This window comes from Mesorhizobium sp. P2_B5, from assembly GCF_056404775.1.
In genome coordinates this window covers 777,449-885,642 of sequence record NZ_JBFUDJ010000001.1, presented here as the reverse complement: position 1 = coordinate 885,642, position 108,194 = coordinate 777,449, and the positions used below count along the sequence as shown (strand labels likewise).

The window sequence follows — 108,194 nt, the reverse complement described above, 5'->3', positions numbered from 1 at the left end:
CGGCGCGCATCGCCGAAATGCCGCCGGCGCCAAGCACGCTTGCCGGGAAGAATTTCAGCGCCGAGGCGCCAAGCCGGATGGCCAGAAATGCTTCGGTGGGGGTGAACACACCGGGCATCGTCACCATGCCATGGTGCATGGCGCGGGCCATGACCTCGGCATCGATGTTAGGGCTGACCAGCAGTTTGCCGCCGGCCTTGGCCAAAGCGTCGACATCGGCTGAAGTCAGCACCGTGCCGGCGCCGACCAGCGCCGTCCTGGGCAGCGCCGCGACAATGCTGGCGATCGAGACGAACGGCTCGGGCGAATTGAGCGGCACTTCGATGGCTTCGATGCCGGCATCAAACAGCGCCTGGCCGATGGCGACAGCCTCGCCGGGCTTCAGCCCGCGCAGAATGGCGACAAGACCACGCTTGAGCTTCGGGAAAGGTGCGGTCTGGGTCACGCGCTCACTCCATTTCTGGCAATCATGCCATTTTCCCGCGCGGCCTCGATCAGGCCGGCACGCACCGCCTCGTCGGCGTCGACCGTCCTGACGGCAAGACCTGCCAGGTCGAGCGCCTGCCGGTAAAGGGCGGCAAGCGCACCGGAGGCGACCAGCACGATTGCGGTGGCGCTTTCGCCGTAGAGGCGGCCTGCCGAGGCGATTTCGCCGCCGATCAGCAGGCCGGACAGGCACGCGGCAGCCTCGTCGGCTTTCAAGTCCTGAAGCAGGCCGGCGGCGCGGATCGAGAACAGCCGCGAGGTAACATCGCCGCCTTCGGCAAGCGCCTTGCGGCACCAGTTCTGGAAGAACGGATTGTCCGGGGTGACCGGCTTCGGGTTCTCGCCCAGCGAATGACGCAGGATCGAGTGAGTGGCCAGCACCGAGAACAGCTCGCCGGTCGGCCAGGTGCAGAAGCCATCGACCGCGCCGTCCTCGACCAGGACCCATTTCGAATGGGTGCCGGGCATGCAGACGAGATGGCGTCCCTTAGCCGGCAACCCGGCGCCGGCAAGCTGGGTTTCCTCGCCACGCATCACATCCGGCGCGTCTTCCAGGCGCTGCGCCAGGCCAGGCACGATGCGGATGTCGCGGCTCTGGCCGGGAATGCGGGCGGCGCCCGCGAGAATGGCGCCGATCGGCGCCGGCACGGTGACGTAGGGCGCCTCCAGCCAGCCCTGGCGCGAGCCGGCCATGCCGCAGATGATGACCGGCAGTGTGTCAGGTGCGCCAAGCGCCGCTAGATGGCCTTCGAGGATGGCCGAAAAACCTTTCTGCTGCGCGGTGATCAGGCCGTCATCGCCGCGACGTTCGGCAAGCACCCCACCCGCCTCGTCGACCAGCCAGACCCGCATACGGGTCGTGCCCCAGTCGACGGCGGCGACGGCCAGGGCTTTGCCCGCTGCTGCCTGGCTTGTCGGGCTCACAGGAAACCTCCGTCGACGATCAGCATTTGCGCCGTCAGCATGCGCGAGGCGTCGGAGGCAAGGAACAGCACGGTGCCGACAATATCGTCGGGCTGCATCACCTGCTTGATGCATTGCTTGGCGACATGAGCGGCGAGCCCCTGTTCGGTGACCCAGAGTTCTTTCTGGCGTTCGGTGATCACCCAGCCCGGCGCAATCGCGTTGACGCGGATGCCGTCGACGCCGAGCTTGCCGGCGAGGCCTTTGGTGAGACCGAGGATGCCGGCCTTGGCGGCGGTGTAGGCCGGCATGTCGGGGTGGTTGATGAGATAGGAGGTCGAGGTGAAGTTGATGATCGAGCCGCCGCCGGCCCGCTTCATACCCGGCGCCACCGCCTGCGCGGTGAAAAAATGCGGGCGCAGATTGACGGCAAGATTGTTGTCCCAGAACTCGACGGTGACTTCAGCGACATCGTGGCGTTCGTCCCACGCGGCATTGTTGACCAGCACGGTGACGTCGCCATGCACTTCTGCCGCCCGGGCAGCAGAGGCGCGCAACGCCTCGACATCGCGCAGATCGGTCTTGAGGTAGAGCGGCCGCCGGCCAAGTTCCTTTTCGACGCGGTCGGCAAGCAGCGTGCTTGGGCCATCGGCGATGTCGATGAAGGCGACATTGGCGCCCTGGCGAACAAAACCCTCGGTCAGCGCCGCACCGATGCCCGAACCGCCACCGGTGATCAGCACCGAGGCGCCCCTGAGGTCGGCAAAATCCGCCGATGGCATCATATTTCTTGTCTCCCAGAGCGGTTCCCCGTTTCATGGCAACGGGGTAACAGCTCTATCTCTTTGATTGACGCAATTCCCACGGAAAGCGCTACGCGTTTTTTCCGGGAAAACCGTTTCACACTTTTCCGGAATTGCTCTGGTCCGGTCGGCGCGCATCCTATCCAGCCAAGTCCGGCGAGCAAGGGCGAAAACGGCGATTTGTTCGGCTTATGTCAGACAAAAAGACGCAAGACGCCGGGCGAAGCCCAGCCCGGCCTGAAACCGCTGACCTGCTCGATGAATGGCATGCCGGCGCTCAGATCGCCTTGGCGTAGAGGGCGCCACGATAGGAATCGCGGAGATAGCCAAGCGTGGCGTCGGCATCGACCGGCTTGCCGAACAAATAGCCCTGGCCGCCGGCGCAGCCGAACTGGACGAGGCGGTCGGCTTGCGCCTCCTCCTCGATGCCTTCGGCGACGACGTCCATGCCGAGCCCGTCGCACATGGCGAGAATGGCGCGGATGATGTGCTCCGACGGACGGTCGTCAAGGATCGAGGAGACGAAGGCGCGGTCGATCTTGAGCTTGTCGAAGTGGAATTCGCGCAAGCGGCCGAGCGAGGACTGGCCGGTGCCGAAATCGTCGAGCGAGACGCGGATGCCGACGCGGCGCAGGTCCTCGACGATCTTCTCCGCCGAGGCCGGATCGTTCATCAGGCCGGTTTCGGTGATCTCGATCTCGAGCCGGCGCGGATCGAAGCCGGTGCGGTCGAGGATCGACAGTATGTGCAGGCCGGTGTTCTGATCGACAAGCTGCGAGGGCGACAGGTTGAAGGACAGGAACAGGTCCTTCGGCCAGCTGCGCGCCGCTTCGGTCGCCTTGCGCAACACCAGCTGCGACAGCGGGCCGATGATGCCGCGCTCCTCGGCGATGGGAATGAACACGGTCGGCGGGACGACGCCGAGGTCGCGATCGGTCCAGCGCGCCAGCGTCTCGAAACCAATGGTGCGGCGGGTATTGAGATCGACGATCGGCTGGAAATGCGGCTCCACCTCGCCGGCCGAGACGGCTCGGCGCAGCGCCTGCTCGATGCGGGTGACGCGTTTGGCCGCCTCTTCCATCTCTCTGGTATAGACGACGACGCGGCCACGGCCCGAACGCTTGGCATGGTAGAGCGCCGTTTCGGCCTTGTTGACGAGGATTTCCGTGGTTTCGTCGCCGGAATAGAACAGCGAACAACCGACCGAAGCCGAAAGCCTGGCGGTGCGTTCGCCGACATCGTAGGGCGCCGACAGGATTTCGATCATCATGCGCGACTTCTCGGCCGCGGCTTCCTCCGAGAACACCATCGGATAGAGGAAGGCGAATTCGTCGGCGCCGATGCGGCAGACGGTGGAATGGCTGTCCATCGAGGCGCGCAGCCGCATCGCCACCTGGATCAATATGTCGTCGCCGGCCTTGTGGCCGAACAGATCGTTGATTGGCTTGAAGCCGTCGAGGTCGAGAATGCCGACGGTGAAGGGCGCGGGATCGTCTGCACGGTCGCTGATCAGGCGGTCGACCTTGTCGAAGAAGCGGCGATGGTTGCCAAGCCCGGTCAGCGTGTCGGTGAACGCCAGATCCGAGTTTTCCCTGCTTGCCTGCCCGGTGCCAAACGTCGTTTGCATCGGTATCCCTGTTTTTGACGTCCGAAATTTACGCTGAGACTGGCAGCAAAGCGTTTAGGAACCGTATCGCGAAATCGATTTTTCGCTGGCGAATGATGCTTTAGCGGACGCGGTAGAGTTCGACCGGGTTTCCACGCGTTTCGGCCACCGGTTCGAGCCAATCGGGGACGCCTCCCTGCATCAGCTGGGCCAGGAAGCCTTGCGGCGCCTTGGCGGCGAGCACCTTGGTTTCGGCGCTGCCACGGCAGAGCGCCACCAGGCCGACATGGTGCTGCGCCACGATCGCCTTGGCCTGGTCCGCCGATCCGAGGAAGGCATCGAGCGCAAGCAGGTCGCCGGCGATGTTGCGATGATAGGGGCCGGCAAAGACACGGTGGCCGGAATAGGCCAGGATGGGCGAGCCGAGATTGGAAATGGCAAGCACCGTGGTGTCCGGCAGCCCGGCCAGCGTCGCGAAGGAGGCCTTGCGCGTGCAGGCCGGATCGGCGTCCTTGGCCTCGGCGGAGACCTTATCGGCCTCGAATGCGCTCGAGGTGGCGGCGGCAGCGCCGGCCCAGACGGCATTCACCGACACCAGCCAGACTGCCGCCATGCGCAGCGACACGCTGCGCGAAGGGCTGATGCTCGCCCGTTCGCGCCATGTTGCGATCCAGGCCGACAGCGGGATGACGGCAAAGGCGATCGAGAATGTCGAGCCGCGGACCTGCCAGGCGCTGACGATGAAGGCGGCGGCCAGCAAGGCGCCGACGAGGCTGTCCTGGCGGCGCCACGGTCCGCGCAGCCGAAGCCCCATCAGCGCGATCGCCACCAGCGGCGTGACATAGCGCGCCGCCACCGAGGCCGGGTCGCTGACGGCAATATGGAACAGCGACTGTGCCTCATCGATGTGGTCGAGCCACAATTCCTTGAGGCGCGGATCGAGGTTTGCGTAGGGCGCGGCAAGGCACTGCGGGAACAGCGCCACGACGACGGCGCCCAGCACAAGCGCGAGCAGACCGAGCGAGATCAGCCGGCGGCCGGCCGTGCCATTGGACGCCCTGAGCGACGTCACGACGGCAAGGCCCAGTCCGGCGATTGCCGCAACAACGAATTGCACGGCCGAAAAGGCATCGCACTGCGCCTGGCCCCAAGCCGATGGCGGGATGGTGGTGACGAAGACGAACGCCGAAACCCCGGCAAAGCCGAGACCGAAGTCCCTTGCGATCCGGTGCTCGCCGCCGGGGTCGGCGACAAACAGCAAGGCGATGCAGGCGCCGATGGTGGCGACATAGGGCGCGGTTTCCATGCCGACGGCCAGCGTCAGTGCAGCGCACAGACCCGAAAACAGCGCCGCCCAGCGGTGCGTGGGCGCCTCGAGCAGCAGGCTGAGGCTGGCCATGGTCAGCGTCAGCTGGACATTGTGATGATCGAGCGCACCCGGCAAGAAGATGCCGATGAAATGCAGCGCCGCCGCGCCGATGACGATTGCGGGCAGTACGGCGCCGGCGCCGGCAAAGCTGCGCGCCGCGCGGGCGAGGAAGAACACCGCCAGGAAAAACAGCAGCGCCGGCCACAGCACCTGTGCGATCGCCTCGGCCATGGCCATGCTGCCGATCAGCGCCGAAGCGACGAGGATGATGGCCGCGAGCGGCGCATCGACCAGCCGCGACCAGTGCATGATGAAGCCGCCTTCCGGCCCCATCCGGTACTGATGCAGGTCGAACCAGCCCTGGCCGGCCAGCATATCGCGAACCTCGACCAGCCGCAGCAGGCTGTCGTTGTCGCCGCCGGCATTGCTCAATTCGCGAAAGCCCGTGGTGGCATTGACGGCCAGCGCCACCAGCATGGCAAGCAGCGCCAGCGTCATATCGGACTTCCAGGAGGAAGCACCCGCCTTGGCTGCGTTCATTATCACGGCCTTTGTCGGAAAGAAGCTCGGCTTAAACCTAGCCTTAACAGCTTCAATAAATAGTAAAGTCGCCTGAGCGAGGTCGCATTTGAGCGCGGCCGGAGGCTCCGCCGGGCATCGGGAGACGGAAATGCCGCACGAAGTCCGCCACGAGCCGGCCATTGCCGTGCTCCTGCCCTGCTACAATGAGGAACTGACCATCGCCGAGGTGGTGCGGCGGTTTCGCGAGACGCTGCCGTCGGCCGCGATCTATGTTTATGACAACAATTCCAGGGATTTGACCGCGCTCAAGGCGCGCGCGGCCGGCGCCATCGTCATCCGCGAGCCGCGCCAGGGCAAGGGCAATGTCGTGCGCCGCATGTTCGCCGATATCGATGCCGATATCTATCTGATGGCCGACGGCGACGGCACGTATGCGCCGGAAGATGCACCGCAGCTTATCAACATCCTGCAGACCGAGCGCTGCGACATGGTGGTGGGTACCAGGCGCGGCGTCGCCGACGATGCCGGCCGTTCCGGCCATGCGTTCGGCAACCGCATCTTCAACAGCCTCTACAAGCGGCTGTTCGGCACCGACTTCACCGACATCTTCTCCGGCTACCGCGCCTTCTCCAGGCGTTTCGTCAAGAGTTTCCCGGCCGTTTCCGGCGGCTTCGAGATCGAGACCGAAATGTCGGTGCATGCCTCGCAGCTCAAGCTGCCTGTCAGCGAGATCGCGCTCGACTATGGCCGCCGGCCTGAGGGATCGTCGTCGAAGCTGTCGACCTATCGCGACGGTGCCAGGATCCTGTGGATGTTCGCCATGCTGATGAAGGAGACGCAGCCGCTGCGCTTCTTCGGCGCCTTCGCGATTCTCTTCCTGGCATCGAGCCTTACCCTGATGACGCCGGTGCTGATCGAATTCGCCCAGACCGGCCTCGTGCCACGCATGCCGACCTGGGTGCTGTCGGTCGGCCTGCTGCTGTTGTCTATGCTTGCGATGGTGACCGGACTGATCCTCGATTCGGTATCGCGCGGACGCGCTGAACAGAAGCGCATTTTTTATCTCTCGGTCCCGTCGGCCCGGGTCGAACGACGCGAGCGCACGAGCGAAACCGCGAAGGCCGAACCGGGCAAGACGCCCCGGGCCGCCTGAGGCCGTGGGCAGGCTCGCGCGCTTCGTTTTTGCCGGCGCTGTCGGCTTCGTCGCCGATGCCGCGGCTCTCTGGCTGCTTTTGGCCGTGACGCCACTCGGCCCCTTCATCGCGCGCTTGCTGTCGATCGGCTTTGCGCTCTGCGTCACCTGGCAGATCAACCGGCACCTGACGTTTTCGCCGTCGAGCCGCGGCGTAACGCAAGAGGGTGCGCGCTATGGCGGCGTCGGCATCGCCACCAGCATCGTCAACTATCTCGTCTATTGCGCCATCCTGTTCGCGCTGCCGGCAATGCCGCCGCTGACGGCACTTGCGATTGCCTCGCTGGTGGCGATGGCGCTGTCCTTCTTCGGATACTCCCGGCTGGTCTTCGACCGCTGAGGGCCTGGGCCAAGCAAGCGCGATTGGCAGAAGCCGTGGAGTTCCGTATATCGGCGGCATAGCCCGCTGGAGACCAGAAGATGCCCCTGAAGATCGCCGTCCAGATGGACCATGTCTCCACCGTCTCGATCGCCGGCGACACGTCGTTTGCGCTGTCGCTGGAGGCGCAGCGGCGCGGCCACCAACTGTTCCACTACACGCCCGACCGGCTGTCGATGCTGGGCGGCAAGGTGTTTGCCCGCATCGAGGAGATGAAGCTCCGCGACGAGAAGGGCGATCACTACACACTGGGCGACAAGGTGCGCACCGACCTGTCGGAGATGGACGTGATCCTCCTGCGCCAGGACCCGCCCTTCGACATGAACTACATCACCACCACGCACATTCTGGAGCGTATCCACCCGAAGACATTGGTGGTCAACGACCCGGCCTGGGTGCGCAACAGCCCGGAAAAAATCTTCGTCACCGAATTCCCCGACCTGATGCCGGAAACGTTGATCACCAAGGATCCCCAGGAAGTCGCCGCCTTCCGCAAGCAATTCGGCGACATCATCGTCAAGCCGCTCTACGGCAATGGCGGCGCCGGCATCTTCCATCTCAGGGAGGACGACCGCAACCTCGCCTCGCTGCTCGAGATGTTCGCCCAGCTGTCGCGCGAGCCCTATATCGTGCAGCGCTATCTGAAGGATGTGCGCAAGGGCGACAAGCGCATCATCCTGGTCGACGGCGAGGCGGTCGGCGCCATCAACCGGGTGCCGGCCGACCACGATTCGCGCTCCAACATGCATGTCGGCGGCCGCGCCGAAAAGACCGAGCTGACGGAACGCGAACGCGAGATCTGCGCCAGCATCGGACCGTCGCTGAAAGAGCGCGGCTTCATCCTCGTCGGCATCGACGTGATCGGCGACTACATGACCGAGATCAACGTGACCTCGCCCACCGGCGTGCGCGAAGTACAGCGCTTTGGCGGCGCCGACATTGCGAGCCTGTTCTGGGACGCGGTGGAGGGGAAGCGGAAATAGAGCAGTTTCACGGAACCGCTCTATCTCTTTGCTTTCACGCAATTCCTGCGGGAAAACCGTTTCATACCTTGCCCTAGATCACAATGAAATCGTCCGCGGTGACCCAGGTGCCCGGGTCGACGGCGGCAAACTTGACAGCCGCCGCGCCGCCTACCCCGTCCACATCGAACAAAAGGTCGCCGGTCACGTCGTTGTAAAGGATGTGGTCGCTGTCATCGATGGCTTTGTCACCTATCGCGAAGACTGCCGCGAAAAGCGGGCCGGCCTGCAGCCCGACAAACACGGAGCTGTCCAGGCGGATCATATCATCTTGCGCATCGAAGTCTTCGATCCTGTCGCTATTCGCCAGTCCAAGCGCGTCGAACACGAAGACATCCCTGCCCTCGCCGCCGGCCAGCCGGTCGCCGCCGGCGCCGCCATTGAGGATGTCATCGCCAACGCCACCGCGCAGGTCGTCGGAGCCGGCACCGCCGTCGATGGCATCGTCGCCCTCATCGCCACGGATGCCGTCCGTGCCCGCGCCGCCGCTTATGACGTCATTGCCGGCGCCGCCCTTCAGCCAATCAGTGCCCGCGCCGCCGATGAGGATGTCGGCGCCGGTGCCGCCGAACAGCTGGTCATTGCCGGCGCCGCCGTCGAGCGTATCGTTGAACGACGTGCCGATGACACGGTCGCCGCCGCCCAGCGCGGTGACGAGCGCGGCACGATCGTGGGCTCCATAGTTCACTGTGTTCGCGGCTTCGGTCAGCGCGATGGATTCGGCCGGTGGAGCAACCGTGATCGTAATCGTCGCCGGATTGCTGTTGCCCTGGCCGTCCGTGGCGTAAACCGTAAAGCTGTCGGTGCCGACGAAGCCCGCCTCGGGCGTGTAGTCGAACAGATTGCCGTTCAGAAAGTCGGCATGATAGTGCAGGCTGTTGCCATAGTGACCCTGGTGAAACGGATAGTGGTTGCCGTCGAAACGCGTGCTTTGCTCAACGGTGCCGTGGTCCGGCCCATCGACGACGACAAAGCTCAGGAGATCATAGTCGGCATCGGCGGCGCTGAATTTGATGTCGTCGAGAAATTCCCCCTGCGAAACCGACACATTCAGATTGGCGACCGTGGGCGCATGATTGACGAACGTGTCGGGCTGCAGCGTGCCGCCCTCCAGGATGATCTGGTGCTGGCCGTATTGGGTGTTTTCGCCGCCGAAATACTCGTTCGCCCCGATCCAGGTGACAGCGATGGTGTCGGGGCTGTCGGCGTTGACCGAGACGATCCGGGCCGACAGGTAGGCGGCCTGGTCGGACAGGGTGCGGAGAAGATTGCCGTCGTTGTCGAAGACCTGCGTCTCGACCGTCGTCCAGGTCTCGGTCCTGCCCTCATTGGTGAAGCTGGTGATGGTGAAGAAGCCGTCGAAGACATCGACCGAAGCCACGTCGATCCCGCCGAACGGGAAATCGGGCTTTGCCCCTATCGGCCCGATCACGTCGCCGTCGGGTTCCGTGATGCTGAAAAGCACCGCGTCTGGGCTTGGATTGGGATAGTCGGGTTCTTCCCATACGGTGAGCTGACTGCCATTGCTTAGGGTCGGCATCCTGTTTTCCTCGCTTTGGCGCCTGGACGCGCTGCGGATGTCCCCCAGTCCCAACCATACCATAGTATGCGAGTCGGATCGGTGACACCCAACCGCGCCGCGCCTTTGTGGTTAATTCTGTCTCGGGCGAAGGCAGGCGTCGGCATCGTATGGTGCCGGAAGGACGGCGACACTTGCATGTTCCCGTAATGTTCTTGCCTTGGCCTGAAATCTATGGTTGTTTTAGCTGACGTCGCTCGCGGTCTGATCAGAAAGGCCCGAGCGAGCCGGTATCCGGGGGCTTGAACAAATGGTGGCGCGGGTTCGCACGGTTGCTTTCCAGGGCATCGAGGCCGTGCCGGTCGATGTCCAGGTGATGATCGCGCCGGGCAAGGTCGGCATGCACATTGTCGGCCTGCCCGACAAGGCGGTGGCCGAGAGCCGCGAGCGGGTGCAGGCGGCACTCCATGCGTCGGGCCTGTCGATGCCGTCGAAAAAGGTCACGGTCAACCTGGCGCCCGCCGACCTGCCCAAGGAAGGCAGCCATTACGACCTGCCGATCGCGCTCGGCCTGATGGCGGCGCTTGGCGCCATCCCGGGCGATATGCTGGCCTCCTATGTCGTGCTCGGCGAATTGTCGCTCGACGGCACCATTGCCGCGGTCGCCGGCGCGCTGCCGGCGGCGATCGGCGCCAATGCCGAGGGAAAGGGGCTGATCTGCCCGTTCGGCTGTGGGCCAGAAGCAGCATGGGCCGGCAAGGATTTCGACATATTGGCGCCACGCAGCCTGATTGCGATTGCCAATCATTTTCGCGGCACGCAGGTGCTGTCGCGGCCCGAGCCCGGCATCCATGTCTCGGCGCGCGACCTGCCCGACCTCTGCGACATCAAGGGCCAGGAGAGCGCCAAGCGGGCGCTGGAAGTGGCGGCCGGCGGCGGCCACAATCTGCTGATGGTCGGCCCGCCAGGCTCGGGAAAATCGATGCTGGCGCAAAGGCTGCCCTCGATCCTGCCGCCGCTGGCGCCGAAGGAGCTTCTCGAAGTCTCGATGATTGCCTCGGTGGCGGGCGAACTCGGCGAAGGCAAGCTCACCGACCGGCGGCCGTTCCGCGCTCCACACCATTCGGCTTCGATGGCGGCGATGGTCGGCGGCGGCCTCAGGGTGCGGCCGGGCGAGGTCTCGCTCGCCCATCACGGCGTGCTGTTCCTCGACGAATTCCCCGAATTCTCGCCGCAGACGCTGGATGCGCTGCGCCAGCCCCTGGAGACCGGCGACTGCATGATCGCGCGCGCCAACCACCGCGTCACCTATCCGGCGCGCATCCAGCTGGTGGCGGCGATGAACCCCTGCCGCTGCGGTATGGCCGGCGAACCCGGCTATCGCTGCCTGCGCGGCGAGCGCTGCCGCACCGACTACCAGGCGCGCATTTCAGGCCCGCTGCTCGACCGCATCGACCTCAGAATCGAAGTGCCGGCGGTCTCGGCCGCCGATCTGATCCGCCCGGACCGGGCGGAGAAGAGCGCTGCCGTAGCCCAGCGCGTGGCCCGCGCCCGCACCATCCAGCGCGAGCGCTTCGAACGGCTCGGCGTCACCAGCGCGACCACCAATGCGCATTGCTCGCCCTCGATCATCGAAGACATCGCCGTGCCGGATGCAGCCGGCCTGTCGCTGCTGAGAGACGCCAGCGAAAAGCTCGGCTTTTCGGCGCGCGCCTATCACCGCGTGCTGAAAGTGGCGCGCACGCTGGCCGACCTCGACGCCAGCGAGACCGTCGGCCGCATCCACCTGGCCGAAGCGATTTCCTATCGCATGATGTCGGAGCGGGTGGCGCAGGCCGCGTAGAGTTCGACACCACGGTGCCATTAGGCCAATCGAAAGCGGCAGTCATTTTCGCGGAGCCCTTGTTCTGTCGCGGCCGGAGCCCGCGTACATGCATCAACGCGCGACCTGCCCGACCTTGCCGGCATCGAGGTCCAGGAGTCCGCCAAGTGGACGCTGGAAGTGGCGGCCGCCGCCGCGGCCCAGTCTGCCTGCCACTCATCAAGAAGGCCGGTCAGTCAACTTTGAAGGATACTGCCCCATCTCCGCTAAATCGCTCCCTCTTAGGTTCTTCGCCAAGACTGCGACCCTGAAGTCGATTTCCGCCAAAACAACCTCGATTGTATTGGCACGCTTCCCGTGGTAAACTTGCTAAACGTACAGTAGGAGAGCGCAAGTATGCCGGACAAATCGAGAATAATCACCGGAAACGAAGGCGATCAGAAGGTCGACGAAGCTACTATCGCGCGGGAGTTGTCTAAAGTAGACAAAGAACTGAGCAAGGTCGCCGCCGAATTGGCAAAACAAGACCCAGCATCCCTTATTAATTCGGAGCTTTTACGAGTTCACTTGGAGGTATCAAAAGCGGCTCCAAGGTGAAAATAACTGGTGTAGACTGCAACTGCTTTTAGATGGAGGACGAAGATGGAAGAGAGAAATCTACAAGTCGACTCTGATGTGATCATGGCGGTCCAGGAAGAGCTTGAGCAAGCCCTTTCAACGGTAAGAGAAATGGAAGCGGACGCAGTGAAAAAAGGCATCCCCCTCAAACTGTCCGGTGCGAGGTACAGAATTTACGAAACTACTCAACCTACCTAAGTAGCGGACTAGGCTAAGGGCGGACAGCAATGTCTGCCCGCAGTTCGTACCAAACACCTTGTAATCCATTGTGAAGCTCCGCGAAGGAGCGGCGGCGGGGGTGTGCGTGCTAACAGAATCTGCTTGGCGAGGAGTGCAATCGCTGCTGGATAACTATTTCAAAGTTACCAGTGATGACAATGTCATCGTCGTCTACACTAGCGCAACTGCCGAGCATGCGTCATGGGTTTCTGCGGCATTGCGAATTCGCAGTATCGCAGCCGAGAAGGTCTGGATGATCCCCCTTCGCGATCCCGAGTTTCCCCAACGTTTTGGTGCCGCAGTACCAGATCCGTCTACCGTAGGTGGTCGTGTTATTGTGCTAACCTTTGAACGCGACACACTATCGCACGACTCCATGATTAGATCTGCCCTTTCTCGGTTCGACGCTAGCCGGGCGATGGTATTTCGCGTCATAAGTACGTGCGATGAACTCTTCACCGTGGCCCTGCAGGAAAGCCCGGACGCGCTATCGGCGAAAAATACCACTATTTTGGAGTTGCTCGTCCCGTCAAAAGGGCTGAGGGTTACAACCCCAGGAGGATCAGAACTATCAATTTCGATCGACACCGGTAGGCATAGCTGGATCAGCAATCGCGGCGTTTGGAGGCCTGGTAAGTTTGTTATATTGCCGGCAGGCGAGGTCGCAACTTTTCCAGCTTCAATAGACGGAACGTTTGTGGCGGATTTTGGGTTCAATGTAAATATGATGACGGAGCGTGACGCACGACTAAATACTCACCCGGTGACAGTAACCATTGAAAATAGCAGGGCAACTAATTATACCTGCGACGACCCGGAAGTGATGCGATTTCTCGATGAATGTTTTTATGGATATTGCGCTTATACTGTCGGAGAACTTGGCTTCGGCACAAATGGAGGCATCAAGGCGCCTGTTTCTTTGAATTCTCATATCAACGAGAGACACCCAGGAATTCACCTTGGATTCGGTCAGAGTAATCAGGATCCGGCGGTTGTGGGATATGATTGTAATATTCACTTGGATTTGATCGCGTCGGGCGGAAAAGTTTGGATTGATGAAGGTGATGTCCCGCTCGACATCTCCGATATTAGCAAATCGTCCAACCCCCATCCGACTCATACCTGGGACGAGGATGCCCGCTCCTCTCGAAGTATAAGCGACTTGGACGTTGACGACTGCTGCGGCATTCTAACGAGCGAGGGGATTCGGCTGTTTGAGCCTAAGAGAGCTCCAAACCCTCAATGAAAATCAGACTGGTTTGAGCAGACGCTTAGCGAGCGATTGTTCTTAGATGACCGACCACCGCCCTATACCCGCGGGGACGTTGATGAACACTCCTATTTGGTCTCTCCGCGAAAGCGGCGAAATCGTCGGCCGGCTCTGTTGGGATGGAGTCCCTGAAATGCTTCAGGGACGCGCGGTCGAAGGATCGCTTTTGCAAATATTTGACGGCGCCGTCAGCCGCGTGTTTCAGCGGGAAGGCCTTAATGCAGACCCAGTGTTGAGACTGCCCCCTTTGGCGAAGGTTTGCGCTATACGTCATCCTTACATCGCTGGCTTCTTGTCCGGACGGCTTCGACTAAGCGGGCGCGAGATTTTATCTTACGTTTCGGACGCTTTGAGAGTGGCCGCCCAAATCATGCCTAAAGCGGATGGCCAAGCTACGGGCCCCTTGGGGTCGCCTTCTCGTACCGGCGGAGCCGCTGGAGAGTGGTCGTCGACCATTATTGTGGATTATCAAAATAGCATTGTGGTGCCCACATTGGACGACGGTCGCGAATGGCTGTCGAATTACGAAGAGGTGCATCTCGATGAAATACTCTCCGAAATGAATGCGGCTCTGCGCAATATGGCGGAGGTTAGCCAGTCCGCTTGGACGTTCGTCAATTGCTATGTATGGAACCTGTCTGTACGCAAGAATATAGAACGACCTAGCAGGTTCGGCACTTACACATTCCCGACGCTTCCAGGATTCGTCCTTGTTTGTAATCCCAATGCCGAAGCTGTTGATCGATTTCTTATCGAGGAGACGTTTCTGCACGAGGCAATCCATTGCTTCGTTGACTGGGCCGAAGCCAATGGCCCGGAAATCTTAAGCGCAGATGGACCAAATAAGGGCTTCGTGAAATCGCCTTGGACAGGCAATCCGTTGGATATACACACCGCGTTTCACGCTACGTTGGTCTGGTTCGGCCTAGGGGAGTATTTCAAGAAATGCTTGGAGATCGGTCTATCGGACGCACATGTGTCGAGATTCAGCCAAAGGTTGGAGTTCATCGAAAAAGGATTTCGCTCCAAAGATTTCGAATTGCTCATGAGCCCCTTGATTGCCGCGTGCAATGAGGGGCCGGCTGACATATTGCGCTTGATATCCAGGCGGCAAGCGCCGTGATGAAGGTAGTCCGTCGCTTGAGTTGCTGAAGACCGAGGAGACCAGGGCTTGAGTTCCACTGCATCGCCGCAACCCAGACGGCTCGCCCCTAGGCTTACGACGGCCGAACTCCGCATTTTTTCGGGGAGCAGTGGGCAAGAAACCGCAGATGTGGCTCTTGGGCTCGACGGTGACCCGAAGCTGCTGGAGAACTACGTTTTTTTGGACAGTGTGTTGCCGGAACGCGCCGCAGGCGCGGTTGAACGGCTAGCAAAAACTGAATCCGGATGGGCGCTCAACGAAAAGTGGTTCCTTTCCAAGCACGACGTTGTTTGGGCCCGGCAAATCTTCGGCGAACCCCAACCGGCAAAACAAATAGCTGAGCTTGTAGCTTTGCTCGACATTGGAAAACAGCTGATCGAGCAGAGGTACAATGCAATCGTTGGGACTCGCTTTGAAATCAAGGCGACCAAGATGCTCACCGGGCAGGCGGTTGGAGTTCACAATGATTCGCCGGATGGCGCTCGGGGACGCACGGAAGGGTACAGGCTCCTTTTCTATCCAAACCGAGAATACGCTGATTCAGACGGCGGACACTTGTTCTTCTATGCTTCCGATAAAGGTCCAGTAATTGGAGGCGTACGGCCGGTGTTTAATTCAGGCGTGCTGATGCGCCTATCAGACTTCTCTTACCATGCTGTTTCGCGTGTTAATGATGGCGTTCGATACACTGTCGCATTTCTGTATTGGGGATACCCCGTCCTGTTTGACGATTACTCTGACCGCGAATTAGTTTCGCGATGCTTGCGAAAGTTAATTGCCGATGGTTTTGAAAATGTGCGACATAAATCAACTACATTGGCCTATCACGTCTACCATACCTATCGGCTGTTGTTCGAATGGGGGGCTCCACTTCAAGTATGTTTGGCCGGACTGATGGGATCGACACTGAGAGCAGAGCTAAGGCCTGGGAAATCAATCGGTACCGGTCAGGATGAAATTGATGCGTTGGTGGACAACTACACCCTTCAACTGATTAAAGGATTGAACGGGGACAAGTCAGTAGATGATGAACGCTTTGACGAGGATATTAAACTTGTTAGGCTCGCTGCCATGCTGGAGCAAGCAGAAGAAGAAGAAGACATCAATCGGGCATGCCGTTTCATGGAAGGTATTGGTAAAGTCGATGGCGAAGTGAGGCGCAGGATTGACGCTGAAGTTTGCAGACTCAGGGCGGACGTCGCGTGTGCGAGAATTGATAGTTAACTTTGAGATTCGACGCCATCCCGTTGCGCGCCGAGGGTTGGCAACAGCAATTCGTCATTGGTGTCAACTTCTTTGCTATCGGATTTTGAGCCAGAGTGTTTGTGGCACTATTGGCACAGCACCCAGATCCACGACCACACGCAGTGTGCACTAAGTGAAGTTTCAAAGCCCTCGACTACAGCCGTGGCGAGCATCTGCGCTATTGTGGACGTCGCAAAAGGTTGGCAGATGCATTGCTTGGAGGACAGAAGCTCATGACGGCCCCATCGGTAGCCCAGGAGCCATTTTGGCGAGTGAAGAGCCTAGAACAGATGAGCTTGACGGAGTGGGAATCTCTTTGCGACGGATGTGGCCGCTGCTGTCTGAACAAGGTTCCATGCAGCGATACAAAGGCGATTGTCTGGAGCGACGTTGCTTGTCGACTCTTAAATTTGGAGAGTTGCCGGTGCAGCGACTATTCAAATCGTCAAACTCTGGTTCCTGAATGTCATCAGCTCACTCCCGAGATGGCGCGAACGCTGGCTTGGCAACCACCGCCGACCTGTGCGTATCGGCTCGTTGCCGAAGGGTTCGATTTGTATTGGTGGCATCCGCTCGTCTCCGGCAGCCATGAGACCGTTCACGAGGCGGGCATCTCCGTGCGCGGGCGGGCGGTAAGCGAAACCGATTGGCCATCCGAGACCTGGGGCCAAAGGATCGTGGTATGGCCTAGTAAGCAAGCATAGCGTTCATCGCATCGCCGACTGCGATGCGTCTCGACGTTGCTTGTGAGGCGCACGGCGCCAAGAACTAGATTCTATCATTGTCAGTTCTGCACGAAGGTGGTTTCCAAGGATCCGTTGGCCACCGAACCCCAATCCAGCAGTATGGACGAGCGCTAACCTCTTTACCCACCCTGCTTCGCCTTCAGCTCCAACCGCCGCGCGTGCAGCACCGGCTCGGTATATCCATTCGGCTGTTCGCGGCCCTTGAACACCAGGTCGCAGGCGGCCTGGAAGGCGATGGAACTGTCGAAGTCGGCGGCCATCGGCCGATAGAGCGGATCGCCGACATTCTGCAGATCGACGATTGCCGCCATGCGGCGCAGCGAATCCATCACCTGAATCTGCGAGCAGACCTTGTGGTGCAGCCAATTGGCGATGTGCTGCGAGGAAATGCGCAGCGTGGCGCGGTCTTCCATCAGGCCGACATCGTTGATGTCCGGCACCTTGGAGCAGCCGATGCCCTGGTCGATCCAGCGCACGACATAGCCCAGAATGCCTTGCGCATTGTTGTCGAGCTCGCGCTGGATTTCATCCGGCGTCCAGTTCGGGCGCACCGCCACCGGCACCGACAATATGTCATCGAGCTTGGCCTTTGGCCGGCTCTTCAGCGCCACCTGGACGGCATGAACATCGACCTTGTGGTAGTGAGTGGCGTGCAGCGTGGCAGCGGTCGGCGACGGCACCCAGGCGGTGTTGGCGCCGGCCTTGGGGTGGGCGATCTTCTGTTCCAGCATCGCCGCCATCAAATCGGGCATCGCCCACATGCCCTTGCCGATCTGGGCGTGGCCGGCCAGACCGCATTCCAAGCCCGTATCGACATTCCAGGCCTCGTAGGCGGAAATCCAGGCGGCCTGCTTCATGTCGCCCTTGCGGATCATCGGCCCGGCTTCCATCGAAGTGTGGATCTCGTCGCCGGTGCGGTCGAGGAAGCCGGTGTTGATGAACACGACGCGCTCCTTCGCCGCGCGGATCGCCTCCTTGAGGTTGACGGTGGTGCGCCGCTCTTCGTCCATGATGCCCATCTTGATGGTGTTTCTGGCCATGCCGAGCAGCGCTTCGACGCGGTCGAAAATCTCGACGGCGAAAGCCACTTCCTCAGGGCCGTGCATCTTGGGCTTCACCACATACATCGAGCCGGCGCGAGAATTGGCGCGGCGGCCGTTCGCGCCGACATCGTGCAGCGCGATCAGCGCCGTCATTGCGGCATCCATGATGCCTTCCGGCACCTCGTTGCCATCGCGATCCAAAATCGCCGGATTGGTCATGAGGTGGCCGACGTTTCTGACCAGCATCAGCGAGCGGCCGGGCAGGGCGAGCGCACCGCCATTCGGCGCCGTCCAGGCGCGGTCGGGGTTGAGCTTGCGGACAAAAGTCTTGCCGCCCTTGCTGATTTCTTCGGCGAGATCGCCCTTCATCAGGCCGAGCCAGTTGCGGTAAACCACGACCTTGTCCTCTGCATCCACCGCCGCGACAGAATCCTCGCAGTCCTGGATGGTGGTCAGCGCCGATTCCAGCACGATATCGGCAATGCCGGCAGGGTCGGTGCGGCCGATCTGGTTGGCGCGGTCGATTGATATTTCGATGTGCAGGCCGTTCTGGGTAAGCAAAATGGCTTCAGGGTTGGTCGGGTCGCCACGATAGCCGGAAAACTGTTTCGGGTTGGCCAGCGTGGTGCCGCCGGCGCCGGCGCTGAGCCGCAAGATGGCGCCCTGGACGGTAAGCCCGTTCACCCCTGCCCATTTGCCGGAGGTGAGCGGCACGGACTCGTCGAGGAAGTTTTTCGCCCAGGCCACCACCTTGGCGCCGCGCACGGGGTTGAAGCTCTTGCCCTTCTCGGCCCCGCCGGTTTCGGGAATGGCGTCGGTGCCGTAGAGTGCATCGTAGAGCGACCCCCAGCGGGCATTGGCGGCGTTGAGCGCATAGCGCGCATTCATCACCGGCACCACCAGCTGCGGCCCGGCGACGACGGCGATTTCGGGGTCGACATTGTCCGTGCTGACGCTGAAGGCCGGGCCTTCCGGCACGAGATAGCCGATCTCCTTGAGGAAATTCTTGTAGGCCGCCATGTCGATCGGCGCGCCATTGGCAAGGTACCAGGCGTCGAGCTTCTCCTGCATGGCGTCGCGTTTGGCCAGCAGCGCCCGGTTCTTCGGCGCCAGATCATGCACGATGGCCGAAAACCCGGTCCAGAAAGCGTCGGCCGCAATGCCGATGCCCGGCAGCGCTTCGTTGCCTACGAAGTCGTGCAATTCGCGGGCAATCCGCAATCCGGCGATCTCGACGCGATCGGTCATCAGGGCTTCTCCAGATGAAAGGCTTTGCGGCCTTTGGCATGTCAGGGGTGAAGGGTCAATTCAGCTTAGGGTGAAGGTGGGATTTTGGCAGGTTGGCGAAGACGGCGGCGACAGCGTCCTTCTCCCCGTTTACGGGGAGAAGATGGCGGCAGCCAGATGAGGGGCGGCGCGGCTTTATGTGAAGTGGCGGTACGGCGAAATCGCGTTGGCTGGGCGCTGCCCCTCATCCGCCCTTCGGGCACCTTCTCCCCGTGAAACGGGGAGAAGGAAAGGGCGCTCAAACCGCAATCCTTGGCCGGCCTGACGCCACCGCCACCACATGCGCTTCGATGAACATGCGCTGGGCCTCGACCGTGGAGACGCGGAATTCGGTGGCTACTTCGATCTCGGCATTGTCCGTGCCGGCATCCTTCGCCCGCTCCGCAACGATGGCCCGCACATCGGCTTCCGCCGCCGCGATCGCCTTCGCCTCGTCGGTGAAATCGCGCACCGTTTGCCCCGAGGCGAGGCGGAACAGGCCTTCCTTGGGCTGGCTGACGCGGGCTTCGGCCGAGACGCGGACCTGACCGACGACGGCGCCGAGGGCGTTGGCGACGTCGGTGTCTTCCGGCACCACGCATTCATTGCCGACCAGCTCGGCCAAGCCGGCATAGTGCAGCGGCGCCGAGGCGCCGAGGCCGATGACCGGCCGATCGAGCGCGACCGAGAGCCTGGCGATGCCGGGATGGGCATCGACGGCGCGCTGCACCAGCGCATGGGCGACGGTTGCCGCGCCGTCCAGCCCGTCCTCGGCAAAGGCGGTCTCCAGAATGTATTCGGCCGACCAGCGCGTCAGCGTCACCAGCACGCGTTCGGAGATTACTTCCGGCGAGGCTGCGATGTTCTGGCCGCGGCCGTCGCGCTTGCGAGCGAAGAGTTCGGCGCCGAGCCGGGCGGTGGCCGCATCCCAATTGGCCTGCTTGCCCAGCACATGGGCGGCGTCCGAAGGCGTAAAGCCGGAGATGTGCACGAGGCCGCGCGAGACCAGCCGGTTTAGCGTCGCGTTCTGGGCATTCGAGGTCAGCAATTTGTCGATGGCGAGCGGCACAGCGCCGATCTGCTCGTAGAGTTTGGCCTCGGGCGCGGTCAGACCGGCGGCGAGCCTGTCCGGCACGCCGGTGCGCAGCGCGAAGCGGCCATCCATGCGGCCGGGATTGGGCGCGCGGAGCTGGCGTTCGAGCTCCGATGTCACGGCAACACCATGCATCATGCCGGCCAGCGCCAGTGGCACCAGGCGGCGCGGGCCGAGCAGGATCTTCGGGTTGAGTGCGCCATCTTCCAGCGCCACTTCGGAATCGCCGCCGAGGCCGAAGGTGCGCATGGCCACCGCCTCGACCATGGTGCGGAAACCGCCGACCGTGGCGCCTTCCGGATCGAGGCGCGGCCGGCCGCCGTCGAGCACGGCGACATCCGTTGTGGTGCCGCCAATGTCGGAGACCATGGCGTTGTTCAAGCCCGTCATGTGGCGGGCGCCGACCAGGCTGGCGGCCGGGCCGGACAAAATCGTCTCGATCGGCCGCTGGCGGGCAAAAGCGGCCGAAACCAGCGCGCCGTCGCCGCGCACCACCATAAGGGGTGCGGCGATCTTGCGCGCATCGAGAAAGCCCTCAGTCGCCGCCACCAGCCGGTCGATCATCGAGATCAGCCGCGCGTTGAGCAAAGTGGTGAGCGCGCGGCGCGGGCCGCCGAGCTTGGCTGACAATTCGTGGCTGGCGGTGACCGGCAGGCCGGTCTTTTCGCGGATCAGGTCGCGCGCGGCAAGCTCATGCGCCGGGTTGCGGGTGGCAAAATATGCGCAGACGGCAAAGCCCGACACCGAGGCGCCGAGTTCGGGCAGCGCCGCCTCGAGGCCTGCGAGGTCGAGCTTGGCCGCATTGCCATGGACATCATGGCCGCCCTGACAAAACACCACCGGGTCGGTGCCGAGCGCGGTCTTCAACCCGTCGCGGGCAAGGTCGGCTTCGGTAAAACCGATCATGATCAGCGCCACGCGACCGCCCTGGCCCTCGACCAGTGCGTTGGTGGCGAGCGTCGTCGACATCGACACGAGTTTGATCGAGGCCGGGTCGGTGGCGGATTTCTCTAGCACCGCGTCGACCGCACCGGAAATGCCGACGGCAAGATCGTGCCGCGTGGTCAGCGCCTTGGCCTTGGCCAGCACCTTGCCTTTAGGACCACCTTGTTCCGACCACAGCACGGCATCGGTATAGGTGCCGCCGGTGTCGATGCCGAGGAACAGGGGTTTGGGCTTGGCGGTCATTTCTGGCGGTCCGGAATTCTGTTCCCCCGCCCTTAGCCGATACGGCCCCGCGGATAAAGGCGGGAGAGGTGGGCCAGTTTGACCCTCCTCCTCGCCGCTCATGCCCGCCAAACTTTGTAACGGTCACATTTTTTCATTGGTGCGCGGCCTGCCTTTGCGTGCACCATGCGCCGATCTCATCCCTCTCAGGACTTCGTCATGACCACGCTTCCCGGCATTGCCGACATCCACGCCGCCGCCGCGCGACTCTCCGGCCTGATCGTCGAAACGCCCTTGATCGAATCGCCGGAACTCAACAAGCGCTTCGGCGGCCGCATCCTGTTCAAGCCGGAGACGCTGCAGCGCACCGGCTCGTTCAAGTTCCGCGGCGCCTACAACAAATTGTCGACGCTGAGCGAGGAAGAGCGCGGCCGCGGCGTCGTCGCCTTTTCTTCCGGAAACCATGCTCAAGGCGTCGCCACGTCCGCCGCAATGTTCGGCGTCAAGGCGGTCATCGCCATGCCGGCCGACGCGCCGGCGATGAAGATCGGCAATGTCCGCAAGATGGGCGCCGAGGTGGTGCCGTTCGACCGCTTTCGCGACGACCGCATGACCGTGGTGCGCCCCTATATGGACAAAGGCATGGTGCTGGTGCCGCCCTTCGACGATCCGGCCATCATCTCAGGCCAGGGCACGATCGGCCTCGAACTGATGCGCCAGGCCAAGGCGCTCGGCGTCAGCCTCGACGCGGTTCTCATCCCTTGCGGTGGTGGCGGCCTGTCGAGCGGCATTTCGATTGCGGTCAAAGACGCCTCGCCGGATACGGCCGTCTGGGCGGTGGAGCCCGAGCATTTCGACGACACCCGCCGCTCGCTGATCGAGGGAAAAAGGGTTTCGAACGAACCCGGCCACAGCTCGATCTGCGACGCCATCCTCACCGCTGAGCCTGGCGCCATCACTTTCGAGATCAACCGCAAGAACCTGGCCGGCGCGATCGCCGTCTCCGACAAGGCGGCGGCGCAAGCAATGCGCGACGCCATGGCCCATCTCAAGCTGGTGGTCGAGCCCGGCGGCTGCGTCGCGCTGGCAGCACTCTCGTCAGGCGAGATCGAGTTGTCGGGCAAATGCGTGGCCGTGGTGCTGTCGGGCGGCAATGTCGATTTCAGCACCTATGCCGAGATCATGGCCGCGGCCTGATAACCGAGATGGCAGACTCTGACATAAGAGCGGCTCTGGATCGCCATTGGATGGCCTCCGATGCCAATGATTTCGAGGCGGAACATCAGATCTATCGCGACGACGCGGTGCTCGACTATCCGCAGTCGGGCGAGCGCATTCGTGGGCGGCGCAACATCCAGTCGTCGCGTGCCGCGCAGCCCAATCAGAAGCGCTTCGCGGTGCGGCGGATCACCGGCTCAGGCGATCTCTGGATCACCGAATATGTCCTGACCTATGACGGGATACCCTCCTATACGGTGAGCATCATGGAGTTCGTCGATGGCAAGGTGGCCCGCGAGACCCAGTATTTTGGCGACCCGTTCGATCCGGGACCTTCGCGCGCGCAATGGGTCGAGCGGATATCTTGAAGCCAGGCGGCGATAGCATGACCGGCCACCGCCCGCTCGACCGCGCCGAACTCCCGGGTGATACAGCCGCCCTCGCCCGCTATCTCATCGGTAAGGTGGCGGTCCGAGAACTGCCTGAAGGCATCGTTAGCGGCCGCATCGTCGAGACCGAAGCCTATGTCGTCGGCGACGCCGCCGGCCATGGTTATCGCGGCATGACGCCGCGCAACCGTTCGCTGTTTCTCGAGGCCGGTTACGCCTACGTTTACCTCGCCTATGGTGTCTCCTGGATGCTCAATGTTTCGAGCGAGGGACCGGGCACCGGCACCGGCGTCCTGATCCGGGCTCTCGAACCGCTCGAAGGCATTCCGCTTATGCGGGAGAACCGAGGTGTCGAGCGCTTGCGTGACCTGGCGCGCGGGCCGGGACGGCTTGCCCAGGCCTTGCGGATCGACCGTTCGCTCGACGGCCTCGATCTGTGCCGGCAAGGCCCGCTATGGCTGGCCGAAGATGAGCATCAAGCCGGCGACATCGGCCAAGGCATCCGCATCGGCATTACCAAGGATGCAGACCGCCCGCTGCGATTTTACGTCAGGGGTAGCGCTTTTGTAAGCGGTCCGCGGTCACTCAACCCATAGCGTCTAGTCGAGTGTTCGCCTGAACCGCACCAATGCGACGCCGGCAAACAAAGCCACGAACGCAACCAGCCAGGTGATCTCGCCCGCCACCGCCGGCAGCTCGGCGCCTTTCAGCATCACCGCCCGGGTGATGCGCAAAAAATGCGTCAGCGGGAAAATCTCGCCAAAGATCTGCGCCCAGCCCGGCATGCCGCGATAGGGGAACATGAAGCCCGACAGCAGGATCGACGGCAGGAAGAAGAAGAAGGTCAGCTGCAGCGCCTGCATCTGCGTGCGGGCAATGGTCGAGATGGTGTAGCCGAGAAGCACCAGCGCCAGCACGAACACCAGCACGGCAGTGAGCAGCAGCGACATCGAGCCGGTGAAGGGGATGGCGAACAAGAGCTTCGACGCCGCCAGCACCACCACCACCTGCACCGCGCCGACCGCCAGATAGGGCAGCACCTTGCCCAGCATGATCTCGAGCGGGCTGGACGGCATGGCCAGCAGGTTCTCCATCGTGCCGCGCTCGGTCTCGCGCGTCAGCGCGATCGAGGTCATCATCACCATGGTCATTTGCAGGATAACGCCGAGCAGCCCGGGAACGATGTTGTATTGCGAGATGCCTTCCGGGTTGTAGCGCCGGTGCACCACCACGTCGAGCTGGCCCCTGGCGTTCTCGGCCGCCGCCTCCTGCATGCCTTGCGCCCGAAGCAGCGCCTGGCTGGCGACCGTGCTTAGAGTCGAGATGGCGCCGCTGGCGGCGGCCGGATCGGTGGCGTCGGCCTCGATCAGGATCTGCGGATTGTCGCCGCGTTCGACCCGGCGGCCGAAATCGGCGGGGATGGTGACGACGAAGGAAACGTCGCCGCGCGCCATCAGGAATTCGGCTTGCTCGGCACTTTGCGCGACATGGTCGAAGCGGTAATAGCCGGTCGTCTGCAGGGCCGCGACAATGGCCCGCGTGTAGGGGTCGTTGCTGGTCGCCACGAGTGCGGCAGGCAGGCTTTTGGGATCGTTGTTGATGGCATAGCCGAACAGCACCAGCTGTAAAAGCGGCACGCCCAGCATCATGGCGAAGGTGATGCGGTCGCGCCGCATCTGGATGAATTCCTTGATCAGCAGCGCACCGAGCCTGGCGAAGGAGAAGACGCTGTTCATGCCATATTGTCCTTCGAGCCGGACATGAACTGGATGAACACATCCTCGAGACTGGTTTCGCCGGGTCTTACGGTAACGCCCTTATGCTCCTTCTCGACATCGGCGAGCGCCTTTTCGAGTGATGCCTTATCGGAGCCAACGACATGCAGCGTGGCGCCGAACGGCGCAACCTGGTCGACGCCCGGCCGTTCCTTCAGAGCATCGGCGACCTGGTCGAGGCGCGGCCCTTGCAGCACGAAGGTGGTCAGCCCGGCATTCTTCACCACCTCGTCCACCGTGCCGGTGGCCAGCATCTTGCCATAGGAGATGTAGCTGATGCGGTGGCAACGCTCGGCCTCGTCCATGTAATGGGTGGAGACCAGCACCGTCAGCCCGCCGCTGGCGAGGCGATGGATCTCGTCCCAGAACTCGCGCCGCGCCTTCGGGTCGACGCCGGCGGTCGGCTCATCGAGCAGCAGCAGCTTCGGCTTGTGCATGATGCAGGCAGCCAGCGCCAGGCGCTGCTTCCAGCCGCCCGACAGCGTGCCGGCGAGCTGGTTGCGCCGCGTCGTCAGGCCAAGTTCTTCCAGCGTGCGCGCCACATGCTCCTCGACCGGCTTCAGCCGGTAGAGCCGCGCCACGAATTCGAGGTTTTCGCCGATCGTCAGATCCTCGTAGAACGAGAATTTCTGCGTCATGTAGCCGACTTCGCGCTTGATGCGGAGCGACTCGGTGCGGATGTTGAATCCCAGCACCGTGCCTTCGCCCTCGTCGGGCGTCAGCAGGCCGCACATGATGCGAATGGTCGTCGTCTTGCCCGAGCCGTTCGGCCCGAGAAAGCCGACGATCTCGCCTTCGGCCACCGACATCGTCACATGGTCGACAACGGTCTTGTCGCCAAAACGCTTGACCAGGCCATGGACGTCAATGGCGTTCATTGTGTCGAGGCCGCCAGCTCGACATCGACGATCTGACCCGGCTGCAGCGCTTGTGCCTCGCCCTCCGGCCGCGCCTCGACGAGGTAGACCAGCTTCTGCCGGTTCTCGAGCGAGTAGATCACCGGCGGGGTGAATTCCGGATCGGGCGAGACATAGCTGACGCGCGCCTTCACGCCCTCGCCGCAGCCGTCGCAATGGACGGAAAGCAGCGTGCCGACCTTGATCGATGAAAAGGCTCTTTCCGGGATATAGACGCTGAGTTTCACGGCGCCGTCGGGCAGCATCGAGATGACGGGCGCGGTCGGGCCGGCGGTGTCGCCGGGGTTGCGGATGACGTCGTTGACGCGGCCGGGCGAGGGCGCCGCCAGCACCCGCTTCGACAGCCGCCACTCAGCCTGTTCCAGCGCCGACTGCGCCTGCTTGACCTGGTTGTCGGCCGCCTTGATCGTTTCGGGCCGCGCCGGCAGGCCGCCGACCGCGAGATTGGCTTCCGCCTGGCCGACCTGCGCATTGGCCGTCTCTAGCGTCGCCGACGCGGTGTCGTAGTCGGCCTGCGTGCCGGTGCCGCGCTTGAACAGATCGCTGGCGCGGTCATAGCGGCGCCTGGCGTCGGTGGCTTGCGCGCGGGCCATGTCGACCTCGGCCTTCAGCACGGCAATCTCTTCCGGTCTTTTGCCAACCTGCAGATCGGCAAGCTGCGCCTGCGCCTGGGCGAGCGCCGCTTCGGCTTGCGCCACGGCAATCTTGGCGTCGGCGCTTTCCAGCGTCACCACCGGCGTGTTGGGCTCGACACGGTCGCCGCGCTTGACCTTGACGGTCTCGACCTGCGCCACCTCGATCGGCGCCAGCAAGACATACTCGCCCTCGACATAGCCGACGGCCAGGGGTGCCGCCGGCGCGCAGGCGCTGAACAGCTGGGCCGCGAGCGGCAGGGAACAGAGAAAACTCATCGCTTGCCCTCCTTGCGGGCGGCGGCCTTGCGCGCGCCCAGCATGGCCTCGAGGTTGTTGGTGGCGACCGCCACCACCTTGGCGGCTTCCGCAGCGCCGATCTCGCGCCAGCCCATTCGGCGCAGCACCGCCTCGCGGCCGATGCGGAAATAGATGACCTGGCCGATCAGCGTGAAGACCGTGAGCTTGGTGGCCTCGCTCTCGGCCGGCTCGCCGGTCGCCTGTTCCCAGACCTGGCAGAGCCGCCGATGCGTCGGCTCGAACACGCCGGCATAGATGCGGTCGAGCGCCGCTGTGGGATGCGAGAGCTCTCGGAGTACGAATTGTACGATCTCGCCAGCCTCGGGACTCGCGACGATGAACCCCACCATGCGCTCCAGCGCCGCGAACAGCTGCGCCCTGGCAGCCTCGGGAGTGGACTGAGCCGGCGCAGTTCCGATCGCTTGTCCGGCGATTGCCTGGATGGTCTCGACGATGTGGTCGGCGGCGGCCGCGCGTAGCCCTTCCTTGCTGCCGAAATGATAAGCGATGGAGCCGATATTAGCCTTGGCCTCCGCCGCGATCTCGCGCGTCGAGGTGCCGTCGAAGCCCTGCCGTCCGAACAGTTTGAGCGCGGCCAGCACGAGTGCGGCGCGCGTCTGCTCGGCGGGCGATGTCTCCTGGCGGGGAATTTTGTCGAGTGCTGGTTTGATCATGCCAGCTATTTAATCAATCGATTGATTAAAGTCAAATTGATTCTCTGTGCCGGCTTGCCATGTCGAGCCGCAGACGCTTTAGTGCGCGGCCATGGGCAAGGAAGTCGAACGCAAGTTCCTGGTCTCCAGCGCTGAATGGCGCAATCTGGCCGAGGCGGATATCCGCATTCGCCAGTTCTACCTTGCCGCAGCCCCCGGCCGCACCGTGCGGGTGCGCATCAGCGACGGCACCTCGGCGAAACTGACGCTCAAATTCGGCAGCCGCGCCCGCGAGCGCGACGAATACGAATATCCGATCCCGCTGGCCGATGCCGAGGAGATGCTGGCCTTCGCCATCGGACATGTCATCGAGAAGACACGCCACCATGTTAGGCATCGCGGCTATCTCTACGAAGTCGATGTTTTCGGCGGGATTCTTGCTGGCTTGGTGGTGGCCGAGCTTGAGACGCCGGAGGATGTACCTGACGAAATGCTGCCTGATTGGCTCGGCCGCGAAGTGACCGGCGAGCAAAGGTTTTACAACGCGTCGCTCGCCCTTGGGGGGATTCCGGAGATCGCCGCATGAGTTTTCGCATCGATCCGCGCCTGCCGCTGACCGGCGAGGTCAGACGCATCCTTGGCGAGGAAATCGGCAAGGCGCTTGCGCATCTGGCTGCGGCGCACGACCGACCGGAGCAGGCACTGCACAAATGCCGCAAGCGGCTCAAGAGCGCGCGCGCCTTGCTGCGCCTGGTCCATTCCGGTAACGAAACGTTTTGCCAAACTGAAAACCAGTGCTACCGCCAGGTGGCGGCCCTGCTGGCGGGTCCGCGTGAAGCAACCGCGCTGGTCGAGACCATCGACCGGCTGGCGGCCGCCTTTCCTGAGCATGTTGCCGGCGGCGGCCTCGACAGCGTGCGCGATCGGCTTATTGCCCGCCAGCATGAAATGCATGCCGGCGCCGGCCTCGACGCCGCCATAGGTGCTGCGACCGCCGCCTGCGAGGAAGGCCTGGTCCGGATAGAGCGGCTGCTGCTCCCGGATTTGCCCGAACACGCCGCCGACGTGCTCGCCGACGGCGCCCGCAAGACCTTGCGCCGCGCCAGGAAGGCGCTGGACAGAGCGGGATCGCGCGGCGCGGCAGAGGATTTCCACGACCTGCGCAAGGCGGCAAAGACCCACTCGATGCATTTGTCGCTGCTCGGCCGGCTGTGGCCGACGCCGATCAAGGTGCGGCGCAAGGCGGTCGACGAACTGGGCGAAAAGCTGGGCGAACTGCACGATGTCTTCGTCATGCGCGCCCTGCTCGAAGCCGATGACGAACCGCTCGGTGATGCCCAGGACACAAAGCTTCTGGGCAAGCTTTTGAAGCGCTCGGAAAAGAGCCTGAAGAAGGCCTGTCTCGCCGGGGCCGCCGACCTGTTCGGCGACAACCCCAAGCGCTCGACAAAGAAACTTGCCCGCAATGCGCGCGACGACCTCGCCGGCCCAGCGCCGCAGGAAGAGACGGGCGTTCCGGTCGGTTGACGGCGCGCTGGCCCTTGCCGGTCGGCCTGTGCTAGTCACGCTCTACGATGACCGCGCCCGCCGAAACGCTTCTCGACCGACTTGGCCGCTGGCTTGCCGGCCGGCTGCAGGACGAATCCTCCGGCTATGAGCCCTACACGCCGTCCGACGCCGAGACGCTGCGTCGCGCGCTCGAACCCGGCGACATCCTGCTCATCGAGGGCAACCAGAAGATCTCCGCGGCCATCAAATACCTGACCCAGTCGACATGGTCGCACGCCGCCTTCTATGTTGGCGATGCCTTGTCCGAACCCGCTGATGGGTCGGAGCGGCCGCGCCTGATCGAGGTTACGCTCGGCGAAGGCTGTGTCGCCGTGCCGCTGTCGCGCTACCGCACCTACAACACGCGCATTTGTCGCGCGAGCGGCCTGACGCCGGAAGACCGCGACAAGGTCGTCGCCTTCATGATCGGCAAGCTCGGTCTGAAATACGACCTCAAGAACATCTTCGACATGCTGCGCTTTTTCCTGCCGGCACCGCCGGTGCCGGTGCGCTGGCGCCGCCGCATGCTGGCTTTCGGCTCGGGCGATCCGACGCGCGCCATCTGCTCGACGCTGATTGCCGAGGCCTATGGCGAGATCCGCTATCCGATCCTGCCCGAGATCACCCGCGCACCCGGCCGCGCCTCGGCGCAGTCGACCTATATGCGCAAGGAAATCCTGCACATCCGCCACCATTCGCTCTACACGCCGCGCGATTTCGACCTGTCGCCCTTTTTCCGCATCGTCAAACCGACGCTGGAATATGGCTTCGACTACCGGACGGTGACATGGGACGACAAGGCAAGCACAGACGTCGCAGCCGCGAAGGCTGGCGCAATCGCCTCAGACACCTGATGGCTTGGCGCGGCTCGCATCATGCCGAAACCGCAATAGCGCCCTGGTCTTCGGCTCTGTGTTCGACCCAGACATGGACCGGCTCGTCCCGTCCGCGGATGCTCACCGGACCATGATCGCGCGCATTCAACTGTGTCGTGGGCGATTCCGCCTTCGCGGCCTCAATCAGTCGTGACCCAAAGCAAATATTCGCCTGGAGCTCACGGCAGAGCGACTGCAAACGGCTGGCGACGTTGACGGTGTCGCCCACCACCGCGAAGGACAGATTGCGCTCGCTGCCGACCGCGCCGATGACGACAGCGCCATATTGTGCACCGATCCGAACGTCCAGCGACGGGTATCCCCTGGACACCCGCTGCACATTCCAGTCTTCGAGAGCGGCGATCATTGCTTCAGCGCATTGGATGGCCCGAGTCGCGTCGTCATGGCTGGCTTGCGGAACCCCGAATGTCGCCATGATGCAATCGCCGATATAGTTATCGACGGTGCCTTGGTGGTCGAAAACGACCTGCTCCATGCGACGGTGGAACTGACGCAGAAGTTCGAACACTGCTTCGGCCGGATGATCCTCGGAATAGTGTGTGAAGCCGACGATGTCGGCGAACAGCACCGCGATATCCTGCCGGCGGACCGGGCCGAAGGGCTCGTCATCCGTGGCGAGCTGGTCGACGACATTGGGCGAAAAATGCCGGGCGAGATTGGCGCGGGCGCGCTCTGCCTTGACATAGTCTTCCGACAGATGTCGGGAACGAGAGACGACCAGCGCCATGATTGCGCCGATAATCAGCACGACCAACAAATTGGTCGCCTGCGCGAATGTATCGACGAAATTGGGGTTGAGATAGAGGTTCAGTCGCTCTGTCATCGGCATCGAATAGAGGTTCGTCGCCGGAATGACGGTTCCGGGACGAAAAATCACCCATCCCACGCCGATCGTCCACGTCAAGGCCGCGAGCGCGCCGAGATAGAGCGCCAATCGTGTCGAAAGGGTCAGCGCGCCAAGGCATACGAAAATCAGCAGGAATTTGAAGCTGCCCTCGCGCAGTTGCATCGCGGCCGGCGCGACCTCCTGTGAAAACGGGTTGGGCGTTATCAGCAGAACGGTCAACAGAATGATGTCCAGCGTACCGACGAGGTAACCGATCCACCATCGCGCCGTGCGACGGCGCGCAAAGCGAAACTGGATCAGGCCGATGAGCTGGAACAGCGCGAGGCCCGCCAGCACGAAGAGCAGCGAGGCATCCCAGCGGCTGATCACTGAAAAGAAGCAGGAGATCACGGCGAGCGATGCCGTACGCGCCCAGAACTGCAATGCAGCACCCTGGCGTTCTGCGCGCGCCCGCAAATTTTTCAGGCGCGAATAGCGGCGAAGTTCAAGTGTTGGCGCGGTCGGCATGGGATCACTTCGATTTCACGGGGACGTGTCACGCATTCGGCAAACCCGACCTCTACAGTCTGGCAAATCAGTGCGCGAACTCTATCATCAATGTGGTTTCATTTTTGAAATGCGGCTGCAAAGAGCAAAGACGTCCAGACAAAAGATCATGTTGAAAACCGAAGCAGGACAGGCGGTGGCTTGGCCGTGTCAGGCCGGCAAAGGACGGCGTCCCTTTGCAGGAGCCGCGGGCCGGTCGAACGCTCCGGCATCCCTGGGGTGCGGGCCGATCGGCATGATCGCCGGAAACGGCGTTGCGCCGAAAGCAAACGTCCATTTGTAGCCGGTCAGCCCGTCTTCCGGCGTCGTGTGCTGGTCGTGATGAGCGAGCAGCTTGACGCGATCGGCCAGTTCCTCGGCCTCGCGCTTCACCATCTCCGCGGTCTCCGGCCGCATCCGCCGCGAGAACGAGACGAAGGTCGCTTCCCGCTCCAGATGGGTGATCGCCCAGCCGATGAAATTCTTGTTGGTCATCTCGAACAGCGGCCTGAGCGGCCCTTCGAAATTCCACTGGATCGGCGTGTCGATCAGCAGCCGCGCCGACAGCCCGCTGCCCAGCGCAATCAGCCCGAGCGCTTCGAGATCGCGCAGATAGAGGAACATCGAGGCTTCGCTCAGGCCTTGCGAGCGCATGACGCCCTCGGGCGTGAATTTCTCCGACAGCATGACAAAGATGAACAGCAGCGCCGGCCGTCCCGCGAGCTTGCGCTCGATCTCCGGTGCGATGCGGTTGACCGGTCCCGGTCCCCTGTTCATCGAACCCAACACGTTTTCCAGCTCGACTCCGGCAGCAGCGCAAATCTCCACCAACCGGTCGAGCTTGCAATTGCGCTCGTGAAAAATGCGCTTCACCGTCGGCTCGGAAACGCCCATCCGCTCGGCAAGGTCGCGATAGGTGACGCCCTTGGCCTTCAGCGTCCGCTTCAGCGCCTCGAAGATCAGGCCATTCATGGGATGCACCTCTTTTGCGCCATTTGGTATCAGGTTTCGATACTAGCGACAATCGGACTTTCCGAAAAGTATCGAAATCTCTAGCTCTCCGCCCGTCATCAGGAGACCTGGCCATGAAAACCCTCATCACCTCGATTTGTTTCGCCGCCTTCGGCATCGCGCTTGCACCGGTCGCCCAGGCCGGCGAAGTCTGGCGCGCCTCTGGCTTCCAGCAGCCGGAATCGGCGCTATTCGACGCCGCCAACAATCGCATCATCGTCTCCAACATCGTCGGCAATCCCGGCGAAGCTGACGGCAACGGTTATCTCTCGGTGCTGTCGCCGGACGGCAAGACCATCGCCCAGCACTGGACCGACGGCATGGATGCACCGAAAGGCTCGGCGATCTCCGGCGGCAAGCTCTACGTCGCCGATATAACCAAGGTGCGCGTCGTCGATCTCGCCAGCGGCAAGCTCGTGTCGACCATCGATGTGCCTGGCTCCGTCTTCCTCAACGACGTGACATCGGACAGTTCGGGCAAAATCTATGTCACCGATATGCTGGCCGACGCCATCTACCGCATCGACGGCGACAAGTCCGAGCTGTTCGTCAAGGACGCGAAGCTCGCCGCACCCAACGGCATCTTTGCAGAAGGAGGTAGGCTGATCGTGGCGTCCTGGGGCAAGGGCATCAAGGCCGATTTCAGCACCGCCGAACCCGGCGGCCTGCTGTCGGTCGATCTCGCCAGCAAGACGGTTTCACCGTTGCCGGGCGCACAAAACTTTGCCGACCTCGACGGCGTCATCACCATCGGCGACAGCATCTACGCTACCGCCTACATGACCGGCACGCTCTATCGCTACAAGGTTGGCGGCACGCCGGAAGCGGTCGCCACCTTCAAGCCGGGCAGCGCCGACATCGGCACCGACGGCGAAAGGATCTTCGCGCCGCTGATGAATGAGGGCGAGGTCGCGGCGCTGAGCCTCGACTGAGAGGGCACACTTGCCGCTTCAGCCAGCGGGCGCGGCGTCGAGTTGCGCCCGCGCGTCCCTGATCGAGGCGGCAAAGGTCACCAGCGGCCGCTTGACGCCGTGGTTGATGAGCGTGCGACGCGTCTGCGGCGAGGCGCCTGATATGATGAAACGCACCCCTGCGCGCTTCGCCTTGTGCGCGGCGCCTTCAATGACATTGGCCGCGGTGGAATCGAAGAACGGCACCGCCGAGCAATCGAGGATGAAGTTCTTGCGCTGGTCGGCGATCCGGTCGAGCACGGTGCCGACGGTCGAGGCTGCGTCGAAGAAGAAGGCGCCGGAGATGCGAGCTGATCTGATTGCCGCTCCGGACCGTTAGTTTTTTTCCAGCTCGCTGTCACTATCCGCCACCGCATGCCCCCGCTGCAGCAGCCGCGCTGCCAGCCAGCACAGCATTGCCCAGGCGAAGCCGGCGCACCAGCCGGCGAGCACGTCGGAAGGCCAGTGGACGCCGAGATAGACGCGGCTGACGCCGACCAGCAGCGTCGTCAAAACCGCCAGGCAGAGCACGAAGATCTTGGTCGTACGTCCCGGCAGGAACCGCGCAGCCAGCGAGCCGAGTGTCAGATAGGTCACCGCCGAGACCATCGCGTGGCCACTTGGGAATGACAGCGACGTCTCTGTGACGAGGTGCGAGACAAGGTCCGGGCGCGGCCGGTCGACGCCGGCTTTCAACAGGCTGGACAGCGCCTGGCCGCCGGCCACCGCCACCAGGATGAACAGCGCCGTTCCTGCCTTGCGCATCAGCAGCAGATAGACAATCACCGCCGCCACGATCAGCACCAGCACCGTGGAGCTGCCGAGGCTGGTGATGTCGCGCATCGCTCCCTGCAGCCAGAGCGGGCCGACCGGAACGTCGGGATGGCCGGCCTGGCGGAAGGCGAGCAGGATCTCGGTATCGAAAGCATGCGGGGTGGTGTCGCGCGCCACCTCCATCAATTCCTCGAACCCCCACAATCCGCCGGCGATGATCAGTCCGGCGAGCAGCACCGGAAATTCGATCCAGTTGGCGAGGGTACGGATGGCGACCTTCATCGGACTATAGTCGCCCCTGCAGATAGGGCCCGAGCGTGATCAGCGCCACCGCGCCGATCGCCAGCACAATGCCGGTCGCCTGCAAGGCGTTGACGCGTTCGCCGAAGAACACCAGCGCCACCGCATTGACCGCCACCAGCTGGATCACCGCCGACAGGCTGAACGACACCGACATGCCAAACTCGCGGACCAGCCGCAGCATCATCAGATTGCCCGCCGTATAGAGCGCCAGCGTCAGCAGGATCTTGCCGAGGCTCGGCGCCAGCCCCCATTGCTTGGCCGCGATTGCCGCCAAAAGGAAAATGACCGTCGAAATGACGAGCTGCGCCAGTCCCCAGAAACTCACTTTTGTGCCTCGCTGTCGTTTGTGGCAGCCCTTGTTTCGCAAGCGTGCCGGCACGTCAAGCAGACTGCGGTGGAACAGGCCCGACCCAGAGGCACCCGGGTGGGTGGCAGCAAGATCGCAGTCTGATTGCCGACGCTCGGGCCGGAGTCACCCAAATCCAGGCGACTGCTCTACTCAAGCCTCGGGAAAGATTGGACATTTATTCTTGGCGCCCTAGGTCTTGTGGAGGAGGCTGCCATGCCGAAGTCTGTTTATGACCGTGGCCTGCTCAGGCCCGACGACATCGCCAAGCTGCAACGTGTGTTCGACGAGGCCTGCCGCAGGCGCGACGTGCATCCCGATTCGGCCGAGGCGCGGGAGATCGCGCTGAACTTGCTCGCGCTCCACAATGCCGGGATGGTCGAGGAGGAAATGCTTATGGAAACCGTCGGTTTCCGCCGGTTGGAGCCGAAATCAGCCTGAGCCCCCAAAGGCGGCCTAGCTGGCGCGCTGCACGACGGCCACGTTCATCTTTGACCTCAGCCGGAAGCCGATGGATTCGTACAATCCGATCGCGTTGGCATTGTTGGCATAGGCGTGCAGGTAGGGAACCTCGCCGCGCGCCATGATCCGGTTGGACACGAACACCGACAGCAGCCGGCCAAGGCCGCCGCCGCGAAAGTCCGGATGCGAGCACACGCCGCTGAGTTCGCTGTAGCCGGGCTGCTTCATGCGCTCGCCGGCCATTGCCGCCAGCCTGCCATTGATCTTTACGCCCCAGAAATCGCCCAGACTCAACGCCTTGAGCGTGAACGGGCCTGGCTTGGTCAGCGATGCCAGAGCGAGCATCTCGGCCGCATCGTCCAGCGTCAGCTGCTGCACACGCTCGTCCGACACGGCCGGCAAGGGCTTCTCAGCGACCATCTGCACGGCATCGGCGGTCGAGATTGCCGACAGGCCTTGCGGAAGGGCGATGGCGTCGGCCTGGGCCATGATCACGCTTTCGCCTGGCGAAACCAGCCTAGCGAAGGCTTGCAGGCTTTCGGCATCGTCCGTCGCGGTGGCGGCGAAGGGGACGATCGACGCGGGATAGCGCTTGGCGAGCTTGTCGCCATTGGCAAAGATTCGATGCCGCGTGTCGAGCGCGCTCCAGACGGGACGGTCGAGGATATGGCTCATGGCGCGACACCTTGTTTCACACGGCGATCGAGCGGGGCCGCCGCCAGGCCGTCCTCGATGGCCAAGAGTTGTTCGAGAAGCGGCCCTGCAAGGCCTTTGCACAGGTCGGCGACGGCATTCTCGATGCGCGGCCACACGTCCCGCTTCGCTCTGTCGACCAGACGCTGACCATTCCCTGTCAGCGAGACCATCCTGCGGCGCTGGTCGCCGTCCGACTGGATGACCTCGACCAACCCCAGCTCGGCCAGCAGCGCCACGCTGCGCGTCACGCCCGGCTGGGTGATGCCGAGCGACCGCGCCAGTTCGCCGACAGGCAGCGGCCCCAGCCGGTCGAGCGCGGCCAGCAGCGGGTACTGGCTCGACTGGACCGGCACCTCCAGACCATCGAGCATGCGCTGCGTATCGGCCTGCAACTGCTCGCCGATCCGCTTCAGCCTGCTGCCGAGGGTGAGGTAGCCAAGAGATCGAATGATGTCTTCCATTGGTGGGTCCGCTCTTTGCACAACCATAACATGTTATATAACAAGGCAAGTAATGGAATCAAGACTGCCCCGGTCAGGAGGCCGGAGCCTCTCAGCTTCGTCGTCTCTGGGCGGAGCAGCCGCGCAGCGGCGTCGCGAAGACCCTGCGATCCATGCCGCGACCTTGGCCGTGGAGTGCAGCGGAGCAGAACCTGCACCGCCTTGTCCTCGGGTCTGCGCTGCGTCGCTTCGCTCCTTGCTTCGCCCGTGGATGACGAAGGGACGGGGTGCCTCGGCCAATCGCCAAGGCCGCTACGACCCTCTGACGATCTGCCTGGCGATCGCTTCGGCCTGCAGGCCGGCGCTGTGGAAATAGCTGGTCAGGCTGGGCCGCATGCCGATGAACCACAGGCCGGGCTGGCCGCTCGGCGTGCCACCATTGGCTTTCGGCACGCCCTTGGCGTCGAGCACGCCGAGATCGCCCAGCATGGCCTCCAAGCCGGTGCGATAGCCGGTCGCTGCGATCACCACATCCGGCTCAATCACCGTATCGTCGTTCAACCGCACGCTCGCGCCTTCGAAGGCCGTCACCGGCGCCACCACCGAAATCCGGCCGGCCTTCAACGCGGCGACGGCGCCGTCGTCGACGGCAATCGCGATCTGCTCGACGCCGAGCCGGCTGGCGCCGCCTTTCGGCGCCGGCGGCAGGCCGAAGCGGGTGAGGTCGCCAAACACCAGGCGTTGCGTCGCGGCGATCACGGCGTCGGCAAACCACGTCGGCAGCATCGCCATGAAGCCGCCGAAACGCGCGACAGCAACCTTGCCGATCCGCTTCGGCATCAACGACGGACCTTGCCTGGCCGACAGCCACACGGCTTCTGTGTCAGCGCGGGCAAGATGATTGAGCACGTCGAAGCCGGAATTTCCGGCGCCGACCACCAGCACTTTTTTGCCCGCATAGTCCTCCGCTGTGCCGAAATCAGCGGCGTGGATCAGTTTGCCCGAAAAGGACGCCTTGCCCGGCCAGTCCGGCGTCCACGGCAAGCGGTCACGGCCGGTGGCAACGAGGACGTGTCGTGCGCTCAGCACTCCTTGACTGGTATGGACGAGCCAGTGGCCGCCGTTGCGCTCGATCCGTTCGACGGCGGTGCCGAATTCGACCCTTATGCCGCGGGCGCGGGCAAAATCATTGAGATAGCCAACGATGACATCCTTGTTCGGAAAGGCGGCGGTGCGCGATGGATAGGCGAGACCGGGCAGGGCCGACAGCGCGCGATGCGTATTGAGGGTCAGCTTCTCGTGCCGTCGCCGCCACGGTTCGGCGATCCGCTGTTCCTTGTCCAGCACAACCGCCGCCATGCCGCGCCGGCCAAGCGCGTCGGCAGCTGCCAAGCCGGCCGCCCCGGCGCCGATGACGATCACCGTCTCATCAGAGCCTTTCGGCCCTCGGACGATAGGGATCGTTTCGCTTGTCGTTGCCGCCATTCGGTCGAGATTCCCTTTTAGCTGCGCCATGGGGACCCGTCCTGTATGGCACGTCCTGTATGGCACATGGGCGATATGATCGATAATGAGGTCGCGTCAATGCGACTGATTCGAGGCCTTGGGGGCAGGCCTCTGTTTATCATCGGCACGCGGAAGCTCGACCATGCCCTCCTTGCGTATCTTTCTCGACAGACTGCTGGAGGGCGCTGCAGCCAAGGTGCCGCGCCAGGATTTGTCGCATGTCGAGCGGCTGGCGCTGGTCCGCCGGCACGGCGACTTCTCGCTGGCCTATTCGACCGCCGTACAGCAAAAACTGTCCTATTTCGGCGACACTGAGGGCTATATCGCCTTCGGCACCAAGATGAAGCACCATTTCGCGCTCGGTGACCCGGTGGCCTATCCGCCCGATCGGCCCGACTACATAAGACGCTTCGTCGAAGCCGCCGACAGCCCGTGGTTCGTACAGATCGGCGAACCGACGGCGCGCGTGCTGTCCGGGCTCGGCTACCAGGTCAACCGTCTCGGAATCGACACGCGGCTGGAGCTTCCCGCGCACGACTTTTCCGGCAAGCGCAACGAAACCGTGCGCTATTCCGAACGCTGGCTGTTGAAGAAGGGGTTTTCCTTTGGCGAGGGAGCGGTCTATCTCGACGAGGTCCAGCGCCTGTCGCAGAACTGGCGGGCCGACCGCATCGTCAAGCGCTGGGAGATGGCGTTCCTCAACCGCCCCTTTGCGGATCATCTCGGCATCGATATGCGCCGTTTCGTTCTCTACAGCCCGGAAGGCGAACTCGTCGCCTTGCTCGATTTCGATCCGCTGTTCAGGGACGGCAAGGTGATCGGCTACACCACCTCGTTCAAGCGCAAGCATATCGATGCTTCGCCGCATGCCGAAATCGGCCTGACCAAATTCGCCGTCGACCGCTTTCGCGGCGAGGGCATTTCCGTCGTCACGCTCGGCCTGTCGCCGATGCTCGACGTGGGGGCCAATGAATTTGCCGAATCGAGCTTCTGGCGCAACGCCTTCGAGCGCGCCTATGAATCGCCCTGGGTCAACCGCAGCAAGTTCAACCTCAAGGGCCAGGCGGCGTTCAAGCGCCGCTTCCACGGCGTCGAAGAGCCGACCTACATCGCCTCCCGCAAAGGCACGCTGGTCGAGATGCTGGGCCTGCTGCGCCTGATCAAGGCGATCTAGCCCTTGGCCGAAGCCACGGTTCGTCAATTGCGCAGCCGGTAGCCGGTCCGGAATATCCAGGCGACGATGGCGATGCAGATGGCGAGGAACACCACGGTCATGCCGAGGCTGATGCCGACCGAGACATCCGACTTGCCATAGAAGCTCCAGCGGAAGCCGCTGATCAGATAGACGACCGGATTGAACAGCGTCACCGTGCGCCAGACCTCGGGCAGCATATTGATCGAATAGAAGCTGCCGCCAAGGAAGGTCAGCGGCGTGATGATCAAAAGCGGCACCAGCTGCAGCTGCTCGAAGCTTTTCGCCCAGATGCCGATGATGAAGCCGAACAGGCTGAAGGTCACCGCCGTCAGCACCAGGAAGGCCAGCATCCAGAACGGGTGCTGGATATGCAGCGGCACGAACAGCGAAGCTGTCGCCAGGATGATCAGGCCGAGGATGATCGATTTGGTCGCCGCGCCACCGACATAGGCAATGACGATCTCAAGATAGGACACCGGCGCCGACAGCAGTTCGTAGATCGAGCCGACGAATTTCGGGAAGTAGATGGCGAATGAGGCATTGGAAATCGACTGCGTCAACAGCGACAGCATGATCAGGCCGGGCACGATGAAGGCGCCGTAGCTGATGCCGTCGATCTCGGTGATGCGCGAGCCGATGGCCGAGCCGAAGACGACGAAATAGAGCGATGTCGAGATCACCGGCGAGACGATGCTCTGCAGCACGGTGCGGAAGGCTCGCGCCATCTCGACCCGGTAGATCGCCCAGACTGCGCGCCAATTCATGGTTCTTGCCTCAGCAGATTGACGAAAATCTCCTCGAGCGAGCTGTTTTGCGTGTCCATGTCGCGGAACTGGATGCCGGCCGCCTCGAGCTCGCGCAGCAGCGAGGCGACGCCGGGGCGTTCGCTCTGATTGTCATAGGTGTAGGTCAGCTGTGTGCCATCGGGCGACAGCTCCAGTCTATAGCGCGAGAAAGCATCGGGAACGGCGGTCAGCGGCGTGCGCAACTCCAGCAGCAGCCGCTTGCGTCCAAGCTTGCGCATCAGCTCGGCCTTGCCTTCGACCAGGATGATCTCGCCCTTGTTAATGACGCCGACGCGGTCGGCCATCGCCTCGGCCTCTTCGATGTAATGCGTGGTGAGGATGATGGTGACGCCGTCGTCGCGCAGCCGGCGCACCATCGCCCACATGTCCTGGCGCAGCTCGACATCGACGCCGGCGGTCGGCTCATCGAGGAACAGCACGCGCGGCTCGTGCGACAGCGCCTTTGCGATCATCAGCCTGCGCTTCATGCCGCCAGACAGCGTGATCGCCTTGGCGTCCTTCTTGTCCCACAGCGAGAGGTCGCGCAGCACCTTCTCAACGAAGCCCGGGTTGGGCGCCTTGCCGAACAGGCCGCGGCTGTAATTGACCGTCGTCCACACCGTCTCGAAGGCGTCGATGGTCAGCTCCTGCGGCACAAGCCCGATCAGGCTGCGCGCGGCGCGGTAATCCCTGTTGATGTCATGACCATCGACTGTGACCGTGCCCGACGAGCGGTTGACGATGCCGCAGACGATGGAGATCAGCGTCGTCTTGCCGGCGCCGTTCGGCCCCAGCAGCGCGAAGATCTCGCCGCGTTCGATGTCGAGGTTGATTTCCTTCAGCGCCTTGAAGCCGGTGGCATAGGTCTTGGTAACCCCGGAAATCGCAATGATGGAGGGCGAATTAGTGGAAGACATGAGGCGGGAAACGACTGCTTGAAAGGGATTATTATTGCGCTGAATGTCGGTGCGCACGGCCGGAAGTCAATGCCGCTGCTGACAATTGTGGACAAATGTTCCCTTATTGCCGTTTCGCCAGGAGGTAGCCAGGGCACTGACGGTTTGGCCTGATCTGCTGCGACAACGCGCCCCGCGTGGCGCCACGCCGCTTTGACCGGACCGTGTACAGCGCCTATCCTGCGGCAAGAAACAGCAGCCGGAGCCCGCCATGGACCCGCTCATCCTGTCGCGAATGCAGTTCGGGGCGAACATTTCGTTCCACATCCTGTTTCCGACGATCACCATCGCACTTGGCTGGGTGCTGCTGTTCTTCAAGCTCCGCTACAACGCCAGCAACGATTCCGCCTGGATGCGCGCCTATTTCACCTGGGTGAAGGTGTTCGCGCTATCCTTCGCCATGGGCGTGGTGTCGGGCGTCACCATGAGCTTCCAGTTCGGCACCAACTGGCCGGGCTATATGGAAAAGGTCGGCAACATTGCCGGGCCGCTGCTCGCCTACGAGATCCTCACCGCCTTCTTCCTCGAAGCGGCCTTCCTCGGCATCATGCTGTTCGGCTTCCGCCGCGTGTCGAACCGCGTCCATACGCTGGCCACCGTGCTCGTCGCCGGCGGAACCACGCTCTCCGCCTTCTGGATCATCGCGCTCAATTCCTGGATGCAGACGCCGGCCGGCTTCGAAATGATCGACGGCAAGGCGCATCCCGTCGACTGGTGGGCGATCGTCTTCAACCCGTCTATGCCTTATCGCCTCGTGCACATGCTGCTCGCCTCGGGGCTCACCGTCTCGTTCCTGATCGCCGGCCTGTCGGCGCTACGCTATCTCAGCGGCGACCGTTCGGAATCGATGTGGAAGGCGCTGCGCACCGGCGTCTTCACCGCCGCCATCCTGATCCCGATCCAGATCTTTGCCGGCGACCAGCATGGGCTGAACACGCTGGAGCACCAGCCGCAGAAGATCGCCGCCATGGAGGCTAACTGGAACACCGGCCCCAACGTGCCGCTGGTGCTGTTCGCCTGGCCGGATGAGGCAGCGAAGGAAAACAGGTTCGAGGTCGCCATTCCCGATGGCGCCAGTGTTGTGCTGCGGCACTCGACCAGTGGCGTCGTGCCGGGGCTCAACGACTATCCCGGTCTCCATCCGCCGGTCCTTCCGTTGTTCTGGGGCTTTCGCATCATGGTCGGCACCGGCATTTTGATGCTCATCGTCTCCTGGTCGGCGACCTTCTTCCTCAAGCGCCGCCATAGCCTGCCGAAGCCTCTGGCTATGCTGATGGTGCCGATGTCGCTGTCCGGCTGGCTGGCGACGCTCGCCGGCTGGTACACCACCGAGATCGGCCGCCAGCCCTGGCTGGTGACGGGCGTGCTGAAAACGGCGGATGCGGTCGGCCCGGTCGCCGGCAGCCATGTCGCGCTGACCCTTGCCGTCTATCTCATCCTCTATGTGCTTTTGCTGATCGCCTATCTCGGCGTGCTCGTGCACCTGGCGCTGAAGGCGGCCAAGGACGGCGACACCTCGCCGCTGCCGGGCGTTATGAAGACGGCGATGTCGCAGCCGGCTGCGGGGGAGTGAGGATGCACATATTAAAGGTCAGCGCTGCCCCTCACCTGCCTGCCGGCATCCTCTCCCCGTATAGGGACGGGGAGAGGGGCGCTGTCGTCGCCGCTTTCGCCAATCGCCGGCATTGCAGGAAGAGACCCGGCATTGCGGCCAGCCCCCTTCTCCCCGTCACTATACGGGGAGAAGTGCCCGGCAGGGCGATGAGGGGCGGCGCCAACCTCGGTAATCGATCTGAGGATATCGAGTTAGGCGCCGTGCATTCTGTCCATCGTTGTCGCGGAGGAAGCAAATGACCTTCGACTGGCCAACCGCGCTCCCCCTGATCTTCGCCGGGCTGATGGGCCTCGCCATCCTGATCTACGTCATCCTCGACGGTTTCGATCTCGGCATCGGCATCCTGTTCTCGGTCGCCGAAGATGCCGAGCAGGACACGATGATCGCGGCAATAGGCCCGTTCTGGGATGCCAACGAGACCTGGCTGGTGCTGGCTGTCGGCCTTCTTCTGGTCGCCTTCCCGATGGCGCATGGCGTCATCCTGACCGCCCTCTACATTCCGGTCTTCGTGCTGCTGGTCGGCCTCATCCTGCGCGGCGTCGCCTTCGACTTCCGCGCCAAAGTGCCGTCTGGAAAGAAGCATCGCTGGAATCGCATCTTCTTCCTCGGCTCCATCATCGCCTCGCTGGCGCAGGGCTATATGCTGGGCGTCTATGTGCTGGGCCTCGATGTCGGCCTTGGCGGCATCGCCTTCGGCGCGCTGGTGGCGCTTTGCCTGTCGGCGGCCTATGCCGCGATGGGCGCCGCCTGGGTGATCTACAAGACCGAAGGCGAGCTGCAGAAGAAGGCGGTGCGCTGGCTGCGCACGGCCCTTGTGCTGACCGCGCTCGGCATGGCAGCGGTGTCGCTGGCCACGCCCTTTGCCAGCCCGCGCATCTTCGCCAAATGGTTCGTCTGGCCGGAAATGCTCTATCTGTCGCCGCTGCCGATCCTGTCGGCGCTGCTGTTCCTGTGGCTGTGGCGGCAGACCTTCCATCTGCCCAAGCCCGACGACCGTCATGCGCTCCGGCCGTTCCTGACGCTGGCCGCCATCTTTGCGCTCGGCTTTGCCGGGCTGGCCTGGTCGTTCTACCCCTTCGTGGTGCCCGACAAGCTGACCATCTGGCAGGCGGCGTCAGCGACGGAAAGCCTCGCCATCATCCTCGCCGGCACGGTCGTCGTGCTGCCGGTGATTATTTTCTATTCGTTCTATGCGTATCGGGTGTTCGGCGGGAAGGCGACGGATTTGACGTATGATTGAGGGGGTGATGACAGCCTCTTTCTCCCCGTCACTATACGGGGAGAAATGCCCGGCAGGGCAATGAGGGGCAGCGCAAACCTGTCAGGTTGGGTGCGCCGATAACCTTTCGATGCCGCCGCCGCCCCTCATCCGCCTGCCGGCACCTTCTCCCCGTATAGTGACGGGGAGAAGGCCGAAAACCTCAGCTCTTCCCCGCCAGCACCAGCACCGGCTTGTCGCTATAAAGCGCCGGGAACAGCGACTTCAAATTCGCCACCTTGGGCAGGTCGTTGTAGACGATGTAGGGATAGGTCGGGTTGAGCGTCAGGAAGTCCTGGTGGTATTCCTCGGCCGGATAGAAGGTTTTCCCCGTTTCCAGCGTGGTGACGATGGGCTTGGGAAACACCTTGGCCTTGTCGAGCTGGGCGATGTAGCTCTGGGCGATCTTCTGCTGTTCGCCATTTTCGGCAAAGATCGTAGAGCGGTACTGGGTGCCTGAGTCCGGGCCCTGGTAGTTCAGCTGCGTCGGGTTGTGGGCGACCGAGAAATAGACCTGCAGCAGCTGGCCATAGGTCACCTTGGACGGATCGTAGGTGATCTCGACCGATTCGGCATGGCCGGTGCGGCCGGAGCCCACCGTTTCGTAGACGGCGTCATCCTTGGCGCCGCCGGTGTAGCCGGAGACGGCCTTGGTCACGCCCTTGACGTGCTGGAACACGCCTTGCACACCCCAGAAGCAGCCGCCGGCGAAGATCGCCTTTTCGCTGCCGCTGGCGGCCTTCTCATCCATTGCCGGCGGCGGGATCACCACCGCGTCCTCGGCCGAGCGCGCCGGGCTCTGCCAGAAGGCGGCTGCCGCCGCGGCGACGATGAGTGCGGCAAGCGCGCTCTTGAAGATCGGCGTTCTCGTCTTTGCAATGCCGGTCATGTCTGATCTCCTTGATGGTGGCGACGACTATACGACAGATCGTCCCGTCTGGTTTCTCAAATTGCCGTGCGCCGCCCGGCCGCCATACGGCCGGGCCACGGGTTCAAGCCTTATTGCGCGGGCGCCATCGCGTCCGCCGGCTTCATCGCATCCGTTGCGGGTTTCATGGCATCGGCCGGTTTCATGGCGTCGGTGGCGGGTTTCATCGCATTCGTCGTCATCGGGTCGGCGGGCTTCATGGCGTCCGTTGCCGGCTTCATCGCCTCGGTGGCCATGGGATCGGCCGGCTTCATGGCGTCTTCGGCGCGGGCGCCGGCGGCGAACGCCGTCATCGAAAGCGCAAAGGCGAGTGCCGTCAGGGTCTTGGTCATGGGTATTTCCTCTCTGATGAGGGCGCGCGGATGCGAGCCCGGTTGTGCCGCGCTTGCGGCGTTGGGTGGACAAAGAAAAATCAGTCGGCGACTGCTGCCAGGATCGGCCCGCCGCCAGGGGTCTGCACCAGCACCGCGGTGCTCAAGCCGCTGGAAGCAGCAGGCAAAGGCAAGGTGGTGGCGTCCCCGCTCCAGTTGCCGAGTTTCTCCAGCGAGTGCACGACATTGGCGTGCGGCAGGGTGCGGCCGGTGTTTTCGCCGCGCGCCACCGGCACCTCGATGACGCCCTTGTTGTAACGAACCAGCCAGACATCGGCCCGGCCAGCCGGTGCGGAACCGGCGCCAATGCTGATCTTGCCGCCATCGAGCGACAGCGACGGTCCCTTAGCGTGGCCGCTCGAGGAAATCAGCTGCTCGATCTCGCCGGGCGCAGCCCCCACCGCATCGGTGCCGCCATTGACCACGACCTGCGGCGTGAACGGGCCGGAGCGGCCGAGCGACGGCTCATAGCGCACCTGGCGCTGCGTGAATTCCTCACGGCCGAACGTGTCCTTCCAGCCGAGATAGTCCCAGTAGGTAACGTTGAACGACAGCGCCAGCACGCCCGGCTGGTCCTTGACCTTGATCAGATTGGCATTGGCCGGCGGGCAGGACGAACAGCCCTGGCTGGTGAACAATTCGACCACGGTGAGCGGCTGGGCGAAGGCGGCGCCGATAGATGACAATAGCGATGCTGCGAGGAGGCCGGACAAGGCGATAAGTTTTGTGGACATTGGGCTTGCTCCGTGGGGCGCTGGGATGCGCCGGTCATCACTCACTTCGCCGCCGCCCGAGGCTTCGTTACAGCGCTCACCGGTTTGTGATGTGTGCCGTGCAGGACGACACATGTTCCGGGCGTTGGCGCTGCCCCTCACCTGCCTGCCGGCATCCTCTCCCCGTATAGAGACGGGGAGAGGGACGCTGTCATCGCCGGTTTCGCCAATCGCCAATGTTGCAACAAGACGAGCACCGCGGCTGCGGTCAGGCCTTTCTCCCCGTCACTATACGGGGAGAAATGTCCGGCAGGACAATGAGGGGCAGCGCAGACATTGGTCATTGCGGCTTCATTCCCGGCAGCGTTGCTCTGCAAACCCACCCCCGCTTGCCCCTGCAACCCGCCCCTGCTAAAGCGCGCGCCATGAGCACGCCTCTCGACCACATCCGCAATTTCTCCATCGTCGCCCATATCGACCACGGCAAGTCCACGCTTGCCGACCGGCTGATCCAGTCCACCGGCGGGCTGGAGCTGCGCGACATGAAGGAGCAGGTGCTGGACTCGATGGACATCGAGCGCGAACGCGGCATCACCATCAAGGCGCAGACGGTGCGGCTGAAATACCGCGCCAACAATGGCGAGGACTATATCCTCAACCTCATCGACACGCCCGGACACGTCGACTTCGCCTATGAAGTGTCGCGCTCGCTCGCCGCCTGCGAGGGTTCGCTTCTGGTGGTCGATGCCTCACAAGGCGTCGAGGCGCAGACGCTGGCCAATGTCTACCAGGCCATCGACAACAACCACGAGATCGTCGTGGTGCTGAACAAGGTCGACCTGCCCGCCGCCGAGCCCGAGCGCATCCGCGAGCAGGTCGAGGAGGTGATCGGCATCGACGCCTCCAACGCCGTGCTGATCTCGGCCAAGACCGGCCTCGGCATTCCCGACGTGCTGGAGGCCATCGTCCACCAGCTGCCGCCGCCGCGCGAGGGCGACGCGACGGCGCCCTTGAAGGCCATGCTGGTCGACAGCTGGTACGATGCCTATCTCGGCGTCATCGTTTTGGTGCGCATCATCGACGGCGTGCTGAAAAAGGGCCAGACCATCCGCATGATGGGCACCGGCGCCAAATATCTGGTCGAGCGCACCGGCGTGTTCACGCCGGCCCGCATCAATGTCGACGAGCTCGGCCCCGGCGAGTTCGGCTTCTTCACCGGCTCGATCAAGGAAGTGGCCGACACACGCGTCGGCGACACCATCACCGAGGACAAGCGCGCCACCGCGCATGCCCTGCCCGGCTTCAAGCCGGCGCAGCCGGTGGTGTTCTGCGGCCTGTTTCCGGTCGACGCCGCCGATTTCGAGGATTTGCGCGCCGCCGTCGGCAAACTGCGCCTCAACGACGCCAGCTTCTCCTATGAAATGGAAACCAGTGCGGCGCTGGGCTTCGGCTATCGCTGCGGCTTCCTTGGCCTTTTGCATCTGGAAATCATCCAGGAGCGGCTGGAGCGCGAGTTCAACCTCGACCTGATCGCCACGGCACCCAGCGTCGTCTACCGGCTGCTGCTCACCGACGGCTCGATGAAGGAACTGCACAACCCGGCCGACATGCCCGACGTGGTGAAAATCTCGGCCATCGAGGAGCCGTGGATCCGCGCCACCATCCTCACCCCCGACGACTATCTCGGCGGCATCCTGAAACTCTGCCAGGACCGGCGCGGCATCCAGGCCGACCTCTCCTATGTCGGCAAGCGCGCCATGCTGACCTACGATCTGCCGCTCAACGAAGTCGTCTTCGATTTCTATGACCGGCTGAAGTCGATCTCCAAGGGCTACGCCTCCTTCGACTATCACCTCACCGACTACAAGGAAGGCGACCTGGTGAAAATGTCGATCCTGGTCAATGAGGAGCCGGTCGACGCGCTGTCCATGCTGGTCCACCGCACGGCGGCGGAAAAGCGCGGCCGCCAGATGTGCGAGAAGCTGAAAGAGCTGATCCCGCACCACCTCTTCAAGATCCCGATCCAGGCCGCCATCGGCGGCAAGGTCATCGCCCGCGAAACCATCTCGGCGCTGCGCAAGGACGTGACCGCCAAGTGCTACGGCGGCGACGTCTCACGCAAGCGCAAGCTGCTGGACAAGCAGAAAGAGGGCAAGAAGCGGATGCGCCAGTTCGGCAAGGTGGATATTCCGCAGGAGGCGTTTATCCAGGCGCTGAAGATGGGGGACTAAGCGGTTCGGCCCTTGGGCCGAACGCATCGACCCGGGGGATCGACGCGAGCGCAAGTCCGGGTGGGAGCTGCCGAAGGCAGCGGGTCCCACCCTGGGGGTTGCGGCAGTGCGATGACTTGATACCCTGATCAACGAACCCGGCGACGAAACTGAAGCACGTTTCCACTCTCTAAATCGAGCATCTCCGCCGCAGGCCTAAGTCGCGCGATAGGCATCTGATTCAGATCTGCGCCATCAAATGTTCCTTCGTCCAAGGAGGCCAGTTGCTCCAACTCTTGGGAAGGTAGCGGCAGGGCAGACAGAATGGTCGATTTGGCAAATCCACCAGATTCGAGGATCGCTTCGAACCCTCTCCGCAACATTCGCGGCCGTTCAAGCGGCATATCGCGAGGTGAGTCGTACGGTTCCCGGAGAGCACCCCGCCATCTTCTAACAGTCATGGATCGGAACAGCTGCGCCTTTCCTTCGTCGTCGGTAAGACCGAGATCGTAAGCGCGCATTATCATAGCGCTGATGGACATTCCCCAACGCCTTTTAAGAGCGCAAAAATAATCAAGAGAAACAGCTCCGACTTCTGAAATAAATGCTTCCCGCGGGAAAAGCATTGCTCCAGCAAATCTATGAGCCTGTTGTTCAATTATTTTATGGGCCTGCGGTATCTTGGCCTGCTCAGGTGTCACATATTTATGGAGCACGAGATGGGCCAGTTCATGAGCGGCATCAAACCGCGCGCGAGCGCAACTTACATTTTCCACGTTGATTCCGACAAAAGCTCTTCGCAAAAGCTTCGATGTAAAACAGAACCCATCCTGCTTGTCGGATGGGATTCTTAGAGTAGCCACGGGAATGCCCGCGTTCTCCAGTGCAAGGGTCATATCGGGGATTGGCTCTGCCCGTAGTTTCCAGTGAGAGCGGAGGTCGCTAGCGGCACGCTCGATGGTGTTATTTGAGATCAGGTGGAAGTTCTCTGGGATATCCAGATCAGGTAACGAGAATGAAGAGAAATCGACCTCTGTATGCAAGAACGAGTAAATTTCGCATAGCCAACGGATTCGTTGCTCGGTCATCTCGCGAGCACTCTTACTCTCAGAGGTCCGAGATCGCCAATGAACAAGATCAATCGTTTCATTCCACGCCGGCGTCAGAAAAAAGCTAGGAGGGAACTGTAGCTTTTGGGCAATTGTGCTGACTCGATGAGCCTGTGGCTTATCGCTGCCGTCCTCGTAGCGCGAAATTGCTGCGCCGGTGACGCCAACTAAATCTCCAAGCGTATTTTTGAACATGCCTCGGGCGAGCCTAGCCTCTTTCAGCCGCTCGCCGCGAAAGTTGGGGGCACCAAAACTCATTATCAAACTCTGACGATTTTGTTTTGTTTCTTGAGGCGGACTACCACTTCGTCCTTTTGGAGTTGTGGACGGTCGGCCTCCTTTCCATCATCTGGCGATGCGGGCGGACGTTCTATACCAAACATCGCGATGCGATGTAGGTCTAACCGCGTTATCCACGTCGCATAGTCGCCATCTGGAACTGCAAGCATCAGTCCGCCCAGCGCCCGATCCCTCCTCGTGAAGCGAGGACCGGACGCTCCGTGCAGCAACACGGCAAGGATTCCGCCTGACCAATCCAGACCACGATTTGGTATATCGCCGAGGTTGAGTTCAAGCTGACGAATCAAACCATGTGTGTCAGCCAACTCGCGTTTGTAGTCGGCAATCCGAGGTGCATCTGACAGCTCCAGAAATGGTTCTTGAATGACAACAATTCGACCCATCTTCAACAGGATTTTTTCCTGCCCATTACATTCCAAATACCGAAAACTATAAGGCACACCGTGCTGTTGCGACGCGAAAACCATTGCTCTGATTGCGCAACTGGATCGGCGCGCCGCAAACTCTGCAAGCTTCAGCTCAAGGGGAAGAGCACTATCCGCGCGAAGCTCTTCATAAAGACGATCATAGCGCCAAGCGATATCTATCGAGAGAGTCTCAACGAACTCGGGGTTGAGGTCGTAACGGAGGATTTCGTGTGTTTGTTCTAAAAGCTCAGACACCACCGAATCCTTTGCTCGTGAGACGACTTAAGCGAATCAGCACTTTTGCGGCAAAAAGTCAAGCGTGCTAGGATTTTTATCCTCTACTATCGAGTCCAGATTGCCTGAGCGCCTCCCCCATCGGTTCAATAGTCGTGGTGACCTTCCATTTCGCCTTAGACGTCCTTTGCGAAAAATGCAGATCGCCAATCCGATGTCCGTTGCCACTGCGGCGACCTAGATTTGGCAGTATATAAAGCTGAAGATTTTTGCCCCGCGCTTGTAGCCGCCACGAGGCGCTTCGGCTTTCTCATCGATCACAGCGGCGGTGAATGCTTCATCGAGCCGCATGGTCTTCCAACCGGTACGTTCATTGCTCTCGCTGCCACCGCGCACCTGGTAAACGCTCATCGCGTCGTTGCCGGCTGTGGTGACGCCAACAGTGTGGACCTCGACCACTCGAAAGAAACCATCATAGCGAAGCTCAAGACGCTTACCGCTTCGCAGCGCATCGCAGGCAACGTTCCGCCAAAGCATGATCGGACCTCACAAAGCTATGTTCTGCAAGGTGTCTGAGTCTGGATACACTTGTCGAGTAAACAATCAGCCCTCCGGAAAACCCTCGTCCGTCGGGTGACGTCTTTTTCCAACTGAGGAAGGAGAGATCGATCCCAACGGAATTCTTCCCAAAGGTTTTTCCACTCGGCCAAGAGTGCATTGTAGCGCTTCGTCAACAAGCTTTCCTCGTCGCCTTGTAGCGGGTGGTCGTTTGCGGCGAAGGATGTATCCTCCTCCCACCCGGGGAAACATTGCATGCGCTCCACGTCGGACACCATCGCCTCCATCGGCCTCGCCATCGGCGGCGCCTTCGGCCTGGCCGGGACCTTCGTCGCCAGCGCCCCGCTGCGCGAAACACTCTGGACGATCGACGGCGTGGCGATCGTCGTGGCCGCAGCGCTGCTCACCATGAAATACCAGCGCCTCGGCAACGACCTCGTCGCGGCCGGGTTCCTCACGTTCCTCGCCGGCGAAAGCCTGCTTTTGGCCGGCAATGCGGCGGGGCTGGTGGCCAGTGTGCCCTCCTATGTCGGCGGCATTTCGCTGTGGGCGGCAGCGCTTGTCCTGATCGGCGCGGCGAACACGTTTGCGCTGTGGATGCGGCTCACCGGTTTCATCGCCGCCGTGCTGTTTGTCGTCACGGTGGGCATGGTGCTGTGGGGCGCGCCGTTACTGCCGACCTCGGCGCCGCTGCCCGCCGCCGGCTATCCGTTCCTGGTGCTGACCTTTGCCGGCTGGATCTGGACACTGCTGAAGCGCTAGGCTGGCGAAAGATGTCCGCGCCGCTCGAACTCCGCAACAGCGCCACGGGAAAGATCTTCCCGGCAATCGGGCCGTTGCTGATCGGCGCGATCTTCGGTTTCGGCGCGCTGCGCGGACTGGCGGTGGGCGCCGATGGTGTGCTTGTCATCGCGCTGGTGGCGCTCGGCTGCCTTGGGCTGGGCTATGTCATCGCGCGCGGCGCCTTCGACAGTTCGGTCAAGGTCACCCTGGACAGCCAAGGCTTCCGCGATGCTCGCGCCGGCGATGTCCTGGTGCCATGGGCGATGGTGAAGAGCGTGCATCTGACCTCCGGCAAGGGGGCGGCAATGCTCAATTTCGAGCTCACGCGGGAGCCACCCGACGAAATCAAATATGCGCCCGCCAACGTGCTCAACCTGATGCTGCCCTTCGGCAAGAACATCGTGCACATGGAAGTGTCGTCGCTGGATGTGCGCGGCCAGGACATGGTCGAGGCCATAAAGACATTCGCGCCGCATGTGGTGGTGAGGCGCTGACTTTTTCCTTCCCGCCTTGTGGGGTGAGAAGCGGTCCGCGTAGCGGACGAAAAGCCAATTGCTTGGCTTTTCGAGTTTCGAACGCCCTGAGCCTGCGAAGGGCCGGGCGGGCCGATCCACCCTGCCGGGTCCCCGCTGCTTCGCAGCGTCCCGGCGTTCGCCGGCCTTTCATCGTGCCACTGGCACGATGAATTCGCTTCGCGAACCGGCTGCTCACCCCACAAGGGGAGAAGGGGAAGATGGCGCTTGTCCCCCGACCGTGCGACCGTCGCATCTCCGATTCGGGTCCCACCGCCATGCTCCGCCTCACCCTAGCCGCCCTTCTCCTCGCCACCCCGGCGCATGCCGCCGATATGGCGTTCTTCGTCAAGAACCTGCGCGGCCAGGCCGTGGCGGTGGAGCTGTTCAGCCGTGACCGCAAGATGTCGTGGCCGGGCGGCGACCAGGTGTTTCTGATCGAGCCCAACTCACAGAAATCGGTGCCGATCTCGTGCTCTCAGGGCGAAAACATCTGCTATGGCGCCTGGGTGAACGGCAATGATGCGATCTCGGCAGGGGTCGGGCCGGACAATGACCAGCCTTGCGACACGTGCTGCTTCATCTGTGTGGAGAAGACGACGGAGACGATTGATCTGGTGGAGTAGCGGGGCGCCGAAGCTGCTGATCTCCCCCCTCGTGGGGGAGATGCCTGGCAAGGCAGAGGGGGGCGCTGTCCCGCCGAGCTATCCGTCGATAGCAAAACCTACCTCACCGTTTCCAGATCGACCTAGGTGAGACGCCGGCGATCCTTCGCGCCCCCCTCTGTCCTGCCGGACATCTCCCCCACGAGGGGGGAGATCAGCAGTTTCGCCATCTTCGCCAATCATCCCAAATTCAGGCAGGGACCGCCCTTCAATGTCGGCCGCCTCCCAGCCAGCTTGACGCCCTTGCCGCCGCCGCCCTAGCCTCTTGTCACCCACCACGAGGAGAGCTCCATGGCAGGCACGGTCGAAGGCGAGAAGATCGACGTTTCCTTCAACGGCAAGCGCTGCATCCATTCGCGCAATTGCGTGCTCGGCAATCCGCATGTCTTCGTGCCCAATGCGCCCGGCGAATGGATCCACCCCGAGGCGGCTGATGTCGAACAGGTGGTGACGCTGGCTCAGAACTGTCCGTCCGGCGCCATCGGCTATCTGAGGAAGGATGGCGGGCCGCAGGAGAAGCCGCCGGTGGTCAACACCGTGCGCCTGCGCGAGAACGGGCCGCTGGCCGTTCATGCCGAGATCGTACTGGGCGGCGAGACCTTGTTTCGCGCCACGCTCTGCCGCTGCGGCGCCTCGCAGAACAAGCCGTTCTGCGACAACAGCCACATCAAGGCCGGCTTCACAGCCACCGGCGAGCCGCCGCTGAAGGACGCGCCGGCGACGCTCGAGGCGCGCAACGGCCCGCTGACCATAACGCCAACCACCAACGGGCCGTTGAAGGTCGAGGGCAATGCCGAGATCGTCACCGGCACCGGTCACACGATCGACCGCACCACCCGCACCTTTCTGTGCCGCTGCGGCCACTCGGCCAACAAGCCGTTCTGTGACAACACGCATAAAAAGATCGGCTTCGTGGCATGAAAGGCCGTGCGCCAGCGTTAGTGTAGGATGAGGGTCTCGCGCTCAGGAGGAAATCCATCATGCGCACCATGCTCGTTCTTGCACTGCTTGCGTTCGCCATGCCCGCCTACGCCGCCAATCATGCGGTCCAAATCAAGGGCATGAAATTCAATCCGTCGAAAATCTCGGTCGCCGTCGGCGACACCATCACCTTCACCAATGCCGACCCGATGACGCACACCGCCACCGCGTCGGACGGTTCCTTCGACACCGGCCATCTCGCCACCGGCAAGAGCGCCAAGGTCAAGATATCAGCCGCCGGCGCCCACCCCTTCCATTGCGCGATCCACAGCTCGATGAAGGGCACGGTCACGGCGAAGTAGCGCGGGTCTCTTCCGCCGGGGCGAGAAGCTGCCAATCTCCCCCCGTGTGGGGGAGATCAGCAGCTCCGCCCACCAATCACCCCAAAATCAGTCAGCGACCGCCCTTCAATGTCGGCCGCCGTCATGCGATGCTGGTTCTCTCGGCCGAGGGGGCCGATTCTCATTCGGGGAATGCCATGTCTCTCACTATCACGCGCCGCATCGTCGCAGCGCTCTCGCTTGCCGCGCTGTTTGCGCCATCGGCCTATGCCGCCGACATCACCTTTGCCGTCAAGAACAGCCATCCCAACGCCATGCGCCTCGAGCTCTACAGCCAGGACCGAGACTATGTCTGGCCGGGCGATGACAAGGACTTTTATCTCGACGATGGCGAGACCAAGCAGATCCCGGTCTCGTGCAACGAAGGCGAATCCATCTGCTACGGCGCCTGGGTCGACGGCGACGAGGAAACCTATTGGGGCGTCGGCCCCAACAACAAGGAAAAATGCGAAGACTGCTGCTACACCTGCGAAGGCGGCGAGACGGAAGAGATTGATCTGGTGCCGTAGGGCGAAGCGGCCGAAGCTGCTAATCTCCCCCCAAGTGGGGGAGATGTCCGGCAGGACAGAGGGGGGCGCCGTAGAGCGCCAACGTACACAACCACCAATGCCGCACACACCATTGCCGCCTCGACATCGCGGAAACGCCAGATCGATGCGCAAAGTCCTGACGCCGGCCGAGCTCAAGCTCTGGAACGAACTTCGCGCGCACCGGCTGATGGGGCTTGGCTTCCGACGACAATTTCCCATCGCCGGCTACATTGTCGACTTCGCTTGCCCGGAGAAGAAGCTGGTTATCGAGGTCGATGGCTCCCAGCATGCGGCTGGCGGTGCGGCTGCTGGTGATGAAACGCGGACAGCGCGACTCGAGCAAGATGGCTGGACCGTGCTGCGGTTCTGGAATGATGACGTCATCCGCGACATCGACAATGTCTGCCAGCATATTGTGATTGCGGCTGGGGTTGGAGGCGCATCCTGAACGGTGCCGGTGCTGGGCTGTAGGCAGGGGAGCCGTCGGCAGGACAGCGCCCCCCTCTGCCCTGCCGGGCATCTCCCCCACGAGGGGGGAGATCAGCAGCTTCGGCCGCTCACCCCAACAAAGCCCTCTGCCGCTTCGCGCCACCCGCCTTGCGCCAGGCATTGAACCTGTGCGTGGCGGCGGCAAACGAGATCTTCATCTGCTGGGCGACCGAATAGCGCGACTTGCCTTCGTCGAACATGCGATAGCAGCATTCGACGCCCTCCTCGGTCAGCTTGCCGTCGGGCGCCTTGTTGTGTGGATTTGCGGGGTCGAATTTTTCGACCTGCTGCTCAACCAGGCCCTTCAGCCGCTGCAGGTCGGCCTCGATGCTGGCGATGAGATCGAGGACGGGTTTGGGATCGAAGTGGTCGTGCGGCTTTGCCGTCATCTCCAGGATACCTTTCGCTTTGCGTGTCGCCGTCAATATAGGTGAACATTCGCTGATAATGAAGGGCGCGCCGCAGCCCGGGTGCTTCAACACTTGTTGACCGGCGATTGACCGGAGAAGCGCCAGCGCCTAGTTTAGAACCATTCTAAACTAGGGTGAATTTATCATGCTTTCCCGTGTCTTCGGTTTCGGCCGCCGCCCCTTCGAATCGCTGTCGGAACAGGAGATCCTGGCGCTGGCAATTTCGTCGGAGGAAGATGACGGGCGCATCTACCGCGCCTATGCCGAGGGACTGGCCGAAAGCTTTCCGCAATCGGCAAAAGTGTTCGAGGCGATGGCGCTCGAGGAAGACGGCCATCGCGATTCCCTCATCGAGCTTTACCGCAAGCGTTTCGGCGAGCGCATTCCGCTGCTGCGCCGCGAGCATGTAAAGGGCTATTACGAGCGCAAGCCCGACTGGCTGGTGCGGCCGCTCGGCGTCGAAAATGTTCGGCGGCAGGCCGAAGAGATGGAGCGGCAGGCCTATCGCTTCTATGTCGAAGCGGCCAAGCGCACCAGCGACGCTTCGACCAGAAAACTGCTCAACGACCTCGCGGCGGCGGAGCAAAGCCATGAGAATTCGGCGCATCGGCTGGAGCAGAAGCATGTTCCGGGCGAGGTGAAGGACGAGGAGGCCAGCGCCGAGCAGCGCCAGTTCATCCTGACCTATGTGCAGCCGGGGCTGGCCGGGCTGATGGACGGCTCGGTGTCGACGCTGGCACCGATCTTTGCCGCCGCCTTCGCCACGCATGACACCTGGCAGACGCTGCTGGTCGGCCTTGCCGCCTCGATCGGCGCCGGCATTTCGATGGGCTTCACCGAAGTCGCTTCCGACGACGGAAAACTGTCGGGTCGCGGCTCGCCGATCAAGCGGGGGCTGACCGTCGGCATCATGACGACGCTGGGTGGCCTCGGCCACGCGCTGCCTTATCTCATCCCGTATTTCTGGACAGCAACGGCGGTGGCGGCCGTGGTGGTGTTCTTCGAACTGTGGACGATCGCCTTCGTCCAGAACCGCTATATGCAGACGCCTTTCCTGCGCGCGGCGTTCCAGGTGGTGCTGGGCGGGGCGCTGGTGTTTGCGGCCGGGGTGCTGATCGGGAATGCTTAGGTAAGGCAAAGGTCGGCGCTGCCCCTCATCTGCCTGCCGGCATCTTCTCCCCGTGAACGGGGAGAAGGGGGCTATCGCGAATTTCGCAGCTTGTTCTGCAACGCTGGCGATTGGCGAAACCATCGGCAACAGCGTCTTTCTCCCCGTCACTATACGGGGAGAAATGTCCGGCAGGACAATGAGGGGCGGCGCGATGGTCTACGGTTATGAATGCCGCTGCACATCGTCAGCTTCACCCATTCACCGCCCGACTATCCGCCGGCGCTTCGTCTCTTTCCGTCAGCCCATAGTCCCGCACCACATGCGCAATCCTTAGCCTGTAGCCGGCAAAGATTCCGCCACGGCCGGCCTTTTGCGCCTGCCGGTGCTCCTCGGTGTTGCGCCAGGCCTTGACCGCTTCCTCGTCGCGCCAGAAGGACAGCGACAGGATGCGGTTGGGGTCGACCAGGCTCTGAAACCGCTCGATGGAGATGAAGCCATCGATACCGTCGAGCAGCGGCCGCAGCTCCGCGGCGATGCCGAGATAGGCATCGCGCTTGCCCTGTGCCGGTTGCACCTCAAAGATGACAGCGATCATGCTTCCTCCTTGACCGCGGTCTGGAACAGCTGCCGCGGTCCATGCGGTCCGGACACCAGCTTCAGGAAGATGCGGTCTTCTTTCAAGATGAACTTTTCGCGGCGGGCGAATTCGTAATTGGCCTTGCCGGCGGGATCGGCGGCGAGCCGGGCGCGGTAGGCTTCATAGGCCGCCAGGCTGTCGATGTTGTAGGCGGCGTAGGCGGTGGTGGCCGAGCCCTCGTGCGGGGCGTAGTAACCGATCAAATCGGCGCCGCAGCGCGGGATCGCCTGGCCCCAGGCCTTGGCATATTGCTCGAACGCCGCCTTGCCGAACGGGTCGATCTCGTAGCGGATGAAGCAGGTGATGGTCATCGTGATCTCCTTGGGTTTTCTGCGTCGATAGTTCGAGCGGCGTCGAAACGTTGTGCCGCCGGGCCTGCTAAGCAAAATGCCGGCGGTCAGGCCTGCCAGAAGGATTTCGCGCATTCGCGGCGCACGTCCTCCCGGGTCAGACCAAGATCGCGCAGCATATGGTCGTCGATCTCGGCGAGGTCGAGCCGCTGAAAATGGCGGTCATACCAGCGGGCGAGCAGCCGCCGGTGCAGCCAGGTGACGACCGGGAATGTCTGGCGGCTGGCGAGTGGGGCGGAAGCGGTTGGCATCGGCGTTCTCCTTGATCTCAGCCGACATTAGTGATTATCTCGCAAGAATGCTTCGATGGAGACCTAACTATGCGTGAAGGACCCGACATTGCCCGCATCGCCAGCCTGGTCGGCGATCCGGCGCGGGCAAACATGCTGAATGCGCTGATGGGCGGCACGGCTTTGACGGCGAGCGAACTGGCGCTGGAAGCCGGCGTGTCTCTGCCGACGGCGTCCTCGCATCTGTCCAAACTGATGGAGGGCGGGCTGCTGACTTTGGCCAGCCAGGGCCGGCACCGCTATTACGGCCTCGCCGGGCCGCAGGTGGCGGGCATGATCGAAGCGATCACCGGCGTGGCGGAAGCCGTTGGCCCCAAGCGTGTGCGGCCGGGTCCGCGCGACGGCGCCATGCGCGTGGCACGCGTCTGCTACGACCACCTCGCCGGCGAGCAGGCGGTGGCGATGCTGGACCGGCTCGTGGCGCGCGACATTCTTTTGCGCGACGAGCAGGAGATCAGGCTCGGGCCGTCAGCGGCCTCGCATTTTTCGGCCATCGGCATCGATGTCGGCGCCAAGCCGCGTCGGCCGGTCTGCCGCGCCTGCCTCGACTGGAGCGTGCGCCGCTCCCACCTCGCCGGCACGCTGGGTGCGGCGATCCTCGACAAGATCCTGGCGGAGAAGTGGGCAAGGCGGGAGAAGGATAGTCGCGCCGTGGTGTTTTCACCGCCGGGGAAACAGGCGTTTGAGCGGGTGTTTTTGGGGTGAGGTAGACGTCGGCGGGACAGCACCCCCTCTGGCCTGCCGGCCATCTCCCCCGCAAGGGTGTGACGGATCGCTACGTCGGCCTTTTCACCCCCGCTTCAACACCTTCGCCTGCTTGAAAAAATCCGCCCACGGATCGGCCTTCTCCAACTCCTTCAATGTCGTCTTGTCGCCGATCGGGAAAGAATTCGGCGCCAGCCCCGCTTCCACCTCCGCCCAGGTCACCGGGATCGACACCGTCGCCCCCTTCTTGGCGCGTGAGGAGTAGGGCGCGACCGTCGTCGAACCCCTGCCGTTGCGTAGATAGTCGACGAAGATTTTTCCGGTGCGCGCCTTTTTCGATAGCGTTGCCGTGTAGCGATCAGGCGCGGCCTGCTCCAGCGCCTTGGCGAAATCATGGGAGAAGGTTTTGACCGCCTCCCAGTCCGCCGATGGTTTCAGCGGCACCAGCACGTGGTAGCCCTTGCCGCCCGATGGCTTGACGAAATTGGGCAGCGACAGATCGTCGAGCTTGCCTCGGATGTCGAGCGCGGCCTCGCGCACCGCCTTGACGTCGACGCCCTCGTCGGGATCGAGATCGAAGATGATCTGGTCCGGCTTTTCCAGCTCGTCGGTGGTGCAGCCCCAGATGTGGACCTCGACCACGCCGTACTGGACCAGAGCGGCAAGGCCGTCGAAATCTCGGATGAACAGGATCTCCTCGCCGTCCGTCGGGTCTTTCATCCGGGCGATCTTGTCGCTCATGCCGGCCGAGGCGTGTTTCTGGAAGAAGCGCGGGCCGCCAATGCCGTCCGGCGCCCGCACCAGGCTGAGCGGCCGGTTGACGACGAATTGCTGCATGCGCGGCCAGACCAGCGCGTAGTGCTCAAGCAAGGCTTGCTTGGATATTTTTTCGTCGGGCCACAGCAGTTTTTCGGGATGGGATAGTTTTACGCCGGTGGTCATTGCCCCAGCTTTGGTCCCGGCAACCTTGCCGGCGCTGCTTGCCGCGGACTTTGCCTTGCTGTCGGCCTTCCATGGCTTTTCCTGCACGACTTCCTCCGCCGGCTTGTCCTCGCGCAGTCCCTGGAACGACGCGTGGCGTATTATACGGTCCGAGGTCCAGCTGCGGAACTCCACTTCGCCGACAAGTTCTGGCTTGACCCAGACCAGCCCTTTGCCGTTCGGCACGGCCGCGGCGAAGGGCGACGATTTTGCCTTCAACGCATCGAGCTTTTTCTTCAGATCGGCGGCGCCCTTGACCGAGAAACCAGTGCCGACGCGACCGGCGTAATTGAGCTTGCCGCCTTCGAAATAGCCGACCAGCAGCGAGCGCAGCCCGCGCCCGGTCTTTTCCGACGGCAGGTAGCCGCCGATGACGAATTCCTGGCGCGCCGTGCATTTCGACTTCACCCAGGAGGGACCACGGCCGCTGCGATAGGGTGCGTCGGCGGGCTTGGAGACGATGCCTTCGAGGCCCATGCGACAGGCGTGCTGGAGCATGATCTTGCCGGGTTCGGCAAAATGGTCGCTGAAGCGGACGGCGGCATTTTCGGCCGGCTCGCCGAGCAGCTCCTGCAAGGCCTGCTTGCGCTCGACCAGCGGCTCGCGGCGCAAATCCTTGCCATCGAGCCGCATCAGGTCGAAGACGTAGTAGGTGAAGCGATTGGTGCGATTGGCGGAGAGATCCTGCTGGAGCAGCGAGAAGGAAGACACGCCGCTGTCGGCCAGCACGACGATCTCGCCATCGATGATGGCGTCGCTGCATTTCAGCTGGGCCAGTTCGGCAACGATCTCGGGGCCAAATTTCTCCGTCCAGTCGAGGCCGGTGCGGGTCAGCAGCCGCACCTCGGTGCCGGCGATCTGCGCCTGCATGCGGTAGCCGTCGAATTTGACTTCGTGCAGCCAATCCTTCCCCGGCGGCGCATCGCGTTCCAGCGTCGCCAGTTGCGGCTCGATGAAATCGAGGCGCTTGCCGGCTTTCGCCTTGCTGGCGGCGGGCTTGTTGGAGTGCCAGACTTTCGGCTTCTTGCCGTCGGCGGCCTTGCCTTCCGCGACCTGCTCGATGGTCAGGCCGGATTTCACCGATTTCGGAGCGTCCTTGAGAATGTCCTCGCCGGGGCGGGCGGCAGCATCGTTGGATTTGATCAGCAGCCAGTTGTCACGCTTTTCGCCCGCGCGGGGTTTCAGCCTGACGAGATGCCACAGGCCGTTCAGCTTCTTTCCTTTGAGCTCAAACGAGATGTGGCCCTTCTTCATCGCCTTGGCGGGGTCGATCTCGGGCGTCCATGTGCCTTCGTCCCAGACGATGACCGTGCCGCCGCCATATTCGCCCTTGGGAATGGTGCCTTCGAAAGACGCATAGTCGATCGGGTGGTCCTCGACATGCACGGCCAGCCGCTTTTCGTGCGGATCGAGGCTCGGGCCGCGCGTCACCGCCCAGCTCCACAAGACGCCGTCATGCTCGAGGCGGAAATCGTAATGCAGCCTGGTCGCATCATGCTTCTGGACGACGAAGATGCCGCCGGGCTGCTTGCCGCGCGTAACCTTGCCGGCAGGCTCGGCGGTCTTCTTGAAATCGCGCTTGGACTGATATTGTTCGAGGCTGGCCATGGTGCTCACGCCGATTTGCGTTTGGGCGCAGACGCTTTCGCCTTGCCGATTTTGGCCGCCGGCCTCGCCTTCTTGGCCGAGGCTTTCGCCGCGCCGCCATCCGACAGGCTCTTCTTCAGCGCGTCGAACAGATTGACCACATTGGACGGCTTGGGCGCGGCCTGTGGCCTCGGCGCCTTCTTGCCGGCCTTCTTGGCGCGGATCAGTTCGAGCAGCGCGTCCTCATACTTGTCCTCGAATTTCGACGGATCGAACTTCGCCTTCTTCTTGTCGATGATGAGTTCGGCGAGCTCCGTCATCTCCTGGTCGGTCTTTACCGCCTCGATGTCGCCGAAGACGGTTTCGGGCTGCCGCACCGTGTTGTCGTAGCGCAAGGTGGTCAGCACCATGCCTTTGCCGAGCGGCTCGATAACGACGGGACGTTCCCGCTGATAGAGCACGATGCGCGCCAGCCCGGCCATCTTCTTGCCGGCCATGGCGTCGCGGATGACGGCAAAGGCTTCCTCCGACACCTTATCGGCCGGCGCGACATAATAGGGCGTGTCGAGATAGATCTGCTGGATCGAGGCTTTGTCGACGAAACCGTCAAGCGCCATGGTGTGCGACGACTCGATCTGCACTGCGGCGATCTCGTCTTCCTCGATGTGGACGAAGTCGCCGTCGTCGAGTTCATAGCCCTTGATCTCGTTGCCTTCCTCCAGCGGCTTGCCGGTTTCGGCATCGACATAAATGCGCTTGACCGTATTGCCGGTCTTGCGGTTCAGCACCCGAAACGAGACTTTTTCGGTGTGGGTGACGACGTTGGTCAGTTCGACGGCGCAGGTGACCAGCGACAGTTTCAGATAGCCCTTCCAGGCGGGGCGGGGTGCCATGGCAAAACTCCTGCGCGATGCGGTTTCAACCGAGAACGGGCAAAGCCCGTTCCGGTTCCGGGCGCTGCCAGAGGAGCTTTCCGGCCGTGCGCACGGAAATTTCGCAGGGCTCGCCGAAATTGAAACAGAACCGCGCCCAAGCGACATCGAGATGAAACATATGTGATGCAAAAGTCACAATGCCCGAAATGGCGACGAACCACACTGAAAGACCCCGAAACAGCCGCATTCCGGCCACGAAGCGACGGGTTTTCGACCGAAGATTAACATCGTGTTCACCGACTATTCACGCCTCGACGCTATGATCCCCGCAATCGGACGGGACATCCGAAAATCGGGACAGGGACTAAGTAAAATGAAATTCTGGGGCCACATCGCCGGCTATGCCGCCGCCATCCGCGAATTCATCGCGCCGACCTATCGGCCGGAGCGCTATTACATGCGCGGACCGGGCCCGGCCTGCGCCCGTCGCGGCAGCTCGCTCGGCGCGCACTGATCATGACGTTCGAAAGCCGTCACGACAGCCGAATCTGCAGACCGGCCGCCGACCACCGCGCAACCACCTATCGCGCCGAGCGCCCCGCTCTGGCCGCGAGAAGCCGTGCGACAACGCCGCGGCTTTGATCCCGTAGCCGGCAGGATTAGTGTCGCCTGACACAAGCTGCCGGATGTCCCGTGACTTCTTCTCCTGAACCCTTCGATGCCAGCCAGCCGTTGATCGTTTTCGATGGCGTCTGCGTGATGTGCTCTGGCTTCGTACGCACGGTGGTCAGGCTCGACCGCAAAAACCGCTTCCGCTTCGCCACCGCGCAGTCGCCCTTCGGCGAGGCGCTGTTCCACAAGCATGGACTGCGCACCGACAGCTATGAGACCAATCTGGTCCTCATCAATGGCGCTCCTTTCATACGGCTGGACAGTTTTGTTGCCGTGATGGCCGAACTCGGCTGGCCGTGGCGGGCGGCGAAAGCCCTGCTGCTGTTGCCGCGCCCCGTGCGCGACTGGCTCTACGAACGCATCGCCAAAAACCGTTACGCCATCTTCGGCCGCAAGGACAGTTGCGAGATCCCGTCCGCCGCGATGCGTGCGCGGATGATTGGCTAATGCATGTCGCCCAAAAGTGACCTCGCACCCGCTCACCGGGCTGATCGTGCGCTATCGCGGCTGGCTAGAGCCGAACGCCTGATCCATCCCCGCGACCTCAGTCCGGTAGCGCAGCGACGGCGACGATCTCGATGACGATGTCGGCCTGGGCAAGCGCTGCGACGCCGATCACTTCCGAAGGCGGCGGATTGTTGTAGCTGCAGTGCTTCGGACAATGCTCTGCGAAGAACGCGTCCAGCACGTCGAGGCGAAAATTGGGAGAGCTGAGAACGCCGCCGTCGGGAAAGGGACCTCTGACGAAGAAGGTCAGCCTGATGAGATGGTCGAGGCCGCTGCCCAGTTCCTCCAGATCCGATTTGATGTTGCCGCCTTTCTTGCCGGCTGGATCATAGTCGGCCGATGTCGCGGTGTTGCCGCAGAGATAGACGGTTCCTCTCGCTCCACTGACGACTGTGCCCTTTGCCCATGGCATCAACCGGCCGTTCTTGAATTTCTTGTGGGTCACGAGTTCCATTCTCTCCTCCCATGCCTCGCGTGACGTGCCCGCCACGACAGAGGATAGTGCTGCGCGCGACCGCTGCCAGTGCGGTGCTGCCATCGTCCAGCCAGGAAAGATCTGGTCCTTGCGAAATCTCCTTGTGAAGATGAAAGTTTTTCTGAAGCCTGTCGAAATCGGGCATGGCCACACGACATACGTCCGGCACGCAACGACGCGGCCTTCCTAACAAACGGGAGAAGACCCATGCGATACATGCTTTTGATCTATGCGAACGAAGCGGCGATGGCGGCCGCGCCGAGCGACAAGACCTACGAGATCAGCACCGCCTACGGCGCCTACACCGAAGCGTTGAAGAAATCCGGAGCGTGGCTCGCCGGCGACCGACTGAAGCCGACCCAGCTTGCCACCGCGGTGCGGACGGCCAACGGCAAGACCAATGTGCTCGACGGCCCCTACGCCGACACCAAGGAGCAGCTTGCCGGTTTCTACATGATCGAGGCCGCGGACGCCGACGCGGCGATCGCATGGGCAGCGCGCTGTCCAGGCGCCAGCGCCGGCACCATCGAGGTGCGGCCGATCTGGGAAATGACCGAGTACCCCTCGCAGAAATGATTCCAGTGATGGACAGTCGACCGGAGATCGCGCGCGCGGCGGCCGAGGCGGCCGCCCGGCAAAGCTACGGCAAGCTCGTCGCCTGGCTCGCGGCGCGCACCCGCGATGTCGCCGGCGCCGAGGACGCGTTGGCGGATGCTTTTGCCGCAGCCCTTGAGCGCTGGCCGAAAACCGGCGTGCCCGAGAAGCCGGAGGCATGGCTGTTGGCCGTGGCCAAGCGGCGCCGTGTCGATGCGGTGCGCCGCCGGCTGACCAGCGAGGCGAGCCGCGATCATCTCAAGCTGATGGCCGAGGAGATGGAGGCAAGCATGCAAGACGAAGACCTGCCCGACGAGCGGCTCAGGCTGATGTTTGCCTGTGCGCATCCGGCGATCGAAGCCGGCGTGCGGGCGCCGCTGATCCTGCAGACGGTTCTGGGTTTCGACGCAGGAACAATCGCCTCGGCCTTCCTGGTCTCGCCGGCGACGATGAGCCAGCGCCTGGTGCGCGCCAAGAGCCGTATCCGCGAGATCGGCATTCCGTTCCGCGTGCCGGAGCGGGTCGAACTCGGCGAGCGGCTGGATACGGTGCTGGAAGCGATCTACGCGGCTTTCGCCGAAGGCTGGACCGACCCGGCCGGCACTGAAACGCAACGCCGCAATCTGGCGACCGAAGGTATCTGGCTCGGGCGGCTGGTGGCGTCGCTGATGCCCGACGAGCCGGAAGCGCTCGGTCTGCTGGCGCTGATGCTGTTCGCCGAGGCGCGCCGCCCGGCGCGGCGCGATGAAGCCGGCGACTATGTTCCGCTTGCCGATCAGGATTGCCTTCTGTGGGATCACGCGCTGATCGACGAGGCCGAAGCGCTGCTCGGCAACGCTGCGACCATGGGCGTGATCGGCCGCTACCAGCTCGAAGCGGCCGTGCAGTCGGTGCACGCGACGCGGCGGCGAACCGGCCAGACCGACTGGGCGGCGATCCGAAATTTTTACGATGCGCTATCGGCGATTGCCGGGTCGCCGGTGGTGACGATCAACCGCGCCGTGGCGATCGCCGAGGTCGACGGGGCGGCGGCGGGACTGGCGGCGCTTTACGTGCTTGGCGACGACAAGCGGCTTAACGACTATCAGCCCTACTGGGCTGTCCGCGCCGGCCTGCTGGCCAGGCTCGGCAATGCAGCGCAAGCGGTCGAAGCCTATGACCGGGCGATCGGCCTCGAGCGCGACCCGGCCGTGCGCCGCTTCTTGCAGGCGAAACAGGCGATCCTGCGAAATTGAGCGCCGCTCAACCCGACCACATCTCATGCGATGTGTTGAGCCGTTTCATCAGCGGATGCGCGCGCAATGCCGACCACAGGCGTTCGATGTTCGGCCAGTCCGCCCGCGCCTTGTCGACATCAGGGTGCCAGGCCACCAGCATGACGAGATAGATGTCGGCCAGCGACATCGCGTCGCCGACCAGCCAATCTCGCCCCTCAAGTGCTGCATCGACAATGGCGAAGCCGCGGTCCATCTCGGCAATGGCTGCCTGCTTGACGGCTTTCTTGCCCTCGGCATCGGTGGTGTAGCGATGGGCATAGTATAGACGCAGGATGGCTGGGTAGAGCACCGACGACATGAACGCCATCCAGCGCAGGAAATCGGCGCGATCCGGCGATCCGGCGGCCGGCGCCAGACCCGCCTGCGGGTGGCGCTCGGCAAGCAGGATGCAGATCGCCGCCGATTCGGTTATCGACTGACCGTTGGGCAAGGTCAGGACCGGAACCTGGTTCAACGGGCTGATGTCGAGGAAAGCCGGGTCCGGCGGGCCTTTCTTCGGCACATCGATCTGGTCGAATTGCACGTTTGCCAGCGCCAACGCCGCCTCGACGACGAAGCCGCCACTGCCTGGGCGTGTGTAGAGTCTGTACATTCAAATCCTCCCCAACCTGCACGAAGCAGGCCGGGCGATTTGACCCGGAAGCCGCCTTCCGCTCAAGCCGGCGGCTGAAGCCACCAGCGGTTTTCCAGCGGTCCAGCGAAGACGTAAGGACTAAGCCCCCAGCCCGTCGAACAGGATGGTCGACAGATAGCGCTCGGCGAAGGACGGGATGATCACCACCAGGTTCTTGCCCTTGTTCTCCGGCCGTGAGCCGACGACGATCGCCGCCTGCAGGGCGGCGCCCGACGAGATGCCGACCGGCACACCTTCGAGGCGGGCGACGAGGCGGGCGTTGGCGACCGAATCCTCGTTTGAAACCTTGACGATCTCGTCATAGATCGTGGTGTCGAGGATCTTTGGCGCGAAGCCGGCGCCGATGCCCTGGATCTTGTGCGGGCCGGGCTGGCCGCCCGACAGCACCGGCGATGCCTCAGGCTCGACGGCGACGACATGCACCGAGGGCTTGCGCTGCTTCAGCACCTGGCCGACGCCGGTGATGGTGCCGCCGGTGCCGATGCCGGCAACAAAAATGTCGACGCCGCCATCGGTATCGTTCCAGATCTCCTCGGCCGTGGTGCGGCGGTGGATCTCCGGATTGGCGGGGTTTTCGAACTGCTGCGGAATGACCGCATCGGGCAGGGTCGCCGCCAGCTCGTCGGCCTTGGCAATGGCACCCTTCATGCCCTTGGGACCTTCGGTCAGCACCAACTCTGCACCGAGCAGCGCCAGCATCTTGCGGCGCTCCACCGACATGGTTTCAGGCATGGTCAGGATCAGCTTGTAGCCCTTGGCGGCGGCGGCGAAGGCGAGCGCAATGCCGGTATTGCCGGAGGTCGGCTCGATCAGCGTCGTCTTGCCGGGCCTGATGCGGCCCGACGCTTCCAGCGCCTCTATCATCGAAACGCCGATGCGATCCTTGACCGAGGCGATCGGGTTGAAGAATTCGAGCTTGGCCAGAAGGTTGGCAACGACGCCCTTTTCCTTGGCGAATTTGTCGAGCCGCACCAACGGCGTGTCACCGATCGTCTCGGTGATCGAATTGTAGACGCGGCCGCGGCCGGGCACGCGCGGCGAAGAGACGGGCTTGTTCATTGGTTTCGCTCCCAAGTCAAATCAGGCAATTGGTCAGGCAATTGGCATCGGCGGACAGAATAGGGCTTTCGACCGCGCAAGATAGGCTGCCGGCCGAAAATATCGAGTGGGGCGCTTGCTGAAAAGGCTGACCTCCCGGAAACGCATTTCCCGGATGGCCCGATTGGCGGAATGGATTGGCCGAGTAGCGGCCGAACACGCACCAAGGTGTATTGAGATTCAGGTCAGGCCGAGCCGAAAATGCTGGCTTGCGAGAACCGGAGCGGAGCGTACTTTTGGGTACGTGAGCACCGGAAGCGCAGCAAGCCGGCGTTTGCAGGCCGGCCTCACCTGAATATCGATGCACCTACTGGCGAGCCGCTATGGCTGCCGCGGCGCCAACCATGAAGCCGGCTGCGGTGCGGTTCAGCGCCTTCAGCGCGCGCGGCGATTTCAGGAACCAGCGCGCCTTGGCGGCCAGCGCCAGATAAGGCACCAGCACCACGAAGAGCACGATGACGGTGAGCGCGACCAGAATGCCGTAGTCGGCGAGCGTGATGGTCTTCAGGTCGACGATGGTCGGCGTGATTGCGAGATAGAAGATCATCGTCTTCGGATTGCCGAGCGTGACGGTGAGGCCGGCAAGGAAGCTCGATATCAGGCCACCCTTGCCTTTCCTGGCCTCGACAGTCTCGGGGGTGATGCCTGCGGTCCAGAACCGCCAGCCGAGGAAAGCGAGATAGGCGACGCCCAGCCATTTGATGGCGAGAAACACCAGGCCGAAAGTCTGCGCGACAAAGGCAAGGCCGAGCACCACAGCGGTGAGATAAGTGAGGTCGCCGAGCATCAGGCCGAAGGACATGGCCAGCGACGAACGGAAGCCGGAGCCGAGCGCCCGCGCCACAAGCGCAGTGACGCCGGGGCCGGGAATGGCGGCGGCGATGCCGAGTGCGGCGCTATAGGCGAGAAAGCCGGTGAGGGTCATGACGGTTGCACCCCGTGAAGTGCCCCTGATGCCATGAAAGTCGGCAGGGGTAAAACGGATTCGATTGCGCCAGCAAGGTCGGACGGTCGTCAGGGCACGGCCGATAACGAGAGATGGTTCCCTTACGCGCCGTGGGAGAGCGGCTATCCCCCATCCGCCCCACCGCACTTTGCAATCCCTAATAGCTGCGCTCTTGCGCGGCTACACCGACAGGAGCTGCCCATGCTAGCGAAACGACTTCACATCCAGCTTCTGCAATGGAAGCCCTATTCCGAGGCGCGCGGGCACGAGCTGGAATGGTATCTGTGGTTCGAGGGGCGGCAGGCCTTCAGCCTGTTCGACAAGGGCGCGAGCGATATCGTCTCAGCGCCTGGGTACTTTACCGACAGCCGGAACCCCGGCGCTCACCCCGTTCATCCGATGATCTATCCGCTGGTCGTCAACAACCGCTTCAAGGTGCGGCTGGTCGCGTTAGAGCGCGACTCCCCAGACCCCGATGACACTGCCAAGGGCGAATTCTACATCGACCTCGACACCAAATATCCGCCGGTTTCCGACTGGCTCATCGTTGCTTCCGATCCGCGCAACAGCGACCTCAACGTAGAAGCGTCGTTCCAGCTGCAATGGCTGGACTATGTCGACACCAATGAGATCCCCGACACCGGCGTGCGGCGCATCGTCGACAAGTCCAATTATCCCTACCCCTGGGGCGCCAATGTGATGGTGTTCGAGCACTGGCTCGGGCTTGGCCGCAAGGCAGCGCTCAAGCTTGACGACCAGAACCGCGCATCGCGCCGCGAATACTGGATGATCAACGGCAATGCGGCCCGGCGCATGGTGCAGGACGTCTATCGCTTCAACGTCAACCAGCTGGGCGTCGCCAACGACACGATCAGCAGTGTTTACGTGCCGAAGCTCAATGACGGTCACGTCACGGTGACGCTCTACGAACACGATTTCAGCGACAGCCGCTTCGCGCAAGGGGCGAAGAAGTCCTTCGGCTCGGTCGGCCTCTTCAATCTCAGGGATACCGGTTTCGACGACCGCGTCTCATCGGCCGAGGTGATCCATACCTATCCCAAGGCGATACATCGGGACGTGCACTGGGGCAGCTCTTTGCCAAACCAATGGACTCAGGAAGGCCCGTCGACATGAGTGATGCGCCAGATGGTGCCGTTGGCATCCTCGGTGAGGATGAGCGCGCCGTCTTTGGCCACCGCGACGCCGACAGGCCGGCCCCAGACGGAGTCATTGGAAATGACGAAGCCGGTGATGAAATCCTCATACTCGCCGGTCGGCTTGCCATCCTTGAACTTCAGTCGCACCACCTTGTAGCCCGTGCGTACGCCGCGGTTCCAGGACCCGTGCAGGGCAACGAAGGCATCGCCCCTATACTCGGCCGGAAAATTGCCGCCGTCATAGAAGACGATGTTGAGCGGCGCCGAATGCGCCTGCATCAGCACGTCGGGGATGGTTGCCTTACCGGCAAGGTCTGGGCGCTCACCCTTGCGGCGCGGATCCTCATTGCTGCCGATATAGTACCAAGGCCAACCGTAGAAGGCGCCGTCCTTTACTGTGGTTGCGAATTCGAACGGAATGTTGTCGCCGAGCGAGTCCCGCTCGTTGACGACGCACCACAGCGCACCGGTCGCCGGTTGAACGGTCATACCAGAACAATTGCGCAGGCCAGTGGCAACGATGCGGCCATTCTTGCCATCGGGGTCGAAGGCCAGCACATCGGCGCGGCCGTCCTCCTCGCCCCAGGCAGCACCTGAAGGCATGGATTTGATCCAGGCGTCGAGGCCGCCGCGCGGTTCCTTCCCCATGCCCTCGGCGATATTCGATTCGGAGCCGACCGAGACATAAAGCGTCTTGCTGTCGGGCGAGAAGGCGATGTCGCGAGTCCAGTGGCCGCCCGAGGGAATGCCGGAGACAATCGTCTCCGGCTCACCGGAGGCTTTCAGATCGCCGTCGCGATAGGCGAAGCGCACCACGCTATCGGTGTTGGCGACATAAACCCACTGCGGCTTGTCGCCCGGCGGATAGAAGGCAATGCCGTAGGGTCGGCTCAGGTTGCTGGCAAAGATCGCTTTCTGGACGGGTTTTGCGCTACCCTTTCCGAGACGATAAACGCGTATCTCGTCGTAGTTGCTGTTGGCAACAAACAGGTCGCCATTCGGAGCAACGCGAACGACGCGCGGGTTGGCGATACCGGAGGCGATAAGCTCCGCTGTAAAACCCGGCAACACAACTGGATTGGCGCCTTCGGGCCTCTCCGCCACGCCGGGGCCATTGGATGCGGATTCGGTGACAAAGGGCGCCTGCAGGTCCTGCGGCTTGATCAGCCGGCGCACGCCCGGTTTGTCCGCCTTCCAGTCGCCGAAAGCGTCCTTGCCGGTCAGTAGCGGTTGATCGGCTTGCTGAGCGAAGGCACTGGTGGCCACAAGCAGGGCAAGGCTCGCGAAGCCGGCAATCCGGATCATGCTGTCCTCCTCGAATTCACGCAGGTCGGGGCGTCATGCAAAGAAGAGATATCGCGCGAGCGCCACAAAAGAGAAGCGTGCGCGCGCAGATTCAAGCGAAACCCGTCAGCTGTCTTCTTCCTCGACGTCGAGATCATCGTCGAGCCGCTTTTCAAGCGCGACGAGATCGTCCGGCAGCGGCAGGCCCATGGCGCGCATTTCGCGAAGTTTTTCGCGCAGCTGCTCCTGGATTTCGTGCTCGTCCTCGGGCTGGTTGACCATTTCCTCGAGCAGCAGACTGATCTGGGCCTTGAACGATTCAAGCGCCATTCTGCGCCCTCCTTTGCGGTGATCCCGGCTTCGGACTTATCTCAACATCCGGGTAATCAATTGGGCAGTGTAGTCGACCATGGGCACGATGCGGGCATAATTCAGCCTGGTAGGGCCGATGACGCCGAGCGCGCCGACGACCCGGGCGTCCTTGTCGCGGTAGGGCGCCACCACCAGCGACGAGCCGGAGAGCGAAAACAGCTTGTTTTCCGAGCCGATGAAGATGCGCACGCCGGGGCCGTCCTCGGCGAGGTCGAGCAGCTGGATCAGTCCGTCCTGCGTCTCCAGGTCCTCGAACAGGTGCCTGAGCAATTCGATGTCTGCCTGGGCGGTGACGTTTTCGAGCAGATTGGCGCGGCCGCGCACGATGAGACGCGCCGGCAGGCCGCTGTCGGCGCCCGCCCACACTGCCAGGCCTTTTTCGACGAGATCCTGCGACAGCGTGTCGAGGGCGGCCCTGGTCTCGTCCTTGATACGAGCGATCTCGATGCGCGCCTCGGCGAGCGTGCGGCCCCTGATATGGGCGTTTAGGAAGTTGGAGGCTTCGTGCAGCTGCGAGACGGTGATGCCGGCCGGCAGGTCGACGACACGGTTCTCGACATCGCCGTTCTGCGACACCATCACGGCCAGCGCCTTGGTCGGCTCAAGCTGGATGAACTCGATGTGCTTCAGCGCCACCTCGTTCTTGGTGGCCAGCACCAGGCCGGCGCCGCGCGACATGCCCGACAGCATCTGGCTGGCCTCGGTCAGCATGTGTTCCAGCGTCGCGCCCGAGCCGGAGGCGCGCACCTGCGCCTCGATGACGCGGCGTTCCTCGTCGGAAAGATCGCCGAGTTCCATGAAGGCATCGACAAAGAAGCGCAGGCCGGTCTGCGTCGGCAGCCGCCCGGCCGAGATGTGCGGGGCATAGATCAGGCCGAGATGTTCGAGATCGCTCATCACATTGCGGATGGTGGCCGGCGACAGCGACGACGGCAGGATGCGCGACAGGCTGCGCGATCCCACAGGCTCACCATCCTTGAGGTAGGAATCAACGATGCGCCGGAAAATGTCGCGCGAGCGCATGTCGAGCGACTGCAGCGCGGGTGCCAGCAGACTGGGTTCGGTGACTGCCTTGGTCATTCGGGCCAAAAACCTCCGGCTAAAGGATATAGACTTCCTTCGCCCCTGCGCAACCCGCTGCCGCACTTGCGGTCAGCGGCGTCTGTTCCAGATCGCCCGCTGCCGCGTTTGCGGCCAGCGGCGTCGCTCTTGCGATCGCCCAATGCCGTATGCGGTCACGGCGCCGCGTTTGCGGCCATTTTCCTTTGCGCCATGGGCTGCATGCGTCTACAAGCCGCCCACGCAACCGCAAAAAGAACAGAAAGAGGCCTCGATGCGCCCCTCCAAACGCCAAGCCGACGAAATGCGCGCCATCTCCTTCGAGCGCGGCGTGTCCAAACACGCCGAAGGCTCGTGCCTGGTGAAATTCGGCGACACGCATGTTCTGTGCACGGCGAGCCTGGAGGAAAAGGTGCCGGGCTGGATGCGCAATTCCGGCAAGGGCTGGGTGACGGCTGAATACGGCATGCTGCCGCGCTCGACCGGCGAACGCATGCGCCGTGAAGCTTCTGCCGGCAAACAAGGCGGCCGCACGCTGGAGATCCAGCGGCTGATCGGCCGTTCGCTGCGCGCGGTCGTGGACCTGCAGGCGCTTGGCGAACAGCAGATCACCGTCGACTGCGACGTCATCCAGGCCGATGGCGGCACCCGCACGGCCTCGATCACCGGCGGCTGGGTGGCGCTCTACGATTGCCTGCGCTGGATGGAAGCACGGCAGATGGCCAGCGTTGCCAAAGTGCTGAAAGACCATGTCGCGGCGATTTCCTGCGGCATCCATGACGGCCAGCCGGTCATCGATCTCGACTATATCGAGGATTCGTCGGCCGGCACCGACGCCAATTTCGTCATGACCGGCAAGGGTGGCATCGTCGAGATCCAGGGCACCGCCGAGGGCGAGCCTTTCTCCGAAGGGCAGTTCGCGGAGCTGATGGGTCTGGCCAAGAAGGGCATCCAAAGGTTGGTGAGTTTGCAGCAGATGGCTGTGGCCTGATTGAATTTACTGCGATGACGTCGGCGATCCTTCACACCCCCCTCTGGCCTGCCGGCCATCTCCCCCGCAAGGGGGGAGATCAGAGGTCGCTACCGTTTTTGCCAACCATCAACGTTGAGACGCTGCCAGCGGAACTGCCAATCTCCCCCCTTGCGGGGGAGATGCCCGGCAGGGCAGAGGGGGGTGCCTCGTGACTCCTTCTGCTGTTTTGGAATCCGCTCTCTACGTCACCGATCTCGCCGCCGCCGAAGCGTTCTACCGCGACATCCTCGGCCTCGACCTCCTCGGCAAAGTCGACGGCCGCCATCTCTTCTTCCGCTGCGGCGCCGGCGTTTTGCTGATCTTCAACGCCGAGGCGACCAAAATCCCGCCGGCACCGGATGCGCGGCTGAAAGTGCCGCCGCACGGCACGGTCGGCGAGGGCCATCTCTGCTTTGCGGCAAGCGCGGATGAACTCGGGCGCTGGAAGGCGCAACTTGAGGCGAAAAACATCGCCATCGAAAGCGAATTCGAATGGCCGCAAGGCGGGCGTTCGATCTACATACGCGACCCCTCGGGCAATTCGATCGAATTCGCCGAGCCACGGATCTGGGGCCTTTGATGCATTCTCTCGATGGAAAGAAGATCGTCGTCGCCAGCCACAATGCAGGCAAGCTGCGCGAATTCGCCGATTTGATGGGTCCGTTCGGCTTCGAGGCGAAGTCGGCCAAGGACTACGGCCTGCCGGAGCCGGACGAGACCGGCACCACTTTCGAGGAAAACGCCTATATCAAGGCCTTTGCCGCGGCTGAAGCCACTGGCCTGCCGGCGCTGTCGGACGATTCGGGCCTCTGCGTCGACGCGCTCGACGGCGCACCCGGCGTATACACCGCCAACTGGGCCGAAACCCCGGGAGGCACCCGCGATTTCGGCATGGCCATGCAGCGCACCGAAGTGGCCTTGCAGGAGGTCGGCGCGGCCGAGCCCAAGCAACGAACAGGCCGCTTTGTCGCCGTCATCTGCCTCGCCTTCCCAGATGGCGAAGCCGAATATTATCGAGGCGAGGCCGAGGGAACGCTGGTGTGGCCGCCGCGCGGCGAGCTCGGCTTCGGCTACGACCCGGTGTTTCTACCCGACGGTTTCGACAAGACGTTCGGCGAGATGAGCGCCGAGGAGAAGCATGGCTGGAAGCCCGGCCAGCCAACGGCGCTGTCGCACCGCGCCCGCGCCTTCCAGAAATTCGCCCGCGCCAGGTTAGGCTCAGCCTGATGCCGCTGGACCGCAGCCCGGGCTTCGGCGTCTACATCCATTGGCCGTTCTGCGCGGCCAAATGCCCGTATTGCGACTTCAACAGCCATGTCCGCCACCAGCCGGTCGACCAGCAGCGCTTTGCCCGCGCCTTCGAGACCGAGCTCGCGACGATGCGCGGGCGCACCGGGCCGCGCGAAGTGACCAGCATCTTTCTCGGCGGCGGCACGCCGTCGCTGATGCAGCCGCAGACGGTGGCGGCGGTGCTCGACGCCGTGGCCAAGAACTGGACCGTGCCCGATGGCATTGAGGTGACGCTGGAAGCCAATCCGTCCTCGGTCGAGGCTGAGCGTTTTCGCGGCTACCGCGCCGCCGGCGTCAACCGGGTGTCGCTCGGCGTGCAGGCGCTGAACGACAAGGATTTGCGTTTTCTCGGCCGGCTGCACAATGTCGAGGAAGCACTGCATGCCATCGGGCTGGCGCGTGAGATTTTTCCGCGGCTTTCCTTCGACCTGATCTATGCCCGTCCCGGCCAGACGCTGGACGCATGGCAAGCGGAGCTCGAACAGGCGATCGGCCACGCCGCCGATCATCTGTCGCTCTACCAGCTGACCATCGAGGAAGGCACGCCGTTCCACGCGCTGCATGCGGCGCACAAATTCACCATTCCCGACAATGATCGGGCAGCCGATCTCTACGCGCTGACGCAAGAGGTGAGCGCAGCGCATGGTTTGCCGGCTTACGAGATTTCCAACCACGCCCGGCCAGGCGCCGAAAGCCGGCACAATCTGACCTACTGGCGCTATGGCGAATATGTCGGCGTCGGGCCGGGCGCGCATGGCCGTTTCATCGAGAACGGCCACCGCACCGTCACCATCGCCGAGCGGATGCCGGAGACCTGGGCCAATCTGGTCGAGGCCAAGGGCCATGGCGTCACCGGCGGCGAAGTCTTGACGCGTTCGGAGGAGGCCGACGAGTTCCTGCTGATGGGGTTGCGGCTCGCCGAAGGCATCGACCTTACCCGCTACGAGGCGTTTTCCGGGCGCGGCTTGTCCAGCGCGCGGCTGTCGGTGCTGCAGGACGAGGGGCTGGTGGCGCCGATCGGCAATGCAAGGCTGCGCGCCACGCCGGCCGGCATGATCGTGCTCGACGCCGTGGTGGCGGATCTGGCGCGGTAAGCCCACAGGCCAAGTGGCTGGTCTGTGGTGGACGATTTATCGGCTCCAGTAAGGATGCTAGAAGTTCGGCTTGTTGAGCCGAAGGCGTGCCCGCGCCGTATCCGAGATGAGCCCTTCGATGAAGTTCCTGATCCACGAGACCTTGATGACATTGAACACGGATGATGTGTTCGAGTTTGGATTGACCGAAATCTTGAGATCTCCAGAGCATGACGACCTCTTTGAGGCTCAGGCGATTTTCATCAGAAACGCAACGGTCACATCGAAACTAAAATTGTCCCACTTGAGCGAATTCAGCGTTGTCCTCAGTTTCATAACATATATTGGAAATAAGCTTCGCGGGATCGCCAAGGATGAGTTGTTCGAGTTTGATCTGAATGGACTCACATTTGATCAGTACATCCCTCTCAGCAAAAATCAGCGTGATATCTGGGATGAGTAGTCGGTGAGGAACGTTCTCTTCGTCTGCAGCCAGAACCGGTTGCGCAGCCCGACTGCCGAGCACGTGTTTTCCCAAGCGCAGGGACATCGAGGTCGCCTCAGCCGGCACCAATCACGACGCCGACACGCCGCTGACGCATGAACTGGTGGCCTGGGCGGACATCATCTTCGTCATGGAAAAGGCGCACCGCACCAAATTGCAGAAGAAATTCAAGGCGAGCCTGAAGAAGGCGCGGGTGGTCTGCCTCGACATCCCTGATGACTATGAATTCATGGATCCGGAACTGGTGCGTCTGTTGGAGGTGCGCGTTTCGCGGTATCTCGGTTGAACAAGATGCGGGGCGTTGGCATCCATGCCTTCGTCATCCTTGGGCTTGACCCGAGGATCCATGCCGCGACCTTAGCCTAGTCTAGGAATTCGGCAGAACAGAATTCTGGACCGTTGCGACGCTTTGATGTCACGGCATGGATCCTATGGTCTGCGCCGCGTCGCTACGCTCCTTGCTTCGCCATAGGATGACGAAGGATCAACCGTCTCGCCCAACCGCAAAGGTCTGTGGGATCAAGCGTCGTGCTTGAAGCGGCGCTTGCCACGGTGCTTTTCGGTATGCGCGTCGCCGGGTCGGGCCGGCTTGGCGTCGGCCTTGTCGCGGCGGACGCTGTGCTGGTCGTTCATCGGATGCGGCGGCACGCCTTCTCTGGCGCTCTTGGTTTCAAGACGGGTGATGAAGATATCGAAGCGATTGGGCATCGTCCGGTCAGTGCTCCGTCGTGCTGCTTGGCTGGGGCTGATTGTCGGAAAGCCTGACATTCGTCGGCAAGGGGGTGGTGGCCCGCCTGGTCAGGCTGGTCTCGCTCTTGGCGAGCAGACGCTTGTCCTTTGGCGCGGGCACGCGGTTGCGCCCGGCATAGTAGGGCTCGAAAACGTCCTGCAATTTGAGGCTGTCCATCCTGTCCTCCTCCTCAAGAGACTCAGGTATTCAATCCGCCGGCCACGGTTTCGTTCCCCACTATGGCAAAGACATGGCGGCCGGATTACATCGGCGTCAGGTTTGGGGCGGTCAGGTTGAGGCGGGACGCCGGGCTTTTGCAACCGCGCCTGCGCCGTGCCAAACAGGGCTGAACGGAGATGTGAGCGGTGACCGGCGAAAAACGCAGCTATGTGATCGGCCAGACCGAGATGCCGGCCCGACCGCTCGAGCCGGCGCTCTATCTGGTGGCGACGCCGATCGGCAATCTCTCCGACATCACGCTGCGCGCGCTGGAAACGCTGGCCGCCGCCGACATCGTCGCCTGCGAGGACACCCGCGTCTCGCGCGTGCTGCTCGACCGCTACGGCATCCGCCGCCGTACCACCGCCTATCACGAGCACAATGCCGGCGAGGCCGGGCCGAAGCTGATCGCAGCGCTGGAGGCCGGGCAGAGCGTGGCGCTGATCTCGGACGCCGGCACGCCGCTGATCTCCGATCCCGGCTACCGGCTGGTCGGCGAGGCGCAGGAGCGCGGCCTGCGCGTCGTGCCGATCCCGGGTCCGTCGGCGCCGCTGGCGGCGTTGACGGCGTCGGGCCTGCCGTCCGACGCCTTCCTGTTCGCCGGGTTTTTGCCGGTGAAATCAGGGCAGCGGCTGACCAAGCTGGAAACCTTCAGGGCGGTGCCGGCGACGCTGATCTTCTTCGAATCGCCACGCCGGCTGGCCGAAACGCTGGCTGCCATGGTCGAGGCGCTGGGTGGCGAGCGCAAGGCAGCCATCGGCCGCGAGCTGACCAAGACCTTTGAGGAGATGCGGACGGGCACGCTGCAGGCGCTGGCCGACCACTATGCGGCGGCCGACACGCCGAAGGGCGAGATCGTCATCTGTGTCGGCCCCGCCGAGGTCAAGGCCGACCAACCCGCCGACATCGACCGGCTGCTTCTGTCGCTGGCCGCCGAAATGCCGGCTTCCAAGGCGGCGGCGGAAGCGGCGAAGATGACCGGCGGGCAGAAGCAGGCGCTGTACCGGCGGCTGCTTGAGCTCAGGGATGCCGCTGGAGAAGGCGAAGGTGGCTGAGCGCCCGAGCGCCAGCCGCCAAAAGGCCTATCGGCGCGGCCATCGCGGCGAGTGGCTGGCGGCAGCGGCGCTGATGCTGAAGGGCTACCGCATTCTTGCGCGCCGCCATCGCACGCGCTTCGGTGAAATCGACTTGATCGCCAGGCGCGGCGACCTCGTGCTGTTCGTCGAGGTCAAGGCGCGGCGCACGCTGATGGAAGCGATGGAGGCGATCGGCCATGAATCCGAGCGCCGCATCGAGGGCGCCGCCGACATCTGGCTGTCGCGGCAGCCGGATTACGGAAAGCTGTCGATGCGGTTCGACATGGTGGCGGTGCTGCCCTGGCGCTGGCCGGTGCACGTGGAGAATGCGTTTTATGGGAGGAGTTGAGGGGCTAATGACAGGCGTTGCTCGCCCTTCGCTGGCTCAGGGCGTTCGTCGTTCGGAAAGCCAAGCAATTGGCTTTCCGTCCGCTTCGCGGACCACTCCTCACCCCCAAATCATCAACGCCACCAAGCCCACACCACCCACCACCAGGCGCCACCAGCCGAACAGCGAGTAGCCGTTGCGCGAGACGTAATCGAGCAGGAAGCGGACGACGATCAGCGCGGTGACGAAGGCGGCGACGAAGCCGATGGCGATGATCGGCAGGTCGGCCGTGGTCAGCACATTGCGGTTCTTGAACAGGTCGAAGGCGAAGGCGCCGACCATGGTCGGGATGGCAAGGAAGAAGGAGAATTCCGCCGCCGCGCGCTTGTCGACGCCCAGAAGCAGCGCGCCGACGATGGTCGAACCGGAGCGCGACGTGCCGGGGATCAGCGACAGGCACTGGAACAGGCCGATCTGCAGATAGAGCCGGGTCGGGAAGCGTTCGACGTCGCGGTAGACGGGCTTGAGGTTCATGCGGTCGACCGCCAGCAGCACGACGCCGCCGATGATCAGCATGATGCAGATCAGCCGCGGCGATTCGAACAGGATGGTCTTGATGAAATCATGCGCCAGCGCGCCGATGATGGCCGCCGGCAGGAAGGCGATCAGGATGCCGAGGACGAAATGCCGCGTCAGCCGGTCATGCGGCAGGTCGAGCAGCATTTGCCACAGGCGGCGGAAATAGACGCTGAGGATCGCCAGGATGGCGCCGAGCTGGATCAGGATCTCGAAGGCCTTGCCTGTGGAATGGAAGCCGAGGAAATGGCCGGCAAGCAGGATATGGCCGGTCGAGGACACCGGGATGAACTCGGTCAGCCCCTCGAGCAGGCCGAGCAGCAGGGCTTCGACAATGGTGTGGCTATCCATGGCAACCTCGGCATTCAAGTGACGGAAGGAAACGGCTTGCAAAAGGGCTTGCTTGTCACGGCGCGGAAGTCCCCCTATAGGTCGCAACACCGTGACGGCCGCATGACGGGCCGCCAAGACTTACCGGTGCGCCCTGCGATTCGCCAGTGCGCTGAATTATCGCGGAACCATGCTGACGCTTTTCCATCACCCGATGTTCGCCACCTGCCGCTTCGTTCGCCTCGCCTTTGGCGAGTATGGCGAGGAGCTGGCGCTGATCGAGGAAAAACCGTGGACGCGGCGCAAGGAGTTCCTGGCGCTGAACCCGGCCGGCACCTTGCCGATCCTGCTTGCCGAGGGCGACGTGCCGATCGTCGGCGCCATGGTGATTGCCGAATATCTCGACGAGACGCGCGGTGTGCTGAAGCGCGACAAGAGGCTGTTTGCCGAAGACCCGATGCAGCGCGCCGAAATCCGCCGGCTGACCGACTGGTATCTCAACAAAGCTGAGGGCGAAGTGACCAGGCATCTGGTGCGCGAACGCGTGCTGAAGCCGATCATGCCGGAGACGGCGGGCGGCGGTTCGCCCGATTCTGGCGCGATCCGGGCCGCGCGCGCCAACATCCGCCAGCATATGAAATACACCAACTGGCTGGCCGGCACCCGCCACTGGCTGGCCGGCAGCAAGGTGACCTATGCCGACCTGGCAGCGGCGGCGACGCTGTCGGTGCTGGATTATCTCGGCGAGATCGACTGGCGCGAGCATGCCGCGGCGCGCGAATGGTACACGCGGGTGAAATCGCGGCCGTCGTTCCGGCCGCTGCTCTCCGACCGGGTGCGCGGCCTGTCGCCGGTGTCGCATTATGCGGACCTCGACTTCTAAACGCGAAACCCTGCGCGCGCTGATCGACGCGGAGGCGCGGCGCGCCGGCTTCGATGCGGTGGCCGTCACCACGCCTGACTCGATCCCGCTGGCGCCGGGACGGCTCGCCGAATTCGTCGCCGACGGTTTTCATGGCTCGATGGCGTGGATCGCCGAGACGCTCGAGCGCCGCAGCGAACCGTCGACGCTGTGGCCCGAAGTACGCTCGATCATCGTGCTGGCGATGAATTACGGCCCCGACCATGATCCGCGTGCGCTGCAGGGAAGACGCGACCGCGGCGCGATCTCGGTCTATGCTCAGAACCGCGACTATCACGAGGTGATGAAGGGAAGGCTGAAGGAGATTGCCGGCAAGATCGTGGCGCGGGCCGGCGGCGACGTGAAGGTGTTCGTCGACACCGCGCCGGTGATGGAAAAGCCGCTGGCCGAGGCCGCCGGGCTCGGCTGGCAAGGCAAGCACACCAATCTGGTCAGCCGCGAGCACGGCTCGTGGCTGTTTCTCGGCACCATCTTCACCACCGCCGAGCTTGAGCCCAATGCCCCCGACGAGGACCATTGCGGCTCCTGCCGCGCCTGTCTCGATGCCTGCCCGACGGATGCCTTTCCCGCGCCCTACCGGCTCGATGCCAGGCGATGCATTTCGTACCTGACCATTGAGAACAAGGGGCCGATCCCGCTCGAATTCCGCGAAAAGATCGGCAACCGCATCTATGGCTGCGACGATTGCCTCGCCGCCTGCCCGTGGAACAAGTTCGCCCGCGCCGCCTCGGAGGCAAAACTCGCCGCGCGCGACGAATTGCGCGAGCCGGCGCTGGCGGAGCTGTTGCAGCTGGACGATGCCACGTTCCGGTCTTTCTTCTCGGGCTCGCCGATCAAACGCATCGGCCGCGACCGCTTTGTCCGCAACGTGCTGATCGCCGCCGGCAATTCCGGGGATTTTTCGCTGGCCAGTTCGGTGCGCGCATTGCTGAGCGATCCGTCTCCGCTGGTGCGCGGCGCGGCCATCTGGGCGCTGGCGCGGCTGGTGCCAGAGGCTGAATTTGCCGAGTTGGCTGCAGCCGGCTCGAAAACCGAAACCGACGCGACAGTGCGCGACGAATGGCTGTCCGCGCTGCCAACAGAGGCGCATGCATGAGCGAAAAGCAGATCTTCATCTTCGGCGCCGGCTATTCCGGCAAGGCCTTTGCCGGGGCCAACAAGGAAAAGGCGAGGATTTTCGGCACCACGCGCACGCCGGAAAAGGTCGAATCGCTCAAACAGGCCGGCATTGCGCCACTGCTGTTCGATGGTGCACTGACACCTGAGGTTGGCGAGGCGCTGGAGAATACCACGCATCTGATCGTCTCCGTGGCGCCGGAGGAGGCCGGCGACCCGGTGCTCAACGCCGCGCGCCTGGCGATAACAGCGATGCCCGCCCTTCGCTGGATCGGCTACCTCTCCACCGTCGGTGTCTATGGCGACTATGGCGGCGGCTGGGTCGACGAGACGGCGGCATGCCGGCCGATGTCGAAGCGCTCGGTGATGCGGGTGGATGCCGAGCAGGATTGGCTGGAGCTTGGCCGCGAGATCGGCAAGCCGGTGGCGATCCTGCGGCTTTCCGGCATTTACGGGCCGGGTCGCAATGCGCTGGTCAATCTGGAAAACGGCACCGCGCGGCGGCTGGTCAAGCCCGGCCAGGTGTTCAACCGTATCCATTGCGACGACATTGCCGGTGCGCTGTGGCATCTCGTCGACGGCAATACGGGCGGCATTTTCAACGTAACCGATGACGAGCCGGCGCCGCCGCAGGATGTCGTCAGCTATGCCGCTTCGCTGATGGGCGTCGAACCGCCGCCGGAAATTCCTTTCGAGACCGCCCAACTTTCGCCCATGGCGCGGTCCTTCTATGGCGAGAACAAGCGCGTCGCCAACACAGCGATCAAGGCGGCCGGCTATCGGTTCCGCTTTCCGGACTACCGCCAGGCATTCGACCGGATGTGGGCTGACGGGAGCTGGCGCGATGGCGAGCCGCGTAGCCCGATCAAGGGTGGATAATCGAAACGCGGCGCCGGGCGTGCTATGATTCGCTTGAATTGGCGGCCTGCAGCAGAGGGGGCTCATGACGATTTCGATGCGATCCTTGCCCGGCAGGCGCCCGTTCTTGAAGGCGGCGCTGGCGATCGTTGCCTTGGCCGGGCTGGCGGCGGGCGCAATCACGGCCGAGCCGCGGGCAAAAGACCTGTTCGGCGCCAAGAAGCTGCCGGCGGTGGCCGCGGCGCAATCCTTCGGCTTCTACTCCAAGGGCTGCTTCACCGGCGGCGTCGCCATTCCGATGGATGGTCAGAACTGGGAGGTGATGCGTCCCTCGCGCAACCGCCGCTGGGGCCATCCGACGATGATCGCGCTGATCGAAAAACTGTCGCGCGATGCCGCCGCCGACGGCTGGCCGGGGCTTTTGATCGGCGATATCTCGCAACCGCGCGGCGGCCCGATGCTGACCGGGCATGCCTCGCACCAGATCGGCCTCGACGCCGACATCTGGCTGACACCAATGCCCGACCGCAAGCTCACGACCCAAGAGCGCGAAAACATCAGCGCCACGCTGATGGTCGACGAAAAGACGCATCTGGTGAAGGACAGCCTGTGGAAGCCGATGCACACGCAGCTGCTGAAGCGTGCGGCAAGCTATCCGGAAGTCGAGCGCATCCTGGTCAATCCCGGCATCAAGAAGAAGCTTTGCGACACCGTCACCGGAGACCGTTCCTGGCTGCGCAAGATCCGGCCGTTCTGGGGCCATGACTATCATTTCCATATCCGTATCGGCTGCCAGCCGGGCTCGCCCAACTGCAAGGGACAGGAAGCGACACCAGACGATGACGGCTGCGGCAAGCCGCTGGCCTGGTGGTTCACCGAGGGGCCGTGGAGGCCCAACAAGAACCCGGACGCACCCAAGGCACGCGACGTGATGACGATGGCGAACCTGCCGAAACAATGCCAGTTCGTGCTCGACCAGCCCGATGCCGACTCGGTTGAAGCCGTCACCTATCGCGGCGGCGGCGTGCCGATCGCGGCCAGCGCGCCCGAACCTGATGCGCCTTTGCCGCCCATCAACGGCAACTCGGCGGGCCTGCCAAGCGCCGCTAACGCCTTCACCGCGACGCCGGAGATCGGCATTCCCCTGCCGAGGCGACGGCCGCCGGCAAACGTCGGACAGTAAAGGCGACCTGACGCTTCCCCTTTCCTGGGTCATGCGCTAGTCAATCGATTGAAACGGGCGCAACGGCGTCGCAAAGGGGACGATCAAGAGCATGTCAGGCGACGACGACGCAGCGTTGCGGTTTCCAGTGTTGATCGGCGATATCGGCGGCACCAATGCGCGCTTTTCGATCGTGCTCGATGCGAATTCGGAAGCCGGCGAGCCGCAGATCGTGCAGACGGCCAATTTCAACACCATCGACGAGGCGATCCAGGCGGCGGTGCTCGACCGCTCGTCGGTGCGGCCGAATTCGGCGGTGCTGGCGATCGCCGGGCCGGTCGATGGCGACGAGATCCCGCTCACCAACTGTCCCTGGGTGGTGAAACCGAGGCAGATGTTTTCCAATCTGGGCCTGAGCGACATCGTCGTGCTCAACGATTTCGAGGCGCAGGCGCTGGCCGTCGTGGCGCTCGGCGAAGAGCATATGGAAAAGATCGGCGGCGGCACGCCGGAGGAGAATGCCGGGCGCGTCGTGCTCGGCCCCGGCACCGGGCTCGGCGTCGCCGGGCTGGTCCATGCGCTCAACCATTGGATACCGGTGCCCGGCGAGGGCGGCCATATGGACATCGGCCCGCGCACACCCCGCGATTTCGAGGTGTTCCCGCATATCGAGAAGCTCGAAGGGCGCATTTCAGGCGAACAGATCCTGTGCGGGCGTGGTCTGGTGAATGTCTACCGGGCGGTGGCCAAGGCCGACGGAAAACCTTCTCCCTTCACCACGCCGGCCGAGATCACCGGGGCAGCGTTGGCCAATACCGATGCGGTCGCCGAGGAGGCGCTGGCGCTGTTCGTCACCTGTCTCGGCCGCACCGCCGGCGATCTCGCGCTGGTGTTCATGAGCCGCGGCGGCGTGTTTTTGACCGGCGGCATCGCGCAAAAGATCGTGCCGGCGCTGAAGGAGGGCAATTTCCGCGCCGCCTTCGAGGACAAGGCGCCGCACAGCGCGCTGATGGCCTCGATGCCGGTCTATGTCATCACCCACCCGCTGGCAGCCCTTCTCGGGCTCGCCGCCTATGCCCGCAACCCTTCGCTGTTCGGCGTCCAGACCGCGGGGCGGCGCTGGCGGGCATGATCCGCACCGCAAAAACTGGCGATCAACTCTCAATCGTGAACTGAGCCGCGACGAAGTTTCGCCGCCTTGGCCATAGGCAAGCCACGGCCGGGGCGTTAAGAGGGGGGCCGAATTCCAGCCCGCTCTACCCTGCGGAAACCGACGAAGCGCTGCAGATTTGACACTTCAAAGCCCAAACAGATTGAAGGCGAGACCGGCCGAGGTCACGGCGGTGCTGCGCCGCATCCTGGCTGAAAACAGCCGCGACTATCACTGGTACTATGCCGTCGCCATCATCTGTTCGCTGCTGGTTTCCGGCACGACGGCCTTCAGCGCCTGGATCATGGCGCCGATGGTCAACCAGATATTCTACGAACGGCAGGGCGGCGCCGTTATCTGGATCTGCGCCGGCTTCATGGGCGCCTTCATGATCCGTGGCTTCGCCGGCTACGGCCAGGCGGTGGCGCTGGCCACCATCGGCAACAATCTGGTGGCGCGCTACCAGAGACGCATCTTCGATCATCTGATGAAGCTCGGCGTCGACTTCTTCAACGACACGCGTTCGGGCCGGCTGGCGGCGCAGGTCAATGAGAATGTCGGCGGTATTCGCGACCTTTTGTCGTTGACCATCGTCTCGATCACCCGCGACGCCGTCACGCTGGTCGGCCTTGTCGGCGTCATGATTTACCAGGATCCGGTGCTGTCCCTGAGTTCACTGCTGATCGGACCGCCGCTGATCTGGGCCGTCGTCTACATCACGCGCCGGGTACGCAAGATCAACCGGGAATCCGTGCTGATCAATTCCCGGCTGATCGGGGCCGTGCAGGAGGCCACGCAAGGCATCGCCATCGTCAAGGCCTTCACCATGGAGGAGGAGCTGTCGCGCCGCATTGGCGACCTCGCCGCCAGCGCCGAACAGCGCAGCAACAAGATCGCCCGCGTCTCGGAACGGCTGTCGCCGATTTCCGACATGCTGGCCGGCCTCGCGGTGACTGCGGTCATCGGTTATTCCGGCTATCGGGCACTGGTCCTCGGCCAGCCACCGGGTGCGGTGTTTTCGTTCATCACCGCGCTGATCCTGGCCTATGACCCGGCGCGGCGGCTGGCACGCATGCAGGTCAGCATGGAGCGGGCGCTGGTCAATGCGCGCATGATCTACGAGCTGCTCGACCGCGAGCCGAAGCAAGGCGACGCGCCAGGCGCCACAGAGGCGCATTTCACCACCGGCGCGGTGCGGTTCAACAACGTGTCATTCCGCTATGTCGAGGAAGTGCCGGTGCTGCAGGATCTGAGCTTTACCGCCGCCGCCGGCAAGATGACAGCCATCGTCGGCGCTTCGGGCGCCGGCAAGACGACGCTGGTGGCGCTGCTGCAGCGTTTTTACGATGTCGATGCAGGCACGATCGAAATCGACGGCCAGGACATTTCCAAAGTCACCAAACACTCGCTGCGAAGTTCGATCGCCTATGTCTCGCAGTCGCCCTATCTATTCGAAGGCACCATCCGCGACAACATCAGGTATGGCCGGCTTTCGGCCACCGATGCCGAGATCGAGCAGGCGGCGATCCAGGCCGCGGCCGACGACTTCATCCGCCAGCAGCCGCAAGGCTACGACACGCCGGTCGGCGAAAGCGGCGCGACGCTGTCGGGCGGCCAGCGCCAGCGCGTCTCGATCGCTCGCGCCATCGTGCGTAACGCGCCGATCCTGCTGCTCGACGAAGCGACGTCGGCGCTCGACAACGAGGCCGAAGCCCGCGTCCAGGAAGCGCTCACCCACGTCATGGCCGGCCGCACCACCATCGTGATTGCGCACCGTCTGTCGACCGTGGTCAATGCCGACCACATCATCGTCATGGAGCAGGGCCGGCTGGTCGAGGAAGGCACCCACGCCTCGCTGATGGCCGATCCGCACAGCGTCTATGCCCGCTTCCACCGCGTGCAGGGCAAGAAGGGGCTGGGGCTTGTCGACGACGCCAAGCCAATCCAAACTCCGCTGCCGCGTTCGCGTGGAAAGAAGGTGTTGGGGAGGACCGTATGAGCGAATCCGGCGATATGGGCCTGGTGGTGGTAGGGGCGGCCGGCCGCATGGGCCAGACGCTGATCCGCGCCATCCATTCGATCCCCGGCGCGCGCGTGGTCGGCGCGGTCGAACGCACTGGGTCGCCCTATCTCGGCAAGGATGCAGGCGAACTTGCCGGCATCGGCACTATCAATGTGACGATCTCAGACGACCCGCTGCCGGTGTTCGCCAAGGCCGACGGCGTGCTCGATTTCACCGCTCCGGCCGCTACCGTCGAATTCGCCGGCTACGCCGCGCAGGCGCGCATTGCCCATGTCATCGGCACCACCGGCTGTTCGGCGGAAGACAACGCCAGGATCGAAGCCGCGGCGCGCCACGCGACGATCGTCAAATCCGGCAATATGAGCCTCGGCGTCAATCTGCTGGCAGTGCTGGTGGAACAAGCGGCGCGCGCGCTCGACGCCGACGATTTCGACATCGAGATCCTCGAAATGCACCATAAGCACAAGGTCGACGCGCCGTCGGGTACCGCCTTGCTGCTCGGCGAAGCGGCGGCGGCGGGACGCGGTATTGCGCTTGCCGGCAACGATGCGCGCGCGCGCGACGGCCATACCGGCGTGCGCAAACCTGGAACCATCGGTTTCGCCAGCTTGCGTGGCGGCTCGGTGGTCGGCGACCACAGCGTGATCCTAGCCGGCACCGGCGAGCGCATCACGCTTTCGCATCACGCCGAGGACCGCGCGATCTTTGCCCGCGGTGCTGTGAAGGCGGCGCTTTGGGCTCGCGCGAAGAAGCCTGGACTGTATTCGATGCGGGACGTGCTCGGCCTGAGCTGAGGCATCTATTTTTCTTACGCAATTCCGGACGGAAAACCGCTACACACTTTTCCTGGAATTGCTCAGATCCACCCCACAAACTCGAAGGAGCAAACATGTCGGGAACTCTCGTGCTCGTGCGCCACGGCCAGAGCGAATGGAACCTGAAGAACCTGTTCACCGGCTGGCGCGATGTAGACCTGACCGAGCAGGGCCACAAGGAGGCCAAGGAAGCCGGCCAGAAGCTCAAGGCGCGCGGCCTGAAATTCGACATCGCCTTCACCTCGGCGCTGATCCGGGCGCAGAAGACCTGCCAGCACATTCTCGACGCCGTGGGCCAGAGCGACCTCAAGACGATCCGCGACCAGGCGCTGAACGAGCGCGACTATGGCGACCTCTCCGGCCTCAACAAGGACGACGCGCGCAAGAAGTGGGGCGAAGAGCAGGTGCACATCTGGCGCCGCTCCTACGACGTGCCGCCGCCCGGCGGCGAAAGCCTGAAGGACACCGGCGCCCGCGTCTGGCCGTACTATCTGCACGACATGCAGTCGCATGTGCTGAGGGGCGGCACGGTGTTGGTCGCAGCGCACGGCAATTCGCTCAGGGCGCTGATCATGGCGCTGGACGGCAAGAGCGGCGAGGAGATCGTCAAGCTCGAGCTCGGCACCGGCGTGCCGGTGATCTACAAGCTCAACGCCGATTCCACCGTGGCGTCGAAGGACGTGCTGGAAAACTGAGCCGGCGCGTCGCCGCGGGCGTTTCTTGATTGAGCATGATCTTTTCCGAAAACCGGTTCCCACTTTTCGGGATCATGCTCTGAAAAAGCGCGTTGACACCTGTCGCTTGCCCGCTTACATGAGCCCGCACCAGCCCAGATGGCGGAATTGGTAGACGCGCACGGTTCAGGTCCGTGTTCCGCAAGGAGTGGAGGTTCGAGTCCTCTTCTGGGCACCACCCTTCGCTCTTCGAGCTTCGGGTGGCAGGCCACCCGAAGTCGTTAGACGAAGGAGTGTCCTCCGAAGCCTTGGCGAAGGAGGACTGGTGATGGTTTGATTGAGCCCGCTGGGGCGCATCAATCTTCGTTCAAAAAAGCCCGGTTCGTCCGGGCTTTTTTGTTATTCCGCGGCAGCAAGCTGGCGGCTCTGGCTGTACTCAACCCAGGCCTGTCTCAGGATCTGGACGGACGAGGTCAGGAATATTCCCGCCATCAGCGCGGCGACGACAAGATCCGGCCAAGCGGTGGCTGTGCGCCAGACTCCAACGGCGGCAGCCATCACCACCACATTGCCGATGGCGTCGTTGCGCGAGCAAAGCCAGACCGAGCGGACGTTGGCGTCGCCGTCCTTGTAGGGGCGCAGCAGCAGCACGGAGCCGAGGTTTGCAGCCAGCGCCAGGAAGCCGATGACCCCCATGACCTCCGCGCTCGGAACGCCGAGCACCAGGGTCTGGTAGACCGTCGAACCGAACACCCACAGCGCCATAGCGAACAGAGACAGCCCCTTGAACAAGGCCGCGGTCGCACGTGTTTGCAGGGTTGCACCGATCACGGCGAGGCTCAGGCCATAGGTGGCGGTATCGGCGAGGAAATCCAGGGCGTCGGCCTTGAGCGCTTGCGAGCCGGCGAGCTGGCCGGCGGCCATCTCGGTGAGGAACATCGCGCCGTTGATCGCAATGACCGCCCAAAGCACCCGTTTGTATCGAACGTCCATGCCGTCAAAAACAGTCACTCCGCCCGAGCAGCATGATGCGTTCGGCGCTCCATGACCTGCCGCTTCTGCCCTGTCGGTCCTGGCAGGCAGCACCAAGGGAGGCGGGCCAGCGCAGGTCGTTGTTTCGTGCGCGCAGCAATCGTCAGCCATTGAAAATCTCCATGCTTGCGATCACCTTAGTTCCTCTAGCCACTAGAGGTTCAAGAGGTTTTTCATGGATTTCTCAATCGGCGAACTTTCGCGCCGAACGGCGGTGAAAGTCCCCACCATCCGCTACTATGAGCAGATCGGGCTGCTGCCGGCACCGCCGCGCACCGAAGGGCAGCAGAGACGGTACGAGAAAGCCGCCGTTTCAAGGCTGGCTTTTATCAGACACTCCCGCGAGCTCGGCTTTGAAGTCGAAGCCATTCGCGCGCTCCTGTCACTTCAAGACCATCCGGAGCAATCCTGTGCGACAGCCGATGCAATCGCCAAGGCGCGGCTGGCCGAAATCGAGAGCAGAATCGCCAGTCTAAACGCCCTGCGACTTGAACTGACACGCATGGTCGATGAGTGCGCCTGCTGCAGAGTGGCGGAATGCCAGGTCATCGAGACTCTAGCGGACAGGAGCCATGGACACGGTCCTTTGGCTCTGGGATGAGCTATCCTATGCCGCTTGGGCTCTGCTTAGCGGCTAGCCGTATGCCATATGATGGCGGAATTGGTAGACGCGCACCGTTCAGGTCCGTGTTCCGCAAGGAGTGGAGGTTCGAGTCCTCTTCTGGGCACCAAATTCCCGTTTCGAGCCATTCGATATGGTTCAGACGCCTGACAGAAAGCCCGGTTCGCCGGGCCTTTTTGTTGCCTATGGTTCTGTGGGTGTTAGCGACCTGACGAAAGCCGATCCGTTCGTCCTTCCCGGCGTCAGGGACTGCCCCGAGAATTGAACCCGTTGGCCTCTTGCCTATAAGCGCATGTGGCCCGCGATGTGCTCGACCTCACCAAACAGCGCCAGGTCGAGCAGACCCTCGCGAGCGACTATGACATCGTCATCTTCATGTTCATGGCGGTGTGGCAGCACATTTACGAAAGGCATGGGGCGGGCGTCGCCGAGCGGGTGGCGGTTGATCTTGCAAGACGGTGCGCGGGAACGTTCATTGCCCGAACTGCGCCCCTGGCGCTCGCCGATGCCTTGCCCACATCACGGAACTGGAAGGCTTCGAACTTGCCCGGGAATGGCGAGGCACCCCAGCAAAAGCCGGTGAACGTGTTGACGATCTACAGCCGCGTTCATCTGCAACTCTCGAACGAGAGCGCTCCGTAACAGTATCGTTTTATCGTTAAACAGCCATCGGCGACTTGTATTCTCGACTATTCGCTTTGCCTTTGCGTCGATGCCCATAGATGAAAGGGGCCGACGACTTCGAGAAGCGAATGAGATAAGACCCACCGCGCCGGCACGCACATTGTCGAACCGTGCACCCGCCAATCGACAGTGATTATCGAGCGGATCGGCCTTGGTACGAAGTCTTAATATGTCTCACCTAGGTTCATCTTTGACTTCGAGAGCGCTGCGTTAGACAGAAACACCCCTACACATGATCGCGAGTCTGACAGCGCTCCGCACTGGAATGGATGTCTCAGAATGCGCGACGTCACTCCTTCTCGACCGCACCCGAGAACCCTGGGATGGATGGGCACGACAGCGCTCGCCATGGGTGGCAGCAATCAAAGCCTCTTTCTGATCGCCGCTCTTTTTGTCGGCCAGGGGAATATTCCCGGTCAAGGAAGCGCCGCAGTACCGTTGCTCGTTATTGGTCTGCTTCTTAGCTGGGCCGCCGCGCCGGCGTGGACCGAACTGGTTCTCATGTGGCCAAACCGCGTCGGCGGTATCTCTGCAGCGTGCGCGGAAGCTTTCCGACCCTACAGTCCCGTTCTCTCGGCCTTGACGGGCACTTGCTATTGGTGGGGCTGGGTTCCGACCTGCGGACTGACAGCGGTTCTTTCAGCGTCTGCAATCCAGCAATGGTACTTGCCGGGCCTCCCCGTGGAGGCGGTCGCCTGCGCGCTCATCGCATTCTTTACGGCGGTCAATTTGTGTGGAATCAAGTGGGTGGTCAGACTGGCGATACCGATCGCCACAGCCTCCGCGATGCTTGCGTTTCTGTCATCCCTTGTCCCGGTCATCAGTGGCGAGGTCGACTGGCGGCAGGCGACGGATTTTACGCTGACCAGCCCGTTTGCCGGCCTTTTTGGCGACATCACTTCAGTGATGGCGGGGCTGTACCTGATCGGATTTGCCGCGCCGGCATTTGAAGCCGCAGCCTGCCATGTTGGCGAAACCATCGATCCCAACCGCAACATTCCTCGGGCGATGTGGGCCAGCGCGGGAATGGCCGGCATCTATTTCCTTGTCCTGCCGGTCGTTTGGCTGGGCGTGCTTGGACCAGAACCACTCGGCACGGACCTCGCCATGGCCCTCGGACCGACGTTTGCGCCCCTGTTGGGCGGTTTCGGCAAAGCCGCCGCCATCTGGTTCATCATGTTCAACATGTTCCATGGAACGTTGCAGCCATTGGCAGGCGCCGCGCGGACCCTTGCGCAGCTGAGCGAAGATGGCCTCCTGCCGCGCTTCCTGGCCAGCCGCACCTCGACGGATTGTCCATGGGCGGCAACGCTGCTCACAGCTGCCGCGGCAATCGGTTTCATGCTGTGCGGGTACCCGCTCTGGATGATCGCTGCAGCCAATTTTACGTACCTGATCAGCATCTGCATGCCGAACATCGCAGTCTGGCTCTTGCGCCGTGACCATCCCGATGCCGCGCGGCCTTTCCGAGCTCCCAGAGGAACGATCGCCCTTGGCGTGGGCGCGGCGGCAATATGGCTGTTGACCGCCATACTGGGCTTCCAGCAGTTTGGGCTTCCTACCGTCCTGTTCGGTCTGGCGTTGGCCTATTCGGGTGCTGCGCTTTACGCCTGGCGCGCCATGGAGGATCGCCACGCGCTGGGTCTGCCCTTGCTGCCACATACGCTTCACCTGAAGCTTACCGGAGCCATGCTATTTGTGCTGGTGCTCGACGGTGCCGGCTATTTCCTGGCGATCGGCAGCGTTCCCAACGTCGATGCTCCATTGATCGCCGCCCTGGAGGACATTTTTGTCGTTGTCGCGTTGCTGACCATCAGTGTCGGCCTGATTTTGCCGGGAATGATCACCCATTCGGCAACCGAGGTGAGCAACGCAGCGAAGCGTCTGACATCCGGAACGCTGAAGGACTTCTCTCTCGCCATGGCTGCTCTGGGGCGTGGAGACCTTGCTGCAGCGCATGCCTCCGTGAACATCATGCCGGTGACGGTAAACTCTCGCGACGAGCTTGGAGAGATGGCCGAAAGCTTCAACCTGCTCCAGGATAAGGTGAGGGAAGCCGCCCACGGCCTGGACGACGCGCGCGAGAATATGAACGTAGCGCGCACCGAACTCATGGCACGGCACGAGGAAATCGCGCATCTCGCGCACCACGATCCGCTTACCGGTCTGGCGAACCGAACTGCGCTTGCAGCGCACCTAGCCACGGCGCTCGAGCGGGCGAGAGCAAAGCATGCCAGCTTTGCCGTGTTCAGCATTGACCTTGATCATTTCAAAGAGACCAACGACGTTTTTGGGCACGCCGCCGGCGACGATCTCCTGTGCACCATCGCCCGGCGTCTGCAAGCGCAGGCGCCGGAGGCCTTTATCGCCCGCATGGGCGGCGACGAATTCACTCTTGTCCTGGCCTTGGATGAACGACCCGCCGGAGCCAAGGAAGTCGCCGACCGTCTGTTCGATTCGGCGGCAGGCGAATTCGAAATCCGGGGCCAGCACATTTCAATCGGGCTGAGCATCGGCGCGGCGATCTATCCGAGGGATGGAGAGAGTGCCGCATCGCTGATGGCAAATGCCGACGCCGCGCTCTACCGAGCCAAGGCGGACGGCCGTCGAATGCTGCAATTTTTCGATCCTGAAATGGATCGGCGACTAAGAGAACGCTACGCCTTGCAGCAAGATTTGCGCTCGGCAATCGCACATGGCGAACTTGTGCTCCACTACCAGCCGCAGGCCCGGATAGACGGCGAAATCTTTGGTTTTGAGGCACTCGCCCGCTGGCACCATCCAAAACACGGGCTCGTCTCGCCGGCCGCGTTTGTCCCACTTGCCGAACAGGATGGCACGATCGTCGAAATAGGCGAATGGGCGCTCAGGCAGGCATGCGAGGAGGCCGCCTCCTGGGCCTCGCCCCTGCAGGTCGCCGTCAATCTTTCCCCTGTGCAGTTCCGTTTCGGGGATCTGGTCGGCCTCGTTCATTCTATCCTCTACGAGACCGGCCTAGCGCCGGGACGGCTGGAACTGGAAATTACGGAAGGGGTTCTGATCCGCGACCGGGCAACTGCATTGTCGGTTTTGCGGAGACTGAAGGCGTTGGGCGTCAGGATCTCCATGGATGATTTTGGAACCGGATATGCCTCGCTTTCCTCGCTACAGGCGTTTCCATTCGACAAGATCAAGATCGATCGCAGTTTTGTTACGGCTGTCGGTTCGAATGTCCAGTCAGCCGCCATCGTACGCACGATACTCAGTCTGGGGAATGCACTGGCCTTGCCTGTCATCGCAGAGGGCGTTGAAACAGAAGACGAGCGTGTTTTCCTGATGAAGGAAGGATGTCCCGAGATACAGGGGTATCTGGTGGGGCACCCGCATCCAATAGCGCTCTATAAAGATGTGACGGATGGCTTATCTCCAGGATCTGCCTTGGGGGATTCCGACGTATCCTCCGCTGCAGCCCAGGCGTTTGGCGTGACAGGATAGTATTGGGCGGAGATCGTGGCCTGCGCTGTCGGTCGCGTCATCGATCAGGCTCATTCCTGAAGGGATCCAGAAATCCCTCCAAAGTGCACGACCGGGGCGGTACGGTCGAAACCATGGCTCAATCGACCAATATACGACCGCCACCCGCCGCGACAAGATGTTTCCCATCCAGGGCGACGCCGGTATCGAGCGCATACGCCGGTTCAGCGAGGTGAGTTCTTAATGCCGCCGGCGAGCGTATCGTCGCTTGCCGGTCCGCAGCATGACGCGCTGATCTTCTGTTGCTCCTCGAGCCCGCGGTCGCGCGGCTTGCAGCTTGCCGGCCGGGGCGACAGCTCGACATGCACGGCGTCGGCGACAATTTCCGGCAGGAGAGCTGCATCGGCCGCACGCCATCGCTGACCTCGAAGGTCAGTTGCCGCCGCAGATGTAGTCTGTCCTCGCCAAGCGCTGTCTCGCCAACGATCGATCCGATTTGCTGAATGTCATCTAAATGTCACACGCCGTGGCTATAGGACGATAAATCTGGATTTATGGATACGTGGACAAAGAGACCGCCCTTCTTGCGCTTGCGGCGCTTGGCCAGGATACAAGGCTGGAGGTTTTCCGGCTGCTGGTTCGGGCCGGCGCTGAAGGCGTGCCCGCCGGCGAGGTCGCATCGCGCCTAAGCATCGTCCAGAACACCATGTCGGCGCATCTGAAGATACTTGGCCATGCCGGGCTGGTCCGCGCCGAGCGCGAGGGGCGCACCATTCGCTATGTCGCCGACATGACCGGTTTTCGCGACTTGCTGGCTTACCTCATGGAGGATTGCTGCAACGGTGCCCCGGAGCTTTGCCAGCCGGTAATCCAGGCGGTGACTTGCAAGTGTTAGGCCGGCAAATGGCAGGGGAGGAAGCAATGAGAGATCCGATTTACAACGTGTTGTTTCTGTGCACCGGTAATTCGGCGCGGTCGATCCTCGCGGAGGCGATCCTGAACCGTGTCGGCGCCGGCAGGTTCAAGGCCTTTTCCGCCGGCTCCCATCCAAAGGGTGCGGTCCATCCCTATACGCTGCAGCTTCTGAAGACCCTCAACCACGATACTTCCTTTGCCCGTTCGAAGGACCGGGAGGAATTTGCGGTGCCGGGCGCACCGGAGATGAATTTCGTTTTCACTGTCTGCGACAACGCAGCCAATGAATCCTGTCCTGTATGGCCCGGTCAGCCGATGACGGCGCATTGGGGAGTGCCCGATCCCGCAGCCGTCGAGGGCACGGATGCTGAAAAGCACCTGGCATTCGCCGATGCCTACCGCATGCTCAACAACAGGATTTCAATCTTCGTAAGCCTGCCGATGAATACGGTCGACAAGCTTGCCTTGCAGAAGCGCCTGGACGAGATCGGTCGCAATCACCCCAATGCAGGCTGAACAGCATGGCCACTGATTTGTCACGACGCCTTGTCGCCGAAGCGCTCGGCATCGCCATGCTGGTTGCCGCGGTTGTCGGTTCGGGCATCATGGCCGATCGCTTGACCGACGACGTGGCACTTTCGCTGCTCGGCAACACGATCCCGACGGGCGCTATGCTGGTGGTGCTGATCACCATTCTTGGGCCGATTTCCGGGGCGCATTTCAATCCGGCGGTGACGCTGGTCTTTGCCTTGCGACGGGAAATCCAGACAAAGGCGGCTATCGCTTACGTCATCGCCCAAATCACGGGCGGCATCGCAGGTACATTCCTGGCGCACGCCATGTTCGACCTGCCGATCCTGCAAATCTCCCAGACCGTCAGGGCCGGAAGCGGCCAGTGGATCGCGGAGCTGGTGGCTGCCTTTGGCCTTGTCTTCACTATTCTTGCCGGCCTGCGTTTTCGCAGCGACGCCATTCCGTGGCTGGTCGGGCTCTACATCACATCGGCCTATTGGTTCACCGCCTCGACCTCGTTTGCCAATCCGGCCGTCGCCATCGCGCGTGCCTTATCGAATACATTTGCTGGCATCCGGCCGCTCGATGTCCCGGCCTTCATCGTCGCCGAACTGCTTGGCGCGCTACTCGCCATGGCACTGGCCGGCTGGCTGCTTTCAGTACCCAAACCCGAGCCAGAGATGAAAGCTGCGCAATGACCATCACCATCTATCACAATCCCGATTGCGGCACCTCACGCAACACGCTGGCGATCATCCGCCTGTCCGGCGAGGAGCTGGAAGTGATCGAGTATCTTAAGACGCCGCCGTCTCGCGAAAGGCTCGTCGAGCTGATTGCGGCGATGGGGATGACACCGCGCAACTTGCTGCGCGAGAAGGGTACCCCCTATGCCGAGCTCAACCTCGGCGATCCCAAATGGAGCGACGGCGAGATCCTCGATTTCATGCTGGCGCATCCGATCCTGATCAACCGGCCGATCGTGGTGACACCGCTCGGCGTCGTGCTGGCGCGGCCGTCGGAAGCCGTTCTCGACATCCTTCCAAATCCGCAGATCGGCGCCTTCACAAAGGAGGATGGTGAGGTCGTCATCGATGCCGAGGGCAAGCGCGTCATCTGAGCTGCATGTTATTTCGATGGCAGTCGAAATAACGCTTGACGACGTCGGTCACTGGCGTATTGTATTTCGATGAAACTCGAACAAGCAGCAAAACAGCTTGAAGCGCTCGGCAACCCGACGCGGCTGAACCTCTATCGCACGCTGGTCAGGGCCGGTGCAGCCGGCAGGCCGGTCGGTTATTTGCAGGAGAGTCTCGGCATCGCTGCCTCGACCTTGTCGCATCACCTGCACCGGTTGATCCTCACTGGCCTGGTAACTCAGGAGCGGCAGGCGACGACGCTGATCTGCCGCGCCAACTATCCCATCATGCAGGATCTGATCGGTTTCCTCGCCGACGAATGCTGTGCCGATGCCGCCTGCACTCCCGCCACCGGAGAAGTGGCCGCGTAATTTTTTTGCTTGTTATTTCGATAATCCCGGAATGATGGAAGGTATAGAAATGACCCCGCAAGGCGATCTACCCATTGCCGTCGTCGGCGCCGGTCCGGTCGGGTTGGCGGCGGCGGTCCATCTGTTGGAACAGGGCCTGCCGGTGAAGGTCTATGAGTCCGGCAGCGGCGTTGCGTCCAACCTGCGGGATTGGGCCCATGTCAGGGTGTTCACGCCCTGGCGCTATTGCATCGATCACGCGGCGAGAAAATTGCTCGAGGCCCATGGCTGGCACATGCCGGAGTCCGAGGCATTCCCCACCGCCGGCGAGCTTGTCGAGCATTACCTGGAACCGCTTGCCGGGCTGCCGGAACTGGCGCCGGTGATCGAAACCGGCGCTCGCGTCGTTGGTATCTCGCGCTGGGGCGCCGACAAGGTGCTGAGCAACGCACGCGGCACGCGGCCCTTCATGCTGGTGGTCGAAACGGCCAATGGCACAAGGCGAGACAGCGCCCGCGCAGTCATCGATGCCTCCGGCACCTGGCAGATGCCCAATCCGCTCGGCGCGGGCGGAATCGCGGCCGAGGGCGAGGCAGAGAATGCCGACCGTATCGCCTATGGCATCCCCGATATTCTCGGCCGTGACCGCGCTCTTTATGCCGGCCGCACGACGCTGGTTGCCGGTTCGGGGCACTCGGCCGCCAATGCGTTGCTCGACCTTGCCAGACTGGCCGATGCCGAGCCCGGCACCGCGTCCATCTGGGTGACGCGCGGCACCGACCTCGTACGCATCTATGGCGGCGGCGATGCCGATGCTTTGCCGGCGCGCGGCGAGCTTGGTGCCGATGTTCGCGAACTGCCGGAAAGCGGCCGCGTCTCGCTGGTAACAGGATTTGCGACCGTCGCCATCCGAGCGCAAGAAAATCGTCTGATCGTCGAAGGCGAGACCGCAGGCGGTTTACGCCAGGTCGGCCCTGTCGACCGCATCATCGCCGCAACCGGGCAGCGGCCCGATCTCTCGCTGACCAGGGAGCTTCGCCTCGACCTCGATCCGTGGCTTGAAGGCGTCAAGGCACTGGGGCCACTCATCGATCCCAACGAGCATTCTTGCGGTGATGTGCCGCCGCATGGCCACCGTGAGCTCAGCCATCCCGAGCCCGACTTCTACACTGTCGGCATCAAGAGCTATGGCAGGGCGCCAACCTTCCTGCTGCTGACGGGTTATGAGCAGGTCCGCTCTGTCGCCGCCGCGCTTGCCGGCGACATGGTTTCCGCCGACGCAGTGCAACTGGTGCTGCCGGAAACCGGTGTCTGTACGGTGCCGTCTTCTTTACTTGGCGATGCCTCAAAAGGCTGTTGCGGCGGCCCGGCAGCAAAGGAGGCGGATGCCTGCTGCGTCGCCGATGCCGAGGCGAAAGCTGTCGGCAAGGGTGGGTGCGGTTGCGGCGTTGCCGCGTGAGCCCGCTGCCACCATCGACGGCCGGCATGCGCGGCCTAAAGCGGCAGATGCTTCATGAAATAGATGGAGACTTTCGGCTGGCCATGCGGATCGACAAAGTGATGTGGGACAGAGCCGACCTCATGCCAGTCGAGCCGCCTGTAGAGTCGCTCGCTGGCCCCGCCCTCGACCGTATCGAGGAGGAGCAAAGACCGTTTTCTGCTCATAGCCTCACGCTCGACAGCCTGCATGAGAGCGAGACCGATGCCTTGCCGCTGGAAGTCGCGATGAACGAGGAGTTTGTAAACCTCGGCCCGGTGTGGTGCGTTCGGCTCCGGCGAAAGATAAAGTTGAACCGTGCCGACGACACGGCCGTCGATATCGGCGCAGATGAGAAGCCGTTCGCCTTCACTCACCGAACGAAAAACACCCTCCCAGTGTGTCAGCGCGTGAGGCTCGTCGAAAGGAAGCACGAAGCCAACGAGCGCGCCGTCTTCGACGCTCTGGGTCAGCATCTCGACCAGGGCCTGCACATGAAGCCTTGCCTCATTCTCATCAAACACCGCGATGCGCATCAGGTCCTTCCTCTTGAGTGCTCAGAAATAGCGGGCTTTGACGGGCTCGTGAAGGCACCGACGATAGCCGCTCCACTCGCTTCTCGGGAGCATGCCTGAGTGGCTACAATCCCAAGTCGTCCGGTCATCGTCACAACCCTCGGCCTCACGCAAATCATGGCATGGGGCTCCTCCTACTATCTGCCGGCCGTCATTGGCCCTGCCGTGTCGGCTCAGACCGGCTGGCCCTTTCCCTGGGTGATCGGTAGCCTGTCGCTCGGGCTGCTTGTCGCGGGCCTGATATCGCCGCATGTCGGTGCCGCGATCGAACGCCACGGTGGCCGCATGACCCTCGCCTTCAGCGCCGTTTGCCTGGGCATTGGCCAGCTCGTTCTTGCCGCGTCGCCGACGCTGGCCGTCTTCGTCGCCGGCTGGCTGATCATGGGTTTCGGCATGGGCGCCGGCCTTTATGACGCCGCCTTCAGCACGCTCGGACGGCTGTATGGGCGCAATGCCCGTTCGACCATCACCAGCCTGACGCTGTTTGGCGGTTTCGCCAGCACGGTGTGCTGGCCGATTTCGGCGTTTCTGCTCGATGCGTTCGGCTGGCGCGGCGTGTGCCTGGCTTATGCGGCACTCCAGCTTGTGGTGGCATTGCCGGCCTATCTGCTCATCCTGCCGCGCGGCGTTCCCGCCGAAGCGTCTGCGCAGACGACTGTCGCGCCGGAAACGGGCCTGGCGCCGCGCAGCCTGCCGCTGATGGCCACGCTCGCGGCAAGCATCACGCTGTCGGCGGTCATATCGTCGACCTTGTCGGTGCATCTGCTGACCGTGCTGCAATCCACCGGCCTGGCGCTCGGCGCGGCGGTTGGCCTCGGCGCGCTGGTCGGTCCTTCCCAGGTCGGCGCCCGCGCCATCGAGATGGCCATCGCGCGCTATCACCATCCGATCTGGACCAAACTTGCCTCGGTGACGTTTGTGATCATCGGTGTGGCGACACTCTGGACCGGGCTGCCGGTACTGCCGGTCGCCCTGGTGTTCTACGGCGCTGGCATCGGCCTGGAATCGATCGCGCGCGGCACGTTGCCGCTCGCCCTGTTTGGCGCCACCGGCTATGCGAAGCTGATGGGTCGGCTCGCCATGCCGAGTTTGATCGCTCAAGCCGCGGCGCCCTCCGTCGGCGCGCTGCTCCTGCAACATACCGGTGAGCGCGGATTGCTGACCGTACTGCTCGGGCTCGCCCTGATAAACGCCGCACTGGTCGGCGCGCTGTTTGCCTTGCAGCAACGAGCTTTGAATGCTGCCTGAGTGCCAGCCCAGTTGCGTTGAGCGCGATCAACCTGATTTTGCGGGAGCCAGCATTCGCTTTAGCGTGCCATCGCGAAGCCAAAACTGGTGAAAAATTGCCGCCAAAGCATGCATCGAAATGAGCACGATAAACACCGGCTTGTTGAGTGAATGGATATCGCCCCATGGGTCGCCGACATAGAAGGCGAGGAGCCCAAGGATCGGGGTCGCCAGGAGCAGCAGATAGAACAGGCTATGCGAGGCACGCGCCGCAAGCTGCATCCAAGTCGGGCCTCTTTCAGCAGGCTTGGGCGCGCCTGATGCCAAGCGCACCACAAGTCTGATTATGACCAGAGCCAGGATCGACAGCCCTACCCAATAATGTGCAGAACCCATCGCCTGGTCTGCTGGAGAGAGCGCAGTCTTGCTTTCGGCAGCATCAACAACGGTCGTCATGCTCTCCCCAAAGAGCAGCTGAAACAACACAAGAGCTGCTATCATCCAGTGAAGTGAAATTTGAAAAGTTGAATAGCCCGATCTAGTTTCTGTCATTTGTTTCGCCTGATGTTGAAGCAGCCTCGCAGTACTGAATAGCTGGGGAATCTTGGCGCAATTAGGCTTGAATCCTCCCGAAATTGTGGTCGTCGCCTTACTGATTTGTAAGCTGATGACGTCAGTTTTTCGGATCACCGAGGAGCACGAGACATTCATCGATGGAAGGGAGAAGAGTGCGATGTGCCCTTTTTGGGTCTGGGACGCCGAATTCGCGGAGCCGCCATCAACCTCCCCTTCCGGCCATTCCGCAATAAGCCGCTTCAACAGAGCCATCCCAGGCGTTGCGGTCCAACCCATGGCTCCTACCGTCATTGCCGACGCGATAGAGCACCGAATCGAGCTCGCCACCGAGCGCTGTTTTCGATCAGACTTGGCGCACATCTTCAGGTCGGTTGAAAAAGCCAGGCCGTGAGAATCCACAAGCTTGGCGCCAATCCGCGTTGAAAAGTTGTTTCAGGTCAGTATCAAGCCGGCCAACAAGACCGCAAAGATCACCGACACCGGCACGGCAAGAAGCCACCGAGCCTCCAATAGGCTGTTGTGCGGATCATCCATTGTCTTGTTCCCTGGTGAAAGCTGGCTCCAGCGCTCCTCCCGCGCTGGAGCCGCAGCCGATCGGCTCAACCGCCGTTGACGGGAGCCGGGGCTGGAGCCGCCGGCGCGGGCGCCTCGACCTTGGGTGCAGGGGCTGGCGCCTCGACCTTGGGCACATCGACTGTCACGTTGATGTCTTGTCCACCACCGCCATTGAGATTGATCACGCCGGTGACGAAAAGCAGGGCAAGGATTGCGACGATTGCGACAACAATCGCTATCGCCGTTCCTGCGCCCCCTCCTGCATTCACAACAGTTGGTCCGTCAGCCATGTCTTCCTCCCTGAGGCATCTCCAGAGGCAACGGCGGCTGTAAGCCTTTGTTCCTGCTCAGGGTATTCAGTCGTAAAGTGTTAAGACTTCAGTCCGAACCGGAGCGGCTCCGAGACGCTCGGGTCTCCCGTGTCCGGTCAGCCAAGGAAGCAGGCGCCACTCGCAATTGCTGGTCACCAGACATTCCGAGCCTCGTTCGGCGGCCCAGAGCGTGTTTCGCCTGCATAGGACGTAAGTCCGATAAAACGAGCAATGGTCCTATGGGCAGGACTTTTTGGGAACACGGAGCACGTCTGACTGTTGTTTGAGATCGCGGTTTGAAGCCGGGGCTTGCCTGCGACTTAGGTTTTGGTGTGAACAGGGAGAGCCGTCGTGAACAGGATCATATGGGCCGTTGGGGCTGTTGTTATCGTCATCGCCATACTGAGCTTTTTTGGACTCCGGTAAGGCCGGGATTTGAGGTGCAAAGTTATGACGCAATCCGTGCAAGCACCGCTCCTGTCCGAGACCAGCCAAGATCGGGAGATCAATTGTGAAGTCGCATTGGAGGCGGCATTTGGCGAGCTGGTGGCGGCGGCATTGGCTCAAGGGTGGACACCCCAGGAAACAGCTGCCGCTTTGGTCAACATAGCTGCCGAGCACGCCCAGAAAGTTGACGAGCTTGTCGTAGACGCCTCACCTGCTCACACTGCCTAGGTGGCCGGTCTAGTTGGCCTCAGAAGGAGCGTTGCTCCTCCTGCAGACGAAGTCGCGGGGCCAAACCTGCCCTTCCGGTCAGGCTGCCAACAAACTGCTTCAAACCCGGCGCTCATGACGCTACGCTCCCAACCATGGCCCCACCCGCACAGCCGATCACAGTCACGCGCCGCGACCAGATGTTTCCCATCCTGGGCGACGCCGATATCGAGCGCATGCGCCGGTTCGGCGAGGCCACTTCCTATGCCGCCGGCAAGCATATCGTCACCGCCGGCACTGTGGCGCCGGGGCTGATCGTCATCCTGTCGGGCGCGGTCGACATCACCCAGGATGTGGGGCCTGGCCGGCGCGAGACCATCGTCACCCATGGTCCCGGCAACTTCATCGGAGAACTGGCGCAGCTTTCGAGCCGGCCGTCGCTGGTCAATGCCGAAGCGAAAGAGCCGGTCGAGGCCTTCGTCATTCCCTCGCAGCGGCTGCGCGACCTGATGGTGCAGGAGGCCTATCTCGGCGAGCGGATCATGCGGGCACTGATCCTGCGCCGCGTCGGGCTTCTTGAAAGCGGCAGCAGCGGGCCGATCGTCATCGGCCCGGCCGGCAATGGCGATACGCTGCGGCTGCAGGGGTTTCTGCGCCGCAGCGGGCAGCCGCACCGGGCGTTGGACTCCGACACCGACCCGTGCGCCAAGACGCTGATCGGGCATTTTCATGTCGACCCGCACCATCTGCCGATCGTGCTGTGCCCCAACGGCAAGCTGATGCACAATCCCGGCGACACCGAACTCGCCCGCTGCATCGGCCTGCTGCGGCCGATCGACCCCGACAAGATCTATGATGTCGCCATCGTCGGCGCCGGTCCGGCGGGGCTGGCGGCCGCGGTCTATGCGGCGTCCGAAGGCCTGTCGACCATCGTGCTCGATTGCCGCGCCTTCGGCGGCCAGGCGGGCGCCTCCGCGCGCATCGAGAACTATCTCGGTTTCCCCACGGGGATCACCGGCATGGCGCTGATGGCGCGCGCCTACAACCAGGCGCAGAAGTTCGGGGTCGAAATCGTCATCCCCGACGAGGCGAAGCTGCTCGGCGCAGCGAGCGAGGGCTACACGCTCGCCGTCGGCGACGGCGAAAGCCTGCGCGCGCGCACCGTGGTGATCGCCAGCGGCGCGCGCTACCGCCGGCTCGACATCGCCAATCTGGCCGAATTCGAGGGCACCTCGGTGCATTACTGGGCCTCGCCGATCGAGGCGCGGCTGTGCGCGGGCCAAGAGGTGGCGCTGGTCGGCGCCGGCAATTCGGCGGGCCAGGCGGCTGTCTATCTCGCCAGCCAGGTGCGCAAGGTGACGATGCTGGCGCGCCGCGGCGGCCTCAGGGAAACGATGTCGCGCTATCTGGTCGAGCGCATCGAGGCGCAGCCCAACATCGAGGTGCTGGGCGAGACCGAGATCGAGGCGCTGGAAGGCGAAGGCGGCAATCTCACCGCGGTCAGCTGGCGCAACCAGGCGACCGGCGATGTCGAGACCCGCCCGATCCAGCATCTCTTCCTGTTCATCGGCGCCGACCCCAACACCGACTGGCTGGCGCACTGCAATGTCGCGCTCGACGCCAAGGGTTTCGTGCGCACCGGCGCTGAGATAGCGGCGGACCAGATGGAGACCAGCCGCAGCGGGGTCTTTGCCATCGGCGATGTGCGCTCCGGCTCGGTCAAGCGGGTGGCGGCCGCCGTTGGCGAAGGCGCCCAGGTGGTGGCGGCCTTGCATGCCTATCTCGCGCGAACCAACGCAGCAGCGCCCGAACTGGCCAGGAGAGCATGATGGATGAATGCAGACACACGGCAGGCATCAAGAAGGTGACGCCGAGCGCGCTCGGCTGCGAAGAATGCCTGAAGAGCGGCTCGATGTGGGTGCATCTCAGGCTCTGCCGCACCTGCGGCCATGTCGGCTGCTGCGACGACTCGCCCAACCGCCACGCCACCAAGCACTTTCATGCCACCAAGCATCCCGTCATCGAAGGCTACGATCCGCCGGAAGGCTGGGCCTGGTGCTTTGTCGACGAGGTGTTCATCGACCTCGAAGGCGACGTGACGCCGCAGAACGGACCGATCCCGAAGTTTTTCTGAGGCGGCGCCGAGGTGCATCGTCGCACCGCGCCTGTCGAGGCTCGCTCGGACTAATCCGGTTTGGTGGTCCAAGCCCCCACCTCGGATCGGCCCATCAATGTGCCGCTCCGACCAGCCTCGGAAAGAATGCGGTCTAGTAGCGTCGGATGGCCGATTTCGGAGGATGTGGCAATTCCGAGCCTTTCCATGGTTGGCAATTGCGTCTCAACCAGATCAGTCACGAGATGCGCGACCTCCAGTGCTCGTGGCCCAGAACCGATGACTGCCTCCAGTCTCAGGTTCGGTGCAGGCAACCCAGCATCCTCGAACACTGACGCGAGACGTGTGCCAAGGCGTGCTTGGGCGCCTGCTGCTTCGATTGTCCGGCTGAGCCAGTTGCAAACTCGATCGTAGGTCGGCGACGATGGAGACGATCGGGCACCATCCCAATCCAGTTCGTGGAATGCGACGATCCCCCCGGGTCGCAAGTGGCGCACGATGCGCCGGAGTGAACGTGCCGGATCAGGCATGAACTGGAGAACATAACGGCCGACCACAGCGTCGAACGGCTGTTCAAAATCCAATTCGGCCGCATCGCCATGCCTGAATGAGACCCGGCTTGTATTGGCCTCCTTGGCCCGTAACGCAGCCCGTTCGACGGAGGAAACCGAAACATCGGTGCCGACGACCTCTCCGGTCGTCCCTACCATTTCCCGACAGAGAAATGCGACATCGCCCGCCCCGCTGCCGATGTCGAGAACGCGCATTCCCTTTCCTATTCCGGCAGCCTCAAGGAACCGTCGCGTTATCGGATCGATCAGTTGGGCTTGCGTCGTCAGGCGGCGCAATTCCGCCTCCGCATAGCCAAGCGCATAGTCGGCTTCGTTCATGACGAACCTCAATTGGGGATCTGGCAACGTCCGAAGGCGATAAATAGCCTAGCACACACCGCCGGGTCCATCTCACGAGAAGTCTATGGCTGTCCGGGCTATGAACGCGCCTATCGCACGGAGCCCGTGACGGTGCGGTCGATGGCGTCGGGATGGCGGTCGTTGCCGGCAAGTGCGGCGATGACCAGAAGGCTGGCGACGACCGGGACAAACAGGATGGCCACGCGGGCCTGCACATAAAAAATGGCGCGCCATTCGCTGCGCTTTTCCGGGCTGTTGTCCATCACACTCACTCTTGCCATGCCTCCCCCTGCGGGAGATAGCGGCGAAGGGTTAAGCAAAGGCTTCCGGGTTTGTTAACGGGGGAGCGTAGCTCAGGCGATAATGACAATGTCATTACGATCTGCTATGCTGAAACGATGAAGCACGAATCTCCAACCGAAGCTTCCAAGCGAAGCACGCTGAACATTCGCATCAAGCCCGAAGAGCGGGGCCTGATCGACGAGGCTGCGCGCGCGCTCGGAAAAACGCGAACGGATTTCATCCTCGATGCAGCACGGCGCATGGCCGAGGATACGCTGCTCGACCGCACTCTCATCAAGGTCTCGCCGGAAGCCTATGCGGAATTCCTCGCTTTGCTCGATGCGCCGGCCAAGCCTGATAAGCGCTTGTCCAAGCTGATGAACGCTCGCCTGCCATGGGAGACGGGCGAATGAGCCGGATGGATTTTCGAACATCCAAGGAATGCGCGACGCTGTAAATGACGCTGCGACCGCCAGAGCCCCTGGACCGCACCCATGACCTGTCCTCGTTTTCGTCCGGTGTGCCGGTCCTGGACGACTGGCTGAAACGCCGAGCGCTGGCCAATCAGGACAGCGGCGCGACACGTACGTTCGTCGCCTGCCGAGACGGCAAAAGGGTTGTTGCCTACTATGCACTGGCGTCGGGCGGCGTTGCCGCCAGCTATGCGTCTGGTCGTTTCAGGCGCAACATGCCGGACCCGATCCCTGTCGCCATTCTTGCTCGCCTTGCCATCGATGCCTCCCATCAGCGTCAGGGGTTGGGCATGGCGCTCATGCAGGACGCTGCGCGCCGGGTGATGAATGCAGCAGACACCCTTGGTATACGAGGCATCCTGGTCCACGCGATTTCCGAGGATGCGCGGGCCTTTTACACAAAGCTCGGCTTCAATCCCTCGCCGCTTGGCCCGATGACGCTGATGATCTCACTGGCGGATTTGCGCCTAGCCGCAGACGACGACTAAACAACAGCTTCAACGGGTTCTTCGCTACCAAGCAGACAGCTGCCTAAGCGCTTAGCGCCTGATCCAGATCCGCGATCAGATCATCGCCATCCTCGATGCCGGCGGACAGCCGCACCAGCGAATCCGAAATGCCGATCGCTGCCCGCTTTTCGGCCGGGATCGAGCCGTGCGTCATCAGAGCCGGGTGCTCGATCAGGCTTTCGACGCCGCCGAGGCTTTCGGCCAGGGTGAACAATTGCGTGCGTTCGAGGAAGCGCTTGGTGCCGGCGAGGTCCCGGTCGAGGTCAACCGAAATCATCCCGCCGAAGGTGTGCATCTGCTTTTTGGCGATGGCGTGCTGAGGATGGCTGGGCAGGCCGGGGTAGACGACGCGGCGGACGTCCTTGCGGGCTTCCAGCCACTTGGCGATCTTAAGGCCGTTGGCCGAGTGCCGCTCCATCCTGAGCGCCAGCGTCTTGATGCCGCGCAGCGCCAGAAAACTGTCGAACGGGCCGGAGATGGCGCCGATGGCGTTTTGCAGGAATTTCAGCTGGGCGGCGAGATCCTTGTTGTCGCCGACGACCGCGACGCCGCCGACCATGTCGGAATGGCCGTTGAGATATTTTGTCGTCGAGTGGACGACGATGTCGATGCCGAGTTCCAGCGGCCGCTGGATATAGGGGCTGCAGAAGGTGTTGTCGGCGACCGTCAGAACGCCCTTGCGCTTGGCCAGTGCTGCGACGCTTTCGAGATCGACGATGCGTAGCAGCGGATTGGTGGGGGTCTCGACCCAGAGCAGCTTTGTCTCCGGGCGGATCGCGGCTTCGACGGCGGCGAGGTCGGTGAAGTCGACGAAGCTCACCTGCAGATTGGCCGAGCGCTTGCGCACCCGCTCCATCAGCCGGAACGAGCCGCCATAGATGTCGTCGGTGGCGACGATATGGGCGCCGCTGTCGAGCAGTTCCAGCACGGTCGAGATCGCTGCCAGCCCGGACGCGAAAGCGAAGGCATTGGTGCCGCTTTCGAGATCGGCGACCCCGCGCTCGAAGGCGAAGCGCGTCGGGTTCTGGCTGCGGGCATATTCAAAACCCTTGTGCACGCCGGGCGACTGCTGGCCATAGGTCGACGTCGCGTAGATCGGCACCATCACGGCGCCGGTCAGCGGGTCGTGGCTCTGGCCGCCATGGATGGTGCGGGTCGAAAACGCCAGGCGGTTCTTGCCCGTCGGGGTGTTTGCATTCATCGTGCGCGCCTCAAATGATTGATCAGGTCGATACGGGTTATCAGGCCGACGAACTCGTCGCCATCGAAGATGATGGCGACCTCGTTACGGTCGAACACCGGCAGCAGCGCATCCAGTGTCTGATTGGCCTGCAGCGTGTGCAGATTGGAGGTCATGGCGGCGCGCACCGGGGCGTTGAAACGATCCCAGCGGCCGTCATAGGGGCCGTCGACCTTGGCCAGGATGTCGCTTTCGTCGACGATGCCGACGAGCTTGCCGTTGTCCAGCACCGGCAGCTGCGAGACGTCGGAGCGGCGCATGCGGCCATAGGCGTTGAGCAGGCTTTCGTCGGGGCCGACATAGACAGTGTCGCCGGTGCGGTGGGAGCGCATGACGAGGTCGCGCAGATCGCCATGCTGCTCCTGCTCGGCGAGACCCTGTTCGGCCAGCCAGAAATCGTCGAAGACCTTCGACAGATATTTGTTGCCGCTGTCGCAGACGAAGGTGACGACGCGTTTTGCTGTCGTCTGCTCGCGGCAATAGCGCAGGGCTGCCGACAGCAGCGTGCCCGAGGACGAGCCGGCGAGAATGCCTTCCTTGGACAAGAGATCGCGCACGGCCAGCATGCTCTGCTTGTCGGGAATGGAGTAGGCCTTCCTGACCAGCGACAGGTCGGCGTTGGGCGGCACGAAGTCCTCGCCTATGCCTTCGACGGTCCAGCTGCCGGCCTCCTCCATCTTGCCGGTCTTGATCAGCGGCGCCAGCACCGATCCGACCGGGTCGGCCAACACCATCTCGGTCTTCGGCGAGACTTTCGCGAAGTAGCGGCCAAGCCCGGTCAGCGTGCCGCCGGAGCCGACGCCGACCACCACGGCGTCGACATCGCCCTCGAGCTGCGAAAAGATCTCCGGGCCGGTGGTGGTCTCATGCGCCTTAGGATTGGCCGGGTTGGCGAACTGGTTGGCATAGAAGGCGCCCGGGGTTTCGGCCGCGATCTTCTCGGCCATGTCCTGGTAATATTCGGGATGACCCTTGCCGACATCGGAGCGCGTCATGCGCACTTCGGCGCCGAGCGCGCGCAGATGCTGGATCTTTTCGCGCGACATCTTGTCGGGCACGACGAGGATGATGCGGTAGCCCTTGGGGATGCCGACCTGGGCGAGGCCGAGGCCGGTGTTGCCGGCGGTCGCCTCGACGATGGTGC

118 protein-coding genes, 2 tRNA genes and 3 pseudogenes (2 of these 123 running past the window's edge) are annotated in these 108,194 nt (G+C 62.9%); 70 read left to right on the top strand and 53 right to left on the bottom strand.

Translation table 11 applies throughout. From position 1 onward, the window contains the following. From AC1D1N_RS04535 to AC1D1N_RS04515, 5 genes are all read right to left on the bottom strand, one after another. Positions 1–445, bottom strand: partial view of a 2-dehydro-3-deoxy-6-phosphogalactonate aldolase gene (locus tag AC1D1N_RS04535; protein ID WP_436257494.1) — the 5' portion only. The gene continues 197 nt to the left of window position 1, outside the view; 445 of the gene's 642 nt are visible here — the first part of the coding sequence; the start codon lies at positions 443–445; the stop codon falls past the left edge of the window. Beyond that, positions 442–1,410 (bottom strand): 2-dehydro-3-deoxygalactonokinase, encoded by a 969-nt coding sequence (locus tag AC1D1N_RS04530; protein ID WP_477346891.1) that lies wholly within the window; start codon positions 1,408–1,410, stop codon positions 442–444. The genes AC1D1N_RS04535 and AC1D1N_RS04530 overlap by 4 nt, the downstream gene beginning before the upstream one ends. Beyond that, positions 1,407–2,174: an SDR family NAD(P)-dependent oxidoreductase gene (locus AC1D1N_RS04525; protein ID WP_436257492.1), complete on the bottom strand. Its 768-nt coding sequence runs from the start codon at positions 2,172–2,174 to the stop codon at positions 1,407–1,409. Before AC1D1N_RS04525 ends, AC1D1N_RS04530 begins: the two co-directional genes overlap by 4 nt. 295 nt (positions 2,175–2,469) lie before the next feature. Beyond that, a complete protein-coding gene (locus AC1D1N_RS04520) occupies positions 2,470–3,819 on the bottom strand; it encodes a putative bifunctional diguanylate cyclase/phosphodiesterase (RefSeq protein ID WP_112559054.1) in 1,350 nt (449 codons plus the stop codon). A gap of 100 nt (positions 3,820–3,919) precedes the next feature. Then, positions 3,920–5,707 (bottom strand): GtrA family protein, encoded by a 1,788-nt coding sequence (locus tag AC1D1N_RS04515; RefSeq protein ID WP_477346889.1) that lies wholly within the window; start codon positions 5,705–5,707, stop codon positions 3,920–3,922. A gap of 130 nt (positions 5,708–5,837) precedes the next feature. On the opposite strand from AC1D1N_RS04515, the gene AC1D1N_RS04510 reads away from it, so the two are divergent. The 3 genes from AC1D1N_RS04510 to gshB all read left to right on the top strand — a co-directional run bounded on the left by AC1D1N_RS04510 (position 5,838) and on the right by gshB (position 8,243). Then, on the top strand, positions 5,838–6,842 hold the full coding sequence (locus tag AC1D1N_RS04510; RefSeq protein ID WP_477346887.1) for a glycosyltransferase: 1,005 nt from the start codon (positions 5,838–5,840) through the stop codon (positions 6,840–6,842). Positions 6,843–6,846: 4 nt separating this feature from the next. Beyond that, positions 6,847–7,221, top strand: a complete 375-nt coding sequence (locus AC1D1N_RS04505; protein WP_477346886.1) for a GtrA family protein — start codon at positions 6,847–6,849, stop codon at positions 7,219–7,221. An 80-nt stretch (positions 7,222–7,301) separates the two neighbouring features. Then, entirely contained in the window at positions 7,302–8,243 is a 942-nt protein-coding gene (gene gshB / locus AC1D1N_RS04500) for a glutathione synthase (RefSeq protein ID WP_477346884.1), read from the top strand. 73 nt (positions 8,244–8,316) lie between these two features. Here gshB and AC1D1N_RS04495 read toward each other — a convergent pair whose 3' ends face one another. Further along, positions 8,317–9,822 (bottom strand): Ig-like domain-containing protein, encoded by a 1,506-nt coding sequence (locus AC1D1N_RS04495; protein ID WP_477346882.1) that lies wholly within the window; start codon positions 9,820–9,822, stop codon positions 8,317–8,319. Positions 9,823–10,111: 289 nt separating this feature from the next. Here AC1D1N_RS04495 and AC1D1N_RS04490 point away from each other — a divergent pair, with 289 nt between their 5' ends. From AC1D1N_RS04490 to AC1D1N_RS04460, 7 genes are all read left to right on the top strand, one after another. Further along, complete coding sequence (locus tag AC1D1N_RS04490) at positions 10,112–11,644, top strand: YifB family Mg chelatase-like AAA ATPase (RefSeq protein ID WP_477346880.1); 1,533 nt, start codon at positions 10,112–10,114, stop codon at positions 11,642–11,644. Between the two features lie 375 nt (positions 11,645–12,019). After that, entirely contained in the window at positions 12,020–12,220 is a 201-nt protein-coding gene (locus AC1D1N_RS04485) for a hypothetical protein (RefSeq protein ID WP_477346879.1), read from the top strand. 45 nt (positions 12,221–12,265) lie between these two features. Beyond that, on the top strand, positions 12,266–12,439 hold the full coding sequence (locus AC1D1N_RS04480) for a hypothetical protein (RefSeq protein ID WP_477346877.1): 174 nt from the start codon (positions 12,266–12,268) through the stop codon (positions 12,437–12,439). Between the two features lie 70 nt (positions 12,440–12,509). Beyond that, positions 12,510–13,706, top strand: a complete 1,197-nt coding sequence (locus AC1D1N_RS04475; RefSeq protein WP_477346875.1) for a CgnE/CgnB domain-containing protein — start codon at positions 12,510–12,512, stop codon at positions 13,704–13,706. A gap of 82 nt (positions 13,707–13,788) precedes the next feature. Beyond that, the gene (locus AC1D1N_RS04470; RefSeq protein ID WP_477346873.1) at positions 13,789–14,853 is read left to right on the top strand and encodes a hypothetical protein; all 1,065 of its coding nucleotides are present in this window, start codon (positions 13,789–13,791) and stop codon (positions 14,851–14,853) included. A gap of 48 nt (positions 14,854–14,901) precedes the next feature. Continuing rightward, a complete protein-coding gene (locus AC1D1N_RS04465; protein ID WP_477346871.1) occupies positions 14,902–16,098 on the top strand; it encodes a 2OG-Fe(II) oxygenase in 1,197 nt (398 codons plus the stop codon). 254 nt (positions 16,099–16,352) lie between these two features. Continuing rightward, positions 16,353–16,823 carry a YcgN family cysteine cluster protein gene (locus AC1D1N_RS04460; protein WP_477346869.1) on the top strand — a complete coding sequence of 157 codons (471 nt, stop codon included), beginning with the start codon at positions 16,353–16,355 and terminating at the stop codon, positions 16,821–16,823. A gap of 161 nt (positions 16,824–16,984) precedes the next feature. Here AC1D1N_RS04460 and AC1D1N_RS04455 read toward each other — a convergent pair whose 3' ends face one another. Both AC1D1N_RS04455 and AC1D1N_RS04450 read right to left on the bottom strand, forming a co-directional pair. Beyond that, positions 16,985–19,156, bottom strand: coding sequence for a malate synthase G (locus AC1D1N_RS04455; RefSeq protein WP_477346867.1), 2,172 nt, complete (start codon positions 19,154–19,156; stop codon positions 16,985–16,987). A gap of 277 nt (positions 19,157–19,433) precedes the next feature. Next, a complete protein-coding gene (locus AC1D1N_RS04450) occupies positions 19,434–21,455 on the bottom strand; it encodes a hydantoinase/oxoprolinase N-terminal domain-containing protein (protein ID WP_477346865.1) in 2,022 nt (673 codons plus the stop codon). Between the two features lie 198 nt (positions 21,456–21,653). Between AC1D1N_RS04450 and AC1D1N_RS04445 the strand changes: the two genes are divergently transcribed. Genes AC1D1N_RS04445 through AC1D1N_RS04435 form a run of 3 tightly spaced genes read left to right on the top strand, consistent with a single transcriptional unit; the run spans position 21,654 to position 23,637 of the window. Beyond that, complete coding sequence (locus tag AC1D1N_RS04445) at positions 21,654–22,631, top strand: threonine/serine dehydratase (protein ID WP_477346863.1); 978 nt, start codon at positions 21,654–21,656, stop codon at positions 22,629–22,631. An 8-nt stretch (positions 22,632–22,639) separates the two neighbouring features. Continuing rightward, the gene (locus AC1D1N_RS04440; protein ID WP_477346861.1) at positions 22,640–23,020 is read left to right on the top strand and encodes a nuclear transport factor 2 family protein; all 381 of its coding nucleotides are present in this window, start codon (positions 22,640–22,642) and stop codon (positions 23,018–23,020) included. A 17-nt stretch (positions 23,021–23,037) separates the two neighbouring features. After that, positions 23,038–23,637, top strand: a complete 600-nt coding sequence (locus AC1D1N_RS04435) for a DNA-3-methyladenine glycosylase (protein WP_436257482.1) — start codon at positions 23,038–23,040, stop codon at positions 23,635–23,637. Between the two features lie 3 nt (positions 23,638–23,640). On the opposite strand, the gene AC1D1N_RS04430 is transcribed toward AC1D1N_RS04435, so the two are convergent. Genes AC1D1N_RS04430 through AC1D1N_RS04415 form a run of 4 tightly spaced genes read right to left on the bottom strand, consistent with a single transcriptional unit; the run spans position 23,641 to position 27,339 of the window. Continuing rightward, complete coding sequence (locus AC1D1N_RS04430) at positions 23,641–24,777, bottom strand: ABC transporter permease (protein ID WP_192257116.1); 1,137 nt, start codon at positions 24,775–24,777, stop codon at positions 23,641–23,643. After that, positions 24,774–25,694 (bottom strand): ABC transporter ATP-binding protein, encoded by a 921-nt coding sequence (locus AC1D1N_RS04425; RefSeq protein ID WP_477346859.1) that lies wholly within the window; start codon positions 25,692–25,694, stop codon positions 24,774–24,776. The genes AC1D1N_RS04430 and AC1D1N_RS04425 overlap by 4 nt, the downstream gene beginning before the upstream one ends. Then, entirely contained in the window at positions 25,691–26,644 is a 954-nt protein-coding gene (locus AC1D1N_RS04420; protein WP_477346857.1) for an HlyD family secretion protein, read from the bottom strand. The genes AC1D1N_RS04425 and AC1D1N_RS04420 overlap by 4 nt, the downstream gene beginning before the upstream one ends. Continuing rightward, positions 26,641–27,339 carry a CerR family C-terminal domain-containing protein gene (locus tag AC1D1N_RS04415; RefSeq protein WP_477346855.1) on the bottom strand — a complete coding sequence of 233 codons (699 nt, stop codon included), beginning with the start codon at positions 27,337–27,339 and terminating at the stop codon, positions 26,641–26,643. Before AC1D1N_RS04415 ends, AC1D1N_RS04420 begins: the two co-directional genes overlap by 4 nt. Before the next feature lie 91 nt (positions 27,340–27,430). On the opposite strand from AC1D1N_RS04415, the gene AC1D1N_RS04410 reads away from it, so the two are divergent. Genes AC1D1N_RS04410 through AC1D1N_RS04400 form a run of 3 tightly spaced genes read left to right on the top strand, consistent with a single transcriptional unit; the run spans position 27,431 to position 29,720 of the window. Beyond that, positions 27,431–27,904, top strand: coding sequence for a CYTH domain-containing protein (locus AC1D1N_RS04410; RefSeq protein WP_112559067.1), 474 nt, complete (start codon positions 27,431–27,433; stop codon positions 27,902–27,904). Further along, positions 27,901–28,845 (top strand): CHAD domain-containing protein, encoded by a 945-nt coding sequence (locus AC1D1N_RS04405; protein WP_477346853.1) that lies wholly within the window; start codon positions 27,901–27,903, stop codon positions 28,843–28,845. Before AC1D1N_RS04410 ends, AC1D1N_RS04405 begins: the two co-directional genes overlap by 4 nt. A gap of 47 nt (positions 28,846–28,892) precedes the next feature. Then, on the top strand, positions 28,893–29,720 hold the full coding sequence (locus tag AC1D1N_RS04400) for a C40 family peptidase (RefSeq protein ID WP_477346851.1): 828 nt from the start codon (positions 28,893–28,895) through the stop codon (positions 29,718–29,720). Between the two features lie 19 nt (positions 29,721–29,739). Here AC1D1N_RS04400 and AC1D1N_RS04395 read toward each other — a convergent pair whose 3' ends face one another. Beyond that, the gene (locus AC1D1N_RS04395; RefSeq protein WP_477346849.1) at positions 29,740–31,116 is read right to left on the bottom strand and encodes an adenylate/guanylate cyclase domain-containing protein; all 1,377 of its coding nucleotides are present in this window, start codon (positions 31,114–31,116) and stop codon (positions 29,740–29,742) included. Between the two features lie 189 nt (positions 31,117–31,305). Next, complete coding sequence (locus AC1D1N_RS04390; RefSeq protein ID WP_477346847.1) at positions 31,306–32,106, bottom strand: helix-turn-helix domain-containing protein; 801 nt, start codon at positions 32,104–32,106, stop codon at positions 31,306–31,308. Between the two features lie 113 nt (positions 32,107–32,219). On the opposite strand from AC1D1N_RS04390, the gene AC1D1N_RS04385 reads away from it, so the two are divergent. Continuing rightward, positions 32,220–33,077: an SMP-30/gluconolactonase/LRE family protein gene (locus AC1D1N_RS04385; protein WP_477346845.1), complete on the top strand. Its 858-nt coding sequence runs from the start codon at positions 32,220–32,222 to the stop codon at positions 33,075–33,077. An 18-nt stretch (positions 33,078–33,095) separates the two neighbouring features. Here AC1D1N_RS04385 and AC1D1N_RS04380 read toward each other — a convergent pair. The 3 genes and pseudogenes from AC1D1N_RS04380 to AC1D1N_RS04370 all read right to left on the bottom strand — a co-directional run. Beyond that, positions 33,096–33,404 (bottom strand): annotated as a pseudogene (locus AC1D1N_RS04380) (sodium-independent anion transporter); the annotation flags it as partial. Between the two features lie 27 nt (positions 33,405–33,431). Further along, on the bottom strand, positions 33,432–34,151 hold the full coding sequence (locus AC1D1N_RS04375; RefSeq protein ID WP_477346843.1) for a phosphatase PAP2 family protein: 720 nt from the start codon (positions 34,149–34,151) through the stop codon (positions 33,432–33,434). Between the two features lie 4 nt (positions 34,152–34,155). Further along, positions 34,156–34,497, bottom strand: a complete 342-nt coding sequence (locus AC1D1N_RS04370; RefSeq protein ID WP_112559074.1) for a hypothetical protein — start codon at positions 34,495–34,497, stop codon at positions 34,156–34,158. 237 nt (positions 34,498–34,734) lie between these two features. On the opposite strand from AC1D1N_RS04370, the gene AC1D1N_RS04365 reads away from it, so the two are divergent. Next, positions 34,735–34,959 carry a hypothetical protein gene (locus tag AC1D1N_RS04365; protein WP_352557828.1) on the top strand — a complete coding sequence of 75 codons (225 nt, stop codon included), beginning with the start codon at positions 34,735–34,737 and terminating at the stop codon, positions 34,957–34,959. A gap of 15 nt (positions 34,960–34,974) precedes the next feature. Here AC1D1N_RS04365 and AC1D1N_RS04360 read toward each other — a convergent pair whose 3' ends face one another. The 3 genes from AC1D1N_RS04360 to AC1D1N_RS04350 form a co-directional block, all read right to left on the bottom strand. Beyond that, positions 34,975–35,655 (bottom strand): GNAT family N-acetyltransferase, encoded by a 681-nt coding sequence (locus tag AC1D1N_RS04360; protein ID WP_477346841.1) that lies wholly within the window; start codon positions 35,653–35,655, stop codon positions 34,975–34,977. After that, on the bottom strand, positions 35,652–36,137 hold the full coding sequence (locus AC1D1N_RS04355; protein WP_477346839.1) for a MarR family winged helix-turn-helix transcriptional regulator: 486 nt from the start codon (positions 36,135–36,137) through the stop codon (positions 35,652–35,654). The genes AC1D1N_RS04360 and AC1D1N_RS04355 overlap by 4 nt, the downstream gene beginning before the upstream one ends. A gap of 291 nt (positions 36,138–36,428) precedes the next feature. Next, entirely contained in the window at positions 36,429–37,631 is a 1,203-nt protein-coding gene (locus AC1D1N_RS04350; protein WP_477346837.1) for a flavin-containing monooxygenase, read from the bottom strand. Between the two features lie 133 nt (positions 37,632–37,764). Between AC1D1N_RS04350 and AC1D1N_RS04345 the strand changes: the two genes are divergently transcribed. After that, positions 37,765–38,796 carry a phosphatidylglycerol lysyltransferase domain-containing protein gene (locus tag AC1D1N_RS04345; protein ID WP_477346835.1) on the top strand — a complete coding sequence of 344 codons (1,032 nt, stop codon included), beginning with the start codon at positions 37,765–37,767 and terminating at the stop codon, positions 38,794–38,796. A 23-nt stretch (positions 38,797–38,819) separates the two neighbouring features. Here AC1D1N_RS04345 and AC1D1N_RS04340 read toward each other — a convergent pair whose 3' ends face one another. Further along, complete coding sequence (locus AC1D1N_RS04340) at positions 38,820–39,581, bottom strand: ABC transporter permease (RefSeq protein WP_477346833.1); 762 nt, start codon at positions 39,579–39,581, stop codon at positions 38,820–38,822. Further along, positions 39,578–40,519: an ABC transporter ATP-binding protein gene (locus AC1D1N_RS04335; RefSeq protein ID WP_477346831.1), complete on the bottom strand. Its 942-nt coding sequence runs from the start codon at positions 40,517–40,519 to the stop codon at positions 39,578–39,580. Before AC1D1N_RS04335 ends, AC1D1N_RS04340 begins: the two co-directional genes overlap by 4 nt. A 250-nt stretch (positions 40,520–40,769) precedes the next feature. On the opposite strand from AC1D1N_RS04335, the gene AC1D1N_RS04330 reads away from it, so the two are divergent. Both AC1D1N_RS04330 and AC1D1N_RS04325 read left to right on the top strand, forming a co-directional pair. Then, positions 40,770–42,131 carry a cytochrome ubiquinol oxidase subunit I gene (locus tag AC1D1N_RS04330; protein ID WP_477346829.1) on the top strand — a complete coding sequence of 454 codons (1,362 nt, stop codon included), beginning with the start codon at positions 40,770–40,772 and terminating at the stop codon, positions 42,129–42,131. A 277-nt stretch (positions 42,132–42,408) separates the two neighbouring features. Continuing rightward, the gene (locus AC1D1N_RS04325; protein WP_477346827.1) at positions 42,409–43,413 is read left to right on the top strand and encodes a cytochrome d ubiquinol oxidase subunit II; all 1,005 of its coding nucleotides are present in this window, start codon (positions 42,409–42,411) and stop codon (positions 43,411–43,413) included. A 181-nt stretch (positions 43,414–43,594) separates the two neighbouring features. Here the strand turns inward: AC1D1N_RS04325 and msrA are convergent, their stop codons facing one another. From msrA to AC1D1N_RS04310, 3 genes are all read right to left on the bottom strand, one after another. Next, positions 43,595–44,320 (bottom strand): peptide-methionine (S)-S-oxide reductase MsrA, encoded by a 726-nt coding sequence (gene msrA, locus AC1D1N_RS04320; protein ID WP_477346825.1) that lies wholly within the window; start codon positions 44,318–44,320, stop codon positions 43,595–43,597. Between the two features lie 110 nt (positions 44,321–44,430). Beyond that, positions 44,431–44,691 (bottom strand): hypothetical protein, encoded by a 261-nt coding sequence (locus tag AC1D1N_RS04315; RefSeq protein WP_477346823.1) that lies wholly within the window; start codon positions 44,689–44,691, stop codon positions 44,431–44,433. An 80-nt stretch (positions 44,692–44,771) separates the two neighbouring features. Beyond that, positions 44,772–45,464 carry a DUF1223 domain-containing protein gene (locus tag AC1D1N_RS04310; RefSeq protein ID WP_477346821.1) on the bottom strand — a complete coding sequence of 231 codons (693 nt, stop codon included), beginning with the start codon at positions 45,462–45,464 and terminating at the stop codon, positions 44,772–44,774. Between the two features lie 404 nt (positions 45,465–45,868). Between AC1D1N_RS04310 and lepA the strand changes: the two genes are divergently transcribed. Next, positions 45,869–47,674, top strand: coding sequence for a translation elongation factor 4 (lepA, locus tag AC1D1N_RS04305; protein WP_477346819.1), 1,806 nt, complete (start codon positions 45,869–45,871; stop codon positions 47,672–47,674). A gap of 128 nt (positions 47,675–47,802) precedes the next feature. On the opposite strand, the gene AC1D1N_RS04300 is transcribed toward lepA, so the two are convergent. From AC1D1N_RS04300 to AC1D1N_RS04290, 3 genes are all read right to left on the bottom strand, one after another. Further along, on the bottom strand, positions 47,803–49,020 hold the full coding sequence (locus AC1D1N_RS04300) for an XRE family transcriptional regulator (protein WP_477346817.1): 1,218 nt from the start codon (positions 49,018–49,020) through the stop codon (positions 47,803–47,805). Positions 49,021–49,022: 2 nt separating this feature from the next. Continuing rightward, positions 49,023–49,724: a hypothetical protein gene (locus AC1D1N_RS04295; RefSeq protein ID WP_477346815.1), complete on the bottom strand. Its 702-nt coding sequence runs from the start codon at positions 49,722–49,724 to the stop codon at positions 49,023–49,025. A gap of 216 nt (positions 49,725–49,940) precedes the next feature. Further along, a complete protein-coding gene (locus AC1D1N_RS04290) occupies positions 49,941–50,240 on the bottom strand; it encodes a hypothetical protein (RefSeq protein WP_477346813.1) in 300 nt (99 codons plus the stop codon). Positions 50,241–50,516: 276 nt separating this feature from the next. Between AC1D1N_RS04290 and AC1D1N_RS04285 the strand changes: the two genes are divergently transcribed. From AC1D1N_RS04285 to AC1D1N_RS04255, 7 genes are all read left to right on the top strand, one after another. Next, entirely contained in the window at positions 50,517–51,023 is a 507-nt protein-coding gene (locus AC1D1N_RS04285) for a hypothetical protein (protein ID WP_477346811.1), read from the top strand. A gap of 11 nt (positions 51,024–51,034) precedes the next feature. Continuing rightward, the gene (locus tag AC1D1N_RS04280) at positions 51,035–51,538 is read left to right on the top strand and encodes a hypothetical protein (RefSeq protein WP_477346810.1); all 504 of its coding nucleotides are present in this window, start codon (positions 51,035–51,037) and stop codon (positions 51,536–51,538) included. Positions 51,539–51,834: 296 nt separating this feature from the next. After that, a complete protein-coding gene (locus AC1D1N_RS04275) occupies positions 51,835–52,182 on the top strand; it encodes a hypothetical protein (RefSeq protein ID WP_477346808.1) in 348 nt (115 codons plus the stop codon). A 330-nt stretch (positions 52,183–52,512) separates the two neighbouring features. Further along, positions 52,513–53,142 carry a CDGSH iron-sulfur domain-containing protein gene (locus AC1D1N_RS04270; RefSeq protein WP_477346806.1) on the top strand — a complete coding sequence of 210 codons (630 nt, stop codon included), beginning with the start codon at positions 52,513–52,515 and terminating at the stop codon, positions 53,140–53,142. 59 nt (positions 53,143–53,201) lie between these two features. Beyond that, positions 53,202–53,504, top strand: coding sequence for a cupredoxin domain-containing protein (locus AC1D1N_RS04265; protein WP_436262234.1), 303 nt, complete (start codon positions 53,202–53,204; stop codon positions 53,502–53,504). A gap of 176 nt (positions 53,505–53,680) precedes the next feature. Beyond that, positions 53,681–54,052 carry a hypothetical protein gene (locus tag AC1D1N_RS04260; RefSeq protein ID WP_352583018.1) on the top strand — a complete coding sequence of 124 codons (372 nt, stop codon included), beginning with the start codon at positions 53,681–53,683 and terminating at the stop codon, positions 54,050–54,052. Between the two features lie 97 nt (positions 54,053–54,149). Beyond that, positions 54,150–54,521, top strand: coding sequence for an endonuclease domain-containing protein (locus AC1D1N_RS04255; protein ID WP_477347374.1), 372 nt, complete (start codon positions 54,150–54,152; stop codon positions 54,519–54,521). 109 nt (positions 54,522–54,630) lie between these two features. On the opposite strand, the gene AC1D1N_RS04250 is transcribed toward AC1D1N_RS04255, so the two are convergent. Beyond that, a complete protein-coding gene (locus tag AC1D1N_RS04250) occupies positions 54,631–54,951 on the bottom strand; it encodes a hypothetical protein (protein WP_112559095.1) in 321 nt (106 codons plus the stop codon). 166 nt (positions 54,952–55,117) lie between these two features. Between AC1D1N_RS04250 and mbfA the strand changes: the two genes are divergently transcribed. Further along, positions 55,118–56,101: an iron exporter MbfA gene (mbfA, locus tag AC1D1N_RS04245; protein ID WP_477346803.1), complete on the top strand. Its 984-nt coding sequence runs from the start codon at positions 55,118–55,120 to the stop codon at positions 56,099–56,101. Between the two features lie 232 nt (positions 56,102–56,333). Here mbfA and AC1D1N_RS04240 read toward each other — a convergent pair whose 3' ends face one another. The 3 genes from AC1D1N_RS04240 to AC1D1N_RS04230 all read right to left on the bottom strand — a co-directional run bounded on the left by AC1D1N_RS04240 (position 56,334) and on the right by AC1D1N_RS04230 (position 57,321). Continuing rightward, a complete protein-coding gene (locus tag AC1D1N_RS04240; RefSeq protein ID WP_477346801.1) occupies positions 56,334–56,678 on the bottom strand; it encodes an antibiotic biosynthesis monooxygenase family protein in 345 nt (114 codons plus the stop codon). After that, positions 56,675–57,031 carry an NIPSNAP family protein gene (locus AC1D1N_RS04235; protein ID WP_455860291.1) on the bottom strand — a complete coding sequence of 119 codons (357 nt, stop codon included), beginning with the start codon at positions 57,029–57,031 and terminating at the stop codon, positions 56,675–56,677. The genes AC1D1N_RS04240 and AC1D1N_RS04235 overlap by 4 nt, the downstream gene beginning before the upstream one ends. 86 nt (positions 57,032–57,117) lie before the next feature. Beyond that, a complete protein-coding gene (locus AC1D1N_RS04230; protein ID WP_477346799.1) occupies positions 57,118–57,321 on the bottom strand; it encodes a DUF1127 domain-containing protein in 204 nt (67 codons plus the stop codon). Positions 57,322–57,390: 69 nt separating this feature from the next. Between AC1D1N_RS04230 and AC1D1N_RS04225 the strand changes: the two genes are divergently transcribed. Continuing rightward, positions 57,391–58,065: an ArsR/SmtB family transcription factor gene (locus tag AC1D1N_RS04225; RefSeq protein ID WP_477346797.1), complete on the top strand. Its 675-nt coding sequence runs from the start codon at positions 57,391–57,393 to the stop codon at positions 58,063–58,065. 84 nt (positions 58,066–58,149) lie between these two features. Here the strand turns inward: AC1D1N_RS04225 and ligD are convergent, their stop codons facing one another. Together ligD and ku are read right to left on the bottom strand one after the other, a co-directional pair. Next, positions 58,150–60,654 carry a DNA ligase D gene (gene ligD / locus AC1D1N_RS04220; RefSeq protein WP_477346795.1) on the bottom strand — a complete coding sequence of 835 codons (2,505 nt, stop codon included), beginning with the start codon at positions 60,652–60,654 and terminating at the stop codon, positions 58,150–58,152. Positions 60,655–60,659: 5 nt separating this feature from the next. Continuing rightward, positions 60,660–61,526 carry a non-homologous end joining protein Ku gene (gene ku, locus AC1D1N_RS04215; protein WP_436262229.1) on the bottom strand — a complete coding sequence of 289 codons (867 nt, stop codon included), beginning with the start codon at positions 61,524–61,526 and terminating at the stop codon, positions 60,660–60,662. Between ku and AC1D1N_RS04210 the strand changes: the two genes are divergently transcribed. The 3 genes from AC1D1N_RS04210 (at position 61,525) to AC1D1N_RS04200 (ending at position 62,627) form a co-directional block, all read left to right on the top strand. Next, on the top strand, positions 61,525–61,692 hold the full coding sequence (locus AC1D1N_RS04210) for a hypothetical protein (protein ID WP_477346792.1): 168 nt from the start codon (positions 61,525–61,527) through the stop codon (positions 61,690–61,692). The two genes, ku and AC1D1N_RS04210, sit on opposite strands and share 2 nt — an antisense overlap. A 189-nt stretch (positions 61,693–61,881) precedes the next feature. Beyond that, the gene (locus tag AC1D1N_RS04205; protein ID WP_023672040.1) at positions 61,882–62,022 is read left to right on the top strand and encodes a hypothetical protein; all 141 of its coding nucleotides are present in this window, start codon (positions 61,882–61,884) and stop codon (positions 62,020–62,022) included. 179 nt (positions 62,023–62,201) lie between these two features. Next, positions 62,202–62,627 carry a thiol-disulfide oxidoreductase DCC family protein gene (locus AC1D1N_RS04200; protein ID WP_477346791.1) on the top strand — a complete coding sequence of 142 codons (426 nt, stop codon included), beginning with the start codon at positions 62,202–62,204 and terminating at the stop codon, positions 62,625–62,627. 97 nt (positions 62,628–62,724) lie between these two features. Here the strand turns inward: AC1D1N_RS04200 and AC1D1N_RS04195 are convergent, their stop codons facing one another. Continuing rightward, positions 62,725–63,141 carry a RidA family protein gene (locus AC1D1N_RS04195; protein WP_477346790.1) on the bottom strand — a complete coding sequence of 139 codons (417 nt, stop codon included), beginning with the start codon at positions 63,139–63,141 and terminating at the stop codon, positions 62,725–62,727. A 228-nt stretch (positions 63,142–63,369) separates the two neighbouring features. On the opposite strand from AC1D1N_RS04195, the gene AC1D1N_RS04190 reads away from it, so the two are divergent. Together AC1D1N_RS04190 and AC1D1N_RS04185 are read left to right on the top strand one after the other, a co-directional pair. Continuing rightward, positions 63,370–63,738, top strand: a complete 369-nt coding sequence (locus AC1D1N_RS04190) for a YciI family protein (protein ID WP_142867448.1) — start codon at positions 63,370–63,372, stop codon at positions 63,736–63,738. An 8-nt stretch (positions 63,739–63,746) separates the two neighbouring features. Then, on the top strand, positions 63,747–64,991 hold the full coding sequence (locus tag AC1D1N_RS04185; protein ID WP_477346788.1) for an RNA polymerase sigma factor: 1,245 nt from the start codon (positions 63,747–63,749) through the stop codon (positions 64,989–64,991). A gap of 7 nt (positions 64,992–64,998) precedes the next feature. On the opposite strand, the gene AC1D1N_RS04180 is transcribed toward AC1D1N_RS04185, so the two are convergent. The 3 genes from AC1D1N_RS04180 to AC1D1N_RS04170 all read right to left on the bottom strand — a co-directional run bounded on the left by AC1D1N_RS04180 (position 64,999) and on the right by AC1D1N_RS04170 (position 67,690). Beyond that, positions 64,999–65,625: a glutathione S-transferase family protein gene (locus AC1D1N_RS04180; protein WP_477346786.1), complete on the bottom strand. Its 627-nt coding sequence runs from the start codon at positions 65,623–65,625 to the stop codon at positions 64,999–65,001. A gap of 120 nt (positions 65,626–65,745) precedes the next feature. Continuing rightward, on the bottom strand, positions 65,746–66,726 hold the full coding sequence (gene cysK / locus AC1D1N_RS04175) for a cysteine synthase A (RefSeq protein WP_112559107.1): 981 nt from the start codon (positions 66,724–66,726) through the stop codon (positions 65,746–65,748). Positions 66,727–67,072: 346 nt separating this feature from the next. Beyond that, a complete protein-coding gene (locus AC1D1N_RS04170) occupies positions 67,073–67,690 on the bottom strand; it encodes a LysE family translocator (protein WP_477346784.1) in 618 nt (205 codons plus the stop codon). A 222-nt stretch (positions 67,691–67,912) separates the two neighbouring features. Here AC1D1N_RS04170 and AC1D1N_RS04165 point away from each other — a divergent pair, with 222 nt between their 5' ends. After that, positions 67,913–68,845, top strand: a complete 933-nt coding sequence (locus AC1D1N_RS04165; RefSeq protein WP_477346782.1) for a hypothetical protein — start codon at positions 67,913–67,915, stop codon at positions 68,843–68,845. Here the strand turns inward: AC1D1N_RS04165 and AC1D1N_RS04160 are convergent. From AC1D1N_RS04160 to hrcA, 3 genes are all read right to left on the bottom strand, one after another. Beyond that, positions 68,824–70,173, bottom strand: coding sequence for a PQQ-dependent sugar dehydrogenase (locus tag AC1D1N_RS04160; protein ID WP_477346780.1), 1,350 nt, complete (start codon positions 70,171–70,173; stop codon positions 68,824–68,826). The genes AC1D1N_RS04165 and AC1D1N_RS04160 overlap by 22 nt on opposite strands. Positions 70,174–70,278: 105 nt before the next feature. Further along, entirely contained in the window at positions 70,279–70,482 is a 204-nt protein-coding gene (locus AC1D1N_RS04155; RefSeq protein WP_192258685.1) for a hypothetical protein, read from the bottom strand. Between the two features lie 36 nt (positions 70,483–70,518). Beyond that, a complete protein-coding gene (gene hrcA, locus AC1D1N_RS04150) occupies positions 70,519–71,604 on the bottom strand; it encodes a heat-inducible transcriptional repressor HrcA (protein WP_112559112.1) in 1,086 nt (361 codons plus the stop codon). Positions 71,605–71,857: 253 nt separating this feature from the next. Here hrcA and rph point away from each other — a divergent pair, with 253 nt between their 5' ends. The 6 genes and pseudogenes from rph to AC1D1N_RS04120 all read left to right on the top strand — a co-directional run bounded on the left by rph (position 71,858) and on the right by AC1D1N_RS04120 (position 75,749). After that, the gene (rph, locus tag AC1D1N_RS04145; RefSeq protein ID WP_023672052.1) at positions 71,858–72,574 is read left to right on the top strand and encodes a ribonuclease PH; all 717 of its coding nucleotides are present in this window, start codon (positions 71,858–71,860) and stop codon (positions 72,572–72,574) included. Positions 72,575–72,764: 190 nt separating this feature from the next. Further along, entirely contained in the window at positions 72,765–73,175 is a 411-nt protein-coding gene (locus AC1D1N_RS04140; RefSeq protein WP_477346778.1) for a VOC family protein, read from the top strand. Next, positions 73,175–73,822, top strand: coding sequence for an RdgB/HAM1 family non-canonical purine NTP pyrophosphatase (gene rdgB / locus AC1D1N_RS04135; protein WP_477346776.1), 648 nt, complete (start codon positions 73,175–73,177; stop codon positions 73,820–73,822). The genes AC1D1N_RS04140 and rdgB overlap by 1 nt, the downstream gene beginning before the upstream one ends. Beyond that, entirely contained in the window at positions 73,822–74,979 is a 1,158-nt protein-coding gene (gene hemW, locus AC1D1N_RS04130; RefSeq protein WP_477346774.1) for a radical SAM family heme chaperone HemW, read from the top strand. Before rdgB ends, hemW begins: the two co-directional genes overlap by 1 nt. 118 nt (positions 74,980–75,097) lie before the next feature. Further along, positions 75,098–75,421: a hypothetical protein gene (locus AC1D1N_RS04125; protein WP_477346772.1), complete on the top strand. Its 324-nt coding sequence runs from the start codon at positions 75,098–75,100 to the stop codon at positions 75,419–75,421. Between the two features lie 3 nt (positions 75,422–75,424). Then, positions 75,425–75,749, top strand: a pseudogene (locus AC1D1N_RS04120) (low molecular weight protein tyrosine phosphatase family protein). Between the two features lie 233 nt (positions 75,750–75,982). Here AC1D1N_RS04120 and AC1D1N_RS04115 read toward each other — a convergent pair. Continuing rightward, on the bottom strand, positions 75,983–76,171 hold the full coding sequence (locus AC1D1N_RS04115) for a hypothetical protein (protein WP_477346770.1): 189 nt from the start codon (positions 76,169–76,171) through the stop codon (positions 75,983–75,985). Between the two features lie 7 nt (positions 76,172–76,178). After that, positions 76,179–76,370, bottom strand: a complete 192-nt coding sequence (locus tag AC1D1N_RS04110; RefSeq protein WP_352583057.1) for a hypothetical protein — start codon at positions 76,368–76,370, stop codon at positions 76,179–76,181. Between the two features lie 188 nt (positions 76,371–76,558). On the opposite strand from AC1D1N_RS04110, the gene rsmI reads away from it, so the two are divergent. Then, positions 76,559–77,467: a 16S rRNA (cytidine(1402)-2'-O)-methyltransferase gene (gene rsmI, locus AC1D1N_RS04105; RefSeq protein WP_477346768.1), complete on the top strand. Its 909-nt coding sequence runs from the start codon at positions 76,559–76,561 to the stop codon at positions 77,465–77,467. Further along, positions 77,460–77,837, top strand: a complete 378-nt coding sequence (locus AC1D1N_RS04100) for a YraN family protein (RefSeq protein ID WP_162739130.1) — start codon at positions 77,460–77,462, stop codon at positions 77,835–77,837. The genes rsmI and AC1D1N_RS04100 overlap by 8 nt, the downstream gene beginning before the upstream one ends. Positions 77,838–77,936: 99 nt before the next feature. Here the strand turns inward: AC1D1N_RS04100 and AC1D1N_RS04095 are convergent, their stop codons facing one another. Beyond that, positions 77,937–78,743 carry an undecaprenyl-diphosphate phosphatase gene (locus tag AC1D1N_RS04095; protein ID WP_436262214.1) on the bottom strand — a complete coding sequence of 269 codons (807 nt, stop codon included), beginning with the start codon at positions 78,741–78,743 and terminating at the stop codon, positions 77,937–77,939. Between the two features lie 169 nt (positions 78,744–78,912). Here AC1D1N_RS04095 and AC1D1N_RS04090 point away from each other — a divergent pair, with 169 nt between their 5' ends. The 9 genes from AC1D1N_RS04090 to AC1D1N_RS04050 all read left to right on the top strand — a co-directional run bounded on the left by AC1D1N_RS04090 (position 78,913) and on the right by AC1D1N_RS04050 (position 87,680). Next, on the top strand, positions 78,913–79,605 hold the full coding sequence (locus AC1D1N_RS04090; protein ID WP_352557875.1) for a glutathione S-transferase family protein: 693 nt from the start codon (positions 78,913–78,915) through the stop codon (positions 79,603–79,605). Beyond that, positions 79,586–80,740, top strand: coding sequence for a tRNA epoxyqueuosine(34) reductase QueG (gene queG / locus AC1D1N_RS04085; RefSeq protein WP_477346765.1), 1,155 nt, complete (start codon positions 79,586–79,588; stop codon positions 80,738–80,740). Before AC1D1N_RS04090 ends, queG begins: the two co-directional genes overlap by 20 nt. Further along, the gene (locus tag AC1D1N_RS04080) at positions 80,737–81,639 is read left to right on the top strand and encodes an SDR family oxidoreductase (RefSeq protein ID WP_477346763.1); all 903 of its coding nucleotides are present in this window, start codon (positions 80,737–80,739) and stop codon (positions 81,637–81,639) included. The genes queG and AC1D1N_RS04080 overlap by 4 nt, the downstream gene beginning before the upstream one ends. Before the next feature lie 64 nt (positions 81,640–81,703). Beyond that, positions 81,704–82,801 carry a penicillin-insensitive murein endopeptidase gene (gene mepA / locus AC1D1N_RS04075; RefSeq protein WP_477346761.1) on the top strand — a complete coding sequence of 366 codons (1,098 nt, stop codon included), beginning with the start codon at positions 81,704–81,706 and terminating at the stop codon, positions 82,799–82,801. A gap of 82 nt (positions 82,802–82,883) precedes the next feature. After that, positions 82,884–83,912 carry a glucokinase gene (locus AC1D1N_RS04070; protein ID WP_477347372.1) on the top strand — a complete coding sequence of 343 codons (1,029 nt, stop codon included), beginning with the start codon at positions 82,884–82,886 and terminating at the stop codon, positions 83,910–83,912. Between the two features lie 157 nt (positions 83,913–84,069). Continuing rightward, complete coding sequence (locus AC1D1N_RS04065; RefSeq protein WP_436262210.1) at positions 84,070–85,929, top strand: ABC transporter ATP-binding protein; 1,860 nt, start codon at positions 84,070–84,072, stop codon at positions 85,927–85,929. Then, positions 85,926–86,747 (top strand): 4-hydroxy-tetrahydrodipicolinate reductase, encoded by an 822-nt coding sequence (dapB, locus tag AC1D1N_RS04060; protein WP_477346759.1) that lies wholly within the window; start codon positions 85,926–85,928, stop codon positions 86,745–86,747. The genes AC1D1N_RS04065 and dapB overlap by 4 nt, the downstream gene beginning before the upstream one ends. A 95-nt stretch (positions 86,748–86,842) precedes the next feature. Continuing rightward, positions 86,843–87,463: a 2,3-bisphosphoglycerate-dependent phosphoglycerate mutase gene (locus AC1D1N_RS04055; RefSeq protein ID WP_352557881.1), complete on the top strand. Its 621-nt coding sequence runs from the start codon at positions 86,843–86,845 to the stop codon at positions 87,461–87,463. A 132-nt stretch (positions 87,464–87,595) separates the two neighbouring features. Next, a tRNA-Leu gene (locus AC1D1N_RS04050) sits at positions 87,596–87,680 on the top strand. Between the two features lie 161 nt (positions 87,681–87,841). Here AC1D1N_RS04050 and AC1D1N_RS04045 read toward each other — a convergent pair. Then, entirely contained in the window at positions 87,842–88,585 is a 744-nt protein-coding gene (locus AC1D1N_RS04045) for a cation efflux transmembrane domain-containing protein (RefSeq protein WP_477346757.1), read from the bottom strand. 64 nt (positions 88,586–88,649) lie between these two features. Here AC1D1N_RS04045 and AC1D1N_RS04040 point away from each other — a divergent pair, with 64 nt between their 5' ends. From AC1D1N_RS04040 to AC1D1N_RS04025, 4 genes are all read left to right on the top strand, one after another. After that, positions 88,650–89,075 (top strand): MerR family transcriptional regulator, encoded by a 426-nt coding sequence (locus AC1D1N_RS04040; protein WP_477346755.1) that lies wholly within the window; start codon positions 88,650–88,652, stop codon positions 89,073–89,075. A gap of 51 nt (positions 89,076–89,126) precedes the next feature. Continuing rightward, a tRNA-Leu gene (locus AC1D1N_RS04035) sits at positions 89,127–89,205 on the top strand. Between the two features lie 197 nt (positions 89,206–89,402). Then, entirely contained in the window at positions 89,403–89,738 is a 336-nt protein-coding gene (locus AC1D1N_RS04030) for a hypothetical protein (RefSeq protein ID WP_477346753.1), read from the top strand. A gap of 321 nt (positions 89,739–90,059) precedes the next feature. Beyond that, complete coding sequence (locus AC1D1N_RS04025) at positions 90,060–93,254, top strand: amino acid permease (RefSeq protein ID WP_477346751.1); 3,195 nt, start codon at positions 90,060–90,062, stop codon at positions 93,252–93,254. 203 nt (positions 93,255–93,457) lie between these two features. On the opposite strand, the pseudogene AC1D1N_RS04020 reads toward AC1D1N_RS04025, so the two are convergent. Further along, a pseudogene (locus AC1D1N_RS04020) lies at positions 93,458–93,672 on the bottom strand (hypothetical protein); the annotation flags it as partial. Positions 93,673–93,795: 123 nt separating this feature from the next. Here AC1D1N_RS04020 and AC1D1N_RS04015 point away from each other — a divergent pair. The 6 genes from AC1D1N_RS04015 (at position 93,796) to AC1D1N_RS03990 (ending at position 97,606) form a co-directional block, all read left to right on the top strand. After that, complete coding sequence (locus tag AC1D1N_RS04015) at positions 93,796–94,128, top strand: ArsR/SmtB family transcription factor (protein ID WP_112559132.1); 333 nt, start codon at positions 93,796–93,798, stop codon at positions 94,126–94,128. Positions 94,129–94,154: 26 nt separating this feature from the next. After that, positions 94,155–94,664: an arsenate reductase ArsC gene (locus AC1D1N_RS04010; RefSeq protein ID WP_477346749.1), complete on the top strand. Its 510-nt coding sequence runs from the start codon at positions 94,155–94,157 to the stop codon at positions 94,662–94,664. A 5-nt stretch (positions 94,665–94,669) separates the two neighbouring features. Next, entirely contained in the window at positions 94,670–95,359 is a 690-nt protein-coding gene (locus AC1D1N_RS04005) for an aquaporin (RefSeq protein ID WP_477346747.1), read from the top strand. Then, a complete protein-coding gene (gene arsC / locus AC1D1N_RS04000; protein WP_477346745.1) occupies positions 95,356–95,778 on the top strand; it encodes an arsenate reductase (glutaredoxin) in 423 nt (140 codons plus the stop codon). Before AC1D1N_RS04005 ends, arsC begins: the two co-directional genes overlap by 4 nt. A gap of 69 nt (positions 95,779–95,847) precedes the next feature. Beyond that, positions 95,848–96,168 (top strand): ArsR/SmtB family transcription factor, encoded by a 321-nt coding sequence (locus tag AC1D1N_RS03995; RefSeq protein ID WP_436262201.1) that lies wholly within the window; start codon positions 95,848–95,850, stop codon positions 96,166–96,168. Between the two features lie 49 nt (positions 96,169–96,217). Continuing rightward, positions 96,218–97,606, top strand: coding sequence for an NAD(P)-binding protein (locus AC1D1N_RS03990; protein ID WP_477346744.1), 1,389 nt, complete (start codon positions 96,218–96,220; stop codon positions 97,604–97,606). A 35-nt stretch (positions 97,607–97,641) separates the two neighbouring features. Here AC1D1N_RS03990 and AC1D1N_RS03985 read toward each other — a convergent pair whose 3' ends face one another. Continuing rightward, complete coding sequence (locus AC1D1N_RS03985; RefSeq protein ID WP_477346742.1) at positions 97,642–98,160, bottom strand: N-acetyltransferase family protein; 519 nt, start codon at positions 98,158–98,160, stop codon at positions 97,642–97,644. Between the two features lie 156 nt (positions 98,161–98,316). Between AC1D1N_RS03985 and AC1D1N_RS03980 the strand changes: the two genes are divergently transcribed. Beyond that, entirely contained in the window at positions 98,317–99,447 is a 1,131-nt protein-coding gene (locus AC1D1N_RS03980) for an MFS transporter (RefSeq protein WP_477347371.1), read from the top strand. A 27-nt stretch (positions 99,448–99,474) separates the two neighbouring features. Here AC1D1N_RS03980 and AC1D1N_RS03975 read toward each other — a convergent pair whose 3' ends face one another. Both AC1D1N_RS03975 and AC1D1N_RS03970 read right to left on the bottom strand, forming a co-directional pair. Beyond that, on the bottom strand, positions 99,475–100,245 hold the full coding sequence (locus tag AC1D1N_RS03975) for a cytochrome b (RefSeq protein WP_477346740.1): 771 nt from the start codon (positions 100,243–100,245) through the stop codon (positions 99,475–99,477). 356 nt (positions 100,246–100,601) lie between these two features. Next, on the bottom strand, positions 100,602–100,847 hold the full coding sequence (locus tag AC1D1N_RS03970) for a hypothetical protein (RefSeq protein ID WP_477346738.1): 246 nt from the start codon (positions 100,845–100,847) through the stop codon (positions 100,602–100,604). A 471-nt stretch (positions 100,848–101,318) separates the two neighbouring features. Between AC1D1N_RS03970 and AC1D1N_RS03965 the strand changes: the two genes are divergently transcribed. From AC1D1N_RS03965 to AC1D1N_RS03955, 3 genes are all read left to right on the top strand, one after another. Beyond that, positions 101,319–101,543 carry a hypothetical protein gene (locus AC1D1N_RS03965; protein ID WP_477346736.1) on the top strand — a complete coding sequence of 75 codons (225 nt, stop codon included), beginning with the start codon at positions 101,319–101,321 and terminating at the stop codon, positions 101,541–101,543. Between the two features lie 134 nt (positions 101,544–101,677). Further along, the gene (locus tag AC1D1N_RS03960; protein WP_477346734.1) at positions 101,678–103,351 is read left to right on the top strand and encodes an FAD-dependent oxidoreductase; all 1,674 of its coding nucleotides are present in this window, start codon (positions 101,678–101,680) and stop codon (positions 103,349–103,351) included. Next, positions 103,348–103,656 carry a UBP-type zinc finger domain-containing protein gene (locus AC1D1N_RS03955; protein WP_477346733.1) on the top strand — a complete coding sequence of 103 codons (309 nt, stop codon included), beginning with the start codon at positions 103,348–103,350 and terminating at the stop codon, positions 103,654–103,656. The genes AC1D1N_RS03960 and AC1D1N_RS03955 overlap by 4 nt, the downstream gene beginning before the upstream one ends. Positions 103,657–103,706: 50 nt before the next feature. Here the strand turns inward: AC1D1N_RS03955 and AC1D1N_RS03950 are convergent, their stop codons facing one another. Then, on the bottom strand, positions 103,707–104,525 hold the full coding sequence (locus AC1D1N_RS03950; protein WP_477346731.1) for a class I SAM-dependent methyltransferase: 819 nt from the start codon (positions 104,523–104,525) through the stop codon (positions 103,707–103,709). 110 nt (positions 104,526–104,635) lie between these two features. Continuing rightward, positions 104,636–104,827, bottom strand: coding sequence for a hypothetical protein (locus tag AC1D1N_RS03945; protein WP_477346729.1), 192 nt, complete (start codon positions 104,825–104,827; stop codon positions 104,636–104,638). Between the two features lie 117 nt (positions 104,828–104,944). Here AC1D1N_RS03945 and AC1D1N_RS03940 point away from each other — a divergent pair, with 117 nt between their 5' ends. Together AC1D1N_RS03940 and AC1D1N_RS03935 are read left to right on the top strand one after the other, a co-directional pair. Beyond that, positions 104,945–105,241: a type II toxin-antitoxin system TacA family antitoxin gene (locus AC1D1N_RS03940; RefSeq protein ID WP_352557893.1), complete on the top strand. Its 297-nt coding sequence runs from the start codon at positions 104,945–104,947 to the stop codon at positions 105,239–105,241. 44 nt (positions 105,242–105,285) lie between these two features. Beyond that, positions 105,286–105,789, top strand: coding sequence for a GNAT family N-acetyltransferase (locus AC1D1N_RS03935; protein WP_477346727.1), 504 nt, complete (start codon positions 105,286–105,288; stop codon positions 105,787–105,789). A gap of 43 nt (positions 105,790–105,832) precedes the next feature. On the opposite strand, the gene AC1D1N_RS03930 is transcribed toward AC1D1N_RS03935, so the two are convergent. Beyond that, complete coding sequence (locus AC1D1N_RS03930) at positions 105,833–107,011, bottom strand: cystathionine gamma-synthase (protein ID WP_477346725.1); 1,179 nt, start codon at positions 107,009–107,011, stop codon at positions 105,833–105,835. Continuing rightward, on the bottom strand, positions 107,008–108,194 hold the 3' portion of the coding sequence (locus tag AC1D1N_RS03925) for a pyridoxal-phosphate dependent enzyme (RefSeq protein WP_436262191.1). 247 nt of this gene lie beyond the right edge of the window; the window shows 1,187 of its 1,434 coding nt (coding positions 248–1,434); the start codon falls outside the window, past its right edge; its stop codon occupies positions 107,008–107,010. The genes AC1D1N_RS03930 and AC1D1N_RS03925 overlap by 4 nt, the downstream gene beginning before the upstream one ends.

Excerpts from the sequence above, each read along its gene's own strand:
- AC1D1N_RS04390 (WP_477346847.1), bottom strand. The coding sequence starts at position 32,106 with ATGAATGGCCTGATCTTCGAGGCGCTGAAGCGGACGCTGAAGGCCAAG.
- hemW (WP_477346774.1), top strand. The coding sequence starts at position 73,822 with ATGCCGCTGGACCGCAGCCCGGGCTTCGGCGTCTACATCCATTGGCCG.
- AC1D1N_RS04405 (WP_477346853.1), top strand. The coding sequence starts at position 27,901 with ATGAGTTTTCGCATCGATCCGCGCCTGCCGCTGACCGGCGAGGTCAGA.
- AC1D1N_RS04365 (WP_352557828.1), top strand. The coding sequence starts at position 34,735 with ATGCCGAAGTCTGTTTATGACCGTGGCCTGCTCAGGCCCGACGACATC.
- AC1D1N_RS04510 (WP_477346887.1), top strand. The coding sequence starts at position 5,838 with ATGCCGCACGAAGTCCGCCACGAGCCGGCCATTGCCGTGCTCCTGCCC.
- AC1D1N_RS04310 (WP_477346821.1), bottom strand. The coding sequence starts at position 45,464 with ATGTCCACAAAACTTATCGCCTTGTCCGGCCTCCTCGCAGCATCGCTA.
- AC1D1N_RS04450 (WP_477346865.1), bottom strand. The coding sequence starts at position 21,455 with ATGACCGCCAAGCCCAAACCCCTGTTCCTCGGCATCGACACCGGCGGC.
- AC1D1N_RS04515 (WP_477346889.1), bottom strand. The coding sequence starts at position 5,707 with ATGAACGCAGCCAAGGCGGGTGCTTCCTCCTGGAAGTCCGATATGACG.
- AC1D1N_RS04415 (WP_477346855.1), bottom strand. The coding sequence starts at position 27,339 with ATGATCAAACCAGCACTCGACAAAATTCCCCGCCAGGAGACATCGCCC.
- AC1D1N_RS04285 (WP_477346811.1), top strand. The coding sequence starts at position 50,517 with ATGCGCTCCACGTCGGACACCATCGCCTCCATCGGCCTCGCCATCGGC.
- AC1D1N_RS03930 (WP_477346725.1), bottom strand. The coding sequence starts at position 107,011 with ATGAATGCAAACACCCCGACGGGCAAGAACCGCCTGGCGTTTTCGACC.
- AC1D1N_RS04315 (WP_477346823.1), bottom strand. The coding sequence starts at position 44,691 with ATGACCAAGACCCTGACGGCACTCGCCTTTGCGCTTTCGATGACGGCG.
- queG (WP_477346765.1), top strand. The coding sequence starts at position 79,586 with ATGCGGACCTCGACTTCTAAACGCGAAACCCTGCGCGCGCTGATCGAC.
- AC1D1N_RS04265 (WP_436262234.1), top strand. The coding sequence starts at position 53,202 with ATGCGCACCATGCTCGTTCTTGCACTGCTTGCGTTCGCCATGCCCGCC.
- AC1D1N_RS04455 (WP_477346867.1), bottom strand. The coding sequence starts at position 19,156 with ATGACCGATCGCGTCGAGATCGCCGGATTGCGGATTGCCCGCGAATTG.
- AC1D1N_RS04095 (WP_436262214.1), bottom strand. The coding sequence starts at position 78,743 with ATGGATAGCCACACCATTGTCGAAGCCCTGCTGCTCGGCCTGCTCGAG.
- AC1D1N_RS04240 (WP_477346801.1), bottom strand. The coding sequence starts at position 56,678 with ATGATCGCTGTCATCTTTGAGGTGCAACCGGCACAGGGCAAGCGCGAT.
- AC1D1N_RS03945 (WP_477346729.1), bottom strand. The coding sequence starts at position 104,827 with ATGGCAAGAGTGAGTGTGATGGACAACAGCCCGGAAAAGCGCAGCGAA.
- AC1D1N_RS03965 (WP_477346736.1), top strand. The coding sequence starts at position 101,319 with ATGACGCAATCCGTGCAAGCACCGCTCCTGTCCGAGACCAGCCAAGAT.
- AC1D1N_RS04205 (WP_023672040.1), top strand. The coding sequence starts at position 61,882 with ATGAAATTCTGGGGCCACATCGCCGGCTATGCCGCCGCCATCCGCGAA.
- AC1D1N_RS04010 (WP_477346749.1), top strand. The coding sequence starts at position 94,155 with ATGAGAGATCCGATTTACAACGTGTTGTTTCTGTGCACCGGTAATTCG.
- AC1D1N_RS04375 (WP_477346843.1), bottom strand. The coding sequence starts at position 34,151 with ATGAAGGTCGCCATCCGTACCCTCGCCAACTGGATCGAATTTCCGGTG.
- AC1D1N_RS03995 (WP_436262201.1), top strand. The coding sequence starts at position 95,848 with ATGAAACTCGAACAAGCAGCAAAACAGCTTGAAGCGCTCGGCAACCCG.
- msrA (WP_477346825.1), bottom strand. The coding sequence starts at position 44,320 with ATGACCGGCATTGCAAAGACGAGAACGCCGATCTTCAAGAGCGCGCTT.
- AC1D1N_RS03960 (WP_477346734.1), top strand. The coding sequence starts at position 101,678 with ATGGCCCCACCCGCACAGCCGATCACAGTCACGCGCCGCGACCAGATG.
- AC1D1N_RS04355 (WP_477346839.1), bottom strand. The coding sequence starts at position 36,137 with ATGGAAGACATCATTCGATCTCTTGGCTACCTCACCCTCGGCAGCAGG.
- AC1D1N_RS04435 (WP_436257482.1), top strand. The coding sequence starts at position 23,038 with ATGACCGGCCACCGCCCGCTCGACCGCGCCGAACTCCCGGGTGATACA.
- AC1D1N_RS04460 (WP_477346869.1), top strand. The coding sequence starts at position 16,353 with ATGACGGCCCCATCGGTAGCCCAGGAGCCATTTTGGCGAGTGAAGAGC.
- AC1D1N_RS04520 (WP_112559054.1), bottom strand. The coding sequence starts at position 3,819 with ATGCAAACGACGTTTGGCACCGGGCAGGCAAGCAGGGAAAACTCGGAT.
- AC1D1N_RS04110 (WP_352583057.1), bottom strand. The coding sequence starts at position 76,370 with ATGGACAGCCTCAAATTGCAGGACGTTTTCGAGCCCTACTATGCCGGG.
- hrcA (WP_112559112.1), bottom strand. The coding sequence starts at position 71,604 with ATGACCAAGGCAGTCACCGAACCCAGTCTGCTGGCACCCGCGCTGCAG.
- mbfA (WP_477346803.1), top strand. The coding sequence starts at position 55,118 with ATGCTTTCCCGTGTCTTCGGTTTCGGCCGCCGCCCCTTCGAATCGCTG.
- AC1D1N_RS04445 (WP_477346863.1), top strand. The coding sequence starts at position 21,654 with ATGACCACGCTTCCCGGCATTGCCGACATCCACGCCGCCGCCGCGCGA.
- AC1D1N_RS03985 (WP_477346742.1), bottom strand. The coding sequence starts at position 98,160 with ATGCGCATCGCGGTGTTTGATGAGAATGAGGCAAGGCTTCATGTGCAG.
- AC1D1N_RS04115 (WP_477346770.1), bottom strand. The coding sequence starts at position 76,171 with ATGCCCAATCGCTTCGATATCTTCATCACCCGTCTTGAAACCAAGAGC.
- AC1D1N_RS04395 (WP_477346849.1), bottom strand. The coding sequence starts at position 31,116 with ATGCCGACCGCGCCAACACTTGAACTTCGCCGCTATTCGCGCCTGAAA.
- AC1D1N_RS04180 (WP_477346786.1), bottom strand. The coding sequence starts at position 65,625 with ATGTACAGACTCTACACACGCCCAGGCAGTGGCGGCTTCGTCGTCGAG.
- AC1D1N_RS04255 (WP_477347374.1), top strand. The coding sequence starts at position 54,150 with ATGCCGCACACACCATTGCCGCCTCGACATCGCGGAAACGCCAGATCG.
- arsC (WP_477346745.1), top strand. The coding sequence starts at position 95,356 with ATGACCATCACCATCTATCACAATCCCGATTGCGGCACCTCACGCAAC.
- AC1D1N_RS04385 (WP_477346845.1), top strand. The coding sequence starts at position 32,220 with ATGAAAACCCTCATCACCTCGATTTGTTTCGCCGCCTTCGGCATCGCG.
- AC1D1N_RS04280 (WP_477346810.1), top strand. The coding sequence starts at position 51,035 with ATGTCCGCGCCGCTCGAACTCCGCAACAGCGCCACGGGAAAGATCTTC.
- AC1D1N_RS04230 (WP_477346799.1), bottom strand. The coding sequence starts at position 57,321 with ATGCCAACCGCTTCCGCCCCACTCGCCAGCCGCCAGACATTCCCGGTC.
- AC1D1N_RS04360 (WP_477346841.1), bottom strand. The coding sequence starts at position 35,655 with ATGAGCCATATCCTCGACCGTCCCGTCTGGAGCGCGCTCGACACGCGG.
- rdgB (WP_477346776.1), top strand. The coding sequence starts at position 73,175 with ATGCATTCTCTCGATGGAAAGAAGATCGTCGTCGCCAGCCACAATGCA.
- AC1D1N_RS04005 (WP_477346747.1), top strand. The coding sequence starts at position 94,670 with ATGGCCACTGATTTGTCACGACGCCTTGTCGCCGAAGCGCTCGGCATC.
- AC1D1N_RS03970 (WP_477346738.1), bottom strand. The coding sequence starts at position 100,847 with ATGGCTGACGGACCAACTGTTGTGAATGCAGGAGGGGGCGCAGGAACG.
- AC1D1N_RS03935 (WP_477346727.1), top strand. The coding sequence starts at position 105,286 with ATGACGCTGCGACCGCCAGAGCCCCTGGACCGCACCCATGACCTGTCC.
- AC1D1N_RS04345 (WP_477346835.1), top strand. The coding sequence starts at position 37,765 with ATGCCCTCCTTGCGTATCTTTCTCGACAGACTGCTGGAGGGCGCTGCA.
- AC1D1N_RS04410 (WP_112559067.1), top strand. The coding sequence starts at position 27,431 with ATGGGCAAGGAAGTCGAACGCAAGTTCCTGGTCTCCAGCGCTGAATGG.
- AC1D1N_RS04195 (WP_477346790.1), bottom strand. The coding sequence starts at position 63,141 with ATGGAACTCGTGACCCACAAGAAATTCAAGAACGGCCGGTTGATGCCA.
- AC1D1N_RS03980 (WP_477347371.1), top strand. The coding sequence starts at position 98,317 with ATGGCATGGGGCTCCTCCTACTATCTGCCGGCCGTCATTGGCCCTGCC.
- AC1D1N_RS04290 (WP_477346813.1), bottom strand. The coding sequence starts at position 50,240 with ATGCTTTGGCGGAACGTTGCCTGCGATGCGCTGCGAAGCGGTAAGCGT.
- AC1D1N_RS04185 (WP_477346788.1), top strand. The coding sequence starts at position 63,747 with ATGGACAGTCGACCGGAGATCGCGCGCGCGGCGGCCGAGGCGGCCGCC.
- AC1D1N_RS04225 (WP_477346797.1), top strand. The coding sequence starts at position 57,391 with ATGCGTGAAGGACCCGACATTGCCCGCATCGCCAGCCTGGTCGGCGAT.
- AC1D1N_RS04490 (WP_477346880.1), top strand. The coding sequence starts at position 10,112 with ATGGTGGCGCGGGTTCGCACGGTTGCTTTCCAGGGCATCGAGGCCGTG.
- mepA (WP_477346761.1), top strand. The coding sequence starts at position 81,704 with ATGACGATTTCGATGCGATCCTTGCCCGGCAGGCGCCCGTTCTTGAAG.
- AC1D1N_RS04350 (WP_477346837.1), bottom strand. The coding sequence starts at position 37,631 with ATGGCGCAGCTAAAAGGGAATCTCGACCGAATGGCGGCAACGACAAGC.
- AC1D1N_RS04155 (WP_192258685.1), bottom strand. The coding sequence starts at position 70,482 with ATGGCGCTTGAATCGTTCAAGGCCCAGATCAGTCTGCTGCTCGAGGAA.
- AC1D1N_RS04470 (WP_477346873.1), top strand. The coding sequence starts at position 13,789 with ATGAACACTCCTATTTGGTCTCTCCGCGAAAGCGGCGAAATCGTCGGC.
- AC1D1N_RS04425 (WP_477346859.1), bottom strand. The coding sequence starts at position 25,694 with ATGAACGCCATTGACGTCCATGGCCTGGTCAAGCGTTTTGGCGACAAG.
- AC1D1N_RS04275 (WP_477346808.1), top strand. The coding sequence starts at position 51,835 with ATGCTCCGCCTCACCCTAGCCGCCCTTCTCCTCGCCACCCCGGCGCAT.
- AC1D1N_RS04165 (WP_477346782.1), top strand. The coding sequence starts at position 67,913 with ATGCTAGCGAAACGACTTCACATCCAGCTTCTGCAATGGAAGCCCTAT.
- AC1D1N_RS04440 (WP_477346861.1), top strand. The coding sequence starts at position 22,640 with ATGGCAGACTCTGACATAAGAGCGGCTCTGGATCGCCATTGGATGGCC.
- AC1D1N_RS03940 (WP_352557893.1), top strand. The coding sequence starts at position 104,945 with ATGAAGCACGAATCTCCAACCGAAGCTTCCAAGCGAAGCACGCTGAAC.
- AC1D1N_RS04480 (WP_477346877.1), top strand. The coding sequence starts at position 12,266 with ATGGAAGAGAGAAATCTACAAGTCGACTCTGATGTGATCATGGCGGTC.
- AC1D1N_RS04235 (WP_455860291.1), bottom strand. The coding sequence starts at position 57,031 with ATGACCATCACCTGCTTCATCCGCTACGAGATCGACCCGTTCGGCAAG.
- dapB (WP_477346759.1), top strand. The coding sequence starts at position 85,926 with ATGAGCGAATCCGGCGATATGGGCCTGGTGGTGGTAGGGGCGGCCGGC.
- AC1D1N_RS04400 (WP_477346851.1), top strand. The coding sequence starts at position 28,893 with ATGACCGCGCCCGCCGAAACGCTTCTCGACCGACTTGGCCGCTGGCTT.
- lepA (WP_477346819.1), top strand. The coding sequence starts at position 45,869 with ATGAGCACGCCTCTCGACCACATCCGCAATTTCTCCATCGTCGCCCAT.
- AC1D1N_RS04045 (WP_477346757.1), bottom strand. The coding sequence starts at position 88,585 with ATGGCTGACGATTGCTGCGCGCACGAAACAACGACCTGCGCTGGCCCG.
- AC1D1N_RS04485 (WP_477346879.1), top strand. The coding sequence starts at position 12,020 with ATGCCGGACAAATCGAGAATAATCACCGGAAACGAAGGCGATCAGAAG.
- AC1D1N_RS04125 (WP_477346772.1), top strand. The coding sequence starts at position 75,098 with ATGAAGTTCCTGATCCACGAGACCTTGATGACATTGAACACGGATGAT.
- AC1D1N_RS04025 (WP_477346751.1), top strand. The coding sequence starts at position 90,060 with ATGCGCGACGTCACTCCTTCTCGACCGCACCCGAGAACCCTGGGATGG.
- ligD (WP_477346795.1), bottom strand. The coding sequence starts at position 60,654 with ATGGCCAGCCTCGAACAATATCAGTCCAAGCGCGATTTCAAGAAGACC.
- cysK (WP_112559107.1), bottom strand. The coding sequence starts at position 66,726 with ATGAACAAGCCCGTCTCTTCGCCGCGCGTGCCCGGCCGCGGCCGCGTC.
- AC1D1N_RS04335 (WP_477346831.1), bottom strand. The coding sequence starts at position 40,519 with ATGTCTTCCACTAATTCGCCCTCCATCATTGCGATTTCCGGGGTTACC.
- AC1D1N_RS04325 (WP_477346827.1), top strand. The coding sequence starts at position 42,409 with ATGACCTTCGACTGGCCAACCGCGCTCCCCCTGATCTTCGCCGGGCTG.
- AC1D1N_RS04270 (WP_477346806.1), top strand. The coding sequence starts at position 52,513 with ATGGCAGGCACGGTCGAAGGCGAGAAGATCGACGTTTCCTTCAACGGC.
- AC1D1N_RS03990 (WP_477346744.1), top strand. The coding sequence starts at position 96,218 with ATGACCCCGCAAGGCGATCTACCCATTGCCGTCGTCGGCGCCGGTCCG.
- AC1D1N_RS03955 (WP_477346733.1), top strand. The coding sequence starts at position 103,348 with ATGATGGATGAATGCAGACACACGGCAGGCATCAAGAAGGTGACGCCG.
- AC1D1N_RS04260 (WP_352583018.1), top strand. The coding sequence starts at position 53,681 with ATGTCTCTCACTATCACGCGCCGCATCGTCGCAGCGCTCTCGCTTGCC.
- AC1D1N_RS04250 (WP_112559095.1), bottom strand. The coding sequence starts at position 54,951 with ATGACGGCAAAGCCGCACGACCACTTCGATCCCAAACCCGTCCTCGAT.
- AC1D1N_RS04330 (WP_477346829.1), top strand. The coding sequence starts at position 40,770 with ATGGACCCGCTCATCCTGTCGCGAATGCAGTTCGGGGCGAACATTTCG.
- AC1D1N_RS04430 (WP_192257116.1), bottom strand. The coding sequence starts at position 24,777 with ATGAACAGCGTCTTCTCCTTCGCCAGGCTCGGTGCGCTGCTGATCAAG.
- AC1D1N_RS04170 (WP_477346784.1), bottom strand. The coding sequence starts at position 67,690 with ATGACCCTCACCGGCTTTCTCGCCTATAGCGCCGCACTCGGCATCGCC.
- AC1D1N_RS04055 (WP_352557881.1), top strand. The coding sequence starts at position 86,843 with ATGTCGGGAACTCTCGTGCTCGTGCGCCACGGCCAGAGCGAATGGAAC.
- AC1D1N_RS04525 (WP_436257492.1), bottom strand. The coding sequence starts at position 2,174 with ATGATGCCATCGGCGGATTTTGCCGACCTCAGGGGCGCCTCGGTGCTG.
- rph (WP_023672052.1), top strand. The coding sequence starts at position 71,858 with ATGCGCCCCTCCAAACGCCAAGCCGACGAAATGCGCGCCATCTCCTTC.
- AC1D1N_RS04190 (WP_142867448.1), top strand. The coding sequence starts at position 63,370 with ATGCGATACATGCTTTTGATCTATGCGAACGAAGCGGCGATGGCGGCC.
- AC1D1N_RS03950 (WP_477346731.1), bottom strand. The coding sequence starts at position 104,525 with ATGAACGAAGCCGACTATGCGCTTGGCTATGCGGAGGCGGAATTGCGC.
- AC1D1N_RS04340 (WP_477346833.1), bottom strand. The coding sequence starts at position 39,581 with ATGAATTGGCGCGCAGTCTGGGCGATCTACCGGGTCGAGATGGCGCGA.
- AC1D1N_RS04080 (WP_477346763.1), top strand. The coding sequence starts at position 80,737 with ATGAGCGAAAAGCAGATCTTCATCTTCGGCGCCGGCTATTCCGGCAAG.
- AC1D1N_RS04160 (WP_477346780.1), bottom strand. The coding sequence starts at position 70,173 with ATGATCCGGATTGCCGGCTTCGCGAGCCTTGCCCTGCTTGTGGCCACC.
- AC1D1N_RS04210 (WP_477346792.1), top strand. The coding sequence starts at position 61,525 with ATGGCAAAACTCCTGCGCGATGCGGTTTCAACCGAGAACGGGCAAAGC.
- AC1D1N_RS04420 (WP_477346857.1), bottom strand. The coding sequence starts at position 26,644 with ATGAGTTTTCTCTGTTCCCTGCCGCTCGCGGCCCAGCTGTTCAGCGCC.
- AC1D1N_RS04495 (WP_477346882.1), bottom strand. The coding sequence starts at position 9,822 with ATGCCGACCCTAAGCAATGGCAGTCAGCTCACCGTATGGGAAGAACCC.
- AC1D1N_RS04040 (WP_477346755.1), top strand. The coding sequence starts at position 88,650 with ATGGATTTCTCAATCGGCGAACTTTCGCGCCGAACGGCGGTGAAAGTC.
- ku (WP_436262229.1), bottom strand. The coding sequence starts at position 61,526 with ATGGCACCCCGCCCCGCCTGGAAGGGCTATCTGAAACTGTCGCTGGTC.
- AC1D1N_RS04090 (WP_352557875.1), top strand. The coding sequence starts at position 78,913 with ATGCTGACGCTTTTCCATCACCCGATGTTCGCCACCTGCCGCTTCGTT.
- AC1D1N_RS04300 (WP_477346817.1), bottom strand. The coding sequence starts at position 49,020 with ATGAGTTTTGGTGCCCCCAACTTTCGCGGCGAGCGGCTGAAAGAGGCT.
- gshB (WP_477346884.1), top strand. The coding sequence starts at position 7,302 with ATGCCCCTGAAGATCGCCGTCCAGATGGACCATGTCTCCACCGTCTCG.